This is a genomic window from Halococcus agarilyticus (assembly GCF_000334895.1).
Taxonomy (GTDB): Archaea; Halobacteriota; Halobacteria; order Halobacteriales; family Halococcaceae; genus Halococcus; species Halococcus agarilyticus.
This window is the reverse complement of sequence record NZ_BAFM01000002.1, coordinates 53901-165164: the sequence shown is the minus strand read 5'-3', so window position 1 is coordinate 165164 and position 111264 is coordinate 53901. Positions and strand designations below refer to the sequence as shown.

The following is a 111264-nucleotide window of genomic DNA, read 5'->3' as shown; positions in this document are numbered from 1 at the left end:
TAGAACAGGAGTGATTCGCGACGACTCAGTGGTCGTCGAGCGCCACCGCTCTACGCGCCGGCTTTCTCGATCGCGCTTTCGAGCTCGTCGCGCTGGGTCACGCCGATGAACCGCTCGACGACGCCGTCGTCGTTCTCGATCACGAGCGTCGGCAGCGAGCGCACCTGATACTCGTTGGCGACCTCCTGATCGGCCTCGACGTCGATCTTCTCGAACTCGACGTCGCCGTTCAGGTCCTCCTCCATCTCCTCGAGGATCGGATCCTGGGTCTTGCAGGGGCCACACCAGTCCGCGTAAAAGTCTTTCAACCGGACAGTCATGTGTTCCACCGAAACTACCCGCGCCGCGCGCATAAGGGTTTCCCACCCGTGCGCTCCGTCTGCAACACCTTCCAGCCATCGGGAAACACGACGAAAGGCTTAGGCCCGCGGCTCGCGGAGGGTGGGTATGAGCAGCGGCGAGAACTCCGGCGGACTGATGTCGAGTGCGGGCCTGGTCAGGTACTTCGATGCCGAGGACCGAAACGCGATCCGGATCGATCCCAAGACCGTGGTGGCGTTCGGCGTGGCGTTCGGGGTGCTGATCCTCGTTTTGAACGTGCTGTAACACGGCACCGTCCTTTCTGCCTTCCAAACTGTTTCCATGACTCTCACAGCCGGCGTGATCGCGGTCCAGGGCGACTTCCGTGAGCACGCTGCCGCGATCGAGCGCGCGGCGCGCGCCCACGGCGAGCGCGTCGAGACGGTCGAGATCCACACCGCGGGCACGGTGCCCGACTGTGACCTCCTCCTCCTTCCCGGCGGCGAATCCACCGCCATCTCGGCGCACCTCCACCGCGAGGGGATCGCGGCGGAGATCGCATCTCACGTCGCGGCGGGCAAGCCGTTGCTCGCGACGTGTGCGGGACTGATCGTCGCTGCCGCCGATGCGGGCGACGACCGGGTCGACACGCTCGGCCTGATCGACGCAACCGTCGATCGCAACGCCTTCGGCCGCCAGCGCGACAGCTTCGAGACCCACCTCGACGTCACCGGATTGGACGAGCCGTTCCCGGCGGTGTTCATCCGTGCGCCGCGGGTCGCGTCGGTCGGCGACACAGAGGTGCTCGCGTCGTTCGACGGCCACCCCGTCGCGGTCCGTGACGGGCCGGTGGTCGGGACCGCGTTCCACCCCGAACTCACCGACGACGCGCGGGTTCACGGACTCGCCTTCTTCGAGACAGTCACGGTTTGAGCGCAATCGCGACGAGCGGCGACAGTCGGGTACCGATCGAACGACGAAATTCCACCGCCGGCAGTGACAGACTTTTCATCGCGCGCCCCGTCCGGGAGCCATGCACGCCCACATCGACGCGGTCCGTGTCGCGGGCACGCCCTCCGGGCCGGTCCCCGTCGTGCTCCTCGCGAGCGACGGCGAGCCCGACCTCCTGCCGATCTTCATCGGGTTCAACGAGGCGACCGCGATCGCCCGCGGGATGGATGCGGTCGACATCGGCCGACCGCTGACCCACGATCTCCTGCTCGACGTGGTCGAGGAACTGGGTGGTCGGGTGGATCGCGTGGTGGTCGACGCCATCGAGGAGAGCGAGGAGGGCGGCGGGACCTACACCGCGAACCTCCACCTCGACACGCCGCGCGCGGACGCCGTGATCGACGCCAGGCCGAGCGATTCGCTCGCGCTCGCCGCACGGACCGGTGCCGACATCGAGGTCGATCCGGGCGTGTTCGACGAGGGTGGCCGGCCACGCGAGACGTTCGAGGAGCTCCAGGACATCCGCGAGGTGGACGAGCTGTGAGCGACGATCGCACTACCGCCGGCACGAAAACGGCCGAAGAACCGGTGCTCGACGAGCTGTTCGCCGTGATCGAGGAGCGCCGGGACACCCTCCCCGAGGGATCGTACACGGCGTCGCTGTTCACCCACGAGAAGGGCGAGAACGCCGTGCTCGAAAAGCTGGGGGAAGAGAGTACGGAGCTCGTGCTCGCGGCGAAGGACGACGACCGAGAGGAACTCCTCCACGAGAGCGCCGACATCGTCTATCACCTGCTCGTGCTGCTCGCGATGAACGGCGCGGACGTGGACGACCTGCGCGCTGAGCTTCGTGAACGGCGATAGGCCTGCTCAGAGCAGTCCGGCGATCGCCCCGCCGATCGCGCTTTCGAACCCCGACACGATCGCCACGAGCACACCGACGACGAGCGCGCCGCCGCCGAGCAGTCCACCGAGCGGACCACCGGCGATGCCGGCCCCGATCGTGATCGCGATCCCGAGGACGATCGCGAGCACGATCCCGCCGATCGACCCCGCGAGCAGGCCGTGCCACGCACCGCTCCCGATACCGCCACCGGCGACGTAGCCCGCGACGAACCCGGAGACGATCCCGGCGGCGAGCGGACCGATCCCGATCGGCGCGCCGACGATCCCGAGTACGATGTGGACGAGGAACCCGATCCCGACCGCACGCCAGTTCGTCATATCCACGGGTAGTCCACGTGATAGTATATGTGTATCGGCGGCGCTGGAATCGACGACATAGACGTTCCTCGTCCGTTCGCCGCCGACTGACGCGTTTTTACGTCCGTACGATCTACAGCAGGCATGATTTTCGAGGATCTGCCGACGACGCCCACCGCGGAGGAGCTGATCGACCGGGCGTTCTCGCGGGCGACGCGGGCGGGCCGGGCGAAATCCGGGACCGAAGCCCAGCAGTCGATGCTCCAGACCGCGGCGAACGTGCTCTCGGACAACCTCGAACACGTCGTGACGAGCTGGCCTGACTTCGACACCGTCGACCCCTTTTACTACGAACTCGCCGATTCGCTCGTCGCGGTCGACGAAGTGCGGAAGAGCCTCTCGGAGGTCGGGTGGGCGAGCCGGAAAACCGACGAGATCAAGGACGAATATCAGAGCCGGCTCCGCGGCGACATCGAGACCGCGCGCAAGCTCAGAAAGCAGGCGTTCGCGCGGCTCGCGGACGTGGTGGAGGAGGTCGCCGACGATCTCGATCGCCTCGGCGAAGCGCGCAACGATCTCCGCGCGCTCCCCGACATCCGCCCCGACGAGCCCACGATCGTGGTCGCGGGCTTCCCGAACGTCGGCAAGTCCTCATTCGTCAACAACGTCACGAACGCGCGCCACGAGATCGCGTCGTACCCGTTCACCACCACCCGAGTCGGCGTCGGACACCTCACTCGCGATCACATCCGCTACCAGCTCGTCGACACTCCGGGGCTGCTCGATCGCGACTCCGGCGAACGCAACGACATCGAACTCCAGGCCGAGAGCGCGCTCACCCACGCCGCCGACTGCGTGGTGGTGTTCGTCGACGCGAGCGAGTCGTGTGGCTACCCGCTCGCCGACCAGCGTGCGCTCGAAACCGCCGTCCGCGAGCGTTTCGACGTGCCGGTGCTCACGGTGTGCTCGAAGGCCGACCGCTCGCGCGATCTCGACGCCGATCACTACTTGAGCGTCGAGGAGAGCGAGGGGATCGAGGAGCTGATCGACGCGGCGGTCGACGCGATCGGCTACGAACCCGAGCTGCCCTGACGTCGGCTCCAACCACGACGCTTTCACCGCTCGCACCCGAACTACCGCCATGCACTTCGATCAGCGCACCCAGCGCGCGCTCGCCGACGCGGGACTCTCCTCGGACGAGATTCGTGCGGCGAGCGAGTCGGTCGTCGCGGCCACGAACGACGCTGCCGACGAGCTCGAAGCCTTCTTCGATGGTCTCGATACGGTCTACTCCGACATGGACCGGGCCCACAGCGCGAGCGAGTTTCCCGAACACGGTGTCGAGTACCTCGATCTGTTCACTCACGCCGACGACATTCGGGGCTATCTCCGGTTTGGGACGTGGGGCGTCCCGGTCGAGGGCGGGCGCGTGCTCACCGAGGACGTGGTCGAACTCTCGCTCGGCCCGACGGTCCACGATCGAGTGCGATTTGCGGCCGACCGCGACGCGCTGCGGTAGACGACCACGCCGCTTCGCTACCGCCTTTTCGACTCGTCGTTCCGGCGGAGATATCGCCACGCTGCGAGGCCGACGCCACCGAGCGCCGCGGGCACGCCGAACCCTGGTCCTGCGCCCGCACTGCCCCCACCACCCGTTCCGTTGCTCGTCGCTTCGGTCCCGCCCGTCGAGCCGGTCGTCGGCACGGAGCCGTTCGCGGTCGTCGCGTCACGGTTCGTCGTTGTGCTGCGGGCCGTCGGTTCGTTGCGGGCCGTTGCGTTGCGGTCGGTCGCAAGCGTGGTCGATTCCGGTGCCGGGCCGGCGCGGTCGGGGAACGTGTAGAGATACGCTTGGGGAAGTTCGCCGTACTGGTTCCAGCTACAGCCCACGAAGAACTCCCCGGGGACCGCGAGCACGGTCGCCCAGAAACTCGTGTTCTCGGTTCGTCGCCACCGAGCGATCTCCTCTGGGTTCGCTGGATCGCTCACGTCGTGGATCTTCACCCCGCCGCGATACCACGACGAGTAGAGCCGGCCCTCCTTGAGATCGAAGTTGTGCGCGGTGGTCCAGAGCCCGCCGTAGCTCGGGGCCGGTGTCGGCGGCGCGTCGATCGTGGCGAGTTCCTCGGGGTTCTGTGGCGATGCGATGTCCCAGAGCGTGATCCCGCCCGGGCCGCCCTCGCCCTCGACGGCCCACGACTCGACGCCGACGCCCATGATCGCGGCGTCGTCGTCGACGGTGACGTAGTGGGAGTTGCCCGGCGGAACGAGCTGTGCGCGCCGGAGCGCCTCGCCCGACAGCGACGCGAGCTCGTCGGGTGCGAGCCCCCCGATCCTGGTGATCGCGGTCGGATTCGACGGGTCGCGCACGTCGATCAGCCACGTCCCGGCGTCCCAGTGGGCGATGTAGGCCATCCCGTTTTGTACCCAGATGTCGTGGACCGTCGCGGGAAACAAGGGAATCTCTCCCCAGTCGGGCTCGTCGAGGATCGACCACCGCCCGACGCGCTCGGGCTCGTCGTTCGCGACGTCGACGATCGTCATGCCCACCGTCTCGCCGTCGAACTGCGAGAGGTACGCCCGGCCATCTGTCAGGAAGGCGTTGTGGATGGCGTAGTCGGTCTCGTGGACCGCGACCCGTTCGGGATCGGCGGGATCGCTCACGTCGTAGAGTACCATCGCGTCGATCCCCGCGTTCGGGTTCGCGGGGCCGACGACGGCCAGCCGGTCGCCAGCGAGCTTGACGTCTCGGATATCGCGGAGAGGACCGTTCTCGTGGCCGGCGAGCAGGTTCCGTCGGTCGGCGAGCACTCGTGGATTTCGGGGATCGCTCAGATCCACCGTGCCGAACCCGGTCGTGGCGGCGAGAAACGCCGTCCGGCCGTCGTCGCTCACGACGACCTCGGTCGCGCCGTCGAGCGGGACGCGCCCGAGCGGTTCGTACGCCGGTTGGGCGGTCGTTCGCCGAGTGACGGCCGGCAGCGAGAGCGTCCCGGCCGCAGCGCACAGTAGATCCCGGCGTCGCATACGCGGTGTTCGGTCCGGAACGGGTATGGGTTGTGGTTCCGGTGGCCCGTCGGCCCTTTTCGAACCCCTGAGAGGGCTTTTGTTCGTCCCGACGGTAGTGGGTTCGCATGGAGAAGACTGCCATCGACGAGGCGGCGCAGAGCGAGATGGGCGACGCCGATCGGCGCAGCCTGTCGGAGCCGCTCGACACCGCGGATCTCGCCATGAACCACTACGCGCTGGAGCCGGGCGAGGCGTTCTCGGGCGGGCTCCACGCCCACCTCGATCAGGAGGAGGTGTTCTACGTCCAGGAGGGGACCGCGACGTTCGAGACCAAGCCCGAGGCCACCGCCGACAGCGATCTCGTCAAGGTGGCGGCCGGCGAGACGATCCGGTTCGCGCCCGGCGAGTTCCAGCAGGGACGCAACGAGAGCGACGAGCGCGTGGTCGCGCTGGCGCTCGGCGCGCCGAAGGACTCGACCGAGGGGCGCGTGCCCCAGCCCTGCCCCGAGTGCGACGAGAGCGACGTGCTCGCGATCACGATGACCGACGACGGGATGGGGCTCGAATGCCCCGAGTGCGGCGCGGCGATCGACGCTGAGGTCTGAGCCACATCGATTGGCCCGGCTGCTGTCCTCACCCGCGGCGATCGGCCGGATCGCCGGTGCCGCCGGTGAGTGCGCTCGCGAGCGCCCCTCGAACCACCACGTCGTCGCCGAACTCGGTGAGTTTGACCTCGGGGACGTTGGTCATCACGAGGTCGTCGAGCCGGTCGCGGATCGGATCGACCACGAGCGCCTCGTTGTTGAGCGCGACCGCCCCACCCACGGAGATCACGAGCGGCGCGTAGGCGTGGACCACGCCCGCCACGCCCATCGCGTTCCACTCCGCGAGGCGCTCGACGACCCGCCCCGCGAACGCGTCCTCGCGGGCGTGGGCGAACACGTCGACGGCGTCGAACGCCTCCTCGTCGATCGGGAGGGCGGTCGCGGGTCGGTCGGCGTCGTTCCAGAGCAGTCGCGCGTACGCCGGGATGTTCGCGCCCGAGCAGTACGCCTCCCAGTGACCGTCGTGGCCACAGCCACAGGTCAGCCGTCCCGCGGGATCGACGGCGTAGTGACCGACCTCGCCCGCGTTGCTGTCCCAGCCGCGGAGCACGGAGCCGTCGACGGTGACGCCCGCACCGATTCCACTGGAGATCGTGAGGTAGACCATGTCGTCGGGGTTGCGCTCGGCGTGGTACCGCTCGCCGATCACGCCCGCGGCGACGTCCTTGTGGAGATGGATTCGATCCGAGTCCACGAGGTTCGCGATCGGTCCCGTGAGCGGAACGGTGTCGACCGCGATGTTGGTCGGCTCGACGATCCCTTCGGTGGGGTCGAGCCGACCAGCGGCGGCCACCCCGACCGCCTCGATCGCTCCCGGGGACGTGTCCGCCGCCACGCACGCCTCGCGGAGACAGTCGAGTATCGTGTCGGTGACCGGGAGTCCCGTCGAGAGGTCGGGCGGGACCGGCCGCTTGTCGCTGCCACGGATCTCGCCGTCGGCGTCGGCGACGACCGCACGGACGTTCGTCCCGCCGAGATCGACGCCGGCGTACCTCGCCATACGTTGGTGGTCGCGCTCGCCGACTTAGTTCCTCGTGGTTCGGTGGCGTGACCAGTCGAGCTGTCAGGACCACGGGAGGAGGTCGAACAGCAGGGCGAACCCGAGAGCGGCGGCCACGGCGATCGCCGTACCGAGAACGATCCCCAGAACGGAAAGCGACGACCCCATCGTCGTCACCGACGACAGGAACACCGACAGCCCGACGAAAAACACCGCGACGAGCACCAGCGACAGCGCCACGGTGCCGACGACGTTCCACAGCGCGTCGTTCACCGCGCGGTACACGACCGGATACAGCTCCTCGTTTGGGCCGTCAGTCGCCATCGTCTCCTTCTCATAGCGATCCGACAAGAGCGTTTCCCCGTCCGGGCGGCATATGCTCGCCGAGCGCGGACACGGGGTGTGATCGATCCCGACCTCACCGGGCGTACAGCGCTCGTCACCGGCAGCGCGAAGGGTATCGGCCGCGAGCTCCTGCTCGCGCTCGCCGAGCGTGGCGCGTCGGTCGCCGTCCACTACAACACCAGCGCCGACGCCGCCGCCGACGTAGCCGACCTCGCGCGCGAGCACGGTGTCGACGTCACGACCGTCCAGGCCGACGTGACCGACCCCGACGCCGTCGACGAGCTCTTCGCGACCGTCGAGGGTTGTTTAGGAAGCGTGGACGTGCTCGTGAACAACGTGGGACGGTTCGCGCCGACTCACTGGGAGGCAATCGACTTCGCGACGTGGAACGCGGTGATGGACACCAACTTCACCGCCACCTATCTCTGCTCGAAGCGCGCGCTGGATGGGATGCGCGAGACCGAGTGGGGCCGGATCGTCAACGTCGGCTACGCGAGCGCCGATCGACTGCTCGTCAGCCCGCAGAACTTCCCCTATTTCGTGGCGAAGGCCGGTGTGTTGATGTTCACCCGGATGCTCGCCGCTGACACCCAGGACGACGGAATCACCGTGAACGCGATCTCGCCGTACGTGGTCGAGAACTCCGAGGTGTTCCCCGACAGCCTGCCTCGTGGTCGACCAGCGAAATTCGAGGACATGTGCCAGGCGATGCTCTTCTTTCTGGAGGCGGACAGCGACTACCTGAGCGGCCAGAACGTCGCTGTCGACGGCGGGTGGCGGCCCGAGCGGGTCTGAGACGGGACGGTCAGTTACGCGACCGGGTAATACTTTTGTGGTATTACGGCCAAGTGCAACCATGAGCAAGGTGACGAGCAAGGGTCAAGTCACGATCCCGAAGCCGATCAGGGAGGAGTTGGGCATCGACCCGGGCGACGAGATCGAGTTCGTCGAAACGGAACGGGGGTACGCCATCGAAAAACGGGTGGATGAGAACCCCTTCGAGAAGTGGCGTGGCGTCGCCGACACCAGCGAAAGCGTCGAGGAGCGCATGGCCGACCTCCGCGGCGAGCGCGAATGAAGACAGTCATCGATACGAGTGCCCTCATCGCGCTGCTGTATCCCGACGACGACCACAACCGCCGGGCCGCCGCCGCGCTCCACGAGGCGTCCACCGACGGCGCGACAGTCATCAACGACGTCGTCTATACCGAACTCGCCGCCGACCCGTACTTCGGTGACGCTGCGGCCCTCGATGGGTTCCTCGACGACACCGGTATCGGTGTCGAACGACCGTCGTGTGAAGCCTCCTTCACCGCTGGAACGGCGTTCGAGACGTATCTCGACCGGCGTGGGGAGAAACTCCAGTGTCCGGCGTGTGGCGAACACACGACTGTTACCTGTCCCGCCTGTGGGACGAGACTCGCACCCCGCCAGCACGTCGCCGCGGATTTCGTCATCGGCGCGCACGCAACCGAGCAGGCCGATCGGCTGCTCACCTTCGACGAGGGATTGTTCAGTAGCTACTTCGACGTGGAACTACTGAGTGTGAACTGAGGATGCAGGATGACTGTACCTTCTGTCGAATCGCCAACGGTGGCGTGCCGTCGTTCAAAATCCTCGAAGACGAGGACATTGTGGCGTTTCTGGACGCGAACCCGGCGACCGACGGCCACACGCTGGTCGCACCGAGAGATCACGCCACGGGACTCACGGATCTCGATCCGGAGCAGACGGCAGCGCTGTTCGACACGGTGCGAACTGCAACGGCGACTATCGAGGACGCACTGGACCCGGCGGGAGTGAACATCATTCAGTCGAACGGCGCGGCCGCGGGTCAGGAGGTGTTCCACGTCCACGTTCATATCGTCCCACGATACGAAGAAGATGGCGTAACTATCGATTTCGAATCGACCGAACTCGATGAAGAACGGGCAGACAAGCTAACGGCCCTTCTCGCGGAACTGCTGTAGCACCGGGATGTATTGGATTTTCGGCATCCGCGCGAGCGAAGCGAGCGCGGTTCACCGCGAGCGACCGCAGGGAGCGAGCGGGGCTTTTTAGTCCAGGTTTTTGCGAGGAGTGGTGGGCGAGCGAAGCGAGCGCACCCGACGAGGAAAAAGTGGACCGACAGGGTTTCACCCTCCGCGCCCGCACCGAAACCCAATGAGTAAGGACGTCATCGAGGTCCGCGGCGCGGAGGAACACAACCTGAAGGATCTCGACGTCACCATCCCGCGCGAGTCGTTTACCGTCGTCACTGGACTCTCCGGCTCGGGCAAGTCTTCGCTCGCCTTCGAGACCGTCTACGCCGAGGGCCAGCGCCGATACATCGAGAGCCTCTCAGCCTATGCACGGAACTTCCTCGGCCAGATGGACAAGCCCCAGGTCGAGAACGTCGAGGGCCTGTCGCCGGCGATCTCGATCGACCAGAAGAACGCCGCCAACAACCCCCGTTCCACCGTTGGAACGGTCACGGAGCTCCACGACTATCTCAGACTCCTCTACGCCCGCGTCGGCACACCACACTGTCCGGAGTGTGGTCGCGAGGTCGGCGAGCAGTCCGCCCAGCAGATGGTCCGGCGGATCTTGGAACTCCCCGAGGGAACCCGGGCAAAGATCGCCGCGCCGGTCGTCCGCGACCAGAAAGGCGCGTTCGAGGACCTGTTCGACGAGCTCGTGAGCGAGGGGTACTCGCGGGTGGAGGTCGACGGCGAAACCTACGACCTCGCAACTGAACAGCCCGACCTCGACGAGAACTACGATCACACCGTCGACGTGGTGGTCGACCGCGTGAAGATCACGGACGACGCCCGCTCGCGCATCACCGACAGCGTCGAGACCGGCCTCGAAGAGGCCGAGGGCGTGCTCAAGGTCATCCTGCCCGACCCGCCCGCCGAGGCCGACATCGGCGGATCGACGGCGCGAGCCACCGGTGACCTCGCGGGCGAGGCCGACGAGCGGTCGGTCGTCGAGTTCTCCGAGGCGCTCGCGTGCACCCACTGCGGGATCGACATCTCGGAGATCGAAACCCGGAGCTTCTCGTTCAATAGTCCGCACGGAGCCTGTCCTGCGTGTGAGGGAATCGGCGAGACCAAGGAGGTCGACGAGGACCTCGTGGTCCAGGACCCCGAGAAACCGCTGCGCGAGGTGTTCGAGCCGTGGAGCTACTCCCGTTCGTACTATCAGACGCGGCTCGACGCCGTTGCGGCCCACTTCGACGTCTCGCTCGACACGCCCTTCGCGGAGATCGATCCCGAGATCCGGGAGGCGTTTCTCTACGGCACCGACGAGCAGGTGGTCTTCGAGCGCCGGACGAAAAACGGCACCCGGCGGAAGGAAAAGCGCTTCGAGGGCGTGATCCCCAACCTCGAACGTCGCCACGTCGAGACCGAGAGCTCGGGCACCCGCGAGCACATCGAGAAGTTCATGGCGACGACGACGTGTCCCGCCTGCGAGGGAACGCGGCTCAAACCAGAGAGTCGCGCAGTGCTGGTGGACGACACGCCGATCACTGCGGTCAACCAGCTGTCGATCGGCGACGCGCTCGCACAGTTCGAGGGGATGGAGGCAGACATGACCGAGCGTGAGCGGACGATCGCCGAGGAGATCCTGAAGGAGATCCGCGCCAGGCTCGGGTTCATGTGCGAGGTCGGCCTGGAGTACCTCACGCTCGATCGCCAGGCGGCGACCCTCTCGGGGGGCGAGTCCCAGCGCATCCGACTCGCCACCCAGATCGGGTCGGGACTCGTGGGCGTGCTCTACGTGCTCGACGAGCCCTCGATCGGGCTCCACCAGCGCGACAACGACCGTCTCCTGAACACGCTCGCCGAACTCCGCGACCTCGGCAACACCCTGCTGGTCGTGGAACACGACGAGGAGACGATGCGCCGGGCCGACGAGGTCATCGACATGGGGCCTGGTCCCGGCAAGCGTGGCGGCGAGGTCGTCGCCCAGGGCACAGTTGACGAGATCGAACGCGCCGAGGGATCGATCACGGGCGAGTACCTCAGCGGTCGGAAGGCGATCCCGGTGCCCAAGGAGCGCCGCGAGCCCGACGGCACGCTCACGATTCGCGGTGCACGCCAGCACAACCTCGACGACCTCGACGTGTCGATCCCGTTGGGGTGCTTCACGGCGATCACCGGGGTCTCCGGTTCCGGGAAGTCGACACTGATGCACGACGTGCTCTACAAGGGGCTCGTCCGCGAGATGAACGACAACCGCTCCGTCGATCCGGGCGACCACGACGCGATCGAATATGATGGAGTCGAGACCGTCCGACTGATCGACCAGTCACCGATCGGCCGGACGCCGCGCTCGAACCCCGCGACCTACACAGGGGTGTTCGATTACGTCCGGAAGCGCTTCGCCGAGACCAAACTCGCCAAACAGCGGGGCTACGAGAAGGGCCGCTTCTCCTTTAATGTCAAGGGCGGCCGGTGTGAGGCCTGCGGCGGGCAGGGCACGGTCAAGATCGAGATGAACTTCCTCTCCGATGTCCACGTCCCCTGCGAGGAATGTGGCGGCGCGCGCTACAACGACGAGACCCTCGATGTGACGTTCAAGGGGAAAACCATCGCTGACGTGCTCGACATGTCGGTCGAGGAGGCCTACGAATTCTTCGAGGCCGACACCCGGCTCGAACGCCGGCTCCAGCTGCTTCGGGACGTCGGTCTGGGCTACATGCGACTCGGCCAACCCTCGACAACCCTCTCCGGTGGCGAGGCTCAGCGCGTCAAGCTCGCCGAAGAGTTGGGGAAGAAACAGACCGGCGACACGCTCTACCTGCTCGACGAGCCCACGACCGGTCTGCATTCGGCCGACGAGCGCAAGCTCATCGACGTGCTCCAGCGACTCGTCGACAACGGCAACACGGTCGTGGTGGTCGAACACGAACTCGACCTCGTGAAGAACGCGGACCACGTGATCGACCTCGGACCCGAGGGCGGCGAGCACGGTGGCGAGATCGTGGCAGCGGACACGCCCGAGGCCCTGACCGAAATCGACAACTCACACACCGGGCGATACCTCCGTGATCTGCTGCCTGGCGTCGACTTGGAGGGGCCGCGTGCGGACCGCCGCGTCGGTGCCGCTGGCGACGACTGAAGTTCTGGGTTCTGCCGCCGATCACTCCTCGACGAGCCGCGCCACGGCGTCGTAGACGTCGCTCCGATCCAGCGCGGAGCGCACGAGCAGCCGACCGCCGATGCTCGCCGGGCTGATGACGGTGTCGGCCCCCGCGCGTTCGAGCTTCGGGACGTTCTCACGGTCGGTCGCGGCCGCGACGATGTACACCTCGCTGTTCAGATCTCGCGCCGTCAGCACCGCGAGTGCGTCCTGGGCGTCGTCGTCGGTCGCGACCACGACTGCCCGCGCGTCGTCGATCCGAGCGCGTCGGAGGGTCTCCTCGTCACTCGGATCCGCGGTGAGGACGTCGACGTCGTGATCGGCCAGCGTCGAGGCTCGATCCGGATCGGGCGTCACGACGAGGAAATCGGCAGCATCCGTGAGCTCCGCGACCACGGGTTCGGTGAGATCGCCGTAGCCGAGCACGAGCACGTGATCTTCGAGGAGTTCGAGCTGGCTCCCGGTCATGCGCCCGAGCGCCCGCGAGAACCGCGCCTCGATCGCGGGGCCAAGCAGCGTCCCGAGCGCGAGCGCGAAACTGCTGGCTCCGAGGAGCACGACCGAGATACCGAACAGCCGCGCGGCCTGACTCGTCGGCACCGCGTCGCCGTAGCCCACGGTGCTCGCGGTCGCGATCGCGTAGTAGAACGCGTCGACGGGTGTTTCGATGGTGGTGAACTCATCACGAAGCGTGTACGCGCCCACCGTCCCATAAACCTGGGTGGCGACGAGCGCGGCCCCAGCCGCCAGCTGTGACGTCGAAACTGAAAGGTCCCGGTCGAACCGTGCGGCGTTCGTGAGCACCACCGGGAGCGTCACGACCGAGAGCACGACGAGCGGTACCGACAGCGAACTCGACTGGAGCAGTCCCTGGAGCGCACCCATCGGGAGGAGTATCGTCGTCGCGTACCACGCGACCCGCAGCCGCCGCCGGAGCCCGAGCGCGCTCACGACGAGCAGAAAGCCGGTGAGTGCGCCCGTGAAACCGGCGGTTCGCTGTACCCACTCCGGAACGAACTGCCCGAGCGGGCCGACGACGCTCCGCGCACCGATGTTCGCGACTCCGGTCGCTACCGACAGCGCGGCGACGGTCGCGGCGAGGAGGACCGTGAGCCGGCCGCCGTGGCGCTGCCAGTACGAACGAACCCACGTGCTGTCCACCCGCGTTGCTACCTACCCACATCGATAAAACTGGACCGATGCCGCGCCGTGGTTCCGCCCGTCTCGCCGTCCTGCCCGCCTCGCCCGCTCCGTCCGCTCGTCCCCCTGTGAACGCCGGTGAAGCGGTGATTCGGCACTCAGACCCGCCAGTACGAGGGGGTGAACACGATGAGAACCGAGAGGATCTCGAGGCGGCCGATCCACATCAACAGCGCCATGTAGACCTTCGCAACCCCCGAGAACGGCAGGAAGTTGTTCATCGGCCCCACGACGCCGACCCCGGGTCCGACGTTGCCGAGCGTCGCGATCGCCGCGCTCACCGCCTCGATGCCGGAGAGTTCGAGGCCGGTCAGGTGGCTGTCGATGTAGAGCACCACCGTCGAAACCGCGAAGATCACGATGAAGAGCACCACAAACACGAACACGCTCCGGATCGTGTCCTCGTCGGTCGGCCCCGAGGGGAGCTCGATCGGCCGCACCGCTTCGGGGTGGATCGAGGTGAAAAGTTCTCTAGCCATCGCCTTCTGCACGAGATACCACCGAATGATCTTGATCGAGCCCGCCGCGGAGCCGGCCGACCCCCCCAAAAACATCGCGAACAGGAGCACGACCTGGCTCGACTGGTCCCAGGTATTGAAATCCATGCTCGCATAGCCTGTCGTGGTCACGATCGCGGCGGTCTGGAAGAGCGCCTGACGCACCGAGTGTTCGATGTCACCGGGGATCGTCGCGACTCCGGAGGGAATCTCATCGAGGCCGACGCCGGCGAACAGCAGGACGGCGAGGAAACCCCCGACGACGCCCATCGCGAGGAGGTACGACCGGAACTCGACGTTGCGTACCAACCGTCCGGGTTCGCCGCGCATGGCGTACCAAAACAGCGCGAAGTTGGTGCCGGCGACGATCATGAAGACGATCACCGCCCACTGGATCGCCGGCGAGAACGCCTCGATGCTCCGCGCTTGCGGCGAGAATCCACCTGTGGGGAGCGTGGTCAATGCGTGCGCGACCGCGCCGTAGAAGTCCATCTCGGGGGCCATGCCGACGAGATGGAGGGCGTAGTACACCACGACCGCGAGCGCCGTGAACCCGACGTAGATGCCCCAGAGCGCCCGAGCGGTGTCCTGAATCCGCGGAGTGAGCTTCTCGATCGACAGCCCGGGCGCTTCCTCGCCGATGACCTGTGCGCCACCGACCGAGAGCTCTGGCAGGATGGCCACCATGAGCACCAGGATTCCCATCCCCCCGATCCACTGGGAGAGCTGTCGCCACAGCAGGATCGATCGGGAGTGCTGCTCGAAGGAGATCTCCGCGAGGACGGTCGACCCCGTCGTGGTGAACCCGCTCATGCTCTCGAAGAACGCGTTCGCCGGGTGGGCGATCGTGCCCTGTCCCGCGAGCAGGTACGGCAGCATGCCGACCAACGGCACGACCAACCACGTGAGGCTCACGAAGAGGAACGCCTCGCGGTGGCCGAGCTGGGCGTCCGATCGGAGTCGATCGAGGGCGACGCCCAGCCCGCCCATCACGATGATCGTCACGAGAAAGGGGAGTGGGTCCTCGCCGTAGTAGAGCGCGACCGCCGCCGGCACGAGCGGCGCGAGCGCCATGTACTTGAGCACCAGCCCGACGAACCCGAGACTCGATTTGTAGTCGGTGTAGATATCGAAATCGAGGCGGAGAGCGTCCGTCACTTTACTCAGCCGGTCGGTGCTCATGCGATTGTGTGGGCGCTCGTCCGACGGATAAGGGACTCGAAACACGGAACGCGAACCGCGTGGCAGCGAGCGTTTCGACGCTCCTCTCAAGCGCCGTTGCCGGTCTGCCGTGCGGTTCGGCGGGAGGGAACGAACCACCGATCGAGGCCACTCAGATGCGGTTCGCCACGGTATCGACGGAGTCGGTCTCGGCGAACGCGACGACGTGATCGCCGACTTCCACCACCGTATCGCCCTGCGGGGTGACGAGCGTCCTGTCACGGGTGATCGCCCCGACGGTCGTCCCGGCCGGGAGGTCGGCGGCGGACTCGCGGATCGGCCGGCCGGCGAGCACGCTGTCCTCGTCGACCTCGATTTCGAGGATCTCCGCGCGGTCGTGGTCGACGAGGGCGACGTTCTCTGGCCGGCCGGTCTGGGTGAACCGGATGATCTCCTCGGCGGTCACGTCGCGCGGGTTGACCGCCGCGTTGACACCCACTTCCTCGAACAGCCGCGTGTCCTCGGCGGTCTCGACCAGTGAGACTGTCTGGCCGACGCCGATGCGCGAGGCAAGCAGGCTGGCGAGCAGGTTCTTCCCGTCGGTTTCGAGCGCGGCGATCACCACGTCGGCGTCGCCGACGTTCTCCCTGTCGAGGAACTCGCGGTCGGTAGGGTCGTTCTCCATCACCGTGGCCGTGTCGAGCGTCTCCGCGAGTTCGCGGGCGCGGTCGGGATCGCGCTCGACGAGTCGCGGGCGGTGGCCACGCTCTTCCAGCATTCGTGCGGTCTCGACCGCGATCTCGCTGCCGCCGAGGATCACGATGTCGCGATCGTCCATGGTGCGATCCGGCGCGAGGTCGCCCGCAAACGTGCGCGTGTCGTCGGGACTCCCGATCACGACCAGCTCGTCGCCGACCTCGATCGTCGTTTCTCCCTCTGGAATCACGATGTCGTCGTCACGAATGACCGCGGCGACCCGCAGGTCGGGGAACCGATCGGTTTCGGTCACCGTCTGCCCCGCCACGGGACTCCCCTCGGGAACGCGGAACTCCGCCATTACCACGCGGCCCTCGGCGAACACGTCGACGTCCCGGGCGGCCGGCAGGCCGATGACCCGGACGATCGTTTCGGCGGCCCGGAGGTTGCTCGACACCATGAAATCGACGTCGAACGCCCCGCCGAACTGCTGCCACGTGTCGCGGTAGTCCGAGCGCTTCACCCGCGCGATCGTGAACGCGTCGCCGACGGTCTTCGCGGTGGCACATGCCACGATGTTGGTCTCGTCGTCGTCGGTGCTCGCGATCAGGAGATCCGCCGCCTCGACGTCGGCTTCCTGTAGCGTCGATAACGACGCACCGTCGCCCTCGACGGGGAGTACGTCGAGCGAGTAGGTGAGGTTCTCGACCCGCTCGGCGTCGTTGTCGATCACCACGACCTCGTGGTCCTCGTCGAGGCTCGCGGCGATCGAGGAGCCCACCTCGCCCGCCCCCACGATCACGACGTTCATCCGCTCGTCCCTCGATCCATACGGAAAGTGGTCCGTGCCGTCGGAAGTGAATTGCCATCCAATGGCTCCGACCGAAGCGTTCGGTGTTGGCCGCGGGGACGAACGTTTTCACCTCCCACCGTGTAGCTCTCGCCATGCCCACGATCCACGTCGCGATGCGGAACGGGTTGCTCACCGCCGAGCGCGACGATATTGCGGAGCACGACGGCGCGGCGTCCGATGGCGCAGCGGCCGACGACGCCTGGCGAACGAGACGCCGCCTCGGAGAGCACGACCTCGAATGCGTCGCGGTTCATCCCGACGCGCCCCATCGAGCTTTCGTCGGGACGTTCGATGCGGGGCTCCACCGGAGCGAGGACGGCGGCGAGAACTTCGAGCGCGTCGGGCGGGACACCATCGGCGAGCACGTGATGTCGCTCGCGGTCCATCCCCACGATCCGGCAACGGTCTGGGCCGGGACCGAGCCGAGCGCGGTCTACCGTTCGACCGACGGCGGCAACTCGTGGGAGCGCCGCGACGGGCTCACCGATCTGCCGTCCTCGTCGGAGTGGTCGTTCCCGCCTCGGCCCGACACCCACCACGTCCGGTGGATCGAACCCGATCCCCACAGCCCGGACCATCTCTACGTCGGGATCGAGGCGGGCGCGCTGGTCGAAACCCACGACGCCGGCGAGACGTGGGAGGATCGCGTCGAGAGCGCGCGCGTCGACAACCACTCCCTCGCCACGCACCCCGACGTGCCCGACCGCGCGTGGTCGGCGGCGGGCGACGGCTACGCCGAGACCCACGACGCCGGCGAGACGTGGACCCACCCTCAAGAGGGCCTCGATCACCGCTACTGCTGGAGCGTCGCGGTTGACCCTGCCGATCCCGACACCGTCCTTCTGTCGAGCGCGAGCGGCCCTCGATCGGCGCACAACGCCGACACCGCCGAGAGCTACGTCTACCGCAAGCGTGTCGACGGCTCGGAGGGGGATGCCGAATCGTGGAAGCGCCTCGACGACAGCGGCCTCCCGACTGGCGAAGGAGTCGTGCGCGCGGTGCTCGCGCGGGGCACGGCCGCTGGCGAGTTCTACGCGGTCAACAACCGTGGCCTCTTTTCGACGACCGACGCCGGCGATTCGTGGACTTCCCTTGAGGTCGAGTGGCCCACGACATTTGAATCACAGACGCCGCGCGGCCTGGCCGTACTTGCCTGACGGGCGGTCACGTCGGCAGTCAGCCCACGCTCGCGATTCGGCTCAATCCTCGAACTCGGTGCGCTCGGTCGTGGGGGTCGGTTCGGCGCGGTCGGCGTAGAACGCGCGGTAGGTCGCCCGATACCGCGCGAGCTTCCGGTAGAGGAAGTAGCCGAAGAACCCGTCGTAGAGCACCACGAACCCGAGCAGCGCCACGAAGGTCGGGACGCCGAGCACCGCGGCCGCGACCTGCGGGACGAACGTGAGGGTGTTGTAGGTCGCGTGGATCAGCGCCGCGATCAGGAGCCCCTTGATCACGATCGGACCGGCGCGATCCCGGTTGAACTTCGCGAGGCCGAGGTAGTAGCCCGCGAAGGCCGAATAGATCACGTGACCTGGTCCGGCGATCGCCCGGAGGGGCGTGACCCCGCCGCCCGCACCGAGCACGTTGCCGATCACCGGCGTCCCGACCGCGTCGGTGATGTAGAGGGCGTTCTCGATGGTCGCGAAGCCGAGGCCGGCGACCGCGCCGTACACCGCGCCGTCGATCACCGCGTCGAAGCGCGAACTCCGGTAGGCGTAGATCCGGACGGCGAGCCACTTCACCGTCTCCTCGACCGGCCCCACCACGAGGTAGAAAAACCAGATCGTCCCCACCACCGGCACCAGGCCGAACACGCCGCCGAGCGCGGAGTTGACCAGCGCGGCGAACCCCGCGAACAGCGTGCCGAGTGCGAACGTCGCGGCGAGCAACGAGATCGGCTCCGCCGAGGTCACGTCCGAGCGCCAGACGAACACCACGAGTGCGAGCGCCGGCAGGATCGACAGCAGCGTGAATCCAGCGACGACGGGGTTCGTCACTCGACTGAGGTCGGTCCGCGACGCCAGCCACAGGAGGATGCCGACCGACGCGAGCACCAGCAGCCACTTGCCGGTCACACGCAGCACGCGATACAGCGTGACCGCGATGCCGTCGAGCGGCGATCGCACCTCCCACGCCGTCACGTCGTAGAGGTCGCGCGTCCCGTCGTCGCGCGCCTGCACCGGATCGTGTCCGTCCACCATACCCGCTTCTCGGCCCGCGGTTCCTAACCGTTGTCCCCGCACCGGAGCGGTATGTGTTTATATAACATTATCGCTTTTAGGCGTAGATTGATAGGCTTCCGCTGGCGAGGCACAGGTCCATGACACCGCGAAGCACGTCACGAGGAATCCTCTACGCGACACTGCCGACCGACGAACCGGACGAGGGGGAATCGACGGCAGCAGCGGCGACGGACGAACCCACGGCGACGGGATCGAACGCCGGCCCCGCTCCGGCGGACGACTGATCCGAGGACTTGCTCTTCCCCGGTCGCCGACTCGCCGAGCGCGAGCTACGTCGACTCGATCTCGACGTACCGCACCTGCACGTCGACCGGGCCGGGATCGACGATCGAGCCCGGGAGGTCGAGGGTTCCGAGCGCGCCGTCGATCCGCCGGTCGAGCGGTGCGGCGAGGGACGCCGTTTCGGTGTCGGGCGGTTGGCCGACGACGACGGTGACGTTCGTCGGCTGGCGCGGCGGCACGGGATCGTCGTACCCGAATCGCACCTCCAACAGGCTGAGCTGGCCGTATTCGGGTTGCCCGAGGAGTTCCTCGACCTCGCCCCGGACCTCCTCCTCGAACGTCGCGGTGCGGTAGGAGTCGTAAGTCACGACGCCGAGAAACAGCGATAGAACGAGGATCGCGGCCACCAGCGCACCGACGCGCTCGCGGGTGGCGCGCCGCGCGGTGTCCTCCTTGAACCAGTGATCCGGTCGGTAGCCCCGATACCAGAGCACCGCGAGCGCGGTCACGTTGATCGAGAGCACGTTCACGAGCACTAACACTGTCGACCCGAGCACGGTCCCGGGCAGCCCCCACGCGATCCCGATCCCGATCACGCCGAGCGGCGGGACGAGCGCGGCCGCGATCATCACGCCGACGATCGCGGCCGACACGCCGGAGGCGAGGCTCGCCGCGCCCGCCACGCCTGCCCCGAGCGCGACCGCGAGCGAGAGGAAGTCCGGCGTGAGCCGGCCCCTGACCTGGCTGATCGCGAGCACGTCGGTGCCCGGCGGGATCACGTTCGTCAGCCTGGCGAGGCCGGCGAACACGGTCGCGGCGACGATCGCGATGCCGAGCCCCACAGCCTGGAGCGTGAGTCCCTCGCGGAACATCCCGCGGTCGTCGACCACGGTCCCGACGGCGGTCGACATCGCCGGCCCGATCAGCGGGGCGATCACCATCGAGCCCACCACGACTGCCGGCGAATCGAGCAGGAGGCCGGCGGTGGCGACCACCGCGCTCACCACCGTCATGACGAGGTAGGTTCCGGTGGTGGGGACGAGCTCCTCGGCGCGGGCGTGGAGCTCCTCGCGCGCGATCCGCTTGTCGGTGTCCTCCTCCTCGTAGCGCTCCGTTAACTGGTCGAACCGGCGCGACACCACGGTCTCGGCGGCGACGACGACCGTGTAGGCGTCCTCGTCGATCCCGGTCTCACGGAGCTCGTCGAGCACGGGTTCGACCGCGGTCGTCGGCAACGGGAAGGAGACCACCCCGGTGAACTCCCGGCCGCTCGTCTCCTCGGTCAGCACGTAGTCGATCCCCTCGTCGTCGAGGGTCCGCAGCACCGCCTCGCGCTTGCCCGCCGGGATCGTCACCTGGACCAGTCGCACACGCGGTGCTCTCGGCGGATGGTCAAATATCCGTGGATGTGCTGTCGCTCGGATGTTGGACTTTCAGTTGCGGCGGCGCGCGGGAGTGCGCTGGAGGCGCACGACTCGCGCGAGGGATGACTGAGCAAGCGAACGGAGTGAGCGAGCGAAGGAATCGGTTGGGGAGGGAGTGGCCTGCGGTCTCTCATTTGCGTCGTGATTTGTCACAGACGAGTTGGCTACCGTCTTTGAATTCGAGACGGCGCTGTCCGAAGCTCTGGCCGAACGAACGCGACACTCGGTAGGGAGAGTTAACCGATCGCAACCGGTACGCCAGTCATGTTCGAGGGACGCCCGAATCGCGGCGCGGAGATCGTCTTCTGTGGTCGGTCGAACGTCGGCAAGTCCACCCTGCTCCGCGAGCTCACGGGCCACGATTTCCAGACTGGAAAGAAGCCTGGCGTCACGCGCTCGCCTGGTCACTACGACTGGAATCCCGAGGACTTCGTGCTCACCGATCTCCCGGGATTCGGGTTCATGTCGGGCGTCGCCGACGACCGCAGAGAGGAAATCAAGACCGACGTCGTCCGGTACATCGAGACCAACGCCGACGCAATCCTCGTGGGGGTGCTCGTGATCGACGGCAAGAGCGCCGTCGACATCATCGATCGCCACACGGAGCGCGGCGACATCCCCCACGACGTCGAACTGTTCGGCTTCCTGCGCGACGTCGGGATCCCCACCGTGGTCGCGATCAACAAGATGGACAAGGTCGACGACCGCGACGAGCGGCTGGACGCCATCTGCGAACGGCTCGGTCTTCCCTCCCCGTGGCAGCAGTGGCAAGAGACGATCGCGCCGGTAAGCGCGAAACGCGGCTCGGTCGGGCCGCTGACCGACGCGATCCGCACGCATCTCCACGACCAGCAACGCGACGACCTCCTGAAGTTCTTCTGACGCACCTTTTTACTTCGTCGGGTGCGCTCGCTTCGCTCACGGGTCGCTACGCTCCCCGTTCGCATTCGAGGTCGCCCGAGAGAGCTTCGCTCCCTCGGGATCTCGAAGTGCCTTCGGCACTTCGACGAGTCGTCGGAAGACCGCCGGTCTTCCGAGATGACGAGACGCCAAAGGCGTCTCGAACCACGCTCACTCCGTTCGCGCCTCGCACCGCTCGCGCACCACTCCTCGTAAAAATCTGCCCCAAAAACTCCCGCTCGCTCCCTCACTTCGTTCGGTCGTTCACGGTACGATCGCTGGCGCTTTCCACGACCGCAACTGCACCGCCCGAGCCCTCGGCGCGCTCCCGACGGCCGCGCGCCTTCGCCCTCGATCCGCCAGGACCGCAACCCGATCCCTCCTCGGCCAGCGAATCGATGGACACCTCCTCGGTGGACGCGGCTGCCACGGTGGTCCGCGCCTCGTCCGAATCGGTCCTCGTCTCGGACGTGCTCGCCGCGTCGGAGCCCGCGTCTCGGTCGCCGACCAGGCCACCGAGACAACCCGAAATCCCGACGACGGGAACCACACCGACGCCCGCCAGGAATCTCCGGCGATCCATGACTCGTCTTCTTCTCCCATCCGCTTAGCCCGTTCGCGCTCGGGCGTCGTCGGCTCACAACCCCCACACCGAAGACGGCGGGGCCCTTCGATCCAGTCGTGACCGGGTACGTCGTCGAGATCAAACCCTCCGCGCGGCGGGCGAGTCGTGACGCTGGCGAGTGGGTCAACGAGTTCGGTCCGCGCCGCGCGTTCGCCTCGAAGGCGCTCGCGCGCGAGTGGGCGCGGACGGCGAGCGCCGACACCCCTGTCTGGGTGCAGGACGCCGCGCCCCACGATCCGAGCCCGATCGACGGCTACCTCGTCGGTGGTCGGCGGACGCGTGGTTCCCTGGCCGAGGCGGGTCGCCAGGCATCACTCGACGGCGCGTGAGCCGAACGCGACGAACACGACGCTTTTGCCCCCGTAGCGCGAACGTCGGGCATGGCCGAGACCACGAACGGGGATCCGGTGATGAACCGGAAACGCGCGGCCCTCGCCGTCCTCCCCTTCCTCGCGATCGGAGTGGCGGACGTCGTTCTCATCCTCCAGATGGGCGTCCGGCCGCTGTGGGGGTTCGCCATCCTGCCCCCGATCCTCTTCATCTGTGTGCTCGCGTGGATCGCCTTCCGCAGCGGGTTCACGGAGCGATAACTCTCTCGGCGCGGATGCGGTGCTGTCGAACTGTTTCGTCGGAGAAGTGCCGGGGGTGAGATTTGAACCACGTCCAGACGGTCCGGCTCGCTGCGCTCGCCGGCTGCGACTGGCCTACTTCAAATCTCGTGCGGCGCGACTCACTCACGGATGCGAGCGCGATGAAACGCGCTCGCGGATGGGTTCGTGAGAAGCGCCGGGGGTGAGATTTGAACTACGCCCGGACGTTCCTGCTCGCTCGCTTCGCTCGCTGTGCGGGCTGCGGCCAGTCTCATTCAAATCTCACGCTTGCCGTCACCTGCTCACGGTTGCGAGAGACACGGAGGTCTCTCGCGTCGTTGTTCGCAGGATGACGCCGGGGGTGAGATTTGAACTCACGAGTCCGTGAGGACAGTTGCTTTCGAGGCAACCGCCTTGGCCAGGCTAGGCTACCCCGGCTCCATCGACCGTTCGCCCGACGCCACTTTATCGGTTTCGGTCTCGCGCGCATCGCCACCGATAAGCGCCTCGATTCCGGGGTACGAGCATGGACGCCACGGACGCCGACGTCGCCGAGGCGGGCGAGGAGATCGACGCGGTGCTCGACGCGCTTTCGGCGACCGTCATCGCCGACCGCGAGCTCTTGGAAACCGTGCTGCTCGGCGTGCTCGCCCGCGGTCACGTCCTGCTGGAGGACGTCCCCGGCACCGGGAAGACCCTGATCGCCCGGAGCGTCGCCCGCACGCTCGGGCTCAGCTTCTCGCGCGTGCAGTTCACCCCCGATCTCCTGCCCGCCGACGTGACCGGCACCCACGTCTACAACGAGGGCACTGGGGAGTTCGAGTTCTCGCCCGGTCCCGTTTTCGCGAACGTCGTACTCGCCGACGAGATCAACCGTGCACCACCCAAAACCCAGGCCGCCCTTCTCGAAGCGATGGAGGAACGCCAGGTCACCGCCGACGGCGAGACCCACGACCTCCCCGAGCCCTTCTTCGTCTTGGCTACGCAGAACCCCGTCGAGATGGCCGGGACGTTCGAACTCCCCGAGGCCCAGGTCGACCGCTTCCTCGTCAAGACCGCCATCGGCTATCCCGACGCGGCGGGCGAGACCGAGCTCCTCCGCCGCCGGGCCGACCGGGATCGTCGGAGTCCGACCGCCGAGGAGGTGCTCTCGGCGGAGTCGGTGCGCGCACTCCAGGCCGTCCCCGAGTCGGTCCGGGTCGAGGAGGACCTCCTCGATTACCTGGTCGCGCTGTCACGGGCGACTCGCGACCGTTCGGCGTGTGACGTCGGCGTGTCGCCCCGCGGGACCCAGCGGCTGTTCGAGGCCACCCGCGTCCGGGCGGTGCTCTCTGGCCGCGAGTACGTCACCCCCGAGGACGTGAAACGGGTCGCGCGGCCGGTGCTCGCCCACCGGCTCGTACTCACGCCCGACGCCGCGGTCGAGGGCGTCGACAAGCGAAGCGTGATCGACGACGTGCTCGATGCGGTGCCGGTCCCGACGGTCTGAGAGGCGACGAGCAGCGGAACACGTGACTGTCGATCCGCCGTCACAGCGCGTCTGGAGTCCACATCCTTCGGAAGCCTCGGAAAGAACGCCCATCGTCCGGATCGCTCCGTGGCGTGCTATCGAACGTCACGACAGATTTATTATCCTCGTTCCGATTGTTCGGTTTACGTCATCCGCTCGGCTGCGGCCGCCGAGACCACCGGGTGACTGGGACCGAAGATGACTCGACTACCACACCCACCGCATGCTGTCGAACCCGACAGCACTGCGCTCGCGTCCGGAGTGCCTGCCGAGGTGCTCCGGAACTTCCCCAGCCGCGATACCGGGGACACGGGGCGTGGTAGGAATGAGTGACTCTTCGGTCGCCACTCTCCCACACGCTCAGTTCGTCCCTGCCCGGATCGCGTAGGGCACTCGTCTTCGACCCCTCGATTCGAACCCGCTCTCGGTGCTCACCGTCGAGCGGGTTCGGTGTGGGCGGGACGTCAGGGAGAACTGGCGTGGTTCTTTTCGACGGTACCGTTCGTCGAGTGGGTTCGATTCGTGTCCCAGCGAGCACCGGGCGAGACTGAGCGACGATCGATGACGGACCAGCCCCCAGCACACGAGAGCACGACCGGCTGACGCGGACGACGCTGTCCGCGCTTTGCCGTTCGCGCAGCAGACGCCGGCGAGGTCGGCGTCCGACCCGCCTGGGGCGGCGTTCGTGTGTCGGCGGGCTTCGCACGCAGGTCGGCCCAGCACGTTCGGCGTGGCTAAGTGAGGTGTGAGGTCCCGATGTCGGGGCCCACGCTCCCGTTGGCCGAGTCGCTGCCAACGCGGCACTCGACCGCCACACCGGGAACCACGAGGCCTCGTGAGAGGCATTGCTGTGGGTCGTCCGCGTGCTGCGGCACCGATCGCATCGCTACCCAACCGCGGCAAACAGCCGAACCAACGAACGAGGATACACCGATGAAACGACTGCGCAGACGGCGATCGCTTGACGAGAACTACCTGGCCGGCACGACGGCTGACCGCTTGCGAGTGGATCGACGGTCGCTGCTCGAAGCAGCGCTGACGCTCGTGGTCGCGCTGGTCGGCCTCGCGTGGGCCGGGACGCTGCTCAGCACCGCGCCCGTACTGATCGCGATGATCGTGGCGTACGCGCTCCTCACGACCCTGCCGGTGGTGGTTCCGTATGCCACCGTACGGGCGGTTACGGTGCTGTTGGAACGCCGAGCGAGGGACTGATTGCGGTCTCGACTCCCGCAGACGGCTCGGCGACACCCGACCCCTTCTCCAGTGGCGAATCATGGCCGGAGCACGACCACCAGCACCACCGCCCCACACAGCAGCGCGATCGGGACGAGCGCCGTCCCGCCGCTCGCGGTCCGAAAGAGCGCCAGGCCGATCCCGGCCGGGATCGCCGCCACCACGCTACTCGCCCCCGCGTGGACGAGTTCGAGCCGCCGGGTGTCGGCCTCGCGGCCGAGCTCCTCGCCGACCTCGATCCCGAAGGTGGCGACGTCCCACGCGACCACCGTGGCGGCGGTGGCGAACACCACCACGCTCGCGGGCGCGCCCACGAGTCCCGCGAGGACGACGCCGCAGAACAGCCCCGCGCCGCCGAGCGTCACGGCGGTCCGCCACCCGCGGGCGAGCCCGAGCGCCACGAGCACGAACCCGAGTACGCCGGCCGTGAGCGACGGCGTGCTGACGGCGAGCGCGAGCGCCCCCGCGAGGCTCGCAGCGAGCGCGATCGCGATGCTCGCCCGCGCGGGCGCGTCGTCGATCGGCGGCGTGGCGGTCGCGGTCACCCCGACCCTCCCGCGCGGGCGAGCGCCGTCGCGAGCGGCTCGTCGCGCCAGTCGAGCGCCGGGATCGACGCGCTCCGCAGCCTCGACAGCCGGAGCCGGCGTTCGACCGCAGCGAGTCGTCGACCCGACGTCTCCCGTCCCGTCGGATCGGGACTCACGACCGTCACGCGGTGGCCGGCGGCGTCGAGTCGTTGGAGCAGGCGGACCACGCTGTCGTCACACAGCGGCGAACAGACCACGAGCTGGGCGTCCTCGGGCAGCCGGCGGCGGAGGCGTCGCGTCCGGATCGACGGGTAGAACGGTCTGTCGGGCGGCGTGGGCGCGAGCGCGGGATGGGTCGCCAGCAGTTCCTGCACTCGAGCGCGGTGGGCGGTCCCGACGCCAGGGGCGAGCCAGCACGGCTCCGGCGACAGCGCCGCGATCCCGACCCGGTTCTCCTCGCTCGTGAGTGCGTCGTACAGCGACCTCACGGCTCGAACGCTCCGCTCGACCGCGCTCTCGGCGTCGGGGCTCGGTGCCCGATAGGCCTCCTCGCGGGCGTCGATCAGGAGGACGATCGACGCGGCGCGCTCCTCCCGGAAGTCGACGGTGGCGAGCTCGCCGGTCTTCGCCAGCCCGTTCCAGTCGATCCGCGAGAGGGGATCGCCGGGGCGGTACTCCCGGGTGGTGTGGAAGGCGACGCCGCTCCCGCCGATCTCAGTCAGCACGCGCCCCGGCTGGCCGGTGGTTTGCGCCCGGAGCGGGAGTTCGCCGGCGGCTGCCAGGGTGGGCACGCAGGTGATCGGCGTGGCGTCGGCACGGATTCGGCGCGCGCACTCGGCCGTCCCGCTCACGTCGCGGGCCACCGCGAGCGCCGGCTCGAAGGCGTGTGCCCCGCGGGTGGCGGTCACGTCGTAGGAGAACGTCGCCGACTCGCCGGATCGGAGCGCGGTTCCGAGCCGCGGCGAGCCGGACTCGACGGCGAGCCCCGGCGGGACGCCGTCGATCAGCCGGAGATCCGGGAGGGTCGACTCGCCGACGTTCGTCACTTCGACTGTGACCGTCACCGAGTCGTCGGGCTCGGGATCGGCGTCGCTCACCGACCGTTCGAGCGCGAGCGCGACGTCGGGGGGGCTCGCGGCGCGCGCGAGCGCGGCGAACGCCACGCCAACGGTTCCGGCCACCACGAGCGCCGGCTGGTTGGCGAGGACGCCCGCCGCGCCCGCCACCAGCGCGAGCGCGCTCACGCCCCGCCACCGCTCGGTCCGGCGGGTGACCGTCTCGTTCGGGTCGAGCTCCTCGTAGGCGTCGCGTGCGCTGGACGAGCCACGCATCACCGCTCGCCCCGCCCGTCGCGCGAGCGCGTCGATCGCGTGGCGCGCCCGCCGTCTCATCGTCGGCTCGACGCTGAACGACAGCCGGAGCTGGGTCGCGAGCGACACGTCCTCGCCGGGATCGTCGGCGAAGAAGGCTGCGGCGTGGGGATCGTCGGTCCACGTTCCGCCGGCGAGCGCCTCCCGGGCTGCCCCCTCCGAGAGGCCGTCGCGGACGAGCACCGCGACCGCGGTCGCTTCGAGTCGCTCGCGGATCGCGCGGCGTTCGCGCGCACCCCGCGACGGACGCGCCGCCCCGACCGCCGCGAGCTGGCGGTCGAGCCCGTCGCCCGGCGTCGCGTACGACTGTGGCCGTTCGACTGCCGGGAGTTCGGGACGGCTCTCGGTCGCGTTGAACCGCGCCCGGACCGCCAGCCCGGCGAGGACGAGCGCGGTGACCCCGACGCCCGTGAGGATCGCGGCGTTCGGCTGGATCCCGCTCCCCAGCCCGGGGGCGATCGCGACCGCGAGCCCGCCGGCGACCAGCACGAGTCCGAGGGCGAGACCGAGCCGTCGACCCCGGCTCACGGCTCCTCCGCGTACTCGCGTTCGATCCGCCGGAGCGCGGTCACCGCTCGACTCTCGCGGTCGTCGGTGACGCGCCGGCCGCCGTAGCGAACGGTCCGAAACAGGTCGGTGAGCTCGTCGACGTCGCCCCGTGTCATCCCGGCGTCGGTCGCGGCGCGGGCGAACTCCCCCGGTGTACTCGATCCGGGATTGGCGACGTCGAGGTGGTCGGTCATCTCCTCCCACGCGCGGTACACCTCGTTTCTCGCCTCGCCCTCGTCGGCGATCCGATCGGCCGCGCGGCCGGCGGCGCGGCCCACGCTGGCGGTGACGTCCGCTTCGGGGTCCTCGGCAGCGGTCTCGGCGTCGGCTTCCGTCCTCCCGCTGCCCCGGACGAACAGGAGTAGCACGACGATGGCCACGAGGAGCACGACCCCCACGATCACGGTGAGTGCCGTTGGGTCGGTCGTGACCGTTTGCGCGCCGTCGCTGACGGTCCCACCGCCCGGGAGTTCGAACTCTCGGTCACCGCTGAACCCCTGCTTCCCGCCCTGACTGCCCGAGCCGATCCAGTTGTAGAGGAGGTACAACAGCAACACCGCGATGGCGGTGAATCCGAAGACGGCGGCGAGCTCGCGGAGGTCGTCGCGCCACGCATAGAGGCCGACGAGCAGCCCGATGATGAACAACGCGGCGAGCAGGCGGACGGCGACCGGGGGGATCGACAGCGGGTTCTCCATCTCGATCGGCCCTGGCTGACCGAAGTCGACCGCCTCGCCGCTGCCGGGGCCGGTGTCGTCGCCGTCGCTGATGCCCACTCCCTCGCCGCCCGCGTCGATCTGGTCGAGCGTCGCCGCGCCGACGCCGAGCGCCACCACGGCGAGGACGGCGATCAGGACGGGCCCGAACGCGTCGCGGTTCACACTCTGACACCGGTTCCCGGTACTGTTGAACGTTCCGTCGGAGCCGGAACGGTCGGCACCGGCGTGCCCTCTCGTCCGACCCGTCGTCCGCCAGTGCCGAACTCGCCCCCGATAGCCATGTCGAGGCCGCCGAGATCGGTCCGCCCGTCCGCCGACATGAGTTGGTTCTCGCGGTACTCGCGACGAGCGTGGCATAAGTTTTCGGGCTGGCGAGGCGTCACGTGCCGGTGGCGGAGCCGAACGTTTTATTTCACAAGCGGTGATGTTTCAGGCTGAATGATGCGACACCGCGATCCGACATCGGCGACGGGCGACCGTGCCGGCGTCGGCGCGAACGGGTCCGTTGCGAGAGGGCGGGACGGAACGCACACGGACCGTCCCGAGCGCGGGCCGGACCGCCGACCGACCGGGATCGCTGCCGCGGGGTGGCAGTGATGTCGGCGATCGAACTCGACAATGTCACGAAGCGCTTCGGCGACGTCACGGCGCTGCGGAACTGCGATCTCGACGTCCACGAGGGCGAGATCTACGGCTTTCTCGGGCCGAACGGCGCGGGGAAATCGACCACGATCAACGTCCTGCTCGATTTCATCCGGCCGACCGGCGGCACCGCGCGGGTGCTCGGCCACGACGCCCAGGTCGAGAGCCAGCGGATCCGCGAGCGCGTCGGCGTCCTCCCCGAGGGGTTCGACGTCTACGATCGCCTGAGCGGTCGCCAGCATCTCCAGTTCGCCATCGACTCGAAGAACAGCGGCGACGACCCCGACGCGCTCGCCGAGCGGGTGGGCATCCCCGACGCGATCGACCGGAAGGCCGGCGGCTACTCGAAGGGGATGGCCCAGCGCCTCGTGCTCGGGATGGCGCTCGTCGGCCAGCCAGACCTGTTGATCCTCGACGAGCCCTCCACGGGGCTGGACCCCAACGGTGCGCGCGAGATGCGCGAGATCATCCGCGCCGAGTGCGACCGCGGCGCGACGGTGTTCTTCTCGAGTCATATCCTCGGTCAGGTCGAGGCGGTCTGCGACCGGGTGGGGATCCTCCGCGAGGGCGAACTCGTCGCCGAGGACACCGTCGAGGGGCTGCGCGACGCCACCAGCGCGGAAGCGATCCTCGTCGTCGAGGTCGATCGCGTGCCCGACGGCCTCGTGGAGGAGGTCCGCGCGCTCCCGGCGGTGTCGGAGGCGAGCGTCGAAGGCACCACGATCCGGGCGTCGTGTGACGACTCCTCGAAGACCGAGGTGTTGGGAACGATCGAGGACGCCGGCGCGACCGTCGAGGACTTCACGACCGACGACGCCTCCCTGGAGGACCTGTTCGCCTCCTACACCACCGAGGGCTCCCCCCAGTCGAACGACGGAGCCGACTCATCGGCCGTCGACATGGATCGATCCGACGACGAGACCGATCGATCACGAGACGATACTGACGAGTCGGCCGACAGTACCGGGACGGAGACCGACAGTACCGAGACGGAAGGCGAGACCGAGGAGGTCCGGACGTGAGCACGCTCACGGTCGCGCGGAAGGACTTCCAGGACGCGATCCGATCGTGGCTGTTGCTCGGACTGACAGCGGTGTTCGTCGTCTTCGCGGCCGGTGCTGCTTACATCTACATCGCGCTCGGGGCGTTCGTCGGCGGTCCCGCCACCGGCGAGAGCATCTCCTCGACCGCCCTCATCAGTTTCCTCTCGGCGCTGACCGCGTTCTTCATCCCGCTGATCGGGCTGATCGTCGGGTACAAGTCGATCATCGCCGAGCGCGAGAGCGGCAGCATCGCGCTCCTGCTCTCGCTGCCCCACACCCGCCGTGACGTGGTTCTGGGGAAGGTGCTCGGTCGGACGGGGGTCGTCTTCGTCTCCGCCGTCGTCGGCTTCCTGATCGCCGCCGGCGTCGTCGTCGTGCTGGCGGGCTCGCTCTCGGCCGCGGACTACGCCCTGTTCGTGCTGGCGACCCTCCTGCTCGCGCTCGCGTTCGTGGCGCTGGCGGTCAGTTTCTCGGCGGCGACGAAGTCCTCGACGCTCTCGCTCGTCGGCGCGGGCATCCTCACGGTGCTGTTCATCGTCCCGATTCCGCTCCTCGGCTCTCTCTGGGCACTCATCCCGACGCTCGTCCGGTTCGTACTCGACGAGTACACCCCGCTGACCCTCGATCTGTCGACCCAGCCCGAGTGGGCGCAGTTCTTCATCCAGCTCGATCCGACGGTCGCGTACTCGGACGTGCTCGGCGTGTTGATCCCCGATCTCGCGAACGGTGGCGGCGGTGCGCCGTTCTATCTCGCCCCCTCGTTCGGGTTCGTGATCCTCGCGGCGTGGATCGTCGTTCCGCTCGCGCTCGGCTACTACCGGTTCGACGCGACCGATCTGTAGTCCGTCGCTCCGCACGGTTTCGTTCGCCCGTCGTTTCGGAAACCGAAACTTTCATTGAGAGAGTGAATGTCGTCCCGAGCGAAACCAATGTCACTCACCGACGTCCTCACCGACCCGGACGCGTTCTTCCGGCATCGCGCCGAAAACCCGGGGCTCCTCCGACCGCTGCTCGTGGTCTTCCTCGCCGCCGTCGCCGCCGTCCTGTCGCCGCTGGTGACCTATCAGGCGTTCGTCGGCGCGGGTGCGCCCCCGCTCGCCCTGATCGGCCAGGCGGGCGGGATCATCATTGCCTTTTTCGTCCAGTTCGTCGCGTGGCTCGTGCTCGCGATCGTGTTCTACCTCTTCTCGCTCGCGGTCGGCGGCGAGGGATCGCTCGGCGACACGTTCAAGCTGAACGGGTGGGGGTTCGTGCCCGCGATCGTCGCGGGGATCGTCACCGCCATCGGCCAGTTCGTCGCGCTCCAGAGCGTCGGCGTCCCCGATCTCCCCGAGAACCTCAACGAAGAGACAGCACAGCAGTTCACCCAGGCGTTGGCGGAGTTCACGTCGGCGCTCCAGAGTCAACCGGCGGTCAGGATCGCCACGCTGCTCGCCGTCCTGCTCACGATCTGGCAGGCCGTCATCTGGGTGTACGCGACGCGACACGCCCGCAACCTCTCGGTCCGCAGGGCCGCGATCGCCGTCGGGATCCCCGTCGGGCTGCTCGTCCTCTTCAACCTGTACAGCCTCCTGAACGGGTGGGTCATCTGACGCACCGTTCGCGCGACCCCGTCGCCACGCCCTGACCGATCGCCTGGCCCGGAACCCGGCCACAACCCACTCAAGCGACGATCCGTTTTCGACCCACATCACGATGCACGCCATCGAAACCACCGACCTGACGAAACGCTACGGCTCGACGACCGCGGTCGAGGGCCTCGACCTCGCGATCCCCGAGGGGGTCGTGTACGGCTTCCTCGGCCCGAACGGCGCGGGCAAGACCACCACGATGCGGATGCTGACGACGCTGACGACACCCACGAGCGGCTCCGCGCGGATCGCGGGCCACTCGGTCGAGAGCCGCGACGACGTGGTGGGTCGGATCGGCTACCTCCCGGAGGAACCGCCGCTGTACGACGAGCTCACCGGCCGCGAACAGCTCGACTACATCGCGGGGCTGCGGGACGTGCCCGCCGAGCAGAGTGAGAATCGGATCGGATCGCTGCTCGATCGGTTCGACCTCGCGGCCGACGCCGACGATCGGATCGCGACGTACTCGAAGGGGATGAAACAGAAGACCGGGATCATCCAGGCGCTGTTGCACGATCCCGACGTGGTGTTCCTCGACGAACCCACGTCAGGACTCGATCCGCGGGCCGCGCGAACGGTCCGAAACACGATCGCCGAGCTGGTCGCTGGCGACACCACCGTGTTCCTCTCGACGCACATCCTCCCCGTGGTGGAGGAGCTCGCGAACGAAGTGGGGGTACTTTACGAGGGCGACCTGGTCGCCGAGGGGCCGCCCGACGCGCTGACCGAACGGATGGAGACCGGCGAGGAGAGCACCCTCGAAGACGTCTTCCTCGAAGTTACCGGCGGACGGGAGGGCGCGGCGACTCCCGACCATGAGTGAGTCGGGCTGGCTCGGGCACGGCCTCCGGATCGGCGTCGTGGAGTTCCGGCGCACGGTCCGAGGCATGCGCCGGAACAAGGGCCGACTCGCGCTGTTGGTGTTCGGGGTCGGGTTCTGGACGCTCTCGATCGCCGGGCTGGCCGTGCTGTTCACCGCGCCACTCCGCACGCTCGACACGCCGATCGCGCTGCCGGCGGCCGTCCGCGGGGCGGCGGCGCTGGCGTGGGTGTTCGGCGTGTACGTGGTCGGCCAACGCGTCCTGAGCCAGTACAGCCACATCGATGCCGAAGCGGGAATGCTCACCACGGTCTCGGCACGGAGCGTCGCGACCGGCCTCGTGATCGCCGAACTCCTCCGGGCGGCGGCGTACCTCCTCGCTCCGCTGCTCGTCGTGACCGGGCTCGTGGTCTACATTTTCGGGACACCGCTCGGCGTCGCCACGATCCCGCTCGCCGCCGGACTGTTCGCGCTCACCGCGACCCTCGTCGGCAGCGGGGTCGGCTACGCCGGCGCGTTGCTGGTGGCGCGGTCGCGGTTCGTCGCGCGATACAAGACGATCATCGGCGGCGCGATCGTGCTCGTCTTCTTCGGCGGGTACGCCGTGTTCGTGTTCTTCGCGCCGGGCGACCTCGGGATCGGACCGGCCCAGTTCGCGTGGCTGCCGGTGGGGTGGTACGTCGATCTCGCCGCGATCGGCTCGCCGATCGCCCCCTCGATGGGTCGAGTGGCCGGCGTGCTCGTCGCCACCCTTGCAGTGCTCGGGGGTGGCGGCTGGGCGATCGAACGGCTGACGACCGCGCTCTGGTTCGCGGATCCGGTGGAGCCGACGCGGGACGAGGCCGACGATTCCGACGCCGCTTCCCACACCGACGCTCGCGCCGACACCGGACCGACCGCGAGCGGTGCGAGCCCGCTGACGGCGGCGATCGGCCCCTTCGGGTCGGTGATCCCGGCGAGCGCGAGCCGGCCGACCCGTCGCGTCGCGGCGAAGGCCTTGGTCCGGACGTGGCGAAATCCGAGCCGGCTCACGATCCTGCTCACGCCGGTCGTGATCGCGGTCGTCTCGGTGTTCAACGCGACACAGTTCGGTGCGGCGTTCGCGGTCGCACCGGTCGCGATCGTCCTCCTGCTCCCGTGGCTCGCGGGCGCGACGTTCGGGCTGAACCCGTTCGGCGACGAGGGGGCGGTCCTGCCGGCGACAATGACTGGTGGGATCTCCGGGAAGTCGTTCGTCCGCGGGCTCGCGCTGCCTGGCCTGGTCGCCGGCCTCCCGTTGACGGTCGCGCTCACGCTCGCCGCCGGGTGGTTCAGTCCCTATTCGCTGCCCGAAATCGCCGGCCTCGCCGGCCTCGGCTGCGTTCTCGTCGCCGCCGCGGTCGGGCTCGCGCCCGTGATCGGGATGCGAATCCCCCGATTCAGCACGTTCAGCGTCCGCGGGAGTCGCGACGTGGTGCCGCCGAGCATCACTGCCGGGATCGTCTACACCGTCACCCTCGTCGTTCCGGGCGTTCTCGCGGCGGTCGCGCTGGTCGTTCCCGAACTCTTGCGTGGCTTCCTCGCCGCGCTGGGGAGCGGTGTGATCCCCTTCGTGCTGCGGTGGCTCGGCGAGCGCGGCGTGCCGCTCGTGGCCGCGTCGGCAGGATGGTTCGAGGGGCTCGGTCCCGCGATCCGCGGCCTGGCGACGATCGAGATGCGGGCGGTCGGCTACACGCTCCCGATACTGCTCCTGAGCGTCGGCGGTTTCGTTGCGTATCGCGCTGCGGCGCGCCGGTTCGAGACGTACGAGGTTACCTGATCGCTCGCAGCACTCGCGTCGTCTCTCCTTTCGGATCAGCGCCGCGCGATCGCGGCGACGGCGACGACGCCGAGGCAGAACGCGGCGATCCCTGCCCAGCGAAGCGTCTCGGCGTACCCCACGATCGCCCCGAGACCCACGAACACCGGCGGGCCGACCGTCGTCCCGCCGAGGAGGACGCTCGTCCGGAGCGACATGATCCCGCCCCGGAACTCGTCGGGCGTGACCGCGTTCAGCGCGGTGTCGGTGATCGGCTCCGCGAGCCCCTGGCCCACCCCGAACAGGAGGAGCGCCACTGCGATCACGGCCAGCGAGTCCGCGAGCCCGGCCGCCACGAGCCCGACGCCGTACACCACGAATCCTAAGGGAACGAGCTGGATGCTCGACGCGTGACGGAGCAGCCGCCCGGCCTGGCTGGACGTGATCCCCATCGTTACTGCGGGGAGCCCGATCAGGAGCCCGATCCGTCCCGGCGAGAGCCCGTAGCGCTCGTCGAGCACGAACGGGATCGCGGTGAGCTGTGCGCCGTACAGCACGACGAAGATCCCGAACAGCGCGACGTACAGCGAGAGCACCGTCCGGCCCGGGACGGCACGGATCGCGTCGAGAACGTAGTCGAACCCCATCGATCGCCGATCGAGCGTCGGCTCGTCGAGCACGGCGGCTCCCGCGATCGCGACGATCACGCCGAGCCCGAAGCAGGCAAAGGGCGCGGCCCACGAGATCGCGGCGAGCGCGCCGCCGACGATCGGGTAGCCCGCCGCGCCGATCGCGAGGATCGCGGCGTTGAGCCCGATCAGCCTGTTCCGGGTCCCACCCGAGAACAGGTCGCCGAGCAGCGTGACCGTGAGGCTCGTCGCCGCGCTGCCCGCTACGCCCTGGAGCGCCCGGAGCCCGAGAATCGCGCGGAAATCCCCCACGAAGACGATCGCACCGCCGGCGAGCCCGAAGACGAACAGCGACGGCACCAGCACCGACCGGCGGCCGATCCGGTCGGCGAGCAGCCCGACGAACGGCGTGAGCACCACCCCGGGAAGCGTGTACGCGGAGATCAGGAGGCTGGCCTCCGCAGCCGAGATCCCCCACGCCGCCTGGATCGTCGGCAGCGCGGGGCTGATGAGCGAGACGCCCATCACCGTGAGCAGCGTGCTCGCGAAGATCACGAGCACGGTCGGCGATCGCCACGCACTCCCGAACCGCGTCGAACGGACGGTCTCGCTCGCCATCAGATCACACGCACCGACGCGATCGACGACCGACAGCTTCGGGCCGACGGTCTGCGCCGCCCCGCCGCAGCCGCGATCCGTTCCGCCCGTCTCGACCGGCCGCTCCGAGTCCGTTCGCCCTCCCTCTCGTTCATTGTCCCCGACTACTCGACCGCCCCATTTACGGCTTCAGATTCGCCGATACACTGCGGCGTGGCGTCACGAATCGCCCTCGGTCGTCGTTCGTCGTCGACGCGATCGGCGGTCGTCGGCCCGTTCGCGCCGTCTGAACCCGAACTCGAAGAGCACGCCAGCGACGACCCCGGCGGCGGTCGCGTAGACGAACCCCCAGAGCATCTCGGTCTCGATCCGTGACGGCGAGACGCCCGGGACGAGCAGGAACTCCGTCCCGAGCCAGAGGTCGGCGACCCAGCTTCCGACCGCCCAGACGCCTGCGGCCGCCGTGGTGGTCATCACGACGACCACCACCGCGAACGTCGGCGTCATCTCCACAGGGGTGAAGGCGTCGAGTTCGGCCGCGACGATCAGCGCGATCCCCGCGAAGGAGAGCGCGGTGACGAACGCGTTCGAGAGGGGACCCTCGGCGAACACGCGGCCGGCGAGCGGGAGCCCGGCGAGGACGAGGAGGCCCCACGGCAGCATCACCGCGGGCGTACGAGAGGCGAGCGCCGGCACGAGCGCGAGGCCGACGACCGCCACGCCGAACGCGACCCACAGCGGGTCGGCCGCGACCGCGAGCCCGACGGTGACGAGGCCGATCGCCGCGAGCACGACCCACGATCGCCGTGCGTTCGTGCGATCGCGTTCGATGAGCCCGTCGAGCGGATCGTCGCCGCTCGCGGCGGGCGAGGGGTCGGCGGGTCGCGTCGAACGCCCGCGCGGCGTGTCGCGAGGTCCTCCGGTCGAATCGAGGCGCGCGACCAAGGCGTCGACGACCTCGCTCACCGCGCCGGTGCCGAACGCGGCGACGAGCACGGCCCCTACCGTGTCGAAGACGAGATCGAGCAGCGAGTCGTCGAGCCCGTACTGCACCAGGACGGGGTCGAGCCCGAGCGCCGCCGAGGCGATCCGCGAGACGAACTCCAGGACCTCCCAGAACACGCCGAACGCGAGGGTGAAGATCAGGACGAACACCCCGAGAAATCGCGGCGGGAGGTAGACGTCCTCGCGGTGGACGTCGATCGCGCGGGCGGTGACGTAGCCGACCGCCGCGACGATGGTCGCCGACAGCGTGTGCGTGACGTGATCCCACCACCAGAGGTCGTCGTACAGTCCGAGCATCCCGAGCGTGTGGAGAAAGAGCGCGCTCGTGATCCAGAGGGTGAGCCCCGCGTCGAGCGGGATGCGGTAGTCCCGCGCCAACAGCGCGGGGAGGAAGGTCGCACCGAGCGCGAGCGCGGCGTTGACGATCACGCTCGCGTTCCGCGTGAGGAGTCCCACGACCAAGATGAGTCCGATCGCGACCTGCATCGCGCGACTCGCGATCCGCTGGTGACGGTCGGTGATCTCGATGCCGGCGATCTCCATGTTCTTCGGCGATACGACCTCCAGAAGCATAACCGTAGAGGGCGGAGATACCCTCGGAGTGGGTCACGGTCGACCGGCGGGACGTCCCCCACAGAGCGTCGCTCGCTACCGGTCGGCTCCCCGCCGGACGATACTGGCTTATCCACTCGGCACGTACCCTGAACCATGATGGCGACCACGCACGCGCTCGCCGGGATGGCCCTCGCCGGCGTGACGGTCGCGATCGCACCGGCGTACGCCCCGGTGGCCGTGGCGGCCGCCGGCGTCGGGGGTGCGTTCCCCGATCTCGATCTCTACGCCGACCACCGCAAGACCCTCCACTTCCCGACGTACTACGCGGTGCTCGCGGCCGCCTTCGCCGTCGTCGCGCTGCTCGTCCCGGGGCCGCTCACGGTCGGCCTCGCGTGGTTCTTCGTCGCCGCGGCGCTCCACTCCGCGATGGACGCCTTCGGCGGCGGGCTCGAACTCAGACCGTGGCACGCCACCTCCGAGCGCGCGGTGTACGACCACTATCGAGACCGGTGGCTCCGTCCTCGACGGTGGATCCGCTACGACGGCGCGCCCGAGGACCTCGCGCTCGCGGTGGGGCTGGGGCTCGTCTGTCTCGCGATCTATCCGAACTCGATGGATCTCGTGATCGCGGCCATCGTCGGCATTTCGGCCGTTTACGCACTCTTTCGCAAACCGATGGTGTGGATCGCCGAGCGGCTCGTGGACCTTCTCCCGGCGACGCTGCTCGAACACGTCCCTGAGCGGTTCACCGAGGACCTCCGATAGCGTCCCAGTCGCGCGCTCAGCGTCGTTGGACGACGTGGCCGGAACATCACTCCACCCTGCCGACGAGCGTGGCGGGGCCGACCTGCGTCGTGCTGCCGACCGATCGGATTCGGCTCTCCGGATGTGATCGAAGTAGCTGGAGAGTGTTCGGCCAGCCGACGGTCGTCGGTCGGTCTCGTCATGGCTCGCACGGGGTGCTCGACGGGGTCAGCCGTCGTTCGTGATCTCCCGAAGCAGCCGGCGCGCGTGACCGAGCGAGTACTCGACGCCGAAGCGCTGCCCGACGTACTTCTGGAGGAGGGCGGGCGTCCACGACGAGCCCTCGAACCCGAACGCGCCGGGCGCGCGCCGGAGCGTGCGTTCGAGGTCCGCGCGCTGGCCGGGGGCGAGCTTCGGGGGACGGCCGGGCCGCTGTTCGTCCGCGATCGCCTCGTCGATGGGACGCTCCTCCAGCCGGTCGAGCCACGAGTACACCGTCGAGCGTGGGATCCCGTACCACTCCGCGAGGGTCTCCACCCGGACGCCCTGCTTGTACGCCAGCCCCACCATCAGCCGCTTCGCCGCCTTCGCCTCCGTGACCTCGTCGAGGGTGCGCCGCAGCGCCGCGGCGTCGACCTCGTCGAGCTTGTTCATGCGCCGGGATGGACCGACCCGGTAATAACTCTATACACTTTTGTCGCCAAACCGTGGCCGGTGGTCGTCCCCGTGGCCGAACACGAACTTCGCCAGCAGATTCTTGGGTGTCCTTGGCATACGGCCTGCATGGCGAAACACCTGCTCGTCCCGTTCGACGGCTCGGACCAGGCCCGGGACGCGCTGGCGTACGCCCTCCGGGAGTACCCCGACGCGACGATCACGGCGCTCCACGTGGTGAACCCCGCGGAGTGGGGGTACGGCTCGACCGAGGGCGGCCTCGGCAAGCGCTGGTACGAGGAGGCCCGCGAGGAGGGCGAGGCGGTGTGTGCCGAGGCGACCGAACTGGCCGACGCCCGTGGAAGAACGGTGACGACGGCGATCGAGGACGGTGTGCCTGGCGAGACGATCGCCGCGTACGTCGAGGGCCACGACGTCGATCACGTCGTCATCGGGAGCCACGGTCGATCGGGACCGAAACGGCTCCTGCTCGGGAGCGTGGCCGAGACGGTCGCGCGGGGCGTCCCGGTGCCGGTCACGATCATCGGTTGATCGGTTCGAACGGGTCGGAGTCGAGCCGCGACGGACGCCGCGAGTCAGCGCCACCCGAGTCCAGTAGGCGTTGACGGCGGGGCGAGCGGGCTCGTCGGGAGATCCTCGGCGAGGTCGGGATCGTTGTACGCCCGCGGGGCGACGTCGTTGGGAGCGTCGGGGTAGAACAGCGAGGCGAGCGCGTGGAGGTGCTCGCGGCCGACGTCGAGTTCGAACTGGCCGCCGCCGTAGCACTCGATGTCGTGTTCGCGGCAGTACTCGATGGTCTCGAACAGCGATTCGACCGAGCCGAACCGGGAGGGTTTGACGTTGAGCACGCTCGGCTCCCACGGGAGGCTCTCGACGGTCTCGACGCCGTGGATCGGGGCGTCCCACGAGACACGTTCTTCGTGTCCGTCGAACAGCGGGCGGGTTTCCTCGGTGAGCGCGGGGTCCTCGATCGTCGCGTCGGGGACCCCCTCGATCACTCGCTCGTAGAGGTCGGGATCGGCCGCCTGGTCCACGCTCGTTCCGCGGTACTGACCCTTGAGATCGAGCACCCGGACCCGGCCGGTGTCGGCGAGGCGTTCGATCAGATCCGTCGACCAGTCCGATGTCGGATCGAGTTTGAACTCCAGCGCCGGATCGCGGTCGAGGAACGCCTCGACTCGATCGAACGTCGGCGGGTCGCCGAGGCGAGTGCTGGCGACGAACCGGACCTCGTCGTACTCCCGATCGAGCGCGCTGGCGAGGTCCGTGTCGGCCTGGCGGAGCGCGAGGTCGAGCGCCGCGCTCTCGAAGGCCCACCGGCGGTAATCCCGGAACGCGTCGCGGTCGAGGTCGCGGCCGAAGAAGAGGTCGGTGTCCCCGACGTGGGCGGCGAACTCGCGGTGAGTCGTCGCCCCGGTCGGCACGACGTCGGGTGCTGCGTCGATCAAACTGTGGTGCTCGTCGGCCTCGTAGGTGACGTCCTCGCCGCGCCCGACCTCGCCGTCGCCGTGGAGCGAGATCACCGTCGTCACGCGCTCGAACCCGCTCGACGTATCCCGGACTCGGCGGTCGAGATCCCAGCCGTCGATCGTCACGTCGAGATCGCCGATCCGGTCGTACAGCGTCATACCGCTCCGACGCCCCCGACCGGGAAAAGCGTGCACCGTCCGCAGGGTGGTTCGACACCGAAGCCGTTATGCCTCATCGCTGTTAGTAGCAAAGTAGTACAAGCCTTCCATGGGAGCCAGCCGCTACGTCGCACTCGACGGAAACAGCCCACACATGCCACCCAACACCGCGTCTCCGCCTCGGCGGTGGGGACTCAGATGAACCGCTCGACCGTCTTCGTCCTCCTCGTCGGACTGCTCGTGATCCAGGGCAGCGTCGCCGGCGTCGTCGCGAACGACGCGAACGCCTCGGCCAACGCGACCACCGAGGGGTCGGCACCGACGACGGATGTTCACCCGACCGACGACAACGAGTCGATCGACATCGACGCCATCATGAACGCGTCGACGACCGACTCGTCATCAAACGACTCGTCATCGAACGATTCCTTGACGACCACGACGCCGCGAAACACGAGCACCGACGACGCCAACGGAACGACCACGGCCGCGACGACCACGGCCACGACGACCGCGACGGCCACCGAGACGTCATCGTCAACGGAGACACCGACGGCCACGGAGACCCGGACGCCGACGGCGACGTCGGAACCGGACAGCGATTCCTCGGCCGCCGGTAGTGAGAACGCGACGACCGACGGAGCAACGGGTGACGGCGCGCCGTCCGGGGACGGTGCTTCGGGCTCGCGCGGAAGCCAGGCGGCCGCAGGCGCGGGCGACCAGGGAGCCAGCACCGCCCAAGCCGGTGCGCAGCGATCCGGTGGCGCACAGGCTGGCGGCGCACAGACTGACAGTGCGCAAGCCAGCGGCGCGCAGACCGTCGGCGCGCAGGCCGGCACCCAATCGCGTGGTGGGAGTCAGGCCGGCGGCGCACAAGCGGGAAGCGGTGCAGGAGCCGGTAGCGGTGCGAGTGCGGGCGGCAGCGGTGCGAGCGGGAGCGCCGGTGCTGGCGGTGGCGGCGCAGGGGCCGGTGCGGCCGGAGCGAGCGGTGCGGGGGCCGGTAGCGGCGCAGGAGCCGGCAGCGGTGGTGCAGGGGCCGGTGGCGGTGCGCAGGCTGCCTCGCCCGATGCGGAGTTCAACGTCACGGGCGTCGACAGCGACGTGACGATCGGCGAGACCGGCACCGTCTCGCTCACCATCGAGAACACCGGCGAGGATGCGACCGACGCGGTCGTGAACCTCCAGTCGCTCTCGGGCGATCTCGCCTTCGGCCAGGCGGTGAGCACGAGCCGGTTCGTCGGCGACTGGGACGAGGGCGAGTCGAAAACCGTGGAGGTCGCGGTGCAGGCCGCACCGACGGCCGACACCGCCGAGTACCCGATCCAGACCACGGTTTCGTATCAGGACGACGACGGCAACCCCGCCCAGTCCGCCCCGCTCACGTTCGGCGTCACGCCCGACGAGGCGAGCAGCGACCTCTCGGTGGTTTCGGTCGATTCGGACGTCCCGGTCGGCGGCACCGGGACCGTCTCGGTGACGCTCGAAAACACCGGCGAGGACGCGACCGACGCGAGCGTCAATCTCCAGTCGCTCTCGGGCGATCTCCTGTTCGGTCAGTCGCCGAACACCAGTCGGTTCGTCGGCGACTGGGACGCGGGCGAGACGAAGACGATCGAGGTGACGATGCGGGCCGCTCCCACCGCCGACACGACCGAGTACCCGATCCAGGCCACCGTTTCGTACGAGGACGGCGACGGGAACGCGGCACAGCTCGGCCCCGCCACGTTCGGCGTCGCGCCGACTGGCGAGCAGTCGTTCTCGCTCGGGAACGTCGACGGCGACCTCGCGGTCGGCGAGTCCGGCACCGTCTCGGGCGTCATCACCAACGAGGGCCCGAACGCCGCCACCGACGCGGTTCTCACCGTTTCGCCGAACGCCACGCCCGACGTGCTGCCCCGTCAGACCCAGGTCGTGCTCGGCGACCTCGATCCCGGCCAGTCCGAGGCGTTCGAACTCCCGGTGATCGTCGACAGCGAGGCCGAGCCGGGACTGCGCCAGCTCCCGCTCACGGTGCAGTACTACGATGCCGACGGCAACCCGATGCGGAGCGGGACGCTCAACGCACGCGTCGAGATCGGCGAGGAGAGCGACGACTTCGAGATCGAGTCGGTCGATGCCGACGTCGAGGCCGGCGATCAGGGCCGGCTCGCGGTCACGATCAACAACACCGGCGGGAACGTCACCGATACTCGGGTCTCGTTCCAGTCGCTTTCGAGCGGGATCCTGTTCGGCCGGTCGGCGAACGCCACCGCGTTCGTCGAGGAGTGGAACGTGACCGAGACGCGGACCTTCGAGTACGAGGTGACTGCCGCCGAGAGCGCGGCCGGGACGACGTACCCGCTCCAGACGTCGCTGACCTACGACGATGCCGAGGGCGATCCCGCACGATCGGGACCGCTCGCGTTCGGCGTCACGCCGGGCGAATCGGTCGACGAGTTCCGGGTCGTGGGGACGAACTCGGGGGTCCAGATCGGCGATGAGGGACCGATCTCGGTGACGCTCGAGAACACGGGCGCGAACGCCTCCGCGGCGACCGTCTCGCTCCAGTCGCTCACCCCGGACATCACCTTCGGCCGGACCGCGAACGCGACCCAGTTCGTCGGCGACTGGCCGACGGGCGCACAGCGCACGATCACGTTCAACGCGACCGCGAGCAACACGACCGACGTGCAGAGCTATCCGTTCCGGGCCTCCGTGTCGTACGACGATGCCGACGGTGATCCCGCTCGCGGCGGGCCGTTCACGATCGGCGTCACGCCACAGCCAGAACAGGCGTTCGAGATCGAAAACGCCGCCAGCACGCTCCGAGTGGGCGACGAGGGCAACGTCACCGCGACGATCGCGAACGGGGGTCCCCAGGACGTCCGGAACGCGGTGGTGCAGCTCGTCGCGCGCGGTGAGAACCTCGAACCGCAGGAGACCGAGGTCGCGATCGGCGATCTCCCGGCGGGTGAGGCAACGAACGTCTCCTTCCCGGTCGAGATCACCGAGGGTGCCGCGGCGGGCCAGCGCCAGTTCTCGTTCGTCGTGGAGTACGACAACGCGAACGGCGACCCGCGCCGGAGCGGGACGCTCGACGCCCAGGTCGCGATCGAGCCGGGACGCGACGAGTTCACGGTCGAACCGCGGAACGCGACCGTCGACTCGGGCTCCTCGGAAACGGTGACGCTCGACGTGACCAACAACCGCGACACCACAGTCAGCAACGTCAACGCCAAGGCGTTCGCCGATGCGCCGCTCTCGCTCGGGAGCGACGAGGCGTACATCGCGCGGCTCGGGCCGGGCGAGACGAAGCAGATCGCCTTCGAGGTGAGCGCGAGCGGCGACGGTGAGGGCCAGTACCCGCTGTCGGTCGACTTCCAGTACGACACGGCCGACGGGGACTCGGCGCTCTCGGAGACCTACGACGTCCCGATCGAGGTCACGGCCACCGACGGCGGCGGGATCCTGTCCTCGCTGTCGGTGATGGGCGGGCTCGCCGCGCTTCTCGTACTGCTCGGCGTCGGCTGGGTCTGGTCGAGACGGTGAGCGAGGACTGAGATGGTCGAGTACCAGCGATACATCGATCGGGTCGACGAGTGGATCACCGAGCGCCCGCGCACGGTGATCCTCGTGTTCCTCGTCTTGACGGCCGTCTTCGCGGTCGGCCTCGCCAACATCTCGACCGACGCCGGCACCAGCCAGTTCACCCAGGACAGCCCCGCACAGGACGCGCTCGACGAGATTGACCAGGAGTTCTCGGCGACGTTCGAGTCCGCGAACGGCAGCACCCAGCTCATCCAGTCGGGCTCGAACGTGCTCGCCAAAGAGGAGCTGTTGGCGATGCTCGAAGCCCAGCAGCGACTCGAGAACACCGAGTCGCTCCGGGTGGTGTCGTCGTCGAGCGCCGCGAGCATCGTCGCCCAGACGATCGATCCGACCGCGACGACGCTCGACGCACAGATCCGGACGCTCGAAGGCGCGACGCCGTCGACGATCGAAGCGGCGATCCAGCGAGCCGCCGCCGGACCCGGGTTCACCGGGCTCGTGAGCAACGACTTCAACCGGGAGTCGGCGTCGGCCTCCGCGACGATCGGGACCGTTCAGCACGACGTGCTGGGTGGCGTCTCGACCTCGGCAGCCGGTACGGGCGGCGAGAGTCCGCTGACCGCGATCCAGACCCGCTCGCAAGAAGTCGTCGACACCGTCGACAGCGACATCCGGGTGTTCGGCAGCGGGATCGTCTCCGACGAGTTCACCAGCATCATCTTCGACTCCCTGATCATCGTGGTGCCGGCGGCCGCGCTCCTGATTCTGGTCTTTCTCGTGTTCGCCTACCGCGACCCGATCGACCTCCTCCTGGGTGTGCTCTCGCTCGTGATGGCGGTCGTCTGGACGTTCGGCTTTACTGGACTGGCGGGACTGCCGTTCTCCCAGATGCTGATCGCCGTGCCGCCACTCCTGCTCGCGGTCGGGATCGACTTCGGCATCCACGCGATCAACCGGTATCGCGAGGAGCGGGTGCAGGGGATCGACATCGAGAGGTCGATGCGGACCGCGACCGACCAGCTGCTGGTGGCCTTCTTCATCGTCACCGGCACCACCGTGGTGGGGTTCGCCGCGAACGGCATCAGCGACCTCCAGCCGATCCGGCAGTTCGGGCTGATCGCCGCGGTCGGGATCGTGTTCACCTTCCTGATCTTCGGGATCTTCCTTCCGGCGGCGAAGGTGTGGGCCGACCAGCTCCGGGCGACCTATGGAATCCCGGAGTTCGGCCTCTCGCCGCTCGGCTCGGAGGGGTCGCTGCTCGGACGCGTCCTCCTCGTCGGCGTCGGAGCCGCCAGGCGTGCGCCGTACGCGCTGCTCGTCGTGACGCTCGTCGTGTCGGTGGCGTCGGGGTTTTACGCCACCGGCGTCGACACCTCCTTCTCCCAGGACGACTTCCTGCCGCCCGAGGACATCCCCGACTACGTCGAGGGACTGCCCGAGCCGTTCGCCCCCGGCGAGTACACGGTGACCGACACCACCAACTTCCTCGAAGAGCGTTTCAGCACCACCCAAGGGAGTTCGGTGATCGTGTACGCCGAGGGACCGTTACGCGAGGACTACGCCTTGGAGGCGATCCAGCGCGCCAACGAGGACCCGCCCGACGCGATCGTGTCGAGCGGTCGCGAGGCCGACCCCGAGAGCATCATCGGCGTGATCGAGACCTACGCCGAGCAGTCGCCCGAGTTCGCCGCACTGGTCGCACGCAACGATCCCGACGGCGACGGCGTGCCCGAGAACAACCTCGAAACGGTGTACGACGAGCTGCTCGACTCGCCGTATCGCGCCCAGGCGCTCCAGTACATCACCGAGGACTATCGGAGCACGCAGGTGGTGTACACGACCGAGTCGAGCGCCACCCAGGACGAGATCACGAACGACGCGCGCGCGCTCGCCGATCGGTACCGGTTCACGGCGACCGCCACCGGCCAGACGCTCGTCCTCCAGTCGGTGTCGGGGACGATCCTCACGTCGGCGATCGAGAGCCTGATCGCGGCGTTCGTCGTCACGGCGATCTTCCTCGTCCTGATCTACTACGTCATCGAGGGCCGCCCGTCGCTCGGGATCGTCAACCTCGTGCCGATCGTGGTCTCGGTCGCGCTGCTCGCGGGCTCGATGCGCCTCTTCGGCATCCCGTTCAACGCGCTGACCGCAACGATCCTCTCGATCGCGATCGGCCTCGGGATCGACTACTCAGCACACTTCGTCCACCGCTTCGCCGACGAGTACCACGAGTACGACGAGGCGATCTTCCCCGCGCTCGAAGAGACGGTGCGGGGAACCGGCGGTGCGCTCACGGGGAGCATGCTCACGACCACCACAGGTATTGGCGTGCTCGCGCTGGCGATCACGCCGATCCTCGGTCAGTTCGGGCTCGTGCTCGCGCTGACGATCTTCTTCGCGTACGTCGCGTCGATCCTCGTCACGCCGTCGGTGGTCGTGGTCTGGGGGCGCTTCGCGTGACCGACCACGACGATGCGGTCGCGGCGCTCAAACGCCTCGGCCTGTCGAGCTACGAGGCGCAGGTGTTCATCGCGCTCCAGCGGGTCGATTCCGGAACCGTCCGCGACGTCGCCCAGCTCACCGAGGTGCCGCGCTCGCAGGTCTACGGTGCGGCCGAGGACCTCGCCGAGCGTGGTCTCATCGACATCCAGCAGTCGAACCCGATCCAGTACCGCGCGGTCGGGATCGAGGAGGCACGCACCCGACTCAGGGAGCGCCTCGAACGGGAGGAGGAGCGGGCGTTCGAGTACATCGAGACCGCCCGGAACGAACGCACCGCCGAGGCCGAAACCCAGGAGGACATCTGGACGGTGCGCGGTCGGGACACCATCACCGATCGAGTGAAACAGCTCGTCGCAGGAGCCGACGATCGCGTGGTGCACGGCATCCGGGACCCGTCGACGCTCAGCAACGGGGTCCTCGATGCCCTTCTCACGGCGGCCGACCGCGGCGTCGACGTGACGGTGGTGAGCGCGAACGAGGAGGTTCGCGACCGGCTCGCCGACACACCGGACGTGACGGTTCGGGCAGCGCCCGACACCCCCGAGGACCAACACAACGGGCGCGCCCTCGTCGTGGACGCGGACACACTCTTGCTCAGCGTCCACGGTGGTCGGAATCTCGAAGATCACGAGGCCGCGATCTGGAGCGCCGAAACCGGCTTCGCCGCGGTGCTCGTGAGCATGCTCGACGTCTGGCTCGACATGCATCTCGGGGACGGCGTGGATCGATAACCCTCGTCGGCCGTTCTCCCTGCCCGCCGACATCGACGATCGTCGATACAAGAGTCGACAGCTCCAAATACCCGCCCCTCACAGGTCGACGACATGACTGTCGGTATCGACGCGATGGCGATTCACGCGGGAAAGCTCCGGCTCGACCTCGCGGAGACGTTCGCACCAGCGATGGACGAATCCCCCGAGAAGTACACCGAGGGTCTCGGGCTCCACGCGAGCTCGTTCCCCGACGTTCACGAGGACATCGTCACGATGGGGGCGAACGCCGCCCATCAGCTGATGGAGCGCAAAGGACTGGAGCCCGCCGACATCGGCCGGATCGACGTCGCGACCGAGAGCGCGTTCGACAACTCCAAACCCGTCTCGACGTACATCGCGGGCTGTCTCGAGAAGGTGTTCGAGGACGACTTCCACCACGCCAACAAGGGCGAGCGGAAGTTCGCGTGCATCTCGGGCACCCAGAGCCTTGACGACGCGTACAACTGGATCCGTGCCGGGCGCAATCGGGGTCGGTCGGCGCTCGTGATCGCCACCGACACCGCGCTCTACGCCCGCGGCGACGCCGGCGAGGCAACGCAGGGTGCGGGTGCGGTCGCCATGCTCATCGGCGAGGACCCCGACCTCGTCGAACTCTCGGTCGAACAGGGGTTCGGCAGCGCCGACGAGACCGACTTCCTCAAGCCGAACCAGCAGTTCCCCAGTGTGGACGGCAAGCGCTCGGTCCAGGTCTACCTCGCCCGGATGCGCGAGGCCTTAGAGGATTACGAGTCGGTCGCGGGTCGGGTCCACCCCGACGACTTCCGGTTCGGACCGTTCCACACCCCCTTCCCCGGGATGGTGCGCAAGGCCGCGATGCTCGCGTACCGCCACCTGACCCGCGACACGGAGATCGAGGACGAACTCGAACCCGAGCTCGGCCGCCAGCCTCACCCCGACGAGTTCGACGACGAATCCGCATACCACGACGCCGTCCGGGAGTACATGGACGCGCTGAAGGGGACCGACCAGTACCGCGCGTGGTACGATCGCACGATCGAGCCGACGCTCGACATCGCGCGCCACGTCGGCAACTGGTACACCGGCTCGGTCCACGTCGCCCGCCTGAGCGCGCTCCGTCGTGCCCGCGAGGACAGGCTCGACGCCGCTGGCGAGCGCCTCCTCGTCGGCTCGTACGGCAGCGGCGCACAGGCCGAGATCCACACCGAGACCGTTCAGGAGAACTGGGACGAGGAGCTCGCCGCGCTCGACATCGACGACCAGCTCGAAGCCAGGCGCGACATCTCCTTCGAGGAGTACGAGGCGATCCACGACGCTCACAATCACGCGAAGGACGACGAGTTCGAGGCGCTTACGACACCCAGCGGCGAGTTCGTCCGCGACGGCCAGGGGCCGATGAACGAGCGGACCTACCGGTACGTCGAGTAGCCGTCCAGCTCGTCGGCCGGGCGTCGACTCCGAACTGTCGCGTTCAATCGAGCTCTTTCACGATTTCCGCCGGATTCCCTTTGACCACGACACCGTCGGGAACGTCCTCGGTGACGACCGCGCCGGAGCCGATCACCGCACCGTCGCCGACCGTGACGCCGGGATCGATCACGGCACGCCCGCCGATCCAGACGTCGTCGCCGACCGTCACCGGTTCGCCGGACTCCAGTCCCTCGGCTCGCTCGGCCGCGCCGATCGGATGGGTCGCGGTGTAGACGTGGACGCCTGGTCCCACGAGACAGTTGCGACCGATCTCGATCCGGCGGACGTCGAGCATCACACAGTCGAAGTTGGCGTAGAACTCCTCGCCGACGTGGATGTTGTCACCGTAGTCACACCGGAAGGGTGGTTCGACATAGGGGTCTGTACCCGTCGAGCCGAGGAGTTCGTCAAGGAGTTCGTTTCGCCGTTCGTGGGCTGTTTCGTCGGTCGCGTTGTACTGCCGGGTACGTTTTCGTGCGCGTTCCCGTTCGGCCACGAGTTCGGGGTCGCTCGCGTCGTAGGGCTCGCCGTTCAGCATCTTCGCTTTCTCGGTGGGCATGGGTCGTCGTTCGTTCTCTGCCGTGCCGGAAATAGCTGGGCGAACTGGCTGCGACGATCGCCGGAATCGATGGCGAGATCAGCAGTGGAATCCACAGTCCTGTCTCGCGTACTCTCCGACGGCTGTCAGAAGTGCCGTGCAAGATACAGAGGCTGTATCTTGCAGGGGATTTCTGATAGTCGGTAGAAAGTATGCAAAGCAACGTATAAGTCGATTATAGATATTTGTATGAGGTTTATCTGAAACCTTCGATTTTCTAGTATCTGAGATTGGCTATACCAGCTTGTCCGCTGGCTAAAGACAACTCTAACTCTGATGGTTTCAGAGCGTCGCCAAACTTAACCCGTCCTCGATCAAATGAATACTCAGATGCCCCAGCCTCGTCCGATGGCGCACGTCGGAGTAACAGTACCGGATATCGATGCTGCGCTTGATTGGTACGAGAATGTTCTCGGTTTCCAGCGTCTCCTCGGTCCGATGGAGGTTGGCGGTGACGACAACTCACAGATGGCCGAGCTTTGTCGAGACGTCCTCGGTGAGTTCGAGACGGTCAGAATCGCGCACACAGCGACTGGGAATGGAACTGGTATCGAGTTCTTCGAATTCGACGACGTCACTCCTCAGGACCCCGATCCGCACGACGAAGGATTCTTTCACATCTGTGTCGTCGATCCCGACATCGAAGAACTCGCTGCGGATATCGAGGACGCTGGAGGAAGCCACCATACAGATATCTGGCACCTGTTTCCGGATCAAGAATACCAAATGACCTACTGCAAGGACCCATGGGGGAACCTCATCGAGATCTATACACACGGCTACCAGCAGACCTACAGCAATCAGGAGTGACCTGTTCATCTCACGTTCTGTATTGATCGATTACACTCTCGCTACTTGACGGAAAGTTGGTGACTGAGACGCGCCCTGTATCTCCCACGCCGAGCTCGACGAGTCGCCGATCCGTGATATGAGAACTCCGAAGATTCCCGCCGCTCCCGACAGCTACGGGAACTCGGCGAGCGTGTCGAGCACCCCGTCGAGAGCCCCGTCACACACCGCGAGCGAGAACCCGTCGGCGCGGGCGAGCGCGGGCGCGTGCTCCCAGAGGTCGTCCTCACCGAGTCCGTGGAGCACGACCGCGTTCGGGGTGGGGGTCACCACCCGGAGCGCGACCAGCGGCGACTCGCCCCGGGTGACGCCGGTGAACACCAGGGCACGGTTCGTGCTCTGGCCGTAGAGGCGGTAGAACTCCTCGGAGGAGAGTCGGGTGATCGCCTCGATCGAGTCGATCACGGTGTGGCCCGCGACGGTGTCGTGGCTGCCCGCGACGACTTCGGTCGCGCCGATCGTGCGGTAGAACCGCTCCAACCCGACGGCGGTCGGATACTCGCGAAGGTCGCGCACGATGTCGCCCTCGAAGCCCGCCGAGAGCACGCGGGCGTACTGGCGGAGATGCTCGCCGCCGCGGGCCTCGTCGACATCGAGCAGCGCCTCGATCACGCGGCGAACGATGCTGATGCCGGGACTCGCCCGCCGGCCGCTCTCGTAATCGGAGACCACCGACGCCGAGACGTCGAGCTGGTCGGCGAGCGCGGTCTGAGAGACGTCGAAGTCCGTTCGCCACTTGCGGATCGTCGCGCCGGGGTCGTCGCTCAACACCACGTCGCCCGCGATCTTCCCGGCGAGTTCGCGCCGCGGCCCACCCCCATCCATACCGCCCACCTCCAGAGCGTTCCGGGAAAAGCCTGCCGACCGAACGCGATCGTCGCCCGCGAGACGCTGGCTCGACGACGAGACGCCGTCCCGACCATCGACGTGACCGCCAACCGCCGCCGGAAGGGCTATCGGCGGGCGGACCGACGCCCGACTGTGCCATCGACGGTCGTCCACTGCGCGCTCGCGGGGCTGCTCGCCGCCAGTCTGCTGGGAGACGTCTTCGACGCCCGTGCGGTCGCGGTCGTGCTCGGGGTGACGATCCTCCCCGATCTCGACGCCTTCGCTGGATTCTTCATCGACGGCGGTCATCGCTCGGTGCTCCACACCCTCCTCCTTCCGCTCGGGGCGGCGGCGCTGCTCTACGCCGACACCCGCCTCCGCGATCGCTCGTTCGTCCGAGGGCGGTGGCGTGCCCGCGGCGTCCGGATCGCGTGGGTCAGTGTTGCGGCGGTCGCGTTCGCCGCCATCGGTCTCGACCTGGTCGCCGGCGGCGTGAACCTCCTCTACCCGATCCACGACCAGTTCTACGCGCTCTCGGGCGAGTTGCTGTTCTCGAACAACCGTGGACTCGTCCAGACGTTCGTCGAACTCGGCGGCGGGGAGAGCGGGGCCGCACGCGGCTCCACCGAGCAGGTCCACATCAATAGCGGGGTCGATCCCACGCGGGGAGCCGAACCCGAAAACGTCGAGCGGGTCTTCCCGGTGGCCCAGTCGGGCTGGCAGCTCCTGTTGATCCTCACGAGCGTGTTCGTTCTCGGGGTCCGGTTGTGGGACGATCGTTAAGCGAATCGGGCTTTCAGCCGATTGTATCCGCCACGGTAGACGAGATGGAAGGCGAGAGCGTACGCCGGAACGATAGCCGTGAGGTTGAACAGCGTTTGTGCCGTCCAACCGTGGCCGACGAGCGGTCGAGCGACGACCCGAAGACCGCCGGCCACGAGTGCGGTGAGAACGACGAGGACGTTCACCGCCAGAAAGTACTTGCCCAACCGTTCGAGCGACCGTGACTGGCGGACGAAGACGATTGCCGTCGGAACGGCGACGAGACCGGCGATTCCGGCGGCGACGAGCGTGAGGTAGGCGTCCGGCGGGGTGAAGAGGGCCAGAAGCGGCTGGACGAGAGCGGTGAACGCGACGAGCGCCACGACGAATCGGAGGGCGAGCTTCGCTCGTGACACGCTTCACGATCGATCGAGGTCGGAATAGTGGTTCCGATACGTGTAACTACGCGATCGACGAACACCGCACATAGAACGCAGACCGTACGATCCCGAACGCGATGCGGCGGCGCTGTGGGGGTCGAAGGAACGATTCGAGCGCGGTCCCGACGACCTCGGACTGAGAACTCGTCAGTAGACTTTTGCCCGTCCTGTTCGACGGCCAGTCCACCGATATGACAGCGGACAGCGACAGCAGTCGTGACGAGCGACGTGTCGACGGCGTCGGGCTGATCGGTACCGGTCGCGTCGGCCGGTGGTTCGCGATCAACCTCTCGGAAGCGGGCTACGAACCTGTCGTCTTCGACGTGGATCCGGAAGCGGTCGCAGCGGCCGTCGAGTCGGGTGCGGACGCTGCGGAGAGTCCCGCGGACGTGGCGAGCGAGACTGAGGTCATCGTGCTCTCCCTCCCGGATCGGGAAGCCGTCGAAACCGCGATGGAAGGGGAAGACGGCGTTCTCGAAACGCTCGGCTCGGGGCAGGTCGTGCTCGATACGGGGACGACACCGCCGAACCTCGACGTTCGATACCAGGCGATCTGTCACGAGCGCGGCGCTGGCTACGTGGACTGCGGGATCACCCACCAAGGCCCGGGCGAGTCCGACGACGATCTCGGTCCCGCGTACACGATGTTCGCGGGTGGGACGCCCGAGGACTACGAACAGGTGCGACCCGTCATCGAGATCCTGGCCCACCGCCACGAGTTCTTCGAGGGGATCGGCAACGGCCACGTCGTCAAGGCGGCCAACGTCCTGCGCGCGACGTGTCTGGCGGCCATCGCCGCCGAGGTGACTGAGTTCCTCACGCAGAACGGTGTCGATCCCGAGCGTGTCGTCGACCTGCTCGAATGGGACATCCCTGGGTCGTACTTCGGCACCGGGTACCCGTCGTCCGAGGGGTTCGAGCGAGCTACCGACGCCGATGGACACGATCCCGAGGATCGAGGATTTCGAGTCGACGATCGGGGCACCCACACCAGGATGCGGACCTCCGACTGGGCGAAGGACCCGAGCTACGCGCTCGCCATCGCCCACGCCTCGAACACCTACGTGCCGATACTGACTGCGGCCCACCAGACACAGCTGGCCGCCGAGAACTACGGGGCCACCGTGCTGGACCACGATCTCGAGTTCAACGATCCGGACTGGCACCACCCATCCCGGATCACGTCGATCTACCGCGCGCTCAATCGTCCGCAGGAGGAGTGGGGCCGACTCAGTCGGTGGGGAGACGACGCCGGAAACGAATGACCGATCCATCCAACACGGGTGCTGATTTCGTGGACTACTGTGCAGCCGCGCTGCCGGAATCCGTATCCCCTCGACCGACGAACGCCGCGCATGGAACACAGATCGTATGACCCCGAAGGGGACGCGGCAGCGCTCTGGGAACTAAAGGCACGGTTCGAGCACGAGCTCGGTCGTTTGGGCGAGGGCGAGAAAGCCGATACGTACGACGGAAAACTCACTGACGACTACCGCGAGCGCTACCTCGCGTGGGTCGAGCGATGTGTCGAGCACGACGCCGACTGTGTGACCGTCGCCGAATCGAGCGACGAGGACGGACTCGCGGGCTACGTCTTCGTCCTCCCCGAAGAGTTCGCGATGATCTGGGACGCCGCGGTGTTGAACGAGCTCTACGTCCGCGAGTCTGCCCGCGGGACGGGGCTCGCGGACGATCTTCTCGCGGCGGCGTACGAGTGCGCTCGCGATCAGGACCTCCCCGTCGACCGGATCGCGCTCGATGTCGGTCGCGAGAACGGCCGGGCCGCGAGCGTCTACCGACGCGAGGGGTTCGAGCCGTGGGGCGAGCTGGTCGCGCGCGACCTCGATTAGTTCGCGCTCTCAGTCTTCGGTCGCGTCGCGGTACTCCGCCTGGGTCACGGTGTACCGGTACTCGTCGGCGATCTCGTCGCCGTAGGGAACCCAGTTCCGCAGACGACCGTCGCAGCGGCCGCCGTGGGCCTCGACGTACTTCTCGATCGCCCGCCGCGATTTCTCGTTGTCGGCGTGGTGGGTGACCGCGACGCAGTCGAGATCGAGGCGTTCGAAGGCGAGGTCCATCAGCGCCGCCGCGCGCTCGCCCGAGTAGCCACGGCCCCAGAAGCGCTTGCGGAGCCAGGTTCCCAGCGTGCCGGTACGTCGATCCCAGTCGATACTCAGACCGGCGTTGCCCGCGAACTCGCCCGCGCCGCCTTCGCCCTCACGCGGTCGGATGAAATACGTCGCTGCCTCGGCGTCGTCCCACTGCTTTTCACAGCGGTCGACGAACTCCTTCGAGTCGTTGATCGTCGCGTGAGGATCCCACGGCATGTAGCGCGTGACCTCGTCCATCTCCTCGCTCCCGTCGCCGTCCGAACAGATCCGATAGAACTCCTGAAGGTCGACGTGCTCGTGACAGAGGCGTTCGAGCACCAGGCGATCGGTCTCGATGCGCTCGGGGAACATGGATCGGAGTGTCGACGACGAAACAAAACCGTTCCGGACGACCACCCGCAAGTCTTTGTAGGATGCCGTTCCGCGGGCGGGTATGGACGCCGCGCTCGGGCCGCCAGAGGGGCTGGCGGCGAACCGCGAGGACCTCACGCCGATGATGAGCCAGTACGTCGAACTCTGTGCGGCGTACGACGACGCGCTCCTCCTCTTTCAGATGGGCGACTTCTACGAGGCGTTCTGCGGGGCGGCCGAAACGATTTCGCGCGAGCTCGAGATCACCCTCACCCAGCGCGAGGATAGTACTGGGACCTACCCGATGGCGGGGATCCCGATCGACAACGCAGCCACCTACGTCGAAACCCTGCTCGATGCGGGCTACCGGATCGCGATCGCCGAGCAGGTCGAGGACGCCGACGAAGCCACCGGCGTCGTCGATCGGGCTGTCACCCGCGTCGTGACGCCCGGGACGGTCGTCGAGGACGAACTGCTTGCGCCCGCCAACAACTACGTCGCCTGTCTCGCGGCGGACGTGGCGGGCGAGACACACGACACGACCATCGAGCCCGCAGTGGACGAAGCAACCGACGCCGAAACGGACGGCGGAACCAGCGCGAAATCGAGCACGGAGCCAGGCGCGGAACCGTCGGGAACGACCTACGCCGTCGCGTTCGTCGACGTCTCGACCGGCGAGTTCCGCGCCACGAGCGCCGATTCACGGGGGGTGATTCAGGACGAGCTCGACAGGCTCGCCCCCGCCGAGATCGTTCTCGCGCCCGAGGTTTCGAGGGAGAACTTCGATGTCGACTGCATGGTGACGCCGCACGACGCGGCGGCATTCGAGCCCGAGGCCGCCCGCGAGCGCATCGCGTCGTACGCACCGCGCCCGGACGCGGTGTTCGAGTGCGAGGCCGAGATCCGTGCCGCGGGCGCGCTGCTCGCCTACGCGGAACATACCCAGGCCACAGATGGCGAGCTCGGCCACGTCACGCGGCTCACCAGATACGACCCGCGCGACCGGATGGGTCTCGGCGCGACCGCGCTCCGGAGCCTCGACGTGTTCGAGAACCCGTCAGACGACGAGCACACCCTCGTGGCGGTGCTCGACGAAACCTCCTGTGCGCTCGGCCGCCGGGAGCTCGACCGGTGGCTCCGACGCCCGCTGCTCGATCGTGCGGCGATCGAAGCCCGTCTCGACGCCGTCGAGGAGCTGACGCGCGATTCGTTGGTCCGCGAGGAAGCCCGCGAACTCCTTCGAGAAGTGTACGACGTCGAGCGGCTCGCCGCGCGCGTCTCGCGCGGCCGGGCGAACGCCCGCGACCTGCGCGCGCTGAAGGCGACGCTCGATGTCGTTCCACGCCTTCGGGAGACCCTGGCGGACGCCGAATCCGACCTGCTCGTCGAGTGTCGCGAGGGATTCGACGCGCTTGACGACGTGCGGGGGCTGATCGGTCGCGCGATCCAGGCCGAGCCGCCGGCCGAGATCACCGAGGGCGGTGTCATCGCGCCGGGGTTCGACGACGACCTCGACGACCTCCGGACGACCGCGCGCGAGGGCCGCGAGTGGGTGGCGAGCCTCGAAGACCGCGAGCGCGAGCGGACGGGGATCGACTCGCTGTCGGTGGGCCACACCGAAGTCCACGGCTACTACATCGAGGTCACGAACCCGAACCTCGATAGGGTTCCCGAGGAATACACCAGGCGACAGACGCTGAAGAACTCCGAGCGATTCTATACGCCCGAACTGGAGCGCCGCGAGGACGAGATCCTCGGCGCGGCCGAGCGCGCCGATGCGCGCGAACACCAGTTGTTTACCGACATCCGAAGCGAGATCGCGGCCGAAACCGGCCGCATCCAGAGGCTCGCGGACCATCTCGCGAGCCTCGACGTGCTCCGTACCCTCGCGGGCGTCGCCGTCGAGAACGACTACGCCCGTCCCGCGTTCGGCAAGGACGGCATCGAGATCCGCGAGGGGCGACACCCGGTGGTCGAACGCCACGCCGAGTTCGTGCCGAACGACGCCGATCTGTGTGGGGAGCGCTTCGCTATCATCACCGGGCCGAACATGGCGGGCAAATCGACGTACATGCGCCAGATCGCGCTGATCGCGATCCTCGCCCAGATGGGAAGTTTCGTGCCGGCCCAGGAGGCACGCCTCCCGATCGTCGATCGGGTGTTCACCCGGGTCGGCGCGAGCGACGACATCGCGGGCGGCCAGTCGACGTTCATGCGCGAGATGGCAGAACTCACCGACATCCTCCACGGCGCGACCGAAAGCTCACTTGTTCTCCTCGACGAGGTGGGTCGGGGGACCAGCACCACCGACGGCGAAGCGATCGCCCGAGCGGTGACGGAGTTCATTCACGACGAGATCGGCGCGACGACACTCTTCGCGACCCACTACCACGGTCTCACCGACCTCGCCGAGAAACTCGACGGCGTCCAGACCCTCCAGTTCGCGGCCGACCGGACCGACGGCGAGGTGACCTTCCTTCACACGGTGGCCGACGGGGCTGCCTCGGCCTCGTACGGCGTCGATGTCGCGCGTCTGGCCGGCGTTCCCGAGCCGGTGGTCGAGCGCTCGCGCGAACTCGTGGCTGTGGGGGCCGCCGAACACGCTCACGGCGACCGAAACAGGGACGACGACAGCAGTGAAGCAGACGACGATAGCGGTCGTCCCGACGACGATCCCGCGGCCGAAACCGACCCGGACGAAGCGGCTATCCCCGACGAGATCGTAGCCGAACTACGGAGCCTGCGGATCGCCGAGACGACGCCCGTGGAGGCGCTCGTCCGGCTCGACGGGCTCAAACGCCGACTCGATGACGAGAATCACTGAACTCGATCCCGAAACCGTCGAACGCATCGCGGCCGGCGAGGTCGTCACCAGGCCCGCGAGCGTCGTCACCGAGCTCGTGGAGAACAGCCTCGACGCCGGCGCGTCGAGCGTCGAGATCGCCGTCGAGAACGCGGGCCTCGATCTCGTTCGAGTCACGGACGACGGCCACGGGATGACCGAGGCCGACGCTCGTCTCGCCGTCGAGCGCCACGCAACGAGCAAGATTCACGATGTAGAGGACGTCGAGCGCGTTGCGACGCTTGGCTTCCGTGGCGAGGCGCTGCCGAGCATCGCACAGGTCGCACGCCTCGAACTCACCACGAAGGCGGCAGAGAGCGGAGCTGCCGGCACGCAGGTCGTCGTCGACGGCGGGGAGAAAACGACGGGACCGGCGGGGCGGGCGGTCGGCACCACGGTCTCGGTCACTGACCTGTTCGCCAACACGCCAGTACGACGAAAATCACTCGCCACGCCGAAACGCGAGTTCGCCCGGATCAGCGAGGCGGTCTCGAACTACGCGCTGACCCATCCGGATGTGCGGTTCTCGCTCACCCACGACGATCGAACCGTGCTCTCGACGCCCGGCTCGGCGAGCTACACCGACGCGGTACTCGGGGTGTACGACCGGGAAGTGGCGGGTCAGAGCACCGAGTTCGGCTCGGAGAACGGGAGCGGCAACGATCAGTCGTCCGACGGGGTCAGCGTGAGCGGGCTCGTCGTCTATCCTTCCATCACTCGGGCGACGCCGGCACACGTCACCACCGCGATCAACGGCCGCGCGCTCGACGACCAGACCGTCAGAAACGCCGTGACGCGGGGATACGGCAGTCTGCTGCCCGACGACCGGTATCCGATCGCCGTGATCGATGTCGCTCTCCCACCGGAGAAGGTCGACGTCAATGTCCATCCCTCGAAGGACGAAGTCGCGTTCGCCGATCCGGGTGAAGTCGCCGCAGCGGTCGAGCAGGCCGTCTCGGCGGCGCTCGCGACCCAGGACCTCGCACACACAGGCGAAATCGCGTTCGATCTCGACTCGTCGCTCGGCGAACCCGCGGGCGAGTCGACCTTCGACGCGATCAATATTATCGGCCAGTTTCGTGACCTCTACCTCCTGTGTGAGGCCGACGACGACCTCCTCGTGGTCGATCAGCACGCTGCCCACGAGCGGATCAACTTCGAGCGGCTTCGGGATGCGCTCGACGACGGGATCAGCTCGATCGGAATCGAGCCGACCGCACTCTCGCTGACGGCCACCGAGGCGGCGATGGTCGATGCGCACTCCGACGCCATCGCGTCGCTCGGCTTCCGAATCGAGGCCGATGGCGGAACGTATCGAGCGACGGGCCTGCCCGCGCCGCTCGGTCGCGTCGCGGAGCCATCGGCCGTTCACGACGTGCTCGACACGTTCCTCGCCGGCGACGAACCGGAGAACCCACGCGAGGAACTCCTGAAGGAGATCGCGTGTCACCCCTCACTCAAAGCCGGCGAGTCCCTCGCCGGCGAGGACGCCACCAGACTCGTCGAACGCCTCGGCGCGTGCGAGCAGCCCTTTGCGTGTCCGCACGGCCGGCCGACGGTGCTGACGATCGACGAGGAGACGTTCGCTCGGGGGTTCGAACGGCCGAACACCCGATTCGACTGACGAGAGCCAAACCTTACTACTGTACGACCGATACGATGGGTGATGACTGTGATCGTCAGCGACGACGCGGTTCGCTCGGGCGATCCACGGATCGAGGACACCAGGATCACCGTCCTCGACGTCAAGCGCCGCGTCATCGACGCTGGCGAGAACGCACACGTCGTCGCCGGCGAGTACGACATCCCGATGGCCGACCTCTTCCGTGCGCTCGCGTACTACGACGACCACCGCGACGAGTTCGTGAAGCGCGAACGCGAGGCCGCGGCGGCCCGCCGCGACGGCGAGCGCCGAACCAGGGAGTTCGTTGGCGAACCCGTTCGCAACCACTAAACGCGACTCGGTGTTACTCGCTCGTAATGGATTGGACGGAGAAGTATCGTCCGTCGACGCTGTCGGAAGTCCGGGGCAACAACAAGGCCCGGGACGCACTCGCGGAGTGGGCCGAGACGTGGGACTCACATGGAGAAGCCGTCATTCTCCACGGTGCGCCGGGCGTCGGCAAGACCTCCGCGGCCCACGCGCTCGCGGCCGACATGGACTGGCCGACGATCGAGCTCAACGCTTCCGACCAGCGCACGAAGGCGGTCGTCGAACGGATCGCGGGCGAGGCCGCGAAATCGGGCACCCTCACCGAGGGCGGGACGGGTCGGCGGCTCGTCGTCATGGACGAGGCCGACAATCTTCACGGGAACGTCGACCGTGGTGGCTCGCGCGCGATCACGAGCCTCGTGAAGGAGGCCGACCAGCCGATGGTGCTCATCGCCAACGAGTTCTACGACATGTCGAACTCGCTGCGGAACGCGTGCGAGACGATCGAGTTCCGGGACGTCTCGGCGCGCTCGATCCTCCCCGTGCTCCGTGACATCTGCCGGCGGGAGGACGTCGAGTACGAGTCCGAAGCCCTGGAGTCGATCGCCGAGTCGAACAGCGGCGATCTCCGGGGGGCGGTCAACGACCTCCAGGCGCTCGCGGAGGCGAACGAGAAGCTCACCACCGAGGCCGTGGTCACCGGCGACCGCGACCGCACCACGGGAATCTTCGATTTCCTCGACGCGCTCATCAAGGAAGAGGACGCCGAGGGCGCGCTCCGGGCCTCCTACGACGTCGACGAGACTCCCGACGACCTCATCAACTGGATCGAAGACAACGTCCCGAAGGACTTTCACGGAGCCGAGCTCGCGGACGCCTACGACAACCTCGCGAACGCCGATCGGTGGCTCGGCCGGGTCCGGGCGACCCAGGACTACTCGTACTGGCGCTACGCGGGCGATGCGATGACCGCGGGCGTCGCGGCCGCCCGACGCGAGCCGAAAGGTGGCTGGACGCGGTACGGCCCGCCGAGCTACTGGTCGAAGCTCGGCCGCTCGCGGGGCACCCGTGAGAAGCGCGATTACGTCGCCCAGCACATCGCCGAGACCGGTGGGATGAGCATGGCGAGCGCACGCAACGACGTCATGCCGTTCCTCTCGGCGATGACTCACCACTGCAAAAATCGAGAACTGACGGTGACGATGGCCGCACGATACGACCTCGACGCAGAACACGTCGCGTTCATCACCGGTAGCGGGAAGGACACCAACAAGGTCCAGGACATCGTCGCCGACGCCGCCGAACTGCGCGACGAAGAGGCGGTCTCGCACGCCGAGGGCGCGTTCGAGGGCGCGACGCGGACCACCGAGGAACCCGAAACGAGCGACGATCCGGACGGCGGCGAACCGGAGGATGAGTCGAGCGCGGACGCCACGGCTGTGGGTTCGACGGATGCGGATGACGAGAACGATCGGGATGAGACCGCTGGCGACGATTCCGCAGCCGACGACTCCCAGTCCGGGCTCGCGGACTTCTACTGACCGCTCGGGTCGAGCGACGACGATCGAAGCCCGGTGTGGGCGCACCGTCGGTCTTCCAACCGCGCCGCTCGGATCGCACGCTCGATGAGATGTCGTGGGCAGGACGGAAAAAAGAGGAAGAACGAGCGTCTTCGGGCCGTTCGAGGCGTTTTCCTTTCGAACAGCGAACGAGTTTCGCTGCGCTGCTGCCGGTACAAACGAGAACCCGCTCCGCAACGCACCACGGACCTCCCCAGCCGATTCGCTCGCTCGCTCCCGATGGTCGCTCGTTCGCTCATCCCTCGCGCGCGAGCGCGCGCCAGCCGCCACCGCCTCGGTATCCACCGCCCTGACCGCCTCGGTATCCACCGCCCTGACCGCCTCGGTATCCACCGCCCTGACCGCCTCGGTATCCACCGCCCCGAGACGTTTTCATCACACGAACCATCCCACGCGGTATGCGCGCCGCAGTTCTCCGCGAGTACGGTGAACCCCTTTCGATCGAGTCGGTCGCGCCGCCCGACGTCGAGAACCATGGAGCCGTGGTCGCGGTCGAGGCCTGCGGTATCTGTCGGAGCGACTGGCACGCCTGGCAGGGCCACGGCGAGTGGGCCGACGACAGGGTTCCCCGCGGACAGATCCTCGGCCACGAGCCCGTCGGCCGGATCGCCGAAACCGGCGATCACGTTACCGCCTTCGAGGGTGGCGAGCGCGTCGCGATCCCGTTCAACCTCGGGTGTGGCGACTGCGGGGCGTGCGTGACCGGCCACGGGAACGTCTGTCCCGACGACCGCGCGCTCGGGTTCGAGTCCGCTGCACCAGGGGCGTTCGCCGAGCGGGTTCACGTCCCCCATGCCGGATACAACCTCACGGAACTCGGGGAGGGCGTCGCGCCGGTCGACGCGGCGGCGCTCGGCTGTCGGTACGTCACGGCGTTCAACGCGCTCGTCCGCTGCGCCGACATCGCGGCCGGCGAGTGGGTCGCGGTGTTCGGCTGTGGCGGGGTGGGTCTCTCGGCGGTGCAGATCGCGAGCGCGCTCGGCGCACGGGTCGTCGCGGTCGACGTCGACGACGCGACCCTCGATCTCGCGAACGAGGTCGGCGCGATCGAGACGGTCGACGGGGCGGAAATCGACGACGTACCGGGAGCGATCGCGGCGCTCACCGACGGCGGCGCGCACGTCACGATGGACGCGCTCGGGCGGCAGGAGACGTGCCGCGACGCGGTCGAGAGCCTCCGGCGGCGCGGCCGTCACGTCCAGGTCGGGCTGACGACCGACGCCGAGCGCGGCGAGATTTCGCTGCCGACCGACGCGATCGCCCGCGGGGAGATCGACTTTCTGGGAGTGCGCGGGCTGTCGCCGACGGGCTACGACGAGGTGCTCCGGCTGGTCGAGAGCGGCGTTCTCGATCCCGGCCGTCTCGTCACGCGCGAGGTCGGACTCGACGACGTTTCCGAGCGCCTCGCTGCGATGAGCGAGTACCGAACCAGGGGGATCGAGGTCGTCACCGAACTGTAGCTCAGAGCAGCCGCGAGAGGAACTGCTGACCGCGCTCGGTGTCGGGATCCGCGAAGAAGCGTTTGGGATCGCCGGTCTCGGCGATCCGGCCTTCTGACATCAACACGACGCGATCGCCGACCTCGCGGGCGAACCCCATCTGGTGGCTCACGACCAGCATCGTCATGCCCTCCTCGGCGAGACTCCGCATCACTTCGAGCACCTCGCCGACGAGTTCGGGATCGAGCGCGCTCGTCACCTCGTCGAACAGCATCACCTCGGGCTCCATCGCGAGCGCGCGGGCGATCGCGACGCGCTGTTGTTGCCCGCCGGAGAGCTGGTTCGGGTAGGAGTCGGCCTGGCCCGCGAGCCCGACGCGATCGAGCAGTCCCTCGGCGCGATCGGTTGCCTCGGCCTTGGAGAGTCCGCGTACCTTCATCGGGCCGAGCGTGACGTTTTCGAGCGCGGTCTTGTGGGGAAAGAGGTTGAAGCTCTGGAACACCATCCCGATGCGCTGGCGGAGCCGGTCGACGTTCGCGCCCGGGGCCGAAATCGACTCGCCCCCCAGTCGGATGTCGCCCGACTGGATCTCCTCCAACCTGTTTGCACACCGCAGCAGCGTCGACTTCCCCGACCCGCTCGGGCCGACGACGACACACACTTCCCGATCGTCGATCGCGAGATCGACGTCCTTCAGCACGTGTGCCTCGCCGAAGTACTTGTTCACGCCCTCGAACTCGACGAGCGGCGCGTCGTGAGCCCGGCTCATCACTGGGACCCCGCTGGATCGGCGCGCGCTTCGAGATACCGGACGAGCTTGCCGAGCGGGATCGTGATGACGAGATAGAGGATCGCCACGAGCACGATCGGCGTCCACGGGTCGAACGTGGCGCTGTTGACCTCCTGGAAGGTGCTGATGAGTTCGGGCACCGCGAGCACCGAGAGCAGCGACGTGTCCTTGACGAGGATCACCTGGTCGTTGCCGATGGCCGCGAGCGCGTTGCGCCACGCCTGGGGCAACACGACCTCCCGCATCGACTGGACGTAGCTCATGCCGAGCGAGCGCGCGGCCTCCATCTGTCCGTCCGGCACGGCCCCGATCCCGCCGCGAATCGCCTCGCCGATGTAGGCGGCGTGGTTCAGCGTCAGCCCGATGATGGCCGCCGGAACGCTGAAGTTCGAGATCGGGAACCCGCCCGGCGGCCAGAACGCCGGAATACCGACGTAAATGACGATCAGCTGAAAGAGGAGCGGCGTCCCGCGGAAGAACTCGATGTAGCCCGTCGCGATGGTGCGGGTGAATCGTGTCTCCGAGACCCGCCCTAGACCGACGAATATCCCCGCGACGACCGAGAGAACGCTGCTGATGAGCACGATCCGCAGCACGACGACGAAGGCGTCCACGAACTGGGGACGGATGATCTGGACGAACAGGTCGAAATCGACCTGCAGCGCGATGACTGCGGCCAGAAACGCGGCCACGGCGAGCGCGAACGCGCCCGAGATCACGACGCCGACCAGTTTCAGCGCACGATCGTCCAAGAACGGCTCCTCGGTTTCCGTTCCCGACTCGGAGTATGATCCCGCCATCCCTACACATCAGGCGTGGGCGTCGGCATAAAACTGTACGCCTTACCCGCTGAAGTACTCGCTGTAGATCTCGTCGTACGTACCGTCTTCCCTGATCGCGGCGAGCGCCTCGTTGACGCGCTGGAGGAGGGCATCGTCGTCCTCGCGGAACGCGATGCCGTACTCCTCGACCGTGAGGGTGAGATACGGCGGCGGACTCGCGCCCCCGGTTGCGTTCGAGCTCGCGTTCGCCGCCGCACCCTCGCCCTCGAGGAACCGTGCGCCGCTGCCCTCCTGGTTGGCGAACTCGGCGTTGACCGTGTTGTCGTTGACCACCGCCACCACCTGGTTGTTCCTGAGCGCGTCGAACGCCGCGGGGATCTGGTCGTAGCGCTTGATCTCGAGGTCACCGCCGAACTCCTCTTTCAGCCCCTCGGCAGCGTTCGCGCCCGTCGTCCCCTTCTGGACGCCGACCGCCTGGCCCTGCAGGTCCGACTTCGCGCTGATGTCGCTGCCTTCGAGCACGATGATCGTCTGATAGGCGGTGAAGTACGGGTCGGAGAAGTCGACCTGTTCGTCCCGCTCGTCGTTGATCGTCATCGCGCTCATGATGACCCGGAAGTTGCCGTTGTTGAGCGACGGGATGATCGTATCGAAGCTCGTATCCGTGAACTCGTAGCCGATGCCCAACTGTTCCTCGAAGACCGCTGCGGCGATGTCGACGTCGAACCCGGTGAGCTCGTCGTCCTCCGTCGTCCGAAACTCGAACGGCCGGTACGGGATGTCCGAACCGATGGTGACCGTCTCCGGCAGCTCCATGTCGCCGGCCGAGGCGTTGCCCGACTCGTTGCCGGCCGTCGACTCGGCTCCCTCCGTGCCGGTCTCGTCCATCGATTCGTTGCCCGCGGCCGTCTCGGTGGTCTCCCCACCACTCTCGGTGGTTTCTCCGTCTTCGGTGGTCTCTCCCCCGCTCTCGGTCGTTTCCTCGCCACCTTCGGTCGCCGTCTCACCGCTACTCTCGGTCGTGTCACCGCCACTCTCGTTGCCGCCGGAGCCGTTGCCGTCGCCACCGCCACCCAAACAGCCAGCGAGCCCTGCCCCTGCCGTCGCTCCCACAGCCGATTTCAGGTACGTGCGTCTGTCCATGGCCCCTACTGGAGACGGCAGCGAGATAAAATCATCGGTGAGCGCGCGTCTCGTGGGGTCAGTCGCCCGTACTGGCCGGTCCCGACTCGGTCGCGTCCGCGTCGTCCGCATCGGTCGCGCGGCGGGTCGTCCCGGGCTCGTCGTACGCCCAGACGGTGGTGGCGACCAGCGCGGCGAAGATCACCAGCGCGGCGGCGTGGTGGGTCACCTGGACCAGCGCGGTGTAGATCGTCACGGTCGCTCCACCGAGCAGGACCTGGACCGGCAGGACGACGAGCGCGACCGTGCTCGCGATCCGCGTTCGCCGGCTCTTTCCATCGCGCCACGCCACGTAGGTCGTTCCGAGGATGAAGAAGCCAGTGACCATCGCCACCAGGCGGTGGAACCACTCGATGAAGCTCGGCCAGTTCGCCGGGAACAGCCCGAACACCGCGCCGTTACAGAGCGGCCAGCGCGCCCCACACGACAGCCCCGCGCCCGCCGCGGCGGTGTACACCCCGAGCAGGATGAGTGCGAACGTCATCCCGGTGGTGACGGCGGCCAGATGCCGAAAGCGAAGTCCCATCGGTCGCGTTCGGGTCCGAGCGCACTTATCTCTGTCCAACCACTTTTTTTACTGCGGGGGAATCGCGCTCGCTTCGCTCCCGGGTCGCTTTCGCTCCCCGTTCGCAACGAGGCGTTCACTTCGTTCACGCCTCGCTTCGCTCGCGCGACCCCCCTTTGCAAAAAACTGGGCTAAAAACACCCGCTCGCTCACTCGCCTACGGCTCGTTCGCTCGCGGTAGAACTGCTGGCACTTCCCGCCCCGCAGACCGCGACTGCACAGCACCGCCGAAGCCCTCGGCCCGCAGAGCGGGCCTCGCCCTTCATCCGCCAGGAGAGCAAGCTCTCCTGAGCCTCGACTCACTCCGTTCGTCGAGACGCCAGGGCCGTCCGCCCCGCCACCGCCCCGCCGACCGCCACTGCCCCCGCCCGCCACCGCACCGCTCTCCACCGTCCGTCGGTGTTTCGTTGCGAGCCGCACGTCACGAAGTTCGTCGATCGTCGAAAATCGATTTCGGATACGCTTTTTACCCTCCGCCGAACAGGGCGGGTATGGGACTCGACGAGGATTCACTCGACTACCACGAGCGCGAGCCGCCGGGCAAGATCGAGATCTCGACCACCAAGCCCACGAACACCCAGCGCGACCTCTCGCTCGCGTACTCGCCGGGTGTGGCCGCGCCGTGCGAGGAGATCGCCACGGACCCCGACGACGCCTACACTTACACCGCGAAGGGCAACATGGTGGGCGTGATCTCGAACGGCTCCGCGGTGCTCGGCCTCGGCGACATCGGCGCGCAGGCCTCGAAGCCCGTGATGGAGGGCAAGGGCGTCCTGTTCAAGCGCTTCGCCGACATCGACGTCTTCGATATCGAGCTCGACGAAGCCGACCCCCAGGAGATCATTCGGACCGTGACCGCGATGGAGCCCACCTTCGGCGGCATCAACCTGGAGGACATCAGCGCGCCGGAGTGCTTCGAGATCGAGGAGAGCCTCCGGGAGTCGATGTCGATCCCGGTCTTTCACGACGATCAACACGGGACGGCGATCATCTCCGGGGCCGCCCTCCTGAACGCCGCCGACATCGCCGAGAAGGACCTCGCGGATCTCGACATCGTCTTCTCGGGCGCGGGCGCGAGCGCGATCGCCACCGCTCGGTTCTACGTTTCGCTCGGCGCGCGCAAGGAGAACATCACGATGTGTGACTCCTCGGGGATCATCACCCAGGAGCGTGCCGACCATGGCGACGTCAACGAGTTCAAACAGGAGTTCGCTCGGGACGTTCCCGAAGGTGATCTCGCGGACGCGATGGCGGGCGCGGACGTGTTCGTGGGGCTGTCGATCGGCGGGCTCGTCGACGAGGAGATGGTGCGCTCGATGGCGAGCGATCCGATCATCTTCGCGATGGCGAACCCCGACCCCGAGATCGGCTACGAACAGGCGAAGGCCGCGCGCGAGGACACCGTGATCATGGCGACCGGGCGGTCGGACTACCCGAACCAGGTCAACAACGTGCTCGGGTTCCCGTTCATCTTCCGGGGCGCGCTCGACGTCCGCGCGACCGAGATCAACGAGGCGATGAAGGTCGCGGCCGCCGAGGCGCTCGCGGAGCTCGCCCGCCAAGACGTGCCCGACGCGGTGGTGAAGGCCTACGGCGACCAGCCCCTCCAGTACGGCCCCGACTACATCATCCCGAAACCCGTCGATCCTCGGGTGCTGTTCGAGGTCACGCCCGCGGTCGCGCGGGCGGCGATGGACAGCGGCGCGGCCCGGGCCGAGCTCGACACCACGGCGTACGTCGAGGAGCTCGAAGCCAGGCTCGGCAAGTCCCGCGAGATGATGCGTGTGGTTTTGAACAAAGCGAAGGCCGATCCGAAGCGGGTGGTGCTCGCGGAGGGCGACGACGAGAAGATGATCCGCGCGGCCCACCAGATCGACGAGCAGGGGATCGCCATCCCAGTACTGATTGGCGACCGCGACCGGGTCCGGCGGACGATGGACTCGCTGGGGTTCGACTTCGATCCCGAGATCGTCGATCCCTACGAGGACGACCTCGAACCCTACGCCGACCGGATCCACGAGCTCAGAAAGCGCAAGGGCGTCACCCGGACCGAGGCCGCGGACCTCGCGCGCGACGAGAACCACCTCGGCAGCGTGATGGTCGAGATGGGCGACGCCGACGCGATGCTGACGGGACTGATGCACGACTACCCCTCGGCGCTCCGGCCGCCGCTCCAGCTCATCGGCACGGCCGACGACGCGGAGTACGCCGCCGGGGTCTACATGCTCGCGTTCAAGAACCGGGTGGTGTTCTGCGCCGACGCGACCGTCAACCAGAACCCCGACGAGGAGGTGCTCGCGGAGATCACGCGCCACACCGCCGACCTCGCCAGGCGGTTCAACGTCGAACCCCGCGCCGCCCTGCTCTCCTACTCGAACTTCGGCAGCGTCGACAACGAAGGGACTCGCAAACCTCGCCGCGCCGCAGGGATGCTGCGCGACGATCCCAGCGTGGAGTTCCCGGTCGACGGCGAGATGCAGGCCGACACCGCCGTCGTCGAGGACATTCTGGAGGGAACTTACGGGTTCTCGGACCTCGACGGGCCGGCGAACGTCCTCGTGTTCCCGAACCTCGAAGCCGGCAACATCGGGTACAAGCTCCTCCAGCGCCTCGGCGGCGCGGACGCCATCGGCCCGATGCTGGTGGGGATGGATCAGCCGGTTCACGTGCTCCAGCGCGGCGACGAGGTGAAGGACATCGTGAACCTCGCTGGCGTCGCGGTCGTCGACGCCCAGGAGAACGGCGAGTAGCGGAAACGTCCGTGCCCTTCGGACGCGGTTCCCCGAACGCGAGCGAAGCGAGCGCCCGGTCTCTTTCGTCCATGTTTTTGCGCCGAATCGCGGAGATCGCCTGTGCGCGAGGTAGTCACAGGTAACGAAGGTTCAATCCGCTCTCGTTCGATCGAATAGTATGGTCGGGTCGTCGGTCGTCATACTGGTGGTCTTCGGGCTCGTCCTCGTCGGCGGACTCGTCACCGGCATCACGGGGTTCGGCCAGGCCATCGTGAGCACGGCGACGATCGCCACGGTGTTGGACCCCGAGCGGGCGGTCACGGTGATGATCCTCCCGCTGCTCGCGGCGAACGTCTCGCTGGTTCGAGAGCTCGACGCGGACGGGCTCCGGCGCTGTGCCACGCGTTTCTGGCCGTACGTGCTCGCGGCCACCCTCGGAACGCTCGTCGGGATGGCGCTGCTTGGCCGGGTCTCGACTGGTCTTCTGTCGCTCGCGCTCGGCGTGTTCACGCTGCTCTACGTGCTGTTGAGCCAGGAGTGGGTGACGGTTCCCGGCAAATCGCGTCTCGCGGGATGGTGTTTCGACGAACGGCCGGCGCGTCTGGCGGGCCTCGGAGTCGTCTCGGGGGCCGTCTTCGGCGCGAGCAACGTCGCCGTCCAGATCGTCGCCTTTCTCGACAGCCGTTCGCTCGATCGGCGGACGTTCGTTGGCGTGCTGGCGATGATCCTCGTCGGCGTCTCGGCGGTGCGGGTCGCGGCGGCGTTCGCGCTCGGGCTCTACGGCACCGGTGAGCTGTTCGTCGTCTCGGCCGTCGCGGCACTCCCCAGCCTTCTTGGCGTCGCCGCCGGTCAACGGGTCCGCGGCGTGATCCCCGAACGATACCAGGCCGCTGGCGTCTTCGTGCTGCTAACGGTGATCGGGCTGCGACTGTCGCTCACGGGAGTCCAGAGCCTCTGAACCACTTCGATCCGAACGCTAGGTGGTCGCGGCAGCGGTGCGGTGGTGGTGCGGGGGCGGGAGCGGTAGTGGTGCAGGCCTGGCGTCCTGCGGTCGCGGAGCGACCGCAGCGCTCGGGAGAGCTTGCTCTCCTGGCGGATGAAGGGCGAGGCCCGCTCTGCGGGCCGAGGGCTTCGGCGGTGCTGTGCAGTCGCGGTCTGCGGGGCGGGAAGTGCCAGCAGTTCTACCGCGAGCGAACGAGCCGTAGGCGAGTGAGCGAGCGGGTGTTTTTAGCCCAGTTTTTGCAAGGGGGGGTCGCCGCAGGCGACCCTCCGCAGTAAAAAGGTTCAGGTGAAGTGAACGCCCAGATCCGCGAGATCGTCGTTGCTGGCGGCGACGTTGATCAGTAGCGGCGTGAGGCTCTCGACTGCGGGGGCGGCCGCGAGCGGGCCGGCGTCGAGCCCGCGGAGGCCGTCGATGGCGTCGACGAGATCGGTCACGGTGGCTTTCGCGCCATCGTCGTCGCCGATTACGGGCACGTCCCAGCCGAGATCCGAATCGAGATCCGCGAGCCGACCGGCGGCGAGGCCGTGGAACGCGCCCACGACGGGGACACCCGCTGGTGCGGCGTCGGCGGCGAGCGCGGTCACGCTCCCGACGCCTGGCGGGTTGTACTGCATCACGCCCTCGTCGCGCTGCATCCCGACCGCAGGGCTCACGAGGGGGGTGTCGTCGAGCGAATCTGCGACGGCTTCGATGGTGTCGGCGAGGTGGTACGCCGGCACGCAGGCGATCGCGACGTCCGCTCGGTCGGCCGCCATCGGGTTCGCGAACCCGTTGATCTTCGTGTCGATCCCGCGACCCGCGAGCTCGTCCTCGTAGGCCGCAGCGCGATCGCGGGCCTTCTCGGGGTCGCGCGAACCGACGACGACCTCGTGATCGGTGTCGCGCATCAGTCGCAGCGCCAGGCCTTCGCCGAGGTCGCCCGTGCCGCCGAGGAGTGCGATCCGCATGACGTACCCTTCGCAGTGTTGCGAATAAGCGTTGCGAGCGTCACCCGTGGTCGCCGGGTTCCGGTTCGGCCGATTCCAGTACTGCGCCGAGATCGTTCACCGTCTCGACCACAGCTTCCGCACCCGCTCGCTCGAACTTCTCGCAGCCTCGCTCGCCAGTGAGTCCGCCGGTCAGCACTCCCACGCCGAGATACTCGCGGTCGGGATCGGCCTCGTTCGCGTTCGTCGCCGTCCGGACGTCGTCGAGCGTGTCGCCGACGAAGACCGTCTGCCGAGCGTCGAACTCCTCGGCAAGTGCGACGAGCGCCGTCGGGTCGGGTTTGCCTGGCGCGGGATCGTCCATCGTGAACCGATGGTCGTCGGCCACGTCGAGCCCCACCCTGTCGAGCGCGATGTCGGCCTCGGCGGCCGGACGCCCAGTAAGAACGCCGACCGAAAACTCGCTCGTCAGCCGGTCGATCGTCGCCGGATCGACGAGCGTCGGTTCGTCGTTGATCAACCCCTCGCCAGCGAGCTCGGGCTCCGGCTCGCCGCCTTCGAGTTCGCGGTAGAGCTCGCGCCCGAGATAGCGCTGCTGGAAGACGTCGCGGAGTCGATCGCGATCCCACGCCGCGAGCACGCGCTCTCGTTCGTCGGGTGCGAGCGTGTCCGCGACCACCGTCTCTGCGGCGTCGAGCCCGCCGCCCGTCCCCGCGATGTGGTCGGTGAACTCCTCGGTCGTCATATCGAGGCCCTCGCGCGACGCGAGGACGTAGAGCGCGACCGCGCCCGTGAGCTCCCAGTCGTCGTTGAACCCACCGGCGTCCTTGAACGCCTGGAGTTCGCTCTTTGCGATCGTCTCGTCGTACACCGTTGCGACCGACTCGACGATCGTCCGGCGATACGAGTCGGCGACGTCCACGAGCACGCCGTCGACGTCGAGCACGACCGCATCGCCCTTCACGCGCGCTCACCCCGTTGCCCCGCGTCGTTGCGCCCGGTCCGTGCTCTGCGGTCGACTCGATCACGCTCGGCCTGGCCACGCTCGGTCGCTCGGTATAGCGTGCCGCCGGGGAGCGTCTCGGTCGTGGTCGGCACGGTCGGGAACTCGCCGCCGAGCGTGGTGAACAGAAAAGCGGCATCCGCCTGCCGTGCGAGATCGCGCGCCGGTCGATGGAGTTCGGGCGGGAGATTGCGGGCGTAGATCGCGCCCGCGTCGGCGTAGATTTCGAGTACGGGATCGGTCACGTCGTCGCGGACGAACGCGACGCCGTCGGGCACGGCGCAGGAACGAACGTCGGTGGCCGTGACGGTCGCCCCGGCGTCGGCGAGCGCGCCGGCGAGTCCGGATCGCGCGCCGATGCCGATCTCGACGAGCCGATCGAACCCGTCGAGGCGTGCGGCGAGGGCGCGAGTGAGGGGGTTCACGACGGGGCGTTTATGATCGGGGAGTCCTAACCCCTTCGCATGCACGTCGACATCGTGCCGGTCGGCGACGTCCCCGCACCGATCACGCGCGCGGCCTCGGCCGGGCTCCGATCGGTCTACGACTGCGACGCCACGCTCCACGACGCCCGTGCGCTCCCCGACGACGCCTACGACGAGGGTCGCGGCCAGTACCGCGCCGAGGCGTTCATCGAGCTCGCCGGCCGGGTCGGTGCGGCCGAGAAGAACATCGCGCTCACTACCCAGGATCTCTTCTACCGCCGGCGCAACTACGTGTTCGGCCTCGCCTACCTCTCGGGCAACGGTAGCGTGGTCTCGACCTACCGGCTCCAGACGCCCGCCGACGGCGGCCGCTCCGAGCGCACCGAGGACGACGTCTTCAACGAACGCGTCCGGAAGGAGGTCGTCCACGAGATCGGCCACACGCTCGGCCTCGAACACTGCGACGACGACCAGTGCGTGATGAACTTCTCGCCGACGGTGCGCGAAGTCGACGTCAAACGACAGCGCCTCTGTGGCGACTGCCAGCAGGTCGTCGACTGACCGCCCGGACCGACGACTCACCCACCCAATTCCTCACTCGACCGGCCGGAGTTCGGCGCTGAAGTGACGCAGTTCCTCCATCGCGGGTTCGTCGACGATCTCGTATCCCTGGAGGTCCTCGCGGCGCTCCGCGACCGCCGCGAACGTCTCGGCGACGTGTTCGAGATGATCTCGGAAGTACGTCCGCCGGGGGAGACAGAGCCGGACGAGCTGGTCTCGCTCGGTGCCGGGGAAGGCGAGTTCGCCGAGTTCGACCCCGCGCACGCCGCCCTCACGATAGAGCGCACAGACGAGCGCCTGGCCCGGGAACTCCTCGCGGGGAATCGACGGCAGGAACTCGCCAGCGTCGACGTAGACCGCGTGACCGCCGGTCGGGGTGCGGATCGGCACGCCGACCTCCTGGAGGAGTTCGCCGAGCTCGGCGACCTGCTCGACGCGCGATTCGATGTAGGCCTCCTCGACTGCCTCGCGCAGCCCGACCGCCATCGCTTCGAGATCGCGGCCCGCCATCCCGCCGTAGGTGGTGAACCCCTCGAACAGGATCGCGCGCTGGCGGGCCTGTTCGTACAGTTCGTCGTCGTCAGCGCGTACGCCGACGAACCCGCCGACGTTCGCGAGGCCGTCTTTCTTCCCGCTCATCACGATCGCGTCGGCGACCGCGAGCTGCTCGCGCGCGACGTCGGCGACGCTCTCGCCGGCGAACTCGGTCTCGCGCTGGGTGACGAAGTAGGCGTTCTCCGCGAACCGGCAGGCGTCGATGACGAACTTTGCGTCGAGGTCGTTCGCGACCGTGCGCGCTTCGCGGAGGTTCTCGATGCTGACGGGCTGGCCGGCGAGGGAGTTGTTCGTGATCGTGACGACCACCGCGGGGATCCGTTCCGCGCCGACCTCGCTCGCGAGATCGCGGACCGCATCGACGTCGAGATTCCCCTGAAACGAGTGGTTCAGATCGCTTTCGATCGGGCAGTCGACGGGCTCGCCGCCGTTGTTCGTGATGTGCGCCCGGGTCGTGTCGAAGTGGGTGTTGTTCGGAACGTAATCGCCCTCCGAGAGCAGCGACCCGTAGAGGACGTTCTCCGCGCCGCGGCCCTGGTGGGCGGGGACGATGCGCTCGAATCCCATCACGTCCGCGGCCGCGGATTCGAGGCGCTGGAAGCTCTCGCTGCCGGCGTACGATTCGTCGCCGCGGTGCAGCGCCGCCCACTGCTCGTCGCTCATCGTCCCGGTGCCGCTGTCGGTCAGAAGGTCGACGAACACCGCGTCGGCGTCGAGTTCGAAGGCGTTGTAGCCCGCCTCGCGGAGGTGGCGTTCGCGCGCCTCGCGCTCGGGGAGTTCGATCCGCTCGACCGCTTTCGCTTTGTACGCTCGCATACCGCATCTACAGCCGAAAACGTGAAAACACTATCCGAGGAGAGACGTGGAACAGCGGGCGCTTCCGGCCCTCAGTGGTCATTCCTGGCTATCGGTGCGGTCGGTGATCGCTGACTGGGATCGACATCCAATTCACGACGAGACCGCCCAAAACCGAACGCTCTGTGGGACGTCCCACAGTATCTCGGGGAGATCGCTCTCTGCTGGGTCGTCCTCCTCGACCTCGTGGCGCTGATGTTCGATGAGCCGTCGCACCTCGAATCCAGCGTCGACGAGGGCGTTGTGGAGGTCGGCAACCGTTCGATCGAACACGAACAACGTCGATTCGTAGTCCTCGTCGACCGTGATCTCCCGGGAATCGGCGTCGAAGTAGCTCCCCTCGAGGGTCCTCGTCTCGTTATCGAGGTTCTCGTAGAGGGGATGCGGGACGCTGAGCACGAAGACACCGCCATCCCGCAGGACGCGATGGGCTTCGCCGAGCGCCTGGTCGAGATGTTCGACCATCTGGAACGCCGCCTCGGAGGACGCGATATCGAACCTGTCGTCGCCGAACGGCAGGCTCGTCACGTCGCCGCTGACGAACTGCGCATCGACACCGTAGAAATCCCGCAGCTGCCGTGCGTGTCGCAACTGCTCGCCGGAGAAATCGATCCCAACGGCGGTCTCAGCCCCCAAATCGGCCGTGCCGACGGTTCCTTGACCGCCACCACACCCCAGTTCGACGTACTCTTTGTCGTCAACGGAGGCGAGTATGTCGGGTTGAGGGGTTCCTGGCGCATCCGGATCGAACGGGGACGGAGCCGGTGGGAGTTCCCCCTCCGCCGTGTTCGCGTTCCACAGCGCCTGGAAGTCTTCGCTCCACTCGTTCCAGAGTCGTCGGTTTTCCCGCTTGTGCTCGGCCATGGATCGCCGTCATCCGCACGCAGTATCAATATTGTGCGCGTTCGGTGCGCCGCCACACGCAGTCGATCCCCAACTGCTGGGAGGAGTTGCACGAAACGACGGAGTGTGCCGAGAATCCGTATCGCACCTATCCCTGCCCGACAGTGCTGTTCGAGCTGTGTTTCGGGGATTTCAGGGCGCGTAGTAGTACTCGCCCTGGTCTTTCTGCTCGCGGTCGAGCTGGCTGCCGGGCTTGTTGATCCGCGGCCGGCCGACGCGCTCGTCGCGCCGGAAGGTGACGTCGAGATCCGCGAGGAACTGGTTCATCCCTTCGCGCATCCCCACTGGCGTGCCGGCGTGGCCGGACTGTGCTGGTTCGCCGTCGAACACCAGCAGGCGATCGGCCAGCAGGTCGATCATGTAGATGTCGTGATCGATCACGAGCGCGGTCGCGTCGTGGTTCTCGGTGTACCGCCGGATGGCCGAGGTGGCCTGGACGCGTTGCTCAACGTCCATGTGGGCCGAGGGCTCGTCGAGCACGTAGAGGTCGGCGTCCTCCGAAAGGCAGGCCGCGATGGCGACCCGCTGGCGCTCACCGCCGGAGAGATCAGTGAGGTTCTGCTCCATGATGCGTTCGAGCTGGAGGGGTTGGGCGATCTCGGTGTTCCAGTAGGAGCTCCCGAAGTCGTTCGTGATCGACGAGAGGAAGGCATCGACCCGCATCGGCTGGTCGATCTCGATGTACTGGGGTTTGTACGCGACGTCGAGTGCGGTCCCGACGCTGCCCTCGTCGGGATCGAGCTCTCCCGCGAGAAGCTCCGCGAACGTCGACTTCCCGATACCGTTGGGACCAACGACGCCGAGCACCTCGTTCTCGTTGATCGTGCCGCCCTCGACAGTCAAGGAGAACTCGCCGTCGCCGTAGGACTTCGTGAGATCGGGATACTCGACCAGCGGGGAACTCGCCGCCGCGGTCCGCGGGGCGTGTTCCTCGAACTCGATGGCGTTCGGGCGAATCCGCATGTTTTCGTTTTCGAGATAGCCCGCGAGGTACTCGTTGATCCCGTTTTTCACCGACTTCGGCCCGGTGACGACGCCGTAGGCTCCGGGCTCGCCGTAGGCGACGTGGAGCGAGTCCGCGAGGAGATCGAGGATCGCGAGGTCGTGTTCGACCACGAGCACCGACCGATCCTCGCCCAGGTTGCCGATCAGCCGCGCGGCGGCCATCCGCTGGCCGATGTCGAGGTACGGCGTGATCTCGTCGAGGAAGTAGAAGTCGGCCTCGCGCGCGAGCGTCGCCGCGAGCGCGACCCGCTGGAGCTCGCCCCCCGAGATCGAATCGATCGGCTGGTCCATCACCGGCCCGATCGAGAGCCGTTCGACGAGCTCGTCGAGCACGCCACGCTCGTCGGTCCGTTCGAGGAGTTCCCTGGTGTTGCCGTCGAAGCGATCGGGGATCCGATCGACGTACTGGGGTTTTCGCGCGACCGTCACGGACCCTTCTTGAAGATCTTCGAGGTAGCTCTGGAGTTCGGTGCCGCGATACTCGTCCATCACTCCCTCCCAGTCGGGTTCCTCGTCCCACTGTCCGAGGTTCGGGGTGATCTCGTCGGCGAGGATGCGGACGGCCGTGGTCTTCCCGATCCCGTTCGGGCCGAGGATCCCGGTAACGCGGCCCTCCTGGGGGGCGGGCAGCCCGTAGAGCGAGAAGGCGTTGTCGCCGTAGCGGTGGACGGGATCGTCCTCAAGTTCCTGCGGGAGGTTGATTATCTCGATCGCGTCGAAGGGACACTTCTCGACGCAGATCCCGCAGGTCTCGCCGAGACAGATCTCCTCGGAGATCCGGATCTGGTCGGGATCGCCCTCGTCGGCGTCCTCGCCCCGGGTGGTGATACACTCCTTGCCGGTGCGATTCGGCGGGCAGTAGTTCGCACACTCGTAGTTACATCTGTCCGGCTGGCAGCTATCGAGGTCGACCACCGCGATCGAGTCGTCGGCCATTACAGCGTGGCCTCGGTGGTGAGGAGGATCGTCCAGGTCACGAACCAGAGCGCGAACGTCATGAACGCGACGTAGAGGTTGTCCTTGATGCCGAAGTCCTCGACGTCGACGCCGAGCAGCCGGAGCACCGGCAGCTGAATGATGATCGCACCGGCGAGCGGGTAGAGTCCGATGGTGTCCGTCGCGCCGCTCGCAAGCATCGTCGAGACGAGCGCGGCCGCGATACCGGAAAGCGTCGTGAGGGAGACGACCGTCAGACTCCGGCGGTGACCGGCCCGCTCGTCTACGGTCTCGGTCGACATACACCGACTCGGCGACCCGCGCTCAAAAGCCGTTCGCTCTCGTCGGGCCCCGAACCCGTCCGTGAGTCCGGGTTCGGTCCCGCCCGGACCGCACCTTTATGCACGTCGCGTTCGTGCGTTTCGCCAATGAGCGAAACCGACACGGAGGGGCTCGTCGACCTCCCGCCGAGCGCGAAACTGGTCTACAAGGTGCTCGAGTACAACGGCGCGCTGACCCAGAAGGGGATCGTCGAGGAGTCGATGCTCTCCGCCCGCACCGTCCGGTACGCCCTCGAACGCCTGGAGGGGATCGAGGCGGTCGACGAGGACGTCTACTTCGCCGACGCGCGACAGAACCTCTACGAGATCACGCCCGAGGCCGAACCGGAAGCCAGCGCCGAACCGGTGGTCTGCGACGATTGACGGGACGGCCGACGCGACCGATCACTCGAGCTGTTCGATCCGTGACTGGCTCTCGACGGCGACACCGCCCGAGAGGTCGACCTGCGGGTAGGGGATGTCGATGCCGGCCTCGTCGAAGCGCTGCTTGACGTTTTTCACGTATTCGCCCCGTATCTGGAGGAAGTCGGCCCGGTTGGGGTTCGCGATCCAGAAGCGCGAGACCAGGCCCACGTAGGAGTCCGCGAGCGCGGCGTCGCTCATCCGAACCGTGGGGACCGGGTCGTCGAGGATGTCGGGATGTTTCTTGGCCTCGTCGAGGATGATGTCGGTCGCCTGCTCGATGTCGTCCTCGTAGCCGATCCCGAAGGTGAACGTGATCCGAAGCTCGTCGTTCGCCACCGGGTTCTTGATGACACCCCCGGTCAGCACGGCGTTCGGCACCGTGAGGAGTTCGTTGTCGAAGGTGCGCACGCGGGTGACCCGGAACGTGATGTCCTCGACCACGCCGGCGTAGGTCCCGCTCCCGCCCGGCCACTCGATCCAGTCGCCGATCCGGAACGGCCGGTCGGCGTAGATGAACGCGCCCGCGACGAAGTTCGAGAGGGTGTCTTGGAGCGCGAGCCCGATCGCGAGCGTCGCGGCCGCGGCGATCGCTGCGATCGAGGTGAAAAACCCACTGAGACGGGCGGCCTTGAACGCGACCGCGAGTGCGACGAAAAAGAGCAGGACCTTCAGAAGCCGCTGAATCGGCTTTTTCTCGTGGGCATCGAGACCACGACGGTCGAGCGCCCGGCCGAACAGCGGGACGACGATCGCCCGGCCGAGCGCGTAGGCCACGATCAGCGCGACCACGAACGAGATCGCCGCGCCGAGGAGTTTCGGATACGGGACGCCGAACTCACGCAGCGTCCGGCCGACCGGCCCGATCCCCTCGACGGTGACGTTCCCGGTCTCGTTCCCGTCGGTCCCGTTGCCCGTCGATTGTCCAAGCTGCAACACCAACCCCGACAGTATACCGGTCTCCATCAGTGGTACGTGGCGGTGTTGCCCCGGGTTTCGATCACGTCGGCCGCAGCCTGCTCCGCCAGCCGCTCGGCCAACTCGTCGGTCGTCGTCCCGCCGCGCGCCGCCCGGAGGAACTTCACCTTCACGAGGTCGCGATCGCGGAGCTGACTTTCGAGTTCTCCGGCGACCGCGTCGACGCCGCCTTTCCCGACCCGGAGCGTGGCATCGACCTCGTGGGCACGCTCTCTGAGCGTTCGCTCGTCCTTTGTCATGCTCCGCCGTCGTCGCCGGTCGGACGTAAGCCTACCTATACGGGTAGCGCGCCTGCGAACCGCACTCACACGTGATGACAACGTGGCCGTCCCGGGTCCGAACCCGACAGTTCCGGCCCGGTCGGAGGTAGGCGTCGCAGACGTCACACGAGAAGCGTTTGAACCGACGCGGCAGCGACCGGCGGTTCCGTTCGGCGACCCGGCGCGCGATCCGGACGTACTCCTTCGCGCGATCGTCGTGGCCCGCGCTCGCGGCGTCGGCGGCGAGCGCGTGGAGGCGTTCGATGCGTTCGTCGGCGAGGGTCATCGTTGCGGTCGGCCGGAGCCGTTCGACGGTGGTTCACCGCCGGCGTACATCGGTCTTGCCTTCGCGTTCCGGTGGAGTTATTCGGCCCGCCGTCGCGGATCGGATGTGCGCGCGCTCAACTACCTCGAACTCGAAGGCGTGCTCGAACGCAGCGGCTGGGCCACCGCCGCCGCCCAGCAGCGCCAGGCGCTCGCCGCCACCGATATCGGGGTCGTGACGTCGCCGTGGCGCGGCGGCGACCTCCCCACAGCCGCCAGGTCGCTCGCGTCGGGTGAGGGTCCTTTCGCCGAGTACGACCTCGCGCACTGTCATGCGCCCGGTCCGGGGAGCCTCGCGGTCGCCCGCCACGCTCGCAGGTATGAAATTCCGCTCGTCCTCCACGCCCACATGACCGCCGAGGACTTCGGCGAGTCGTTCCGGTTTTCCTCACAAGTGGCCCCCGCGCTCGGCCGATACCTCCGGTGGTTTTACTCCCTGGCCGATCTCGTGCTGTGTCCGAGCCAGTACACGAAGGGACTGCTCGAAGGCTACCCCGTCGACGCCCCCATCAGGACGATCACCAACGGCGTCGATCGCGATGCGCTCGCGGGCCACGAGTCGCTTCGCGGCGAGTACCGCGATCGATACGATCTCGACGGCACGGTCGTGTTCGCGGTCGGCAGCGTCTTCGAGCGCAAGGGTCTCACGACGTTCTGCCGGCTGGCCGAGGCGACCGACCACGAGTTCGCATGGTTCGGGGCGTACGACACCGGCCCGCACGGCTCGTCGGTGGTGAAACGCTGGACGAGCGACCCTCCCGAAAACGTCACCTTCACCGGGTGGATCGACGACAAGCGCGGCGCGTTCGGCGCTGGCGACGTGTTCTGCTTCCCGACGAAGGACGAGAACCAGGGTCTCGTCGTGCTGGAGGCGATGGCCTGTGGCAAACCGGTCGTCATCAGCGACATTCCGGTGTTCGAGGAGTTCTTCACCCACGGCGAGGACTGCCTGAAGTGTGCCTCGGCGAGCGAGTTCCGCGCGGCACTCGATCGACTCGCCGACGACCCCGCACTCCGCGAGCGTCTCGGGGCGAACGCACGCGAAACCGCGGCCGAACACGGACTGAAACGGGTGGGTGCGGAGCTGTCGGCGATCTACCGCGAAGTCACAACGGCTTAATCCGTCCTGCGTGAACCACCGCCGATGCCACCAGACGTCGCCGCGTTCACCGACACCTACCTCCCGACGGTGAACGGCGCCACGTACACCATCCGGACGTGGCGCGAACGCTGGCTCGGTCGCGGCGGCCGGATGGACGTGGTGTACCCGGGGAGTTCGCACGACCCCGACACCGGCGAACACCCGGTCAGAAGCCTCCCGTTCCCGTTCTACGAGGGGTTCCGACTCGGCGCACCCACCGTTCCGGACGCGGTTCGGGACATCGACATCGTCCACGCCCACTCGCCGTTCGGGGTGGGGCTCGCGGGGCTCCGACTCGCCCGCCGGACCGACCGGCCGCTGGTCGCTTCGTATCACACCCCGGCCGCGGAGTACGCCGGCTATCTCGCGGAGGGCTGGCTGATGAACGGCGTCGCCCGCGCCGGCAACGCCTACGAGCGGTGGTTCCTCGACCGCGCCGACCACGTGATCGCGCCGAGCGACACCGCGAAGGCCGACCTCGAAGCTCGCGGTGTCGGCCCCGTTTCGACGGTCGCCAACGGGATCGACGTCGATCGGTTCGCGCCGACCGACGCCGCGGCGTTCCGTGCGCGCCACGATCTCCCCGGGAGGGGCGAGCGCCCCCTCGTCGGCTACACCGGCCGTCACGGCTTCGAAAAACAACTCTCGGACCTCGTTCGGGCGATCGACGGCACCGACGCCGTCCTGCTCTTCGGTGGCGACGGTCCAGCGCGCAAAACCTTGGAGGAGCAGGTCGCGGGGAGCGACGCCGACGTTCGCTTCCTCGGCTTTCTCGATCGTGAGGAACTCCCCGCGTTCTACTCCGCGCTCGACGTTTTCGCCTTTCCGAGCCCGGTGGAGACCCAGGGCCTCGTCGCGCTCGAAGCGATGGCCTGTGGGACACCGGTCGTGGGCGTCGAGGCGGGCGCGCTCGTCGAAACCATCGACGAGGACGCGACGGGCTATCACTACGATCCCGGCGACGTCGCAGGCTTTCGCGCCGCGCTCGACCGGGCGCTCGCCGAACGTGACCGGCTCGCCGAGACCTGCCTCTCGCGGCGCGAGTCGATGGGTGTCGAGCGCGCGGTCGACGCGCTCGCGGCGGTGTACGACGCGGTGTTGTGAACCACCGTTTCGGATCGTGACCGACCGGGCGACGACGACCGATTCGACGACGCCGGTCTCGCTACTCCTCGATCGTTGCCTTCAGTTCGATCCGGTAGCCGAAGGGGTCCTCGACGTACACCGCCGGCGCACGCCCGGTCGCCCCGAGCGGCGAATCGTGTCGGTTCTCGATCGTCACGCCCGCTTCGTCGAGCTGACGTTCGACCGTCGCGACCTCGTCGTCGATCAGGATCGCCACGTGGTTGAACCCGTTCCCGGATGGGGGTTCGAACTCCTCGGTCGGCCAGAGATGGAGCACGTGTGCCGGGGCGAGCCGAACGTCGAAGAACGGCTTCTCGTCGGCCTCGTACCGGTCCATCCCCTCGATGGTGAACCCGAGCCGGTCGCCGTAGAACTCGACCGCTTCCTCGGGACCGTCCGCCGGAACGCGCAGGTTGAGATGGTCGATCGCGGTGGCGTCCATCGGTCAGTCCTCGACCTCGCCGTCCTCCCACCCCTCGGAGAACACCCGATCGTCGTCGACGCCGAGGTCGGCGAGGCGCTCCTTGGTGTCGACGACCATCCCCGGGACGCCACAGACGTAGAAATCCCTGTCGAGCCCGTCGAGGCGGTCGTCGAGGTGGTCCTGGACGTGGCCGGTCGGACCGGCCCACTCCTCGTCAGAAAGCGAGTATATCACCGACAGTTCGTCGTGTTCGGCCGCGAGCTGGTCGAGAGTCTCGCGATACATGACGTTCTCCTGGCTTTTCTCGCCGTAGAAGAAGTCGACTTCGCCGGTGCCGACCTCGAGGTACTCCTTGAGCATCGCGATCATCGGCGTGATGCCCGTCCCCGTGGAGACAAAGGCCACGTCCTCGTCGGCGTTGCGGAGGGTGAGATTGCCGCCGAGGTCGCCGAGGGTCACGACGTCGCCGACCTCGCGCTCGTGCATGTACACCGACGCGGTGCCGTCGTCGTAGCGCTTGATCGCGAGCGTGAGCCGCTCGTTGCCGGGCGTGTTGGTCGCCGTGTACGGCCGGACGACCTGTTCGTCCTCCTCGTCGTCGGGATCGTCGCGCTCGAATCGTACTGTTGTATGCTGGCCGGGCTCGAACTCGAACGCCTCGTCGGCCTCGATCACGAACTGCTTCACCCGCGGGGTCATCCGGTGGATCGACGTGATGGTCGCGTCGAACGGCATACCGGTTCATCGGTCGGGAGCGACCTAAACGACGGGCTTGCGGAAGCCATCGACCCGTGCTCCCGTTCGCAGCGGTGCCCTCAGGCTGCGGTGTCGTCGAGGCCCGCGTAGGTCCGTGCCATCGCGATCCAGAGGAAGACGAACGCGATCGCGACCGCGAACATCCCGGCGAACAGCCCGAGGGGCGCGAGCGAGCCCGCGAGCGCGGTCGCGAGGGCAACCGAGACGACGAACAGGACCGCGTCGATCAGCAGCACGGCGACGGCGAGCGCGAGCAGCGTCGTCCGGTGGCCGTCGGTGGCCCGCCAGCTCCGCGCGAGCGCCGAAACGGCGTTCGCGTCCTCGACCGCGACGAACGGCAGCGCGAGCAGGAGTGCGCCGAGGACGAACGCGCCCGGCACTACCAAGACAGCGAGCCCGACCGCGACGAACGCGGCCACGACGAGCGCGCCCGCGAGCCAGTTCACGAGTCCCGAGGCGACCCCGTGGGTCAGGTGCTCGCGCTCGACGACCCCCCACCGGGTCGCGAACACGCGGATCGTGACGAGGCCGACGTAGCCCGCGACCACGCAGACGAGCGCGAGCCCCACCAGAGGAACCGGTTCGAGCGCGAGGTCGAACGGGTCGCCGGTCCCCGAGAGTACCGCGTCGGGCGCGACGCGATAGACCGGTCCGGCGAGGAGTGCGGCGATCGTCTGGATCACGGCGAGCGCGAGGAGGAGGAGCAACGCTGGGCCGGTCGCCAGCCGCCGGAGCGACTCGCGAAGGACCGTGGCGACGCCGAGTGTCATATCCCGAGTGACTCGATCCCGAATACTGTGCCTTGCGGTTTCGTCGGCACTCGGCACGTCAGAGCATGACCCGTGATCCACACTGCCGACGAGTGCACGATGGACTTCACGTAGAAGACACTCAAAAGCGAGAACTCACATCCTTGAAGGAATCCGTCTGCTCGTTCCCGTCGTCAGTGATCACGGCGGACGGCGAACGAAAGCGGAGCTGGACTCGCTGATAACTTTTATCGAAATTCGGCAAAAGAGTTTAGACTACTGATGGGCCTGGCCCGATCCGATTCATCGACATCGGATTCACATATCGTTTCTCAAACGACTTTTGGTCGCTGAAGGGCTCTATTTCGACACTTTCGTCCTGAATATCCGATTGTATTCGATCGGAAGCAGTTTACGGGGCGTACTTGTCTCAGCATCCAAATCTAACTGGATCTGTTTCTGTCGACTGACCCCGATCCGCTCGAATCCTGGTCCGTGCACCATCGTCCGACGATCGAACGTGCTCTTCGGTAGTGGTCTCGATCTCGCTCGTCGCCACGCGAAATCGGGCTGTTTGATCTAAGCCAAATCGCGGACGGATCTCTTTCCACCGGCGTTCGGTTCGTGGGAGCCGAAAGCGTCGCTCCGAACCGACGACTCGCACGGGGAACAGGGATTACCCGTCGCGGTCGGTCCAGAAGTCGAAGCCGCGACCCGGGGCGAAGACGTCGATGGCGACCGCCCGTTCGTCGCCGGTGTTCTCGACCCGGTGGGACTCCCACGCTTCGAGGTGGACCGAGTCGAAGCGGTCGAGCGTCACGGAATCGTCCTCGGTGTGGACGGTGATCTCACCCTCCAGCACGACGCAGACCTGCTCGTTCTCGTGGTCGTGCATCGGCGAGGAGTGGCCCGGCGGCTTCTCGAACCACTCGAAGGTGAACTGGTCGCTGCCGGCGAGCGAGACGCGACGCCAGCCCTCCTCGGGCTCGTACGTCTCCGCCGCGGCGAAATCAACGTGTTTCATGTGCCTCGTCAGCGTGTCGCGGCTATCGCTATTGAAGATTGTGGACCCGGCCACGATACCGGCCGCCGTTCGGGCGCTCGGTTCGGGGGATCGTCGATCGACGGACGACCGAGCGGCGACCGCTCAGAGGTTTGCGGCCCCCGCACCGCCGTCGATCGGGATCGCGACGCCGTTCAGATAGCTCGACCGCGGCGAACAGAGGAAGGCGACGACCTCGCCGAGCTCCCGGGGTTCGCCGATGCGTTCGAGCGGGATCCCCTCGGCGCGTGCCGCGAGCCCCTCCTCGTAGGAGTCGTACTCGCCGCGCTCGACCGACTGTTCGACGAGCTCCTCGATCCGGCTCGTCTCGTGTGGACCGGGCAACACCGCGTTCGCCCGCACGTCGGGAGCGAGCTCCTTCGAGAGCGTCTTTTCGAGTCCGATGACACCCATCCGAACCGAGTTCGAGAGCACCAGCGAGTCGATGGCCTCCTTGACGCTTCGGGAGGTGATGTTCACGATCGTGCCGCCGTCGCCGTCTTGGAGGTGGGGGGCGGCCTCGCGGACCAGTCGAACCACGCTCATCACGAGGAGGTCGAACGCGTGATACCAGTCCTCGTCGTCGGTCTCCACGAACGGGCCGCTCGGCGGCCCGCCCGCGCTCGTCACGAGGTGGTCGAGCCCGCCGAACTCCTCGACGGTCGCCGTCACGAGGATCTCGACGTCCTCCTTCCGAGTGAGGTCGCCGGCGACGCCGACCACGTTACCTTCACCGAGCGCGTCGAGCTCCGTGACGGCCTCGTCGAGTCGATCCTCGTCCCGGCCGTTGAGCACCACGTTCGCGTCCGCCTCGGCGAGCACCGCGGCCGACGCACGCCCGAGGCCGCTGCTCGATGCCGTCACCAGTGCCACGTCGTCCGCCACGTCGAGACTCATAGCGACCGAAACCGTGATCGCCCGCCACTTAGTCGTTCTGTTGGCGGCGTGGTGGGTGGATCGCTCCGGCTGTCCGACTCGACGGACTCGGGTCCGGCCGATGCCCAAGCAGGGTCGATCGTCGACGCGGGCTGCGAGCACAACACTCATCCGGGTTCGTCCCCGAGATGGCCCCACGATGGCACAGTCAGACGCGAAATCGGGAAATGCGGGCGGCCCGTCGTGTAAACTCGATCGCGTGATCGACGAGTACGAACTCGATCGGGTGGCCGAGAACCTCCAGGAGTACTGGACGCGGGAGGACGAGCGCTACAGCCTCAGAGGGCTCGCCGACTACGTCAACCAGGCGGTCCTCCGGACCGCGATGGATCGCGAGGGACTCAACCCGCTCGACGGCGAGGTCGAGAACACCCACCGACTGCTCACCGACGACGAGGTGAGCCAGGGGGTCCGGACGCAGGCACACAGTCGGCTCGACCGCCGTGGCGTCGACATCGACGCGGTCGAGGGGGACTTCGTGTCGTACCAGACGGTCAACCGACATCTGAAGGAGTGTCTCGGCGTCGAGCGTGCGTCGGCCGAACGGACCGACAGCGATCGCGTCGATAGCGGTGCCCAGCGGATCGCCGCGCTCCGGAATCGGACAGTCGCCGTCACGGAGAACACGCTCGATCAGCTCCGCTCGTCCGGCGCGCTCGCACTCGGCGAGCCCGACGTCTACGTGGACGTCACGGTGACCTGTACCGACTGCGGGACACACGGGACCGTCCAGGAACTGATCGACGACGGTGGCTGCGGGTGTGAGCCGAGCGATGCGACGTCGTAACGCGGTCCCCGGACTCGTGACGCCGATAGGGGTGTTACGCGAACCCGAAAGCGGCTCGTCCGGTTCGGCTTGACGCTCTCGGCAGCGCCAGCGTGCCGATCCCGTGATTCCAGGCTCGGCCCGTGGAACCGAAAGTATAGGGGCCTGGCCGCGTCCACGGATCGTATGCAAACGAAACTCGGTCGGCTCGATCGCCTCCTCGACGACCGCGATCTCGCGTCGGTCTGGTTCGGGCGGCCGAACACGTTCGCGTGGCTCCTCGGCGGGAGCAACGTCGTCAGCGACGGGGCCGCCGTCGGCGTCGCAGCCGTCGGGTACGACGGCGACGGCCTCACGGTCGTGACGGACAACATCGAGGCCCCGCGACTGCGTGCGGAGGAGCTGCCCGACGGGGTCGCTGTCGAATCTGCCGACTGGTACGCGGCGGACCTCGGCGAGGCGGTCGCCGAACGCTCGCCGACGCCCGCGGCGGCGGACTTCGACGTTCCGGGCTTCGAATCCGTCGACGCTGGCGACCTCCGCCAGCCGCTCACCGAAGCGGACGTCGCGGCCTACCGCGAGCTCGGTCGCGACACCGCCGCGGCCGTCGAGTCGGTCTGTCGAGACCTCGATCCCGGGGACACCGAACGGGCGGTCGCCGGGCGACTCGCCGGCGTGCTCGCGGAGCGGTCGATCGCCGCGCTGGTCGTTCTCGTCGGGGGTGCCGAGCGCGCTCAGCAGTACCGCCACTACACGCCCTCCGACGCGGAACTGGGCGAATATGCCCTCGTGTCGGTGACCGCCAGGCGCGCCGGCCTCCACGCGAGCTGTACGCGAACCGTGGCGTTCGACCCGCTGTCGTGGCTCGACGATCGCCACGCGACCGCGACCCGGGTCGAGACGAGCGCGCTCGCGGCGACACGAGAGGTCGGCCGCGAGGACGGCGTCGCGAGCGACGTCTTCGAGCGGATCCAGAGCGCGTACGCCGCCCTCGATCGCCCGGACGAGTGGCGCGCCCACCACCAGGGCGGTGCAGCGGGCTACGCCGGCCGCGAGTGGATCGCCACGCCGACGCTCGACGCGCCGGTCCGGCTCCCGATGGGCTACGCGTGGAACCCGACGGTCCAGGGCGCGAAGAGCGAGGACACGGTGCTCGTGACCGACGAGGGGTTCGAACCACTCACGACGACCGGTGAATGGCCGACCCGAACCGCCGAAGCGGTCGGGGCCGACGTCGAACTGGAGCGCCACGGCGTGCTCCGACTGTAGGCGAGACGACGGCGAGGAGCTGTCCGCAACCGCGAGCCGCGGACCAGGCGAGACAGTCTCCTCAGCCGTGACTCGTGCTTCGTCCTCAAAGTCGGAATATTAGTGCTTGCATTTTTTAGTGTGGACGGACAGTCACCGTCGAAACGGACGGTTCCGATAGCGACGGTAGAAAGTGGTACTGAGGGCGTGGTAACGGCGTCTTCGACGGATCATCGCTCGACCGCTGGAGCAGACTCCATACAGAACGACGGAGAGGCGAGATGCGGACGACGATGCGACGAAACGATGCAGAACGATCGAATGGGTCCTGAAACGGGAAAAACGACGTCGTCATCGAGAATGGCGGAGCACCGTCATGAAATACAAGTATCTCTATTCGAATTCGCCGGTAGCCAGATCGTCGTCGGTTCGAGGCGATGGTGGTGGATCGGCGGTCGGCGACGGTCTAGCCGTGGCTGTTCGATCCGTGAACACGGGGGGCGTCCGCGGCCGGCGCGCTCAGACGAGTGCGGCTTCGAGCACGAAATCGGGGTTCTCGCCCATCGCCACGTGGGCAGCAGCCGCGTCGGAGACGTGCCGTGGCGTCTCCGGAACGAGCACGCGCGTGCGATCGGCACCGACCGCGGCTGCGTCGGCGCTGATCGCGCGAAAGAGCGCGCGTGCGGCCCCGAGATCGGTCCACGCACCGACGCCGTACTCGGCCCACTGTTCGATCCCGCCGTCGGTCTCGCGCTCGTAGTCGCGCACCCGGTGGGCCATCGCCCGTGTGCCGTCGTCCTCGCGGTCGGCACCGTCGGAACCCTGTTCCGACGAGCCTCCACTCGCTTCGCTCGTGGAGACTCCGCCTTCCGCTGTGGTGTCGTCCTCGCGACTGACGGCGAACACCCGGGTTTCGTCGGCCGCGCGATGGAGTCCTTCGCGGGTCAGTTCCGCCATCGCCCACGACTCGTCGGCGTCGAGCGCGAGCCCGGAGAGTGCGCTCTGGGCGTCCGAGCGTCGCCAGAAACTCCACGCGGCGTCCGCGTCGGCCGTGATCGTGTACGGCTCCGGCAGGGTGGCGTCGGGATCGGGGTCGGGATGTGCCCAGCGGAACTCACACAGCGGTGCGAAGCCGACGGCGCGCGACCCGCCGAGGCCGGCGGCGTTCCAGGAGAACACCATGTTACGAACGACGGTCGCACCGCGCTCGCGCGCCCACCTGAAGAGTGCGTCGTTGAGCTGTGTGCTCAGTCCCTCGCCACGGTAGTCGGGGTTGACCCGCATCCCCTGGGCCCACGCCTCGTGGTCGGAGAGGCACACTCCTTGACAGATCCCCGCGACGTCGTCGCCCGCGTCGGCGAGAAAGGTTCGCTGGCGGTCGCCGTCGCCCGCGATCCACTCGTGGTAGATCTCGGGGATGTAGTCGCCGCTCTCGCGGTCGGCCCACGTCTCGCGGGTGAACTTGGCGACCCCTTCGTAGTCGTCGGGCCGCGCCTGGCGGATCGTGATGTCGGTCGCGCCCACGTCACCACGCCTCCTCGATGGTGTGGTTCTCGGGCGGCACCGACCGCTCGGTGAGTTCGCCCACGAGCGGACTGGCCATCGTCGCGGCGACGTCCTCGCTGTTCGCCAGCGCCCACATCAGCTTGACCTTCGCGGTGCCAGGCAGCAGATCTTCGCCCTCGATCACGCCCGCATCGAGGAGATCGCGCCCGGTGTCGTACACCCGATCACAGACCCGGCCGCCGAGACACTGACTCGTCATCACCACCTCGGTTCCGCCCTCGACGAGTTCCGTGATCCGGGGGATCCAGTCGGTGTGGACGTGTCCGAGTCCCGTGCCCTCGATCACGAGCCCTGCGCTCCCTTCGACGCCATCGAGCACTGCCTCGCTGGTCCCGGGCGTGAACTTCACCAGCTCGACGTCGGTCGCGAGGTCCGGTGCGATGTCGAGGCCGACCGCGCCGCGCTCGGCGTATTGCCGTCGAAAGCTCACGTCGACGGAATCGTCATCGCCGCCGTACGCGACCGTGCCGAGTGGCTCGGCTCCAACGGTCTCGAACGCATCCCGGCGGGAGGTGTGATTCTTCCGGACCCTGGTCCCGCGGTGGAGCGCACACCGATCGTCGGACTCGCTCGCGTGCATACAGACCAGCACCTCGGCACAGTCGCTCTTTGCAGCCTCGACCGCACAGACCGCGTTCATCACGTTGTCCGACGATGGGCGGTCAGCCGAGCGCTGGCTCCCCGTAAAGACCACCGGAACGGGCGTATCGAGCATGAAGGCGAGCGCGCTCGCGGAGAACTGCATCGTGTCGGTGCCGTGCATCACGACCACGCCGTCCGCCCCGGCCTCGATCTCCTCGTGGACCGCGCGCGCGAGGTCCTGCCAGATGTCCGGAGTCATGTTCTCCGAGAGGATGTTCGCCACGACACGGCCCCGGTAGTTCGCCCGCCCCGCGAGGTCCGGGACCGCCCGGAGGACGTCCTCGGCGTCGAACTGCGCGGTCACCGCACCGGTCCGGTAGTCGACCGTCGAGGCGATGGTCCCGCCCGTGGAGATGAGCGCCACGGTCGGCAGGTCGTCGTCGAACTCGACGGTCGAGCCGTCCTCCGCTCGGTCGTCACCGACGTCGTAGACATCGGCCTCGACGACTTCGACGGTCGTCCCCGCACGCTCGATCCCGACGTTGTATCCGCCGTTGAGCTTGAGCACGGCGTGATCGTCGGTCGTCGACGGCAACAGCACGCCCTCGTGGGTCCGTCCGTCGTGCGTGAGGCGGACGCGGTCTCCCGGGTTCATACCCACTCTTCCGGGGCGTCGGACTTCAACCCATCCGTTCCCCGGTCGGGGGTGTCGATCCCGAACTCACGCACCGACCGTGCTCCCAACGGCAAGGGCGAGTCCGGCTATGCCGAGCACGACACAGCCGCCGCCGAGCAGGAGCCACCACGTGCCCGCTTCCTCTTGGAGATATCCGGTGGATCGCTTGCCGTCAACTCGCTCTGGCTGCCATGCCATCACGACTCCGATACTGGTGAGTAGCACGTTGAGCGTGAGCTGGAGTGGCTCGCCGCCGACCCCGCTTGAGGCAAGCGTCAGCGCTGTCTGGGCCACCCCGAAGACAGTAAACGCCAGTCCAACCACCCGTGCTCGCTTCATTGACGCGTCTCGTGTCCGACATAACATAGGGGTTGGGGTGGGTCGTTGCTCAGGATCTCCGCTATCAGCAGTCGAGAACGCTACTTCGTCCGTGACGTGTTCGACCGATCGTGTTCGTCGCTCCGAGACCGCTCGTACGCCCCGGCCTGCCGGAGTTCGCCAGCCGCTTCGAGGACGGCTGGCGTCCGACAGACGCCGCGTGCGCCGGTCACCTGTGGGATCGCGCAGTTGTTGCAGTTCTCGCAGACTGCGTGGGGGTCCTCGCCGGGCTCCGACGCCGCGTTCGTGTCGACATCGAGCAGCCTGGCCGGCAGGCGCGGTTCGGCGTAGAACGGCCGGCCGACGCCGACCAGATCGCAGGCCGATCCGACGAGCGCGTCCATCTCCGCACGGCCGCGGATCCCACCCTCACAGAGCACCGGCAGCGAGGTCGCCTCGCGCACCCGGCGGCAGAGGTCGGCGTTCCACGCCGATTCGAAGTCGTAGAACCTCGCCTGGAGGCGGTTCGCGAGCGCGACGAGGCGCGCCCTGACTCGACTCCCGAACACCGCCTCGTAGTCCGCCTGGAATCGCCCGTCACTCCACGCCTGTTCGGGATGCTCGCCGCGAACCAGGCTCAGATCCCAGAACGTCGATCCTCGTACTGGGGCCACGGCGTCGAAGCCGATCCGCTCGGCGCGCTCGGCGATCCGGATCCCCGCCGCGAGCGAGAGCCGGGGCCGAACGAAGGGTGGGGCGGCCGTCTCGACCGGAACCTTCGTCATCACCGGAAAGTCGCCGACCCGCTCGCGGATCTCGTCGTGAACGAGTTCGAGGAAGCGCACCCGTCCCTCGAACGATCCCCCGAACTCGTCGGATCGGCGGTTGTAGTAGGGCGAAAGGAACTGCTGGACGATCCCCATGTTCGCGCCCGCGAGGTGGACACCGTCGTAGCCCGCCGCGGCCGCGTACTCCGCCGAACGCCCGAAATCGGCGGCGAGGTCGTACACCGCCTCGGTCGAGAGCACGTCGCAATCGTAGTCGAGGAGACCGGCCCGCGCGGCGAGTCGCAGGAGCCGTGGTGGCTCCGAGACCGCGAGCTGCCGAAGATCGGGATTTTCCGCACGGTACGGCCGGTGCCAGGTTTCGAGCGTGCGGATCCCGCCGTGGTCGAGCTGGGCCACGATCCGCGCACCGTGATCGTGAACGGTGTCTGTGAGCCGTCGGAGATCCTCGGCGCGGCCGGAACTCGCGAGGTGGGTCATGTTGGGCGCGACCCGGCCGCCCTCGCGTCGGACCGGCATCGCGCCCTGGCAGATCAACCCCACGCCCGCGGCCGCCGCGGGTTCGAGCTCGTCGATCAGCCGGTCGACCGCCTCGGGCCCCTCGCCGGCACATTCGAGCAGCGGCGCGCGATAGAGCCGGTTTCGGAGGTCGAGTCCCGCGAGTTCGCCCGGCGTATCGAGATCCGGCGACACGGGACGACAGACGACCCCGACCGGCTTAGCGGTTGGGTCGCGCCGGTCCCCGGCGACACCCGCCGTGCTGGGGAAAGGCCCATGCCCGTGGATGACCGAGGGACGACATGGCCGACAGCGGTGGCGAACGCACGAAAACCCGCGATGTCGACGACCTCCTCGCCGACGTCGACGACATCACGGCCGACGACGGTGATGCGACGACCGCCTCCAGTACCGGGACGACCGACCCAGTGACGGCCGACCGCGACGCCAGCCGGGAGCGCGCGTCCGGCGGAACCGACCAGGGTGGATCGAGGCTACGCGAGCGTGTCGGACAGCTGTTCTCGCCACGGGCCTTTCTCGTGGCACTCGCGTTCACGGCCGTCGGTATGGCGCTCGGCGGGATCGTCCCGCTCCCGCTCGTTAGCGACGTGCTCGGGTTCGTCGGCGTGTTCGTCGCGACGTTCGCGCTCGGACTCGTCGGCGATCGGAGCTACTACGCCGAAGCCGGTGTGGCGAGCGCAATCGTCGCTGGCGGCTGGTCGGCGATCGGCAGCGTCACCCTCCTCGCGGTCGGCGGCCTCCCGGCGCTCGCGATCCCCGTCGTGACTGCCGGGATCGGCCTGGTCGCCGGCCTCGCTGGTCACTACTTCGGTCGCGACCTCCGCGATGGCCTGACGCGCGAACTGTAGTCGGTGGGGAGCGAGGATTCACGTTTATCCTGTGTCGAAACGGGGTCTGGAAGGGAACACCACCGTGGAGATCGAGCCACTGATCCGAACCAGCGTGCTCGCATTTGTCGCCGTGCTCGGCGTTCCGGCGGGTGTCTACTTCGGGCTCCACGGCTCGCTCGACGCGGGGACGGCAAACGGGTTCGCACTCGGCTCCTCGGTCATCGTCGCGCTCGCCGTCGTCGCGCTGCTTCTGCGGCCGCGCCAGTAGCTCCTCCAGTAGGCTCTCGCCCGTTCGGTCAGAAACGACCCCGACAGGTGACCTGCTGTGATTCATCGAGGGCGTAGAAACGACCCATTCCCGGCCACTCTGTCACCAGACACTCCCTCGGTTGCAGGCTATCAGTAACGCCGATCCTTCATTCGATGGTCCAGTGGCCATCCGTCTGGCGAACGAGATCGTGGGTCGAAAGCAGATCGAGCGCGTCCTCGACCACCGGGAGCGGCACGCCGAGGTGTTCGGCGATCCCGTCGGCCGTCTCGGCCCCCGATTCGATCGCCCCGAGGACCTCCGCACAGAAGCGCGCGTCGCCGTGGTCCGCGAACGCCCCGCGCCCGTCGGCGGCGAGTCCGTCCTCGATCCGGTCGGTGAGCGCGTCGCGCAGCGACGTGAGCCGACCCTGGACCCACCGCTGGGCCAGCGAGAGCTCGTCCTCCAACTGTTCGAGCCGCTGGAGATCGTCGGCGAGCTCGGCGAGCTCGCTGGTGTCGCTCGCCGAGACGTCGATCGAGACGTACCGACAGGTCGTGAGATCGAGGCTCGAACTCGCCGGGTAGGCGCTCTTCGCGCCGAAACCGTAGGGCGAGACGTTGACTTCGAGTCGGAGGTTCCGCGAGATCCGGAAGTACTTCCGACGACCGTCGTCGACGAGGCTCTCGACGAGCCCCGCGTCCTCGAGCTTCCGGAGGTGGCCGATCACCGCCTTCGGACTCACGCCGAGCGACTCGCTGATCTCGGTGACGTAGCACGGTCGCCGGGCGAGCAGCCGGAGGATGCGCCGGCGGTTTTCGTTGCCGAGGAGATCGAGCAGCGCCGCTGAGTCCATTCACCTGTCGTTAGTGCCGAGTGGACAAAAGGATGACCCCACGGGGAGCGCTGACAGTCACCGTACGATTCCCGCCCTGAGAGCGCCAGAGGGACGTACGCTACGCCGCGACGGCCCCTCGGACGTTGCCTCGCCGCGGTCGCACATCGAGCGTCTCGGCCGCCCCGTTCGGGCGGTCACCGACGCGAGCCTGGCCGCCCGATCCGCCGTTCGGCACGGAGAGGCTCGCGGCTCGGCTCGCGAGTCGATCCAATCCGGAGGCGTTCACGCCCTCGCTCGCCGCGAGGGTCTTGGCGTCGCTGATCGCCGCTCTGAGCGCCTCGACGTCGGCCGCGATCCGCGCCCACTTCGCCCGGTGGTGAACCGAACGGTTGACAGCCGTCGGGGTAAACGTCTGTACCTGCTCTTCGGTACGATCGAGCCGGCCGCGAAGCGTCGCGGCTCGCTGTTCGACGAGCGTCTGCTTTTCGGACTGGCTCTCGGCACGCTCGAACCCGGCGCGCCACATCCCCGAATCGACCGCACCGTTGGTCGCGGCGGTGCGTTGCTGCATGAACACCGTGATCTCCCCACCGAGTGCCTCTCCCGCGGTCGTCTGGTCGGCTCCCGTCGTGGTCTCGGCCGGTGAACCGGCGCTCGCCCCCATCACCCCGCCAAGCAGTATCGGAATCAGCAGTATCGTGACGACGTTCGCGTTCACTACGCATCCGTTCGGCGGACCGGGATAAAAGCCCGACGGCCGTTCGCTCCGTTCAGTAACAGCCTCACACCGTCTGCACCACCGCGAAACGACTGTACCAGAACGACGGAGATCGTTCATTCGGTGGCGTGAGCACTTCGCTCGTCCCAGCGCGATTCGACGTTCCGGCGAAGCGCGTTCACGGTGGCTCCGCGTGCTCCGGCACGAACCGACGGTGAAAACCGCAGGGGCCCGAACCTACAAGTGTCGACACGTGGTATCGCGAGTCATGGCACTGTGCCCCAACTGCGAGGCCGATATCACGGCGTGGGCCGAACGACTCGAACAGGCGAGTGCGGCGAGCACTCCCAAAGTCTGGACGTGTCCGGAGTGTGACGTGGTGATCGGCATCTCGGATTGGGGATCCCAGTAACGAACCGACACCGCCGCGGTTGCCGGATCCGCCGACCGCTGCCGGGGAAGGCTTATTACCGACAGCGTGGTACATGCAAACGGATAGCATGTTCGAACGGTTCTCGCGCGGCTACTACCTTGGTCGGCTCTCCATCGAACCCCACCCACGCGACGGGTCGCGCGCGCTCATCCAGCGGGCGACTCACGAGCGGCTCAACGCGGCGCTGTACGCCGAGGGCGAAGGGATCGAGCGCACCGATCTCCCGCTCGTGATGAAGGTCTCGACCAGCCACCTCGCGGTCGGTGGGGACGATGGCGTGCCCGAGGACACGCTGTGGCTGCCGGAGTCGGTGCTCGCGGAGCTCCGGATCGACGCGCCCCCCACCCTTCAGGAGGTGTTGCTCGCCACGGCGGACCGCGCCGCCCAGCTGCTCCGCCTGTCGGGAACGGCAGTCTGAGCGGTCGCCTCGCGCACGACACCAGCGTCACGACCCCCGAACACGACGTGGCGACCGAGTCTGTTCTGCGGGTGCCGGCTCTGCCCATCGACACCGAGGGCAGCAGCCGGCGTCGGGGTTCGGTCGTCTCAACAGGCTTATCCCGGGCGTGGCACCTACCCAACCCATGAGCGATGTCGTCGTGACGCTGCCGGACGGTTCCGAACTCCCGATGGAGCCCGGTTCGACGGTCGAGGACGTGGCCTACGAGATCGGCCCGGGGCTCGGGAACGACACGATCGCCGGGGTCGTGGACGGCGATCTCGTCGCCGCCGCCGAACCGATCACCGAGGACAGTCGATTGGAGATCGTCACCGAGGACTCGGCGGAGTATCTCGACGTGCTCCGGCACTCAGCGGCTCACGTCTTCGCCCAGGCACTCGGACGGCTCCATCCGGAGGCGAAGCTCACCATCGGGCCGTGGACCGACGAGGGATTCTACTACGATATCGCGAACGTCGATCTCGACAGCGAGGACCTGGCGGCGATCGCCGAGGAGGCCCAGACCATCATCGACGCGGACCTCCCGATCGAACGGATCGAATATCCCAGGGATGAAGCCTTCGAGATCTACGCCGACAATCGGTTCAAGCGCGACATCCTCGAAGCGGAGGCGGCGGGCGAGGACCCCGTGAGTTTCTACGAACAGGGTGACTTCTTCGATCTCTGTCAGGGACCACACATCGACTCGACCGGCGAGATCGGCGGGTTCGCGCTGCTCGAAACCTCCGCGGCGTACTGGCGCGGCGAGGAGGACAACGAATCGCTCACGCGGGTCTACGGGACGGCCTTCCCGAGCGAGGACGACTTGGAGGCGTTCCTCGACCGGCGAGAGGAGGCAAAGGAACGCGACCACCGCAAGATCGGTCAGGAGATGGATCTCTTCAGCGTGCCCGACCACTCGCCAGGCAGCGTCCACTACCATCCTAACGGAATGACGATCCGCCGCGAGCTGGAGGAGTACATCAGAGAGATGAACGACGAACTCGGGTATGAGGAGGTCTGGACGCCCGAGCTCAACAAGACTGAGATCTGGAAACCGACGGGGCACTACGACAACTTCACGGCCGAGGGCGAGATGTTCGCGTGGGAGCAGGACGACTTCGAGTACGGCCTGAAACCGATGAACTGCGCGAACCACGCCCATCTCTACGACCGCGAGCGGTGGTCGTACCGTGACCTCCCGATGCGGTACTCGGAGTTCGGTACCGTCTATCGCAACGAGCAGTCGGGCGAACTCTCGGGGATGCTCCGGGTCAGGGGTATGACCCAGGACGACGGCCACGCGTTCGTTCGTCCCGACCAACTCGAAGACGAGATCACCCAGACCCTCCGGGTGATCGAGGAGATCTACAGCCAGTTCGACCTCGAAGTGCTCTACAAACTCGAAACCCAGGGTGACAACGCCATCGGGAGTGACGAGATCTGGGACCAGGCCACCGACGCACTGGTGGATGCACTCGAAGCCGAAGGTCTCGACTACGAAATCGAGGACGGTGAGGCGGCCTTCTACGGACCGAAGATCGGTCTCGACGCCCGAGACGCACTCGATCGCGAGTGGACGATCGGAACGGTACAGGTAGACTTCAACATCCCCGAGCGCCTTGATCTGGCCTACGTCGGCGAGGACAACGAGGAGCACCGCCCGGTGACGATCCACCGCGCGCTGTTGGGGAGCTTCGAGCGGTTCATGGGTGTTTTGATCGAACACTACAAGGGTAACTTCCCGCTCTGGCTCGCGCCCGAACAGGTCCGCGTGCTGCCGGTGAGCGACGACAACCTCGAGTACGCCGAGTCGGTCGCCGCAGAACTCGACGGGTTCCGGACCGAGGTCGAAACCCGCTCGTGGACGGTCGGGCGGAAGATCCGGGCGGGCCACGACGACCGGGTGCCGTACATGCTGATCGTCGGCGACACCGAGGCGGAGGCGGGCACCGTCTCGGTGCGTGATCGCGAGGAACGTGAGCGTGACGGCGTCGAACTCGACGAGTTCCGGGCGGCGCTCGAAGCCGAGCGCGACGAGAAGCTGACCGCGCCGGCGTTTCTCGACTGAGTTCGCAGCGCGATTCGGCGGCGGTGCCTGATGCCTTGGTGAACGGAGTCACTCGAAACGGGAAAGTCGTGTTGTAGTGACGAAAGACGACCTACGTGTTTCGAACCACGGAGCAAGGCCTACGAGAGCTTTGTTTTCCTGGCGGATGAAGGGCGAGGCCCGCGGGGCGGGCCGAGGGCTTCGGCGGTGCGGTTGCGGCGGGCAAGCAACTGTATCGTGAGTGAGCGACCGTAGGGAGCGAACGAGCGGGAAGTTTTCAGCGTAGTTTTTTGCGAGGAGCGAGGGACGCTCCGCGTCCCTCGTACCGTGCGAACGGGCCATGTGCGGCGCTACGCGCCGCGAGTTCGAGGCGGCGAAGCCGCCTCGCGCCGCCCGTGAGCAGAGAGTGGTGGGCGAGCGAGTGAAACGAGCGAGCGCACCCGACGAAGTAAAAAGGTACTCGGGCGCGACGGGATTTGAACCACGGTCGTTTCGCCCGCTGCTCACGGCTCGCCTTGCTCGCCGTTCGCTTCGGAGGCGCTCGCCTCGCTCGCGCCTCCCGCCGCTCGCTTCACTTCCTGATTCAAATCCAGCGCGGTCCTCGCGTTGCTCCTCACGTCCGTTCGTCGCAAACGAAGCGGGCGCGACGGGATTTGAACCCGCGACGTCTTGGTCCGGAACCAAGAACTCTATCCACTGAGCTACGCGCCCACGATCATCGCTAACCACGATACCGGTATAGTCGTTGTGAAAGTCGCTCGCGTCGGTCAGGGTGTCTCGCTGGTTTCGAGCGAGAGGTCGGCAGTGGGGTACGCGACGCAGGTCAGCGTGTAGCCGTCGCCGAGTTCGTTCTCGTCGAGCATCTCCTGACCGTCGTGGACCAGATAGTCCTCGGAGGGACCGTCCGTGACCTGGCCGCCACACGAGACACACTGGCCCTGTCGGCAGGCGTAGGGCAGGTCCCAGCCCTCGTCCTCGCCGGCGTCGAGGAGGGTCTCGTTCTCCTTGACCTCGATCGTCTCGCCCTCCTTCACGTACTCGACCTCGAAGCTCTCGGCCTCGTCGTCGGGAATCTCGGCCGGACTCGGCTCCTCCGCTTCGGCTTCACCCTCCGCGAGCTCGCCCTCCGCCTCGCCGCCACCGCCGACCGCGCCGGCCGGGGCGGCCCCGCCGCCGATCGATCGGTTCATCGGCTCGGGGAAGTCGGTCTCTGGGACGCTCTCGGCACGGTGTTCGAGCACGTCCTGGGAGATGTCGTCCGGGATGATCCGTTCGGTGCCTGGCGAGAAATGTAGTGCGACCATGACGAGCACAGCCAAAAGCCCAATGGAGAGACCGATCACCTCGACCATGACCGCGCTATGGAATCGCCGTTTAACTAGCTATCGGTCTCCCCACCCACCTTTTCGCCTGCCCACCTTTTGCTGCGCTCGCTCATCGGCTTCGCCGACTCGCTCGCTGGCAAAACGTGGATCAAAAGCCTCCTCCTTCCCTCCGGAAGAGCGAAGCTCTTCCGTGCTCTCGTTCGCTCCCTACGGTCGCTCACGAGAACTCCGGTCAGTCGTCGGCCCGCTCGCTCACTGCGTTCGCTCGCGGTCGATCACCAACACCTCCGCAACCACACAGCACGCCGAAGCCCTCGGCGTCTCACGCGAGTGGAACGAGCGTGAGGCTCGTCGTGGAGCGAAGCGGAACGACGGCGCGCGCTCACTCCGTTCGCTCGCGCGCCTCGCCCTTCATCCGCCAGGCACCGCAACCGCCACCGCCACCGCCACCGCAACCACCACTGCACCGCAACCGCCACCGCCACCACACCGCAACCACCACTGCACCGCGACCGTCTACCGCCTGGCGACCTCGTGGCGACCGAACCCGTATCGCAGACGGTTGGCGAGCCGCCGCGCGAACCGACCCTCGTCGGCCCGCGAGCCGAACCGCTCGGCGAGCGCGGTGTAGATCAGCGGTACCGGAATCTCCTGAGCGAGCGCCTCCTCGACGGTCCACGTTCCCGTCGAACCGCCCGCAACGCGGTCGGCCACACTCCCCAGATCACCGCCCTCCTCGCGGAACGCCTCCTCACAGAGTTCGAGCAGCCACGACCGGATGACTGCGCCGTTGTTCCAGGTCCGGGCGACCGATTCGAGGTCGAGATCGTACCGCCCGTCGTGGAGGAGTTCGAACCCCTCACCGTAGGCCTCCATCAGCGCGTACTCCACGCCGTTGTGGACCATCTTGACGTAGTGGCCCGAACCTGCGGGCCCCATCCTCGCGTGTCCTGCGGGCCCGGTCGCCACGGCGTCGAACACCGGAGTCAGCTCGTCGTAGGCCCATCCGGGCCCGCCGATCATCAGCGAGAAACCGAGTTCCGCGCCAGCGGGACCCCCGGATGTCCCACAGTCGAGGTACGCCGCCGGCGTCGCGTCGGCCCGCCGCACAGATTCCTCGAAGTGTGAGTTGCCACCGTCGATCACCACGTCGTCCTCGTCGAGATGGGTTTCGAGATCGCCGAGCGCGGCGTCGATGGCGTCGCCCGCGGGCACCATCAGCCAGATCCGCTTCTCGCTCCCGAGTCGGTCGGCGAGGTCCCCGATGGAGTCGGCCGGCTCGGCTCCCGCCGCTGTGGCGGTCGCGACAGCCTCCTCGTTCACGTCGAAGGCGACCACGTCGTGGCCCGCAGCGAGCACGCGCTCGGTCACGATCCGTCCCATCCGCCCGAGTCCGACGACGCCCAGTTGCATACCCGCCCCTCCGCGGGCGCGCAGGTAGGGGTTGTGGTTGTGCGTCAGGGTGGATTTCGCCCGCGGTTCGACCGGCGTTCGTCACTCGCGGGCGACCCGACCGACGGCGACGTTCCCTCGGCGAGCGACCGCTCCAGCGCGCGGCGCTCGCGCGAATCGAGGTCGTGTTCCCCGCTCGACTGCGTGCCCGGCACGAGATCCTCGACGGTCGCCCCCTGATTCCTCGCGACCCGCTCGACGAGTTCGCCGTCTTGCATCCGCTGAAGGCCGTGCCAGAGGCCGAGGAACAGCGCCGTCGGCGCGACGCAGACGAACGCGCCGACCAGCACGCGGAACAGGAGGTTCATGAATAGTGGTAGCGCTTGGCGTACTAATCGTTGACGCCCCTCACTCTCTCGACACGAGCGCCGGCAGTCGTCGAGCGTTCACGAGCACATCGGAGCGGTGTCGCCCAACACGAACGTTTATCAGACGGACTCGCATGAGTGGTGCCATGAGCGTGATGTCGTCGGTAGTACGTCGCTGAACCACCGACTTGCACGTTCTCGGCACCGTTACTCACCCAGCCGCAGGCATTCGGAAAAGACGACCCATGACAGAGCTAGCTGAAACCTACGATCCCGACGCGCTCGAAGCCAAGTGGCGCGAGGAGTGGCACGAGTCCGACCTGTACCGCTACGATGACGACGACGGCGCAACCGAGTACGTCATCGACACCCCCCCGCCCTACCCGACGGGCGACCTCCACATCGGGCACGCGCTCGGCTGGAGTTACATGGACTTCGCCGCGCGCTACCACCGAATGCAGGGCAAGAACGTCTCCTTCCCGCAGGGATGGGACTGTCACGGCCTCCCGACGGAGGTCAAAGTCGAGGAGAACCACGACATCCGGCGGACGGACGTGCCGCGCGAGGAGTTCCGGGAGCTGTGCGTCGAGCACACCGAACGGAAGATCGACGGGATGAAGGGGACGATGCAGTGGCTCGGCTTCTCCCAGGACTGGTCCCAGGAGTACCGCACGATGGACCCCGAGTACTGGGCGAAGACCCAGCGTTCGTTCGTCGAGATGCATAGTAATGGCTACGTCCACCGCGACGAGCATCCCGTGAACTGGTGTCCGCGGTGTGAGACCGCGATCGCCGACGCCGAAGTCGAGAACGTCGATGCCGAGGGAACGCTCTCGACGGTCCGATTCCCGGGTGTCGACAACGACGCGATCGAGATCGCCACCACCCGCCCCGAACTGCTCGCGGCCTGCGTCGGGATGGCGGTCGACCCCGACGACGAGCGCTACGCGGGCCGGGTTGGCGACACCTTCGAGGTCCCGCTGTTCGGCCACGAGGTCGAACTCGTCGCGAGCGAGGACGTCGACGGCGACTTCGGCACCGGCGCGGTGATGATCTGCACCTTCGGCGACAAGCAGGACGTCGACTGGTGGGCGGAGTACGACCTCGACCTTCGGGCCGTCGTGACCGAGGACGGCCGACTCGACGAGAGCGTCCCGGAGTTCGGCGGGCTCGCGATCGACGACGCCAAAGAGGAGATCAGCACCGCGCTCCAGAAGGAGGGGTACCTTCAGGACGAGGAACCGATCGAGCAGTCGGTCGGGGCGTGCTGGCGGTGTGACACGCCGATCGAGATCCTCTCGAAGGAGCAGTGGTTCGTCCGGGTCGATCAGAACGAAATCCTCGATAAAGCCCGGGAGGTCGACTGGATTCCCGAGCATATGTACGGCCGCCTCAAGGAGTGGACCGAGGGAATGGAGTGGGACTGGGTGATTTCGCGCCAGCGCGTGTTCGCCACCCCGATTCCGGCGTGGTCGTGCGAGGAGTGCGGCCACTGGCACGTCGCCGAGCTGGACGAGCTCCCGGCCGATCCGACCGAGGACGAACCCCAAAGTGACTGTCCCGACTGCGGCGCGGACGCGTGGACCGGCGAGACCGACGTGATGGACACCTGGATGGACTCGTCGATCTCGGCGCTCCACGTCGCTGGCTGGCCCGAGGCCGACTTCACTCCCGTGCAGCTCCGCGAGCAGGGCCACGAGATCATCCGGACGTGGGCGTTCTACACGCTCCTGCGAACGGCCGCGCTCGAAGACCAGAAACCGTGGGACGAGGCGCTCATCAACGGGATGGTGCTGGGCGCTGACGGCAACAAGATGAGCAAGTCGAAGGACAACTCGGTCGCCCCCGAGGAGGTCGTCGAGGAGCACTCCGCCGACGCCTTTCGACAGGCGCTCGCCCTCGGCGGCCAGCCGGGGAGCGACATCCAGTTCCAGCCGAAGGAGGTCACGAGCGCGTCGCGCTTCCTGACGAAGCTCTGGAACATCACGCGCTTCGCGAGCGGGCATCTCGACGCCGAAACCGCCGCTGCAACGGCCGCCGACGGGGGGGCGATCGACGAGGCTGCCACCGACGCCGACCGCTGGATCCTCTCGCGGTGCGCGCGGGTCGCCGACGAGGTCGCCGCCGACATGGACGAGTACCGCTTCGATCGCGCGCTCCGGAAGCTCCGGGAGTTCGTCTGGCACGACCTCGCCGACGACTACGTCGAACTCATCAAGGGCCGCCTCTACGAGGGCAGCGACGCCGAGCGCGACGCCGCACGCCACGCGCTCTCGGCGACGCTCTCGGCGTCGCTCCGGATGCTCGCGCCGTTCTCGCCGTTCCTCGTCGAGGAGGCGTACCACCACCTGCCCGACCCGTCGGGCAGCGTCCACGCTGCCGCGTGGCCCGCGCTCGACGTCGCCGACGACGCCGCGGAGGCGCGCGGCGAACGCATCGCCGCGGTCGCGAGCGCGGTCCGGGCGTGGAAGTCCGACGAGGGAATGGCGCTCAACGCCGATCTCGACCGGATCGAGGTCTACGCCGACGGGATCGCCGAACTCGACACCGGCGACCTGAGTGCGACGGTGAACGCCCCGGTGAAGATCGAGACAGGCGAGCCGGACGTCGAGATGGTCGCCGTCGGCGTCGATCCCGACCACAGCACGATCGGCCCCGAGTTCCGCGATCGAGCGGGTGCGGTCGTGGGCGCACTCGAAGCCGCCGACCCTGCTGCAATCGAACGCCAGAGGAACGAGAACGGCACGATCGAACTCGACATCGAGGGTGAGGCGGTCACGCTCGACGGCGACGCGGTCGGGATCGAGCGAGAGCAGCGCGTCGCGGGCGAGGAGGTCGCGGTTCTCGACGCCGACGGCGCGACGGTGCTCGTCTTCCCGTAGCACCGTCCTCCATCACGTATCGCAGAACGATTCTCTCGGGGTATCGCTGCACCGAGCCGCGGCCACGGAGTCGGACATCGGAGAAACAGGGTCGTCGACGCGATCCGGGCTACTGGCTGCGACCGCTCTCAGGCGTAGCGTTCGAGCTCGGGTCGGTCGAGGTCGTCGAGCACGTCGCCCGCCGTGTCGTCGAGCAGGCTCTGGCCTTCGGCGGTGATCCGGCGGCCCTCGCCCTCGGCTGTCTCGACGAGCTCCTCGGCTTCGAGCTGCTGGAGCGCGGTCCGGATGATCTTCCCGCTGCCCTCGGTCTTCTTCGCTGGCGCGACGCCGTAGCGGTTCGAGCCGTCCTTGGTGTCGCCGTAGGCGGTCGTGAGCCGGTCGACGCCGATCTCGCCGTCGATGGCGACCCGCCGGAGCAGGCTGGCGGCGCGCGTTCGCCAGAACTCCTCCTGTTCGGGCGGGAGTTCGCGGCCCGCGCCGGTCTTCGCGTAGGTCGCCCAGTCGGGGCGCTCGATGCTCTCGGGGAGACGCTCGACGAGCGCGTCGATGAGCGCGTCCGCCGGAACGTCGTAGAGAGTTGCCATACGTACGAAACGCTCGCGGGTGGGGTTAAACGCGTCGGTAGCGTTCGAGGGAGCGCAGTCGATCGCGTGCATCTGCCCCGTCGTCGTCACGAAACTCCCGATCGGTCGCTTTCTCGGGGAACGCATCGATGAGGGTCGATCCGTCTCTGGCAAATCCCGGCACAAATGAGAACCGCAAGCCACACACCTCCCCAACCGACTCCTTCGCTCCGTTCGCTCCGCTCACTCCGCTCAGTCATCCCTCGCGCGAGTCGCGCACTCCGTGCGCTCCCGCGCGCCACCGCCTCCCAATGGACGCCTCACTACCGAGAAGCGCTCCGTCAGCGGTCGGCGAGCACCGCCGCGGTGCCGCCGCCGATGACGGTCGGGAGGAGGTAGGTCGCGCCGCGATGGATGAGGACGGCGGCCGTCACGGTCGCGAGCGGGAGGCCGGTGGTTGCGAGAACGAGCGCACCGAGGACTGCTTCGACCCCGCCGAGCCCACCGGGGAGTGGTGTGATGCTCGCCATCGCGCCCGTCGGGATGGCGACCAGCACGACGGCGGGCGAGACGGTGTGGCCGAGCGCGAACAGCGAGAGCCAGAGCGAAGTCGCGAGCCCGACCCAGCCCGCCGTCGAGAAGACGAGTGCGAACACCAGTCCACGGGGGTTGGTGGCGACGCGCTCGACGGCCGTGAAGAAGCCCTCGATCCGGCGTTCGAGCGCGGCCCGGCTCGGAGCCGATCGACGCGGGACGAGTTCGCCGAGCCGCTGGAGGAGCGGGGCGAGCGAGTCGACCGCGGTCCGTTCGAGCCGGTAGCGGTTGCGCCACCCGAGCACCACTGCGATCGGCACCACGACTGCGAACGCCACGACGGCAGCCGCCGCGTACTCGAGGTTCTCGCCGAACGTGATCGTCGACGCGAAGTAGCTCAGCCCCACGAGAGCGAGCGCGATCGAGGGGACGAAGTTGAGCGCGTCGACGCTCGCGATCGCCGCGAGCCCGGTCTCGTACTCGCGGTCGGTCGCCCGCGAGATGAGTAGCGCGCTCACCGGTTCGCCGCCGGCCTGGCCAAAGGGCGTGACGTTGTTCGCGAACGTCGCCCCGGCGAAGACGAGCACGGCCGCCGGCACCGTGATCGGCGCGCCGAGTACGCCGAGCACCGTGTGGAGCGACATCCCCCACGCGCTGAGCCAGCAGATCGCGATCGCCACGATCCCGACCAGCACGGGGAGGCTGGCCCCCGCGAGCGCGTCGATAGTTTTGTCGATCCCGACGCCCCAGACCAGGACGGCGAGAACGCAGAGCGCACCCGCAAAGCCGACGAGCGTGGCTCTGAGGTCGTCGCCGCGGATCATGTCGGTGTCGAAGGAGCGACCTCGGGATGAACCCTCCGGAACGCGCTCGCGGCTGTCACGCGGCGTCCCCCGATCCCGCCGTCGACCGGACCGGTTTTCCCACCGGGCACCGAACGCCGATCATGGATGAGCGGGCGGCTCTCGACGCGCTCGCCACGAGCGTACCCGCCGCGGGCGACGACTGCGCGGTCGTCGACGGGTCGGTGCTCACGACCGATATGCTCCACGAGACGACCGACTTCCCCGACGGCACGACGCGGTACACCGCGGGCTGGCGCGCGGTCGGCGCGTCGCTGTCGGACGTGGCTGCGATGGGGGCCGAAGCTCGGGCAGCGGTCGCGGTCTACGCCGCCCCCGAACTCGACGAACGTGGTTTGAGAGCGTTCGTCGACGGCGCGCGCGACGTCTGCGAGGTCTGTAGGGCGGAGTACGTCGGCGGCGATCTCGACACGCACGACGAGTTCACGACGGCGACGACCGCGCTCGGTCGGACCGACGACCCCGTGTTGCGCTCGGGGGCGGCGGCCGGCGAGGCAGTCTGCGTGACCGGCCGGCTCGGGCGGAGCGGTGCGGCGCTGCGGCTGTTCGATGGGGGCGAGCACGACCGCGCGAACGACCTCTTCCGGTTCACACCGCGGGTCGCGGCGGGCGAGGTGATCGCTCCGCACGCGGGCGCGATGATGGACGTGAGCGACGGACTCGCGCGCTCGCTCCACCAGCTCGCCGCCGCGAGCGACTGCGGGTTCGCGGTCGATACCCCGTTGCCCGTCGCCGATGTCGTTCAGGAGATCGCCGCCGATCCGGCCGAGCAGCGCGAACTGAGCGTCTTCTTCGGCGAGGACTTCGAACTCCTGTTCACCGTCCCCGAGCGCGCGCTCGATACCGCCCGCGAGGCCGCACCCGTCGACGTTTCGCGGATCGGCACGGTCGTCGAGAGCGGCGTGACGCTCGATGGCGACCCACTCGACGATCGGGGCTACACTCACGGGTAGCGTGCTGTGCGGGCGCAGTGGTTGTGGTGTGGTGGCGGTTGCGGTGTGGCTGCGGTGCGGAGGCGGTGGCGGCTGCGGCGTGGTGGCGGCTGCTGTGCGGGGCGTCACCTGGCGGATGAAGGGCGAGCGACCGTCGGGAGCGAGGGCTTCTGCGGTGCTGTGCGGGGCGGTTGTGGGAGCGCCAGCAGTTCTACCGCGAGCGAGACCGGAGTTCTCGTGAGTAGCGCGGGACCGAAGGTCCCGCGGACCGTTCGCGCGGCGAAGCCGCGCGAAGACGAAGGCGAACGAGAGCACGGAAGAGCTCCGCTCTTCCGGTGTGAGCGAGGGCTTCCGCGGTGCTGTGCGTGGCGGTCGCGGAGAGCGCCAGCGATCGCACCGCGAGCCGTGGGCGAGCGAGCGGGTGTTTTTAGTCCAGGTTTTTGCGGGGAGGGGTGCCCGCAGCGCGCCGCAGGCGCGCGAGGACACCCCTCCCCGCAAAAAAGTGGGTGGTCCTACGGCACGACCAGCTCGAACGGCACCGGCGTGAAACAGAGCGCGCCGAGCACGAAGGTGACGAGGCCGAGTGCCGTGCGTTTCGCGTCGAGCGCGTCGTCGTAGATCGGCGTCGCGGGACCGGCGTACGCGATCCCGAGGCTGAACACGCCCCAGAGCACCCAGAGGAAGACGGCGTTGAACGCGGCCTCCCGAACGTAGTAGAGGTAGGCCGCGAGCCCGAACAGCGCGGCCGGGACCAGCGCACCGACGGTCTCGTGGCGCTTGCCGACCATCGCGCGCACGAGGTGGCCGCCGTCGAGCTGGCCCACAGGGATCAGATTCAGAAAGGTGACGAACATCCCGACCCAGCCCGCGAACACCACGGGGTTGACGATCGTGCCCGAGCCGTACCCGAGCTGCTGGCCGGTGAGGGCGGCGATGGCCTGGATCAGGGGCGGGTAGTTGAACGCGATCGGGATCACCGGCTCGGTCACCGGTTCGAGATGGAGCCCGACGATCGTCACTGTGCAGGCCGCGACGAGCCCGGCGAGCGGGCCGGCGACGCCGATGTCGAACAGGGTCTTCCGGTCTGGCATCCGCCCGCGCATCCGGATCACCGCGCCCATCGTCCCGATCACGTTCGGCAGCGGGATGAAGTAGGGCAGGCTCGCGTCGACGCCGTGATACCGGCTCAGCGCGTAGTGACCCAGTTCGTGCACGCCGAGCACGAAGAGGACGGCGAGCGAGAACGGCCACCCGGCGAGCACATCGAGGGGGGCATCGAGGAACTCCCCGAACCCCCGGACGGAGCCGTACCAGCGTGCGCCAGCGTACAGCGTCGTGAGTACCGTGAGCGCCGCAAAGAGGAGGTTTCGCCACGGCACTCCGTCGATCCCGGTCGAGCGTGGCGTGGCGACGAGGACGTATCGCGATCCACCGGTCTCGACGCCGGTCAAGGGGTCCTGTCTCGGCTCGCTCGTCAGCCGAACCTCGTACCCCCGATCGCGAAACACCGGCCAGAGCCGGCGTTCGAGCCGCTGTCCACCGACGAGCGGCTCGCCGTAGTACTGGAGACGGCCGTTCTCGGCGGTGATTTCGGTGACGCGAAAGAAGCCCGCGAGCGCCTCGGGTGGCGGTCCCTCGGCGGGCGGTTCGCTGTCATCCATCGTTTGTTCCTCGTGTCGGGCAGGGATAAACCTGCAGACCGTTCACCGTGCGGGCCGCGTCAGCGGGGACCCGATTCAGGGCGGGAGCGCGGGCCGACAGCCCACTCGCCGATCACGCGGGTTCGACGCGCCACGTCGTCGCGCTGGTGTACGACCACTTCTCGATCTCGAGGTCGGTCGCCGCGTCGCTGAGCTTGCACATCAGCGCGCCGATCTCCTTCGGCGAGAGCCCCACCTCGTCGGCGATGAACTTGCTCTTGAAGTAGAGCTCGCCGTCGGCCGCGTTGCGTTCGAGATACGTCTTCAGGCGCTGCTCCTTCGCGTCCGCGTCGACCCCGGTGGACTGTGTCGTGCTCATTGTCGGCCTCCACCCGGGATGCACAACCCCAATGTATTATAGCCGACAGATGCTTCGAGTAGCTTCGGGTCCTTTCACGATGTGAGCGGACCACACGCTCGTTTCACGACGCTTCGAGAGATCACGAGACGTTTTATCGTCCGCGCTGCGTTCGTCGTTTCTTCTGTAGCTGTTCGTCGCTGCGCGCCGATCGAGAGCGCGTCACACGATTCTCCCGGCCGTTTTCCGGTCATTATTGCCGGTTGTCGTTCGGTGGTATGCGCCGCGGTGGCTCACGCGCGCTCGTGGAGCCAGAACTGCTCGTCGGCCGTGATCTCCTTCTTGAAGATCGGGACTTCGTCCTTGAGCCGGTCGATGCCGTCCGAGACGGCCGCGAACGCCTCCTCGCGGTGGCCCGCGAGCACCACCACGAACACGATGTCCTCGCCCGACGTGATGACACCCGTGCGGTGGTGGGCGAGCACGCGCTGGACACCCTCACGGGCTTCGAGATCGGCGATGATGGCCGCGAGGCGCTCCTCGGCGACGCCCTCGTAGGTCTCGAACTCGAGGTGTTCGGTCGGCGCGTCGTCGTCGGCGTCCCTCGTCCGGACGCGACCGGTGAAGGTGGCGATCGCGCCCGAGCGGTCCGCGTTTGGGGCGGATTTGACCTTCTCGACCAGCGACTCGAGCGTGACGCGGGGTTCGAGATCCCCGATCGCCGCACACACCGCATCGAGATCGACCCCGTCGGCGTCCGTGGCCGCCGCGAGTTCGCGGCCGGCGTGGTCGCGGTCGCCGAGGACCACCGCCGGGAGGTGGCGGCCCGAAAAGCCTTCGACGATCGCGTAGTCGTGATCGGGGACGAGGTCGTCGAGGATCTCGTCGAGATCGCACGCGTCGCCGGTGGCGAACCAGGCCTCGTCGTCGACGCCGTAGGTGACCGCTGCGCCCGCGGCGCGGTGGCGAGCGGTATCCTTGCCGCGGGTGTCGATGTCGGGCGCGTGATCGAGGTGTTTGATCGTGGCGACCGAGCCGCGCTCGTCGAGACGGTCGACGAGCCGCTCGATCAGCGTCGTCTTCCCCGTTTCCGAGGCACCGACGACAGCGAGAGCCTTCATAGCCGAAAGGGGGCCGCAATGTGCTTGTACCCTTCGACGGCGTTGATAACCCTTATGCGTGCGTCCGGGCAATCCGGCAGCAATGAAACTCGTTCTCTCGCTCGGCGGGAGCGTTCTCGCACCCAGAGACCCCGAACGCGTCGGCGCGCACGCCGCCGTCATCGAGAACCTCGTCGAAGCGGGCCACACCGTCGGTGCGGTCGTCGGCGGCGGCACCGTCGCGCGAGAGTACATCCACACCGCCCGCGAGCTCGGCGCGAACGAGATCGAACTCGATCAGTTGGGGGTCGACACCACCCGGCTCAATGCCCGCCTCCTGATCGCGGCACTCTCGGAGCGCGCGGCGACCCGCCCCGCACGGGACTACGAGACTGCGGGCGCAGCGCTCAGGCGCGGCGAGATCGCGGTCATGGGCGGCGTCGCACCGGGTCAGACCACCGACGCGGTGAGCGCCGCGCTCGCGGAGTACGCCGGCGCGGATCTCCTCGTCTATGCCACCAGCGTTCCGGGCGTGTTCGACGCCGATCCCGCAGAGGACGACGGCGCACACCGGTTCGAGGAGCTCTCGGCCACCGAGCTCGTCGACGTGATCGCCGACATCGAGATGACCGCCGGTGCGAGCGCGCCAGTCGACCTGCTCGCGGCGAAGATCATCGAGCGCTCGGGCGTGCGGACCGTGGTCCTCGACGGTACCGATCCCGACCGAGTCGCGGAGGTCGTCGACTCCGGCAGCCACGACGGCACCGACATCATTCCCCAAGCCGCGGACGAACCCACCTACTGGGCGATGGATGACTGACGACGGGCCGACTGACCGCGAAATGGCGGACACCACTATCGACGATCCGTACGTCCTCAGCGGCTCGCAGTCACACGACTTTTGGGCTGTATCGGTTGCGGAGCGAATCCTCGAACGTGGCCCCGACGATCCAATCGTCATCAAGGGTGGGATCTCGCCGTCGGGGGTGCCCCACCTCGGGAACATGAACGAGATCGCGCGGGGGTACTTCGTGGCGGAGGCGTTGCGTGAGCGGCGGGCGGCGCGACCGGAGGGAGAGCCGCCAGATACGCGAACGGGGAACGGAGTGACCCGTGAACGGGGACACACGGTTCGGCAGGTGTTCACCGCCGACGACCGCGATCCGCTTCGGAAGGTTCCCCGCAAGCTCGCCGACCTCGACGGCAACGTCGTCGGCCTCGGCGAGGTCGACGCCGGCGCGCTCGGTCGCAATCTCGGCAAGCCCTACACCGCGATTCCCGACCCCTTTGGCTGCTGTGATTCCTACGGCGCGCACTTCTCGAACCTCATCGAGCGGAGCGCCGACCTGCTCGACGTCCCCGTCGAGACGGTCTCGAACACCGAACTCTACGAGTCGGGTGCGTTCGACGACGTGATTCACCACCTCCTCGAACACCGCGAGCAGGCACGGAGCGTGCTCGCGAAGTACCAGGACAAGGTCGACGACGACTACGTTCCCTTCCGGCCTATCTGCGCCGAGTGTGGCCACGTCACCGAGACGGACGCCGTCCAAAGCGTTGATCTCGACGCTGAAACTGTCGAGTACGTCTGTACTGACGTCGAGGCCGGCGATCGGATCATCGAGGGCTGCGGCCACGAGGGAACTGCGACCTTCCGCGAGGGAAAACTCCCGTGGCGCTTCGAGTGGCCCGCCCAGTGGCAGGTGCTGGACGTGGACTTCGAGCCGTTCGGGAAGGACCACGCCGAGGGCTCGTGGCCGAGCGGGGCCGACATCGCCCGGAACGTCCTCGGCGACGTTCCTCCAGTCCCGATGGCCTACGAGTGGTTCACGCTCGACGGCGAGGCGTTCTCGTCCTCAGCGGGCCACGTCATCATGGTCCAGGAGGTGCTCGAACTGATCGAACCCGAGGTGCTCCGGTACTTCTTCACCAAGGACCCGAGCACGGCGCGGGACTTCTCGGTCGAGCGGGTCGATCAGCTTGTCGACGAGTTCGACCGCTTCGAGCGGGCGTACTTCGACGAAT

At 67.8% G+C, this 111264-nt stretch carries 112 protein-coding genes and 2 tRNA genes (1 of these 114 cut by a window edge); 57 read left to right on the top strand and 57 right to left on the bottom strand.

Features of this window, described 5'->3' with window-relative positions; all coding sequences use genetic code 11:
* Positions 1–50: 50 nt before the first annotated feature.
* Positions 51–320: a thioredoxin gene (trxA, locus tag TX76_RS02355; RefSeq protein ID WP_049898766.1), complete on the bottom strand. Its 270-nt coding sequence runs from the start codon at positions 318–320 to the stop codon at positions 51–53.
* A gap of 127 nt (positions 321–447) precedes the next feature.
* Here trxA and TX76_RS02350 point away from each other — a divergent pair, with 127 nt between their 5' ends.
* The 4 genes from TX76_RS02350 (at position 448) to hisE (ending at position 2115) form a co-directional block, all read left to right on the top strand.
* The gene (locus TX76_RS02350; RefSeq protein ID WP_049898765.1) at positions 448–606 is read left to right on the top strand and encodes a preprotein translocase subunit Sec61beta; all 159 of its coding nucleotides are present in this window, start codon (positions 448–450) and stop codon (positions 604–606) included.
* 36 nt (positions 607–642) lie between these two features.
* A complete protein-coding gene (gene pdxT, locus TX76_RS02345; protein ID WP_049898764.1) occupies positions 643–1233 on the top strand; it encodes a pyridoxal 5'-phosphate synthase glutaminase subunit PdxT in 591 nt (196 codons plus the stop codon).
* A 100-nt stretch (positions 1234–1333) separates the two neighbouring features.
* The gene (locus tag TX76_RS02340; RefSeq protein WP_049898763.1) at positions 1334–1795 is read left to right on the top strand and encodes a bifunctional nuclease family protein; all 462 of its coding nucleotides are present in this window, start codon (positions 1334–1336) and stop codon (positions 1793–1795) included.
* Complete coding sequence (gene hisE, locus TX76_RS02335) at positions 1792–2115, top strand: phosphoribosyl-ATP diphosphatase (protein WP_049898762.1); 324 nt, start codon at positions 1792–1794, stop codon at positions 2113–2115. The genes TX76_RS02340 and hisE overlap by 4 nt, the downstream gene beginning before the upstream one ends.
* 6 nt (positions 2116–2121) lie before the next feature.
* On the opposite strand, the gene TX76_RS02330 is transcribed toward hisE, so the two are convergent.
* Complete coding sequence (locus TX76_RS02330) at positions 2122–2475, bottom strand: DUF5518 domain-containing protein (protein WP_049898761.1); 354 nt, start codon at positions 2473–2475, stop codon at positions 2122–2124.
* A 123-nt stretch (positions 2476–2598) separates the two neighbouring features.
* On the opposite strand from TX76_RS02330, the gene TX76_RS02325 reads away from it, so the two are divergent.
* Together TX76_RS02325 and TX76_RS02320 are read left to right on the top strand one after the other, a co-directional pair.
* Positions 2599–3546, top strand: a complete 948-nt coding sequence (locus TX76_RS02325) for an NOG1 family protein (RefSeq protein ID WP_049898760.1) — start codon at positions 2599–2601, stop codon at positions 3544–3546.
* Positions 3547–3595: 49 nt separating this feature from the next.
* Positions 3596–3973: a DUF7532 family protein gene (locus TX76_RS02320; protein WP_049898759.1), complete on the top strand. Its 378-nt coding sequence runs from the start codon at positions 3596–3598 to the stop codon at positions 3971–3973.
* Positions 3974–3990: 17 nt separating this feature from the next.
* Here the strand turns inward: TX76_RS02320 and TX76_RS02315 are convergent, their stop codons facing one another.
* Positions 3991–5478 carry an LVIVD repeat-containing protein gene (locus TX76_RS02315; protein WP_049898758.1) on the bottom strand — a complete coding sequence of 496 codons (1488 nt, stop codon included), beginning with the start codon at positions 5476–5478 and terminating at the stop codon, positions 3991–3993.
* 107 nt (positions 5479–5585) lie between these two features.
* Between TX76_RS02315 and TX76_RS02310 the strand changes: the two genes are divergently transcribed.
* Positions 5586–6065, top strand: coding sequence for a cupin domain-containing protein (locus tag TX76_RS02310; protein ID WP_049898757.1), 480 nt, complete (start codon positions 5586–5588; stop codon positions 6063–6065).
* A gap of 28 nt (positions 6066–6093) precedes the next feature.
* On the opposite strand, the gene TX76_RS02305 is transcribed toward TX76_RS02310, so the two are convergent.
* Both TX76_RS02305 and TX76_RS02300 read right to left on the bottom strand, forming a co-directional pair.
* On the bottom strand, positions 6094–7065 hold the full coding sequence (locus TX76_RS02305) for an ROK family protein (RefSeq protein WP_049898756.1): 972 nt from the start codon (positions 7063–7065) through the stop codon (positions 6094–6096).
* 63 nt (positions 7066–7128) lie between these two features.
* Positions 7129–7389, bottom strand: a complete 261-nt coding sequence (locus tag TX76_RS02300) for a hypothetical protein (RefSeq protein ID WP_049898755.1) — start codon at positions 7387–7389, stop codon at positions 7129–7131.
* Positions 7390–7467: 78 nt separating this feature from the next.
* Here TX76_RS02300 and TX76_RS02295 point away from each other — a divergent pair, with 78 nt between their 5' ends.
* The 5 genes from TX76_RS02295 to uvrA all read left to right on the top strand — a co-directional run bounded on the left by TX76_RS02295 (position 7468) and on the right by uvrA (position 12516).
* Positions 7468–8205 (top strand): SDR family NAD(P)-dependent oxidoreductase, encoded by a 738-nt coding sequence (locus TX76_RS02295; RefSeq protein ID WP_049898754.1) that lies wholly within the window; start codon positions 7468–7470, stop codon positions 8203–8205.
* A gap of 61 nt (positions 8206–8266) precedes the next feature.
* Entirely contained in the window at positions 8267–8488 is a 222-nt protein-coding gene (locus TX76_RS02290) for an AbrB/MazE/SpoVT family DNA-binding domain-containing protein (protein ID WP_049898753.1), read from the top strand.
* Positions 8485–8964 carry a nucleotide-binding protein gene (locus TX76_RS02285; protein WP_049898752.1) on the top strand — a complete coding sequence of 160 codons (480 nt, stop codon included), beginning with the start codon at positions 8485–8487 and terminating at the stop codon, positions 8962–8964. Before TX76_RS02290 ends, TX76_RS02285 begins: the two co-directional genes overlap by 4 nt.
* A 2-nt stretch (positions 8965–8966) precedes the next feature.
* Entirely contained in the window at positions 8967–9380 is a 414-nt protein-coding gene (locus TX76_RS02280; protein WP_049898751.1) for an HIT family protein, read from the top strand.
* 193 nt (positions 9381–9573) lie between these two features.
* Positions 9574–12516: an excinuclease ABC subunit UvrA gene (uvrA, locus tag TX76_RS02275; RefSeq protein ID WP_049898750.1), complete on the top strand. Its 2943-nt coding sequence runs from the start codon at positions 9574–9576 to the stop codon at positions 12514–12516.
* A 21-nt stretch (positions 12517–12537) separates the two neighbouring features.
* Here the strand turns inward: uvrA and TX76_RS02270 are convergent, their stop codons facing one another.
* From TX76_RS02270 to trkA, 3 genes are all read right to left on the bottom strand, one after another.
* Complete coding sequence (locus TX76_RS02270; RefSeq protein ID WP_049898749.1) at positions 12538–13698, bottom strand: NAD-binding protein; 1161 nt, start codon at positions 13696–13698, stop codon at positions 12538–12540.
* A 137-nt stretch (positions 13699–13835) separates the two neighbouring features.
* On the bottom strand, positions 13836–15416 hold the full coding sequence (locus TX76_RS02265) for a TrkH family potassium uptake protein (protein ID WP_079890727.1): 1581 nt from the start codon (positions 15414–15416) through the stop codon (positions 13836–13838).
* 151 nt (positions 15417–15567) lie between these two features.
* Entirely contained in the window at positions 15568–16902 is a 1335-nt protein-coding gene (gene trkA / locus TX76_RS02260) for a Trk system potassium transporter TrkA (RefSeq protein ID WP_049898748.1), read from the bottom strand.
* A gap of 134 nt (positions 16903–17036) precedes the next feature.
* Between trkA and TX76_RS02255 the strand changes: the two genes are divergently transcribed.
* Complete coding sequence (locus TX76_RS02255) at positions 17037–18101, top strand: WD40/YVTN/BNR-like repeat-containing protein (RefSeq protein WP_079890726.1); 1065 nt, start codon at positions 17037–17039, stop codon at positions 18099–18101.
* Between the two features lie 42 nt (positions 18102–18143).
* Here the strand turns inward: TX76_RS02255 and TX76_RS02250 are convergent, their stop codons facing one another.
* The gene (locus TX76_RS02250; RefSeq protein WP_049898747.1) at positions 18144–19145 is read right to left on the bottom strand and encodes a PrsW family intramembrane metalloprotease; all 1002 of its coding nucleotides are present in this window, start codon (positions 19143–19145) and stop codon (positions 18144–18146) included.
* A 119-nt stretch (positions 19146–19264) separates the two neighbouring features.
* Here TX76_RS02250 and TX76_RS17420 point away from each other — a divergent pair, with 119 nt between their 5' ends.
* On the top strand, positions 19265–19411 hold the full coding sequence (locus TX76_RS17420) for a hypothetical protein (protein ID WP_154018975.1): 147 nt from the start codon (positions 19265–19267) through the stop codon (positions 19409–19411).
* Between the two features lie 45 nt (positions 19412–19456).
* Here TX76_RS17420 and TX76_RS02245 read toward each other — a convergent pair whose 3' ends face one another.
* Positions 19457–20779 (bottom strand): TIGR00341 family protein, encoded by a 1323-nt coding sequence (locus TX76_RS02245; RefSeq protein ID WP_049898746.1) that lies wholly within the window; start codon positions 20777–20779, stop codon positions 19457–19459.
* Positions 20780–21097: 318 nt separating this feature from the next.
* On the opposite strand from TX76_RS02245, the gene engB reads away from it, so the two are divergent.
* Positions 21098–21715: a GTP-binding protein EngB gene (gene engB, locus TX76_RS02240; protein ID WP_049898745.1), complete on the top strand. Its 618-nt coding sequence runs from the start codon at positions 21098–21100 to the stop codon at positions 21713–21715.
* Between the two features lie 265 nt (positions 21716–21980).
* Here engB and TX76_RS02235 read toward each other — a convergent pair whose 3' ends face one another.
* Positions 21981–22316 carry a hypothetical protein gene (locus TX76_RS02235; RefSeq protein ID WP_049898744.1) on the bottom strand — a complete coding sequence of 112 codons (336 nt, stop codon included), beginning with the start codon at positions 22314–22316 and terminating at the stop codon, positions 21981–21983.
* A gap of 98 nt (positions 22317–22414) precedes the next feature.
* On the opposite strand from TX76_RS02235, the gene TX76_RS02230 reads away from it, so the two are divergent.
* Positions 22415–22687 carry a hypothetical protein gene (locus tag TX76_RS02230; RefSeq protein ID WP_049898743.1) on the top strand — a complete coding sequence of 91 codons (273 nt, stop codon included), beginning with the start codon at positions 22415–22417 and terminating at the stop codon, positions 22685–22687.
* Positions 22688–22738: 51 nt separating this feature from the next.
* Positions 22739–22948, top strand: a complete 210-nt coding sequence (locus TX76_RS02225; RefSeq protein ID WP_049898742.1) for a hypothetical protein — start codon at positions 22739–22741, stop codon at positions 22946–22948.
* Between the two features lie 353 nt (positions 22949–23301).
* Here TX76_RS02225 and TX76_RS02220 read toward each other — a convergent pair.
* A tRNA-Ser gene (locus TX76_RS02220) sits at positions 23302–23386 on the bottom strand.
* Positions 23387–23474: 88 nt separating this feature from the next.
* Here TX76_RS02220 and TX76_RS02215 point away from each other — a divergent pair.
* Together TX76_RS02215 and TX76_RS02210 are read left to right on the top strand one after the other, a co-directional pair.
* Entirely contained in the window at positions 23475–24437 is a 963-nt protein-coding gene (locus TX76_RS02215; RefSeq protein ID WP_049898741.1) for an AAA family ATPase, read from the top strand.
* A gap of 954 nt (positions 24438–25391) precedes the next feature.
* Positions 25392–25670, top strand: a complete 279-nt coding sequence (locus TX76_RS02210) for a hypothetical protein (RefSeq protein WP_049898740.1) — start codon at positions 25392–25394, stop codon at positions 25668–25670.
* 59 nt (positions 25671–25729) lie between these two features.
* On the opposite strand, the gene TX76_RS02205 is transcribed toward TX76_RS02210, so the two are convergent.
* From TX76_RS02205 to TX76_RS02195, 3 genes are read right to left on the bottom strand one after another with little or no spacing between them, the layout of a single operon-like run.
* Positions 25730–26236, bottom strand: a complete 507-nt coding sequence (locus TX76_RS02205; protein ID WP_049898739.1) for a DUF7519 family protein — start codon at positions 26234–26236, stop codon at positions 25730–25732.
* Entirely contained in the window at positions 26233–28116 is a 1884-nt protein-coding gene (locus tag TX76_RS02200; protein WP_228842282.1) for a DUF58 domain-containing protein, read from the bottom strand. Before TX76_RS02200 ends, TX76_RS02205 begins: the two co-directional genes overlap by 4 nt.
* Entirely contained in the window at positions 28113–29018 is a 906-nt protein-coding gene (locus TX76_RS02195; protein WP_049898738.1) for a DUF4129 domain-containing protein, read from the bottom strand. Before TX76_RS02195 ends, TX76_RS02200 begins: the two co-directional genes overlap by 4 nt.
* 276 nt (positions 29019–29294) lie before the next feature.
* Here TX76_RS02195 and TX76_RS17415 point away from each other — a divergent pair, with 276 nt between their 5' ends.
* From TX76_RS17415 to TX76_RS02170, 6 genes are all read left to right on the top strand, one after another.
* Positions 29295–29453, top strand: a complete 159-nt coding sequence (locus TX76_RS17415) for a hypothetical protein (RefSeq protein WP_154018974.1) — start codon at positions 29295–29297, stop codon at positions 29451–29453.
* Positions 29453–30520, top strand: coding sequence for an ABC transporter ATP-binding protein (locus TX76_RS02190; RefSeq protein WP_079890725.1), 1068 nt, complete (start codon positions 29453–29455; stop codon positions 30518–30520). Before TX76_RS17415 ends, TX76_RS02190 begins: the two co-directional genes overlap by 1 nt.
* Positions 30517–31383, top strand: a complete 867-nt coding sequence (locus TX76_RS02185; protein WP_049898737.1) for an ABC transporter permease subunit — start codon at positions 30517–30519, stop codon at positions 31381–31383. The genes TX76_RS02190 and TX76_RS02185 overlap by 4 nt, the downstream gene beginning before the upstream one ends.
* A gap of 87 nt (positions 31384–31470) precedes the next feature.
* Positions 31471–32133: a YIP1 family protein gene (locus tag TX76_RS02180; protein WP_049898736.1), complete on the top strand. Its 663-nt coding sequence runs from the start codon at positions 31471–31473 to the stop codon at positions 32131–32133.
* 103 nt (positions 32134–32236) lie between these two features.
* Positions 32237–32995 carry an ABC transporter ATP-binding protein gene (locus TX76_RS02175; RefSeq protein ID WP_049898735.1) on the top strand — a complete coding sequence of 253 codons (759 nt, stop codon included), beginning with the start codon at positions 32237–32239 and terminating at the stop codon, positions 32993–32995.
* On the top strand, positions 32988–34790 hold the full coding sequence (locus TX76_RS02170; RefSeq protein ID WP_049898734.1) for a hypothetical protein: 1803 nt from the start codon (positions 32988–32990) through the stop codon (positions 34788–34790). The genes TX76_RS02175 and TX76_RS02170 overlap by 8 nt, the downstream gene beginning before the upstream one ends.
* A gap of 35 nt (positions 34791–34825) precedes the next feature.
* On the opposite strand, the gene TX76_RS02165 is transcribed toward TX76_RS02170, so the two are convergent.
* Both TX76_RS02165 and TX76_RS02160 read right to left on the bottom strand, forming a co-directional pair.
* Positions 34826–36016: an MFS transporter gene (locus TX76_RS02165; protein ID WP_049898733.1), complete on the bottom strand. Its 1191-nt coding sequence runs from the start codon at positions 36014–36016 to the stop codon at positions 34826–34828.
* Positions 36017–36214: 198 nt separating this feature from the next.
* Positions 36215–37543, bottom strand: a complete 1329-nt coding sequence (locus tag TX76_RS02160) for a hypothetical protein (RefSeq protein WP_049898932.1) — start codon at positions 37541–37543, stop codon at positions 36215–36217.
* A gap of 165 nt (positions 37544–37708) precedes the next feature.
* Between TX76_RS02160 and TX76_RS02155 the strand changes: the two genes are divergently transcribed.
* A complete protein-coding gene (locus TX76_RS02155) occupies positions 37709–38320 on the top strand; it encodes a metal-dependent hydrolase (protein ID WP_195155981.1) in 612 nt (203 codons plus the stop codon).
* Between the two features lie 207 nt (positions 38321–38527).
* Here the strand turns inward: TX76_RS02155 and TX76_RS02150 are convergent, their stop codons facing one another.
* Positions 38528–38953 carry a helix-turn-helix domain-containing protein gene (locus tag TX76_RS02150; protein WP_049898731.1) on the bottom strand — a complete coding sequence of 142 codons (426 nt, stop codon included), beginning with the start codon at positions 38951–38953 and terminating at the stop codon, positions 38528–38530.
* Positions 38954–39082: 129 nt separating this feature from the next.
* Between TX76_RS02150 and TX76_RS02145 the strand changes: the two genes are divergently transcribed.
* Positions 39083–39505: a universal stress protein gene (locus TX76_RS02145; protein WP_049898730.1), complete on the top strand. Its 423-nt coding sequence runs from the start codon at positions 39083–39085 to the stop codon at positions 39503–39505.
* A 44-nt stretch (positions 39506–39549) separates the two neighbouring features.
* Here TX76_RS02145 and TX76_RS02140 read toward each other — a convergent pair whose 3' ends face one another.
* Positions 39550–40602: an enolase-like domain-containing protein gene (locus TX76_RS02140; protein WP_049898729.1), complete on the bottom strand. Its 1053-nt coding sequence runs from the start codon at positions 40600–40602 to the stop codon at positions 39550–39552.
* Positions 40603–40800: 198 nt separating this feature from the next.
* On the opposite strand from TX76_RS02140, the gene TX76_RS02135 reads away from it, so the two are divergent.
* From TX76_RS02135 to hmgB, 4 genes are all read left to right on the top strand, one after another.
* Positions 40801–44130, top strand: coding sequence for a COG1361 S-layer family protein (locus TX76_RS02135; RefSeq protein ID WP_154018973.1), 3330 nt, complete (start codon positions 40801–40803; stop codon positions 44128–44130).
* Between the two features lie 12 nt (positions 44131–44142).
* Positions 44143–46590 carry an efflux RND transporter permease subunit gene (locus TX76_RS02130; RefSeq protein ID WP_049898727.1) on the top strand — a complete coding sequence of 816 codons (2448 nt, stop codon included), beginning with the start codon at positions 44143–44145 and terminating at the stop codon, positions 46588–46590.
* Entirely contained in the window at positions 46587–47363 is a 777-nt protein-coding gene (locus TX76_RS02125; protein WP_079890721.1) for a TrmB family transcriptional regulator, read from the top strand. Before TX76_RS02130 ends, TX76_RS02125 begins: the two co-directional genes overlap by 4 nt.
* 93 nt (positions 47364–47456) lie before the next feature.
* Positions 47457–48791 carry a hydroxymethylglutaryl-CoA synthase gene (gene hmgB, locus TX76_RS02120; protein WP_049898726.1) on the top strand — a complete coding sequence of 445 codons (1335 nt, stop codon included), beginning with the start codon at positions 47457–47459 and terminating at the stop codon, positions 48789–48791.
* 43 nt (positions 48792–48834) lie between these two features.
* Here the strand turns inward: hmgB and TX76_RS02115 are convergent, their stop codons facing one another.
* Positions 48835–49392, bottom strand: coding sequence for a sugar O-acetyltransferase (locus tag TX76_RS02115; protein ID WP_049898725.1), 558 nt, complete (start codon positions 49390–49392; stop codon positions 48835–48837).
* Between the two features lie 387 nt (positions 49393–49779).
* Here TX76_RS02115 and TX76_RS02110 point away from each other — a divergent pair, with 387 nt between their 5' ends.
* Positions 49780–50241 carry a VOC family protein gene (locus TX76_RS02110; protein ID WP_049898724.1) on the top strand — a complete coding sequence of 154 codons (462 nt, stop codon included), beginning with the start codon at positions 49780–49782 and terminating at the stop codon, positions 50239–50241.
* A 153-nt stretch (positions 50242–50394) separates the two neighbouring features.
* On the opposite strand, the gene TX76_RS02105 is transcribed toward TX76_RS02110, so the two are convergent.
* Positions 50395–51105, bottom strand: a complete 711-nt coding sequence (locus tag TX76_RS02105; RefSeq protein ID WP_049898723.1) for a helix-turn-helix domain-containing protein — start codon at positions 51103–51105, stop codon at positions 50395–50397.
* 156 nt (positions 51106–51261) lie between these two features.
* Here TX76_RS02105 and TX76_RS02100 point away from each other — a divergent pair, with 156 nt between their 5' ends.
* A complete protein-coding gene (locus TX76_RS02100; protein ID WP_049898722.1) occupies positions 51262–51891 on the top strand; it encodes a metal-dependent hydrolase in 630 nt (209 codons plus the stop codon).
* On the opposite strand, the gene TX76_RS02095 is transcribed toward TX76_RS02100, so the two are convergent.
* On the bottom strand, positions 51888–52286 hold the full coding sequence (locus TX76_RS02095; protein WP_049898721.1) for a hypothetical protein: 399 nt from the start codon (positions 52284–52286) through the stop codon (positions 51888–51890). The two genes, TX76_RS02100 and TX76_RS02095, sit on opposite strands and share 4 nt — an antisense overlap.
* A 215-nt stretch (positions 52287–52501) precedes the next feature.
* On the opposite strand from TX76_RS02095, the gene TX76_RS02090 reads away from it, so the two are divergent.
* Complete coding sequence (locus TX76_RS02090; RefSeq protein WP_049898720.1) at positions 52502–53575, top strand: NAD(P)-dependent oxidoreductase; 1074 nt, start codon at positions 52502–52504, stop codon at positions 53573–53575.
* A 90-nt stretch (positions 53576–53665) separates the two neighbouring features.
* Positions 53666–54160 carry a GNAT family N-acetyltransferase gene (locus TX76_RS02085; protein ID WP_049898719.1) on the top strand — a complete coding sequence of 165 codons (495 nt, stop codon included), beginning with the start codon at positions 53666–53668 and terminating at the stop codon, positions 54158–54160.
* A 9-nt stretch (positions 54161–54169) separates the two neighbouring features.
* Here the strand turns inward: TX76_RS02085 and TX76_RS02080 are convergent, their stop codons facing one another.
* Positions 54170–54772: a GNAT family N-acetyltransferase gene (locus TX76_RS02080; protein WP_049898718.1), complete on the bottom strand. Its 603-nt coding sequence runs from the start codon at positions 54770–54772 to the stop codon at positions 54170–54172.
* A gap of 82 nt (positions 54773–54854) precedes the next feature.
* Between TX76_RS02080 and mutS the strand changes: the two genes are divergently transcribed.
* The 5 genes from mutS (at position 54855) to TX76_RS02055 (ending at position 62587) form a co-directional block, all read left to right on the top strand.
* Entirely contained in the window at positions 54855–57596 is a 2742-nt protein-coding gene (gene mutS, locus TX76_RS02075) for a DNA mismatch repair protein MutS (RefSeq protein ID WP_049898717.1), read from the top strand.
* Positions 57580–59238, top strand: a complete 1659-nt coding sequence (gene mutL, locus TX76_RS02070; RefSeq protein WP_049898716.1) for a DNA mismatch repair endonuclease MutL — start codon at positions 57580–57582, stop codon at positions 59236–59238. The genes mutS and mutL overlap by 17 nt, the downstream gene beginning before the upstream one ends.
* A gap of 42 nt (positions 59239–59280) precedes the next feature.
* Complete coding sequence (locus TX76_RS02065) at positions 59281–59568, top strand: DUF433 domain-containing protein (protein ID WP_049898715.1); 288 nt, start codon at positions 59281–59283, stop codon at positions 59566–59568.
* A 26-nt stretch (positions 59569–59594) separates the two neighbouring features.
* The gene (locus TX76_RS02060) at positions 59595–61088 is read left to right on the top strand and encodes a replication factor C large subunit (RefSeq protein WP_049898714.1); all 1494 of its coding nucleotides are present in this window, start codon (positions 59595–59597) and stop codon (positions 61086–61088) included.
* Positions 61089–61525: 437 nt separating this feature from the next.
* Entirely contained in the window at positions 61526–62587 is a 1062-nt protein-coding gene (locus tag TX76_RS02055) for a zinc-binding dehydrogenase (RefSeq protein ID WP_049898713.1), read from the top strand.
* Between the two features lies 1 nt (position 62588).
* Here the strand turns inward: TX76_RS02055 and TX76_RS02050 are convergent, their stop codons facing one another.
* From TX76_RS02050 to TX76_RS02035, 4 genes are read right to left on the bottom strand one after another with little or no spacing between them, the layout of a single operon-like run.
* The gene (locus tag TX76_RS02050; RefSeq protein ID WP_049898712.1) at positions 62589–63335 is read right to left on the bottom strand and encodes an amino acid ABC transporter ATP-binding protein; all 747 of its coding nucleotides are present in this window, start codon (positions 63333–63335) and stop codon (positions 62589–62591) included.
* Complete coding sequence (locus tag TX76_RS02045) at positions 63335–64156, bottom strand: amino acid ABC transporter permease (protein ID WP_049898711.1); 822 nt, start codon at positions 64154–64156, stop codon at positions 63335–63337. The genes TX76_RS02050 and TX76_RS02045 overlap by 1 nt, the downstream gene beginning before the upstream one ends.
* A gap of 42 nt (positions 64157–64198) precedes the next feature.
* Positions 64199–65281: a basic amino acid ABC transporter substrate-binding protein gene (locus TX76_RS02040; protein WP_049898710.1), complete on the bottom strand. Its 1083-nt coding sequence runs from the start codon at positions 65279–65281 to the stop codon at positions 64199–64201.
* Between the two features lie 58 nt (positions 65282–65339).
* Positions 65340–65846: a COX15/CtaA family protein gene (locus tag TX76_RS02035; RefSeq protein ID WP_049898709.1), complete on the bottom strand. Its 507-nt coding sequence runs from the start codon at positions 65844–65846 to the stop codon at positions 65340–65342.
* Positions 65847–66376: 530 nt separating this feature from the next.
* On the opposite strand from TX76_RS02035, the gene TX76_RS02030 reads away from it, so the two are divergent.
* Both TX76_RS02030 and TX76_RS02025 read left to right on the top strand, forming a co-directional pair.
* Positions 66377–68635, top strand: a complete 2259-nt coding sequence (locus tag TX76_RS02030; RefSeq protein WP_049898707.1) for an NADP-dependent malic enzyme — start codon at positions 66377–66379, stop codon at positions 68633–68635.
* 160 nt (positions 68636–68795) lie between these two features.
* Entirely contained in the window at positions 68796–69575 is a 780-nt protein-coding gene (locus TX76_RS02025) for a sulfite exporter TauE/SafE family protein (protein ID WP_049898706.1), read from the top strand.
* Positions 69576–69901: 326 nt separating this feature from the next.
* Here TX76_RS02025 and npdG read toward each other — a convergent pair whose 3' ends face one another.
* The 3 genes from npdG to TX76_RS02010 are packed head-to-tail and all read right to left on the bottom strand — an operon-like array spanning position 69902 to position 71974.
* Positions 69902–70567, bottom strand: a complete 666-nt coding sequence (npdG, locus tag TX76_RS02020; protein WP_049898705.1) for an NADPH-dependent F420 reductase — start codon at positions 70565–70567, stop codon at positions 69902–69904.
* 40 nt (positions 70568–70607) lie between these two features.
* On the bottom strand, positions 70608–71510 hold the full coding sequence (locus tag TX76_RS02015) for a TIGR01548 family HAD-type hydrolase (RefSeq protein ID WP_049898703.1): 903 nt from the start codon (positions 71508–71510) through the stop codon (positions 70608–70610).
* Positions 71507–71974 carry a UPF0146 family protein gene (locus tag TX76_RS02010; protein WP_049898702.1) on the bottom strand — a complete coding sequence of 156 codons (468 nt, stop codon included), beginning with the start codon at positions 71972–71974 and terminating at the stop codon, positions 71507–71509. The genes TX76_RS02015 and TX76_RS02010 overlap by 4 nt, the downstream gene beginning before the upstream one ends.
* Positions 71975–72013: 39 nt before the next feature.
* Here TX76_RS02010 and TX76_RS02005 point away from each other — a divergent pair, with 39 nt between their 5' ends.
* Positions 72014–72535: an archaemetzincin family Zn-dependent metalloprotease gene (locus tag TX76_RS02005; RefSeq protein ID WP_049898701.1), complete on the top strand. Its 522-nt coding sequence runs from the start codon at positions 72014–72016 to the stop codon at positions 72533–72535.
* Between the two features lie 33 nt (positions 72536–72568).
* Here the strand turns inward: TX76_RS02005 and TX76_RS02000 are convergent, their stop codons facing one another.
* The 4 genes from TX76_RS02000 to TX76_RS01985 form a co-directional block, all read right to left on the bottom strand.
* Positions 72569–73906, bottom strand: a complete 1338-nt coding sequence (locus TX76_RS02000) for a tryptophanase (RefSeq protein WP_049898699.1) — start codon at positions 73904–73906, stop codon at positions 72569–72571.
* 132 nt (positions 73907–74038) lie between these two features.
* Complete coding sequence (locus TX76_RS01995; RefSeq protein ID WP_049898698.1) at positions 74039–74809, bottom strand: class I SAM-dependent methyltransferase; 771 nt, start codon at positions 74807–74809, stop codon at positions 74039–74041.
* A gap of 171 nt (positions 74810–74980) precedes the next feature.
* The gene (locus TX76_RS01990) at positions 74981–76789 is read right to left on the bottom strand and encodes a ribosome biogenesis/translation initiation ATPase RLI (RefSeq protein ID WP_049898697.1); all 1809 of its coding nucleotides are present in this window, start codon (positions 76787–76789) and stop codon (positions 74981–74983) included.
* Positions 76789–77091 carry an EMC6-like membrane protein gene (locus tag TX76_RS01985; protein ID WP_049898695.1) on the bottom strand — a complete coding sequence of 101 codons (303 nt, stop codon included), beginning with the start codon at positions 77089–77091 and terminating at the stop codon, positions 76789–76791. The genes TX76_RS01990 and TX76_RS01985 overlap by 1 nt, the downstream gene beginning before the upstream one ends.
* A 126-nt stretch (positions 77092–77217) precedes the next feature.
* Between TX76_RS01985 and TX76_RS01980 the strand changes: the two genes are divergently transcribed.
* Positions 77218–77493 (top strand): hypothetical protein, encoded by a 276-nt coding sequence (locus TX76_RS01980; protein WP_049898693.1) that lies wholly within the window; start codon positions 77218–77220, stop codon positions 77491–77493.
* Between the two features lie 21 nt (positions 77494–77514).
* Here TX76_RS01980 and TX76_RS01975 read toward each other — a convergent pair whose 3' ends face one another.
* From TX76_RS01975 to TX76_RS01965, 3 genes are read right to left on the bottom strand one after another with little or no spacing between them, the layout of a single operon-like run.
* Entirely contained in the window at positions 77515–78498 is a 984-nt protein-coding gene (locus tag TX76_RS01975; RefSeq protein ID WP_049898692.1) for a mechanosensitive ion channel family protein, read from the bottom strand.
* On the bottom strand, positions 78498–78749 hold the full coding sequence (locus tag TX76_RS01970) for a YhbY family RNA-binding protein (RefSeq protein WP_049898691.1): 252 nt from the start codon (positions 78747–78749) through the stop codon (positions 78498–78500). The genes TX76_RS01975 and TX76_RS01970 overlap by 1 nt, the downstream gene beginning before the upstream one ends.
* Positions 78750–78780: 31 nt before the next feature.
* Entirely contained in the window at positions 78781–79056 is a 276-nt protein-coding gene (locus TX76_RS01965) for a ribonuclease P protein component 4 (protein ID WP_049898690.1), read from the bottom strand.
* Between the two features lie 105 nt (positions 79057–79161).
* Between TX76_RS01965 and TX76_RS01960 the strand changes: the two genes are divergently transcribed.
* Together TX76_RS01960 and TX76_RS01955 are read left to right on the top strand one after the other, a co-directional pair.
* The gene (locus TX76_RS01960) at positions 79162–80214 is read left to right on the top strand and encodes a glycosyltransferase family 4 protein (RefSeq protein WP_049898689.1); all 1053 of its coding nucleotides are present in this window, start codon (positions 79162–79164) and stop codon (positions 80212–80214) included.
* 24 nt (positions 80215–80238) lie between these two features.
* Positions 80239–81339 (top strand): glycosyltransferase, encoded by a 1101-nt coding sequence (locus TX76_RS01955; RefSeq protein WP_049898688.1) that lies wholly within the window; start codon positions 80239–80241, stop codon positions 81337–81339.
* Positions 81340–81400: 61 nt separating this feature from the next.
* Here TX76_RS01955 and TX76_RS01950 read toward each other — a convergent pair whose 3' ends face one another.
* From TX76_RS01950 to TX76_RS01930, 5 genes are all read right to left on the bottom strand, one after another.
* Positions 81401–81802 carry a VOC family protein gene (locus tag TX76_RS01950; protein WP_049898687.1) on the bottom strand — a complete coding sequence of 134 codons (402 nt, stop codon included), beginning with the start codon at positions 81800–81802 and terminating at the stop codon, positions 81401–81403.
* Positions 81803–81805: 3 nt separating this feature from the next.
* The gene (locus TX76_RS01945) at positions 81806–82519 is read right to left on the bottom strand and encodes a ferredoxin--NADP reductase (RefSeq protein WP_049898686.1); all 714 of its coding nucleotides are present in this window, start codon (positions 82517–82519) and stop codon (positions 81806–81808) included.
* A gap of 80 nt (positions 82520–82599) precedes the next feature.
* On the bottom strand, positions 82600–83310 hold the full coding sequence (locus TX76_RS01940; RefSeq protein ID WP_049898685.1) for a hypothetical protein: 711 nt from the start codon (positions 83308–83310) through the stop codon (positions 82600–82602).
* 655 nt (positions 83311–83965) lie between these two features.
* Positions 83966–84313 (bottom strand): cupin domain-containing protein, encoded by a 348-nt coding sequence (locus TX76_RS01935; protein ID WP_049898684.1) that lies wholly within the window; start codon positions 84311–84313, stop codon positions 83966–83968.
* 123 nt (positions 84314–84436) lie between these two features.
* On the bottom strand, positions 84437–85228 hold the full coding sequence (locus tag TX76_RS01930) for an SDR family oxidoreductase (RefSeq protein WP_049898683.1): 792 nt from the start codon (positions 85226–85228) through the stop codon (positions 84437–84439).
* Between the two features lie 178 nt (positions 85229–85406).
* Between TX76_RS01930 and rdfA the strand changes: the two genes are divergently transcribed.
* Together rdfA and TX76_RS01920 are read left to right on the top strand one after the other, a co-directional pair.
* Entirely contained in the window at positions 85407–86054 is a 648-nt protein-coding gene (gene rdfA, locus TX76_RS01925; RefSeq protein WP_049898682.1) for a rod-determining factor RdfA, read from the top strand.
* A 165-nt stretch (positions 86055–86219) separates the two neighbouring features.
* Positions 86220–87302, top strand: coding sequence for a M24 family metallopeptidase (locus tag TX76_RS01920; protein WP_049898681.1), 1083 nt, complete (start codon positions 86220–86222; stop codon positions 87300–87302).
* 498 nt (positions 87303–87800) lie between these two features.
* Here the strand turns inward: TX76_RS01920 and TX76_RS01915 are convergent, their stop codons facing one another.
* The 4 genes from TX76_RS01915 to TX76_RS01900 form a co-directional block, all read right to left on the bottom strand.
* Complete coding sequence (locus TX76_RS01915) at positions 87801–88805, bottom strand: GNAT family N-acetyltransferase (RefSeq protein WP_049898679.1); 1005 nt, start codon at positions 88803–88805, stop codon at positions 87801–87803.
* A 1-nt stretch (position 88806) separates the two neighbouring features.
* Positions 88807–90084 carry a Glu-tRNA(Gln) amidotransferase subunit GatD gene (gene gatD / locus TX76_RS01910; protein WP_049898678.1) on the bottom strand — a complete coding sequence of 426 codons (1278 nt, stop codon included), beginning with the start codon at positions 90082–90084 and terminating at the stop codon, positions 88807–88809.
* Between the two features lie 66 nt (positions 90085–90150).
* The gene (locus tag TX76_RS01905) at positions 90151–90444 is read right to left on the bottom strand and encodes a hypothetical protein (RefSeq protein ID WP_049898676.1); all 294 of its coding nucleotides are present in this window, start codon (positions 90442–90444) and stop codon (positions 90151–90153) included.
* Between the two features lie 80 nt (positions 90445–90524).
* The gene (locus TX76_RS01900; RefSeq protein ID WP_049898675.1) at positions 90525–91901 is read right to left on the bottom strand and encodes an oxidoreductase; all 1377 of its coding nucleotides are present in this window, start codon (positions 91899–91901) and stop codon (positions 90525–90527) included.
* Positions 91902–92008: 107 nt separating this feature from the next.
* On the opposite strand from TX76_RS01900, the gene TX76_RS01895 reads away from it, so the two are divergent.
* Positions 92009–92575, top strand: coding sequence for a hypothetical protein (locus TX76_RS01895; RefSeq protein ID WP_049898674.1), 567 nt, complete (start codon positions 92009–92011; stop codon positions 92573–92575).
* A 31-nt stretch (positions 92576–92606) separates the two neighbouring features.
* A complete protein-coding gene (locus TX76_RS01890) occupies positions 92607–92825 on the top strand; it encodes a hypothetical protein (RefSeq protein WP_049898673.1) in 219 nt (72 codons plus the stop codon).
* A gap of 148 nt (positions 92826–92973) precedes the next feature.
* Here the strand turns inward: TX76_RS01890 and TX76_RS01885 are convergent, their stop codons facing one another.
* Positions 92974–93660, bottom strand: a complete 687-nt coding sequence (locus TX76_RS01885; protein WP_049898672.1) for an ArsR/SmtB family transcription factor — start codon at positions 93658–93660, stop codon at positions 92974–92976.
* Between the two features lie 100 nt (positions 93661–93760).
* Positions 93761–94360: a hypothetical protein gene (locus tag TX76_RS01880; RefSeq protein WP_049898671.1), complete on the bottom strand. Its 600-nt coding sequence runs from the start codon at positions 94358–94360 to the stop codon at positions 93761–93763.
* A 268-nt stretch (positions 94361–94628) separates the two neighbouring features.
* On the opposite strand from TX76_RS01880, the gene TX76_RS17935 reads away from it, so the two are divergent.
* From TX76_RS17935 to thrS, 3 genes are all read left to right on the top strand, one after another.
* A complete protein-coding gene (locus TX76_RS17935) occupies positions 94629–94772 on the top strand; it encodes a hypothetical protein (RefSeq protein WP_195155980.1) in 144 nt (47 codons plus the stop codon).
* Positions 94773–94860: 88 nt separating this feature from the next.
* Positions 94861–95211: a DUF5802 family protein gene (locus TX76_RS01870; RefSeq protein ID WP_049898669.1), complete on the top strand. Its 351-nt coding sequence runs from the start codon at positions 94861–94863 to the stop codon at positions 95209–95211.
* A 166-nt stretch (positions 95212–95377) separates the two neighbouring features.
* On the top strand, positions 95378–97303 hold the full coding sequence (gene thrS, locus TX76_RS01865; protein WP_049898668.1) for a threonine--tRNA ligase: 1926 nt from the start codon (positions 95378–95380) through the stop codon (positions 97301–97303).
* Between the two features lie 617 nt (positions 97304–97920).
* On the opposite strand, the gene TX76_RS01860 is transcribed toward thrS, so the two are convergent.
* The 4 genes from TX76_RS01860 to TX76_RS01845 all read right to left on the bottom strand — a co-directional run bounded on the left by TX76_RS01860 (position 97921) and on the right by TX76_RS01845 (position 100367).
* Positions 97921–97993 (bottom strand) — tRNA-Arg (locus TX76_RS01860).
* A 56-nt stretch (positions 97994–98049) separates the two neighbouring features.
* Entirely contained in the window at positions 98050–98634 is a 585-nt protein-coding gene (locus TX76_RS01855; protein WP_049898667.1) for a 2Fe-2S iron-sulfur cluster-binding protein, read from the bottom strand.
* Between the two features lie 489 nt (positions 98635–99123).
* Positions 99124–100020, bottom strand: coding sequence for a phosphogluconate dehydrogenase (NAD(+)-dependent, decarboxylating) (gnd, locus tag TX76_RS01850; RefSeq protein WP_049898666.1), 897 nt, complete (start codon positions 100018–100020; stop codon positions 99124–99126).
* Positions 100021–100064: 44 nt separating this feature from the next.
* On the bottom strand, positions 100065–100367 hold the full coding sequence (locus TX76_RS01845) for a hypothetical protein (protein ID WP_228842281.1): 303 nt from the start codon (positions 100365–100367) through the stop codon (positions 100065–100067).
* A gap of 245 nt (positions 100368–100612) precedes the next feature.
* Here TX76_RS01845 and TX76_RS01840 point away from each other — a divergent pair, with 245 nt between their 5' ends.
* Positions 100613–103249, top strand: a complete 2637-nt coding sequence (locus TX76_RS01840; RefSeq protein WP_049898664.1) for a valine--tRNA ligase — start codon at positions 100613–100615, stop codon at positions 103247–103249.
* Positions 103250–103377: 128 nt separating this feature from the next.
* Here TX76_RS01840 and TX76_RS01835 read toward each other — a convergent pair whose 3' ends face one another.
* Positions 103378–103833 carry a 30S ribosomal protein S19e gene (locus TX76_RS01835; RefSeq protein WP_049898662.1) on the bottom strand — a complete coding sequence of 152 codons (456 nt, stop codon included), beginning with the start codon at positions 103831–103833 and terminating at the stop codon, positions 103378–103380.
* A 320-nt stretch (positions 103834–104153) separates the two neighbouring features.
* A complete protein-coding gene (locus TX76_RS01830) occupies positions 104154–105170 on the bottom strand; it encodes a lysylphosphatidylglycerol synthase transmembrane domain-containing protein (RefSeq protein WP_049898661.1) in 1017 nt (338 codons plus the stop codon).
* A 122-nt stretch (positions 105171–105292) separates the two neighbouring features.
* Here TX76_RS01830 and thiL point away from each other — a divergent pair, with 122 nt between their 5' ends.
* Entirely contained in the window at positions 105293–106162 is an 870-nt protein-coding gene (thiL, locus tag TX76_RS01825; protein ID WP_049898659.1) for a thiamine-phosphate kinase, read from the top strand.
* Between the two features lie 491 nt (positions 106163–106653).
* On the opposite strand, the gene TX76_RS01820 is transcribed toward thiL, so the two are convergent.
* The 3 genes from TX76_RS01820 to TX76_RS01810 form a co-directional block, all read right to left on the bottom strand.
* Positions 106654–107802, bottom strand: coding sequence for a site-2 protease family protein (locus TX76_RS01820; RefSeq protein WP_049898658.1), 1149 nt, complete (start codon positions 107800–107802; stop codon positions 106654–106656).
* A 112-nt stretch (positions 107803–107914) separates the two neighbouring features.
* The gene (locus TX76_RS01815; protein WP_049898657.1) at positions 107915–108160 is read right to left on the bottom strand and encodes a DUF7123 family protein; all 246 of its coding nucleotides are present in this window, start codon (positions 108158–108160) and stop codon (positions 107915–107917) included.
* Positions 108161–108432: 272 nt separating this feature from the next.
* Positions 108433–109260: a molybdopterin synthase gene (locus TX76_RS01810; RefSeq protein ID WP_049898656.1), complete on the bottom strand. Its 828-nt coding sequence runs from the start codon at positions 109258–109260 to the stop codon at positions 108433–108435.
* Between the two features lie 82 nt (positions 109261–109342).
* Between TX76_RS01810 and pyrH the strand changes: the two genes are divergently transcribed.
* Positions 109343–110059: a UMP kinase gene (pyrH, locus tag TX76_RS01805; RefSeq protein ID WP_049898655.1), complete on the top strand. Its 717-nt coding sequence runs from the start codon at positions 109343–109345 to the stop codon at positions 110057–110059.
* Positions 110052–111264, top strand: the 5' portion of a protein-coding gene (gene lysS, locus TX76_RS01800) for a lysine--tRNA ligase (protein WP_049898653.1). It continues 536 nt past the right edge of the window; 1213 of the gene's 1749 nt are visible here — the first part of the coding sequence; its start codon is at positions 110052–110054; its stop codon lies beyond the right edge, outside the window. Before pyrH ends, lysS begins: the two co-directional genes overlap by 8 nt.

Coding starts and splice junctions, on each gene's coding strand:
- trxA (WP_049898766.1), bottom strand. CDS start 320: ATGACTGTCCGGTTGAAAGACTTTTACGCGGACTGGTGTGGCCCCTGC.
- TX76_RS02350 (WP_049898765.1), top strand. CDS start 448: ATGAGCAGCGGCGAGAACTCCGGCGGACTGATGTCGAGTGCGGGCCTG.
- pdxT (WP_049898764.1), top strand. CDS start 643: ATGACTCTCACAGCCGGCGTGATCGCGGTCCAGGGCGACTTCCGTGAG.
- TX76_RS02340 (WP_049898763.1), top strand. CDS start 1,334: ATGCACGCCCACATCGACGCGGTCCGTGTCGCGGGCACGCCCTCCGGG.
- TX76_RS02330 (WP_049898761.1), bottom strand. CDS start 2,475: ATGACGAACTGGCGTGCGGTCGGGATCGGGTTCCTCGTCCACATCGTA.
- TX76_RS02325 (WP_049898760.1), top strand. CDS start 2,599: ATGATTTTCGAGGATCTGCCGACGACGCCCACCGCGGAGGAGCTGATC.
- TX76_RS02320 (WP_049898759.1), top strand. CDS start 3,596: ATGCACTTCGATCAGCGCACCCAGCGCGCGCTCGCCGACGCGGGACTC.
- TX76_RS02315 (WP_049898758.1), bottom strand. CDS start 5,478: ATGCGACGCCGGGATCTACTGTGCGCTGCGGCCGGGACGCTCTCGCTG.
- TX76_RS02310 (WP_049898757.1), top strand. CDS start 5,586: ATGGAGAAGACTGCCATCGACGAGGCGGCGCAGAGCGAGATGGGCGAC.
- TX76_RS02305 (WP_049898756.1), bottom strand. CDS start 7,065: ATGGCGAGGTACGCCGGCGTCGATCTCGGCGGGACGAACGTCCGTGCG.
- TX76_RS02300 (WP_049898755.1), bottom strand. CDS start 7,389: ATGGCGACTGACGGCCCAAACGAGGAGCTGTATCCGGTCGTGTACCGC.
- TX76_RS02290 (WP_049898753.1), top strand. CDS start 8,267: ATGAGCAAGGTGACGAGCAAGGGTCAAGTCACGATCCCGAAGCCGATC.
- TX76_RS02285 (WP_049898752.1), top strand. CDS start 8,485: ATGAAGACAGTCATCGATACGAGTGCCCTCATCGCGCTGCTGTATCCC.
- TX76_RS02280 (WP_049898751.1), top strand. CDS start 8,967: ATGCAGGATGACTGTACCTTCTGTCGAATCGCCAACGGTGGCGTGCCG.
- uvrA (WP_049898750.1), top strand. CDS start 9,574: ATGAGTAAGGACGTCATCGAGGTCCGCGGCGCGGAGGAACACAACCTG.
- TX76_RS02265 (WP_079890727.1), bottom strand. CDS start 15,416: ATGAGCACCGACCGGCTGAGTAAAGTGACGGACGCTCTCCGCCTCGAT.
- trkA (WP_049898748.1), bottom strand. CDS start 16,902: ATGAACGTCGTGATCGTGGGGGCGGGCGAGGTGGGCTCCTCGATCGCC.
- TX76_RS02255 (WP_079890726.1), top strand. CDS start 17,037: ATGCCCACGATCCACGTCGCGATGCGGAACGGGTTGCTCACCGCCGAG.
- TX76_RS02250 (WP_049898747.1), bottom strand. CDS start 19,145: ATGGTGGACGGACACGATCCGGTGCAGGCGCGCGACGACGGGACGCGC.
- TX76_RS17420 (WP_154018975.1), top strand. CDS start 19,265: ATGACACCGCGAAGCACGTCACGAGGAATCCTCTACGCGACACTGCCG.
- engB (WP_049898745.1), top strand. CDS start 21,098: ATGTTCGAGGGACGCCCGAATCGCGGCGCGGAGATCGTCTTCTGTGGT.
- TX76_RS02235 (WP_049898744.1), bottom strand. CDS start 22,316: ATGGATCGCCGGAGATTCCTGGCGGGCGTCGGTGTGGTTCCCGTCGTC.
- TX76_RS02225 (WP_049898742.1), top strand. CDS start 22,739: ATGGCCGAGACCACGAACGGGGATCCGGTGATGAACCGGAAACGCGCG.
- TX76_RS02215 (WP_049898741.1), top strand. CDS start 23,475: ATGGACGCCACGGACGCCGACGTCGCCGAGGCGGGCGAGGAGATCGAC.
- TX76_RS02210 (WP_049898740.1), top strand. CDS start 25,392: ATGAAACGACTGCGCAGACGGCGATCGCTTGACGAGAACTACCTGGCC.
- TX76_RS17415 (WP_154018974.1), top strand. CDS start 29,295: ATGATGCGACACCGCGATCCGACATCGGCGACGGGCGACCGTGCCGGC.
- TX76_RS02190 (WP_079890725.1), top strand. CDS start 29,453: ATGTCGGCGATCGAACTCGACAATGTCACGAAGCGCTTCGGCGACGTC.
- TX76_RS02180 (WP_049898736.1), top strand. CDS start 31,471: ATGTCACTCACCGACGTCCTCACCGACCCGGACGCGTTCTTCCGGCAT.
- TX76_RS02175 (WP_049898735.1), top strand. CDS start 32,237: ATGCACGCCATCGAAACCACCGACCTGACGAAACGCTACGGCTCGACG.
- TX76_RS02170 (WP_049898734.1), top strand. CDS start 32,988: ATGAGTGAGTCGGGCTGGCTCGGGCACGGCCTCCGGATCGGCGTCGTG.
- TX76_RS02165 (WP_049898733.1), bottom strand. CDS start 36,016: ATGGCGAGCGAGACCGTCCGTTCGACGCGGTTCGGGAGTGCGTGGCGA.
- TX76_RS02160 (WP_049898932.1), bottom strand. CDS start 37,543: ATGGAGATCGCCGGCATCGAGATCACCGACCGTCACCAGCGGATCGCG.
- TX76_RS02155 (WP_195155981.1), top strand. CDS start 37,709: ATGATGGCGACCACGCACGCGCTCGCCGGGATGGCCCTCGCCGGCGTG.
- TX76_RS02150 (WP_049898731.1), bottom strand. CDS start 38,953: ATGAACAAGCTCGACGAGGTCGACGCCGCGGCGCTGCGGCGCACCCTC.
- TX76_RS02145 (WP_049898730.1), top strand. CDS start 39,083: ATGGCGAAACACCTGCTCGTCCCGTTCGACGGCTCGGACCAGGCCCGG.
- TX76_RS02140 (WP_049898729.1), bottom strand. CDS start 40,602: ATGACGCTGTACGACCGGATCGGCGATCTCGACGTGACGATCGACGGC.
- TX76_RS02135 (WP_154018973.1), top strand. CDS start 40,801: ATGAACCGCTCGACCGTCTTCGTCCTCCTCGTCGGACTGCTCGTGATC.
- TX76_RS02130 (WP_049898727.1), top strand. CDS start 44,143: ATGGTCGAGTACCAGCGATACATCGATCGGGTCGACGAGTGGATCACC.
- hmgB (WP_049898726.1), top strand. CDS start 47,457: ATGACTGTCGGTATCGACGCGATGGCGATTCACGCGGGAAAGCTCCGG.
- TX76_RS02115 (WP_049898725.1), bottom strand. CDS start 49,392: ATGCCCACCGAGAAAGCGAAGATGCTGAACGGCGAGCCCTACGACGCG.
- TX76_RS02110 (WP_049898724.1), top strand. CDS start 49,780: ATGGCGCACGTCGGAGTAACAGTACCGGATATCGATGCTGCGCTTGAT.
- TX76_RS02105 (WP_049898723.1), bottom strand. CDS start 51,105: ATGGATGGGGGTGGGCCGCGGCGCGAACTCGCCGGGAAGATCGCGGGC.
- TX76_RS02090 (WP_049898720.1), top strand. CDS start 52,502: ATGACAGCGGACAGCGACAGCAGTCGTGACGAGCGACGTGTCGACGGC.
- TX76_RS02085 (WP_049898719.1), top strand. CDS start 53,666: ATGGAACACAGATCGTATGACCCCGAAGGGGACGCGGCAGCGCTCTGG.
- TX76_RS02080 (WP_049898718.1), bottom strand. CDS start 54,772: ATGTTCCCCGAGCGCATCGAGACCGATCGCCTGGTGCTCGAACGCCTC.
- mutS (WP_049898717.1), top strand. CDS start 54,855: ATGGACGCCGCGCTCGGGCCGCCAGAGGGGCTGGCGGCGAACCGCGAG.
- mutL (WP_049898716.1), top strand. CDS start 57,580: ATGACGAGAATCACTGAACTCGATCCCGAAACCGTCGAACGCATCGCG.
- TX76_RS02065 (WP_049898715.1), top strand. CDS start 59,281: ATGACTGTGATCGTCAGCGACGACGCGGTTCGCTCGGGCGATCCACGG.
- TX76_RS02060 (WP_049898714.1), top strand. CDS start 59,595: ATGGATTGGACGGAGAAGTATCGTCCGTCGACGCTGTCGGAAGTCCGG.
- TX76_RS02055 (WP_049898713.1), top strand. CDS start 61,526: ATGCGCGCCGCAGTTCTCCGCGAGTACGGTGAACCCCTTTCGATCGAG.
- TX76_RS02050 (WP_049898712.1), bottom strand. CDS start 63,335: ATGAGCCGGGCTCACGACGCGCCGCTCGTCGAGTTCGAGGGCGTGAAC.
- TX76_RS02045 (WP_049898711.1), bottom strand. CDS start 64,156: ATGGCGGGATCATACTCCGAGTCGGGAACGGAAACCGAGGAGCCGTTC.
- TX76_RS02040 (WP_049898710.1), bottom strand. CDS start 65,281: ATGGACAGACGCACGTACCTGAAATCGGCTGTGGGAGCGACGGCAGGG.
- TX76_RS02035 (WP_049898709.1), bottom strand. CDS start 65,846: ATGGGACTTCGCTTTCGGCATCTGGCCGCCGTCACCACCGGGATGACG.
- TX76_RS02030 (WP_049898707.1), top strand. CDS start 66,377: ATGGGACTCGACGAGGATTCACTCGACTACCACGAGCGCGAGCCGCCG.
- TX76_RS02025 (WP_049898706.1), top strand. CDS start 68,796: ATGGTCGGGTCGTCGGTCGTCATACTGGTGGTCTTCGGGCTCGTCCTC.
- npdG (WP_049898705.1), bottom strand. CDS start 70,567: ATGCGGATCGCACTCCTCGGCGGCACGGGCGACCTCGGCGAAGGCCTG.
- TX76_RS02005 (WP_049898701.1), top strand. CDS start 72,014: ATGCACGTCGACATCGTGCCGGTCGGCGACGTCCCCGCACCGATCACG.
- TX76_RS02000 (WP_049898699.1), bottom strand. CDS start 73,906: ATGCGAGCGTACAAAGCGAAAGCGGTCGAGCGGATCGAACTCCCCGAG.
- TX76_RS01995 (WP_049898698.1), bottom strand. CDS start 74,809: ATGGCCGAGCACAAGCGGGAAAACCGACGACTCTGGAACGAGTGGAGC.
- TX76_RS01990 (WP_049898697.1), bottom strand. CDS start 76,789: ATGGCCGACGACTCGATCGCGGTGGTCGACCTCGATAGCTGCCAGCCG.
- TX76_RS01985 (WP_049898695.1), bottom strand. CDS start 77,091: ATGTCGACCGAGACCGTAGACGAGCGGGCCGGTCACCGCCGGAGTCTG.
- TX76_RS01980 (WP_049898693.1), top strand. CDS start 77,218: ATGAGCGAAACCGACACGGAGGGGCTCGTCGACCTCCCGCCGAGCGCG.
- TX76_RS01975 (WP_049898692.1), bottom strand. CDS start 78,498: ATGGAGACCGGTATACTGTCGGGGTTGGTGTTGCAGCTTGGACAATCG.
- TX76_RS01970 (WP_049898691.1), bottom strand. CDS start 78,749: ATGACAAAGGACGAGCGAACGCTCAGAGAGCGTGCCCACGAGGTCGAT.
- TX76_RS01965 (WP_049898690.1), bottom strand. CDS start 79,056: ATGACCCTCGCCGACGAACGCATCGAACGCCTCCACGCGCTCGCCGCC.
- TX76_RS01955 (WP_049898688.1), top strand. CDS start 80,239: ATGCCACCAGACGTCGCCGCGTTCACCGACACCTACCTCCCGACGGTG.
- TX76_RS01950 (WP_049898687.1), bottom strand. CDS start 81,802: ATGGACGCCACCGCGATCGACCATCTCAACCTGCGCGTTCCGGCGGAC.
- TX76_RS01945 (WP_049898686.1), bottom strand. CDS start 82,519: ATGCCGTTCGACGCGACCATCACGTCGATCCACCGGATGACCCCGCGG.
- TX76_RS01940 (WP_049898685.1), bottom strand. CDS start 83,310: ATGACACTCGGCGTCGCCACGGTCCTTCGCGAGTCGCTCCGGCGGCTG.
- TX76_RS01935 (WP_049898684.1), bottom strand. CDS start 84,313: ATGAAACACGTTGATTTCGCCGCGGCGGAGACGTACGAGCCCGAGGAG.
- TX76_RS01930 (WP_049898683.1), bottom strand. CDS start 85,228: ATGAGTCTCGACGTGGCGGACGACGTGGCACTGGTGACGGCATCGAGC.
- rdfA (WP_049898682.1), top strand. CDS start 85,407: ATGGCACAGTCAGACGCGAAATCGGGAAATGCGGGCGGCCCGTCGTGT.
- TX76_RS01920 (WP_049898681.1), top strand. CDS start 86,220: ATGCAAACGAAACTCGGTCGGCTCGATCGCCTCCTCGACGACCGCGAT.
- gatD (WP_049898678.1), bottom strand. CDS start 90,084: ATGAACCCGGGAGACCGCGTCCGCCTCACGCACGACGGACGGACCCAC.
- TX76_RS01905 (WP_049898676.1), bottom strand. CDS start 90,444: ATGAAGCGAGCACGGGTGGTTGGACTGGCGTTTACTGTCTTCGGGGTG.
- TX76_RS01895 (WP_049898674.1), top strand. CDS start 92,009: ATGGCCGACAGCGGTGGCGAACGCACGAAAACCCGCGATGTCGACGAC.
- TX76_RS01885 (WP_049898672.1), bottom strand. CDS start 93,660: ATGGACTCAGCGGCGCTGCTCGATCTCCTCGGCAACGAAAACCGCCGG.
- TX76_RS17935 (WP_195155980.1), top strand. CDS start 94,629: ATGGCACTGTGCCCCAACTGCGAGGCCGATATCACGGCGTGGGCCGAA.
- TX76_RS01870 (WP_049898669.1), top strand. CDS start 94,861: ATGTTCGAACGGTTCTCGCGCGGCTACTACCTTGGTCGGCTCTCCATC.
- thrS (WP_049898668.1), top strand. CDS start 95,378: ATGAGCGATGTCGTCGTGACGCTGCCGGACGGTTCCGAACTCCCGATG.
- TX76_RS01855 (WP_049898667.1), bottom strand. CDS start 98,634: ATGGTCGAGGTGATCGGTCTCTCCATTGGGCTTTTGGCTGTGCTCGTC.
- gnd (WP_049898666.1), bottom strand. CDS start 100,020: ATGCAACTGGGCGTCGTCGGACTCGGGCGGATGGGACGGATCGTGACC.
- TX76_RS01845 (WP_228842281.1), bottom strand. CDS start 100,367: ATGAACCTCCTGTTCCGCGTGCTGGTCGGCGCGTTCGTCTGCGTCGCG.
- TX76_RS01840 (WP_049898664.1), top strand. CDS start 100,613: ATGACAGAGCTAGCTGAAACCTACGATCCCGACGCGCTCGAAGCCAAG.
- TX76_RS01835 (WP_049898662.1), bottom strand. CDS start 103,833: ATGGCAACTCTCTACGACGTTCCGGCGGACGCGCTCATCGACGCGCTC.
- TX76_RS01830 (WP_049898661.1), bottom strand. CDS start 105,170: ATGATCCGCGGCGACGACCTCAGAGCCACGCTCGTCGGCTTTGCGGGT.
- thiL (WP_049898659.1), top strand. CDS start 105,293: ATGGATGAGCGGGCGGCTCTCGACGCGCTCGCCACGAGCGTACCCGCC.
- TX76_RS01820 (WP_049898658.1), bottom strand. CDS start 107,802: ATGGATGACAGCGAACCGCCCGCCGAGGGACCGCCACCCGAGGCGCTC.
- TX76_RS01815 (WP_049898657.1), bottom strand. CDS start 108,160: ATGAGCACGACACAGTCCACCGGGGTCGACGCGGACGCGAAGGAGCAG.
- TX76_RS01810 (WP_049898656.1), bottom strand. CDS start 109,260: ATGAAGGCTCTCGCTGTCGTCGGTGCCTCGGAAACGGGGAAGACGACG.
- pyrH (WP_049898655.1), top strand. CDS start 109,343: ATGAAACTCGTTCTCTCGCTCGGCGGGAGCGTTCTCGCACCCAGAGAC.